The organism is Halobacillus sp. 12SKB, assembly GCF_052941655.1.
Genome location: NZ_JBRFWR010000001.1, coordinates 1,687,525 through 1,802,867 on the forward strand (window position 1 = coordinate 1,687,525; position 115,343 = coordinate 1,802,867).

Sequence of the window (115,343 nt, forward strand, 5' to 3'; positions counted from 1 at the left end):
CGGGCTTTAGTCATCGGGCAACGGTTCTCATTATATACGCCTTCAGTGCATTATTCGGATTTTTAGCGTTATTGTTCTCTTTAACGTCATTTGGAATCTCCTTGATTATCACTTTCGTTTTGCTCTTATTGCTCCACTTGTTTGCGGAAATGACTGGAGTCGTTTACCGAGGGAAACGGCCGATCATTGACCTCTTTACGAAAAAAGAAAAGAAGAAAGAAAAAGATCATTAAAAAAGTCTTGCTGGCTTCTGTCCAGCAAGACTTTTTTAGATTGATTAAAAGGAGTCCACATCTCCAGGGGTAATGAACCATTTTTCTGGATTTTCCAACCCGAGGGTATGGGCTGAAATTCCTTTACCAACGAGAGGCATAGGGCTGTCTTTATGGATAAACCCATGCTTCTTCAGTGCCTTAACCGGTGGAGAGTGTTCTAAACACCAGGTCTGGATGATGTCGGCATCGTGAAGATTGAGAAAAGCCTGTTGCAATAACAGTGGCCAGACATCGTCAGAAAGGGCAAGCCAGTCCACGATGAAGCCGTTGGTGAATTTCCCTTTTTCTTTCGACGTTACCACGTACCCTTTTAACTCGTCCCCTTCATATAATCCGCGCATCTCATAGGTGTTTTCCGGGTGGTCATGATACCTCCAGTTCAAGTAGGCTGAATCTCGTACCACCATAACGTGTGATTGGCTTCTAACTTGATCAGCAAGGTGGTCAAAGGAGTGGTCGCACTTGGTGATTTTCTTGATGCTGTAATCACTGTCTACTCTTTTAGGCCCTCTGAATTTCTTATAGATCTTATCTAAAGGTTTGAAAATGCCTATAGGACTTATTTTTGTTGATAAAAGCGAAAAAGGCTGCTGGATAAACATCCAGCGAGGCATGTCAGTCATATGATGGGCTCCTGTGTAGCGGAGGAACAACTCTTTCGCTTTTGGGGCAGGGAAACCATAGAGATAATCAATGCCTGCCTGTTCAGCCTCGACGAGCAGAGAATCGTTCAATTTCTTATAAATGCCTTTTCCTCTTGCCTCAGGGTCGACCATCGTATCTGCACGCAGCCCAATCTTTGATTTCTTTCCATCAATATAGGCTTCGGTTATCCATAAACTTATGTGGCCTAGAATGTTGCTATCTTCATCGTACAAGAGAATAAACGGCTCTGTTTGTTTCGGGTTATCTATAAACTTCCATCTCCAAGATTGTAGCGAGCGATCCTGGTGGAATGTTTTTTTGAAAAGTTCCTGAATTTGATGCTCATCTCCAGGCTGATAATGTCTGACAGTCATAGTTTTCTTTCCTTTCAAGGTGTATTGCCTTCACATTATAACAGATGAAAGAAAGTGAGGACTCCCAAATAGGAGTCCTCACAGTCGTTATGCTTTGCGTAAGCGGTTATTAAGGTCAAGCATATTCGTCAATAACAATACGATACTGATAGCAAGATAAATGCTTACCGCGGGGGCGTAAAGCACATGCCCAGCTAAAAAGGCAATTCCTGTACCAAAACCGATCGACAATAAGATCAAAATGTTTTGTGGATGTAACATTTCTCCTGGTGCATTAAAGAGCAGCTTCAAGAACAGTCCTGCGACAATTAAGAATGGTGTAAGGATTAAAAGAATTCCTAGAATACCGAAAGAGAAAAATAGGTCAAAGAAGTCCATCTCGATCAACTTCCGAATGTCCTCATAATTTCCTGCATACCCCATTCCGAAGGATTTCTGTACGATATCAGCTTCTTCATACATTCCATAGATATGAGCGAAATAAATGTTACGTGAGCTCAGGATGATTTTCAGGATAGGAGATTCGATCAGTGCCTGCTCACCGAGGGCGGCAGCAGCATCATCTCCACCTTTGGTTCCTTCTCCTTCTTCTCCTGAAGGATCCTCACCGGCTCCTTCTTCGATTCCATCCTGATCAGGGTCTTCACTGGCTTCTCTTTGTTCATTGATTTGACCGACGTCTCCAGAAACATTCGAGAAAGTCGGAGAGAATGGTGCGGCAGCCAAAAATAGAATCAAAAAGATCAGGGAGCTGATCAATCGTAAATGAAGATGGGATTCTTTAGTCGTTGTTTTCACTTTGGAAATCAACCAATAAATCAGGTAGCTGGCAAAAACAATAATCGAAGCACCCAGGACGGCGAAGAAGCCGACTTTCGTTCCAAGTAGGATGGAAACAAGTGCAATGAAGATCATCGGGATAAAGTAATACAGCTTTTTAAGGTTGTCTACTTTATTCAACGTGTAGATATAGACCAAAGGGAAAGAAATGGCGATGATCGAGCCGATTTCGTTTCCGGAGTTGAACCAGCCTTTAAAGCCGAATTTGTTCCATTCATACGTTTCTGAGGATGTACCAGTAAGGATGGCAAGGAACATGCTGACAGCGATGATGACCATGGCGATCGTGATCGCTCTCATGATTCGCATACGTACGATTAACGTTTTATCTAACGTGGTAAACAGTAACAGATACGCACCGAGCATGATCGGGAAATACACGGTTTTCGCAAGGAACTGTAGTTCAAGGAACGGGTTGAAGATCGGCTTTGCAAAAAAGTTATAGATCAATCCGATTGTAAGCACAGCGGCTAAGGCTATTAAGTAAGTAATGACGTATTTCTTCAAGCGGCTGGAATTACCAAAGAAAATAAACCAGAGGGAAGCGGCCATGAAAAGGACCCGGACGATTATTCCGATTGTGAGGCTCGCATTCAACGCTTGCATAGAAAAGTATGTTAAAATATCTAGTATTGGCTGTATGATGATAAAGATCAATAAGAGCTTTTCGAACAGTTCTCTGTTTAATAATTTCGACATGATTAACACCTCAGTAAGTTTCCTTGAATATGGGATTAGCCACATTGAAGTATAAACCATTACTTGACAGCTGTCTATAAATGATCGAACTTGTCTAATTGCGTTGAGAAGTCGAAATTTTTGTTGATGCTCCAAGGGAAAAGCAAGTATAATGAATAGTTGTGAATACATGATCATAATTAAAAAATTCCCACTGGATTTACAGGATAGAATACATCGTGGGAACAGATAATACGGGAAAAGGACTTCAGGAATTATTCGCAATAAACAGAATAGTATGAATGTCTGAATGGAACGTCACAAACCAGCTGAAGAAACGAATATTATAAACAAAGCGCTTTTAAGCGCGATCGACTCAAAGATATTCTAAGAATAAACTAATTTCTACATAGGAAATTATGTTTTTATATTATCATGGAACAAATCATTACAATTCATCCACATCAGGTCGCCTTTTTAGGATTACCGGCCAATCGTGAGTGCATCTGATTAAGATGATCAGCAGGAATGTTTGGAAGAGAAAGGGAGTATTGGAATGAAGAAGTCATTATGTGTTGTCGGGTTAGGTTATATCGGGCTGCCCACATCAGTAATGTTTGCTATCCACGGTCATAAAGTTCATGGGGTGGATATCAACCATAAAGCAGTAGAAATGATCAACAATAAACAACTTCATATAGAAGAGAATGGATTGCAGGAACGGTTGGAAGAAGCCGTTGATGCTGGAATGTTCAAAGCTTCGGTAGAACCTACGGAAGCAGATGTCTTCGTCATTGCCGTCCCATCTCCAATCCGTGAAGATAAGACCGCGAACCTTGATTACGTAAGGAAAGCGACAGAAGCGATTGTACCTTTTGTCAAAGAAGGGAACTTAGTGATCCTGGAATCGACCGTCCCACCGAGAACGGTTGAAGATGTCATGATCCCAGTCTTGGAACAAACAGGACTAGCGATCGGCGAAGAGCTTTTCGTATCTCATTCACCGGAGAGAGTCATTCCAGGAAAGGTCTTCCAGGAATTGGTGGATAATGATCGGATCGTTGGAGGAATCAACGAGAAGTCTTCTACAATGACCAAGGAGCTTTATGAGTCTTTTGTTAAAGGAAACATCCATTTAACGGATGCTACCACAGCAGAAATGGCTAAGGTCATCGAAAACACCTACCGGGATGTGAATATCGCTTTTGCCAATGAATTGGCTTTGATCAGTGATAAAATCGGTGTGAATTCCTGGGAAGCGATCAAGCTTGCCAATTACCACCCACGCGTAAACATTCATACTCCAGGCCCTGGTGTCGGAGGACACTGTATAGCAGTTGACCCATGGTTCCTGGCAGAAATAGAGCCGGAACTTTCTAAAATCATTCAGTTGTCACGGAATACGAATGATCACATGCCGACGTACACGGCCGAACAAATTCAGGAAATTTCGAAAGAACAATTCATCAATGATCCGAAAGTGGCTCTGTTTGGTCTCTCATTTAAAGCAAATATCGACGACCAAAGGGAAAGTCCATCTCTTAAAGTCATCATGGAACTCGTTGAAAAAGGGATCAGTTTTACGACGTTCGACCCTCATATTAAAGAAAATGTGGCTTCCAACCAAACGCAGGATATGGAAGAAGCACTGAAGGATGCTGATATTCTTGTCATCCTTACAGATCATGATGAGTTTAAACAACTTGACCCTGAGTATATAAAAGGTAAAATGAGAAATAGGCTTGTCTTTGATACGAAAAATGCGTTATCGTTAGATGAATGGAAAAATGCAGGATTCGTAACGAAGCGATTAGGAGATTCAAAAAACGGATAAGGGTCTAGGTGAAAACATGAAGGAAAAGTTTTTAGGGGTTGACGTTAGTAATTACACATACGATCAGCTCAAGAAAAATATAATGACGGATATTAATGAGCACCGCAAGTCCTTTATTGTGGCCATCAACCCTGAAAAAATATTGCAGGCGCAGAAGGATGCAGACTTGTTAAACTTGTTGAATACTGCAACCTATCAGATCCCTGATGGTGTAGGAATCCTGATAGCGTCTAAAATGACCGGCGGTACGATACGTGAACGGGTCACCGGTATTGATATGCTGCTCGCTATGTGCGAACAAGCTTCCCTTCATGGAAAATCCGTATTTTTATATGGAGCAAAGCCTGGGGTAGCAGAACAGGCTAGTCATCGCTTAAAAGAAATGTATCCTGACTTGAAAATAGCCGGCATCATTGATGGTTATGAAAAAGACCAGGATCTTATAAAAGAAACCATAAATCAGGCAAAACCTGATATTGTCTTTGTGGCCTTAGGCAGTCCCAGACAGGAATATTGGATTGTGGACCACATGGAAGAAATGGACGCGAAAATCTTCCAGGGAGTAGGAGGTTCTTTTGACGTCTTGTCCGGACGAGTGAAAAGGGCACCAGATGCCTTCCAAAAAGTCGGTCTTGAATGGTTGTACAGACTCATCAAAGAACCGTGGAGGATCAAACGTCAAATCAAGCTGCCTACATTCTTGTTAAAAGTTTGGAAAACGAAAAAATAGAGAGCATCCGCTATAGGATGCTCTCTATTTTTTATGTTTGAGGTGATGGAAAGCCGTTTGGGCTGTTTCTTTCGCTTTCCTGGAGAGGATAGCTACCCTCTCTTGCAGTCTTTCTGTTTGAACCAGCCTATTTTCATAAAGACGATCGACTTCTTGCGAAATGGCCGCAGCTTCCCAAGCGGGATCGTTAACATCGACGGTGACAGGGAAATCGAGCTGGTCTGCTAAAGCATCAATCTTAGGGTCGTAGGAAAGGGCGACAAACGGAACAGAGCACACCCCCGCAAAAATAAGGGAATGAAGGCGCATGCCGATCAATAGGTCTGCCTCTGATAACAAGTGCAGTTTTTCATCGATTGACATGTGACCGGGATGAACCTCCACTTCCTGGTCTAACCGTTGAGCTACCTTATTAGAAAAAGCTTCATCAGATGCCCCGTGCATAGGAATAAAGCGTAGGCGATACCCTTTTGCCAAACAGACGTTGAATGCTTCCGTCAACTTCTCCGCAAGTTCATCTGAGTCCCCCCATTCACGGATACTCACAGCAATCAAAGGTTTTTGTGAATAGCGGTCTGTTTCTATAACCTTATACTCGTAACCGAAAACGGGATCAGGGAAGAGATCGATGCTTTTTTTTACCCCGATTCTTTCAAGAAGTTCTTTTGATTTCTTATCACGAACAGAAATTCCAGTAACTCCATTCAAAGCGATACGAACCAACAGCTGGTGGATAGGTTTTCGTATGGGTCCCATTCCTTGGGCGTATATGAAAACAGGCTTCCTCAGCCATTTGGCCATATGCATGATACCTGTATAGTACAACACGGATCTCGGCCCGGTGGCATCTTGTAATAAACTGCCTCCACCACTAATCAAGCCATCCGATTCCTTTAACGCTCGAATGATTTCTTTGAAATTCCATCGATCCACGGCGGATACTCCATAATCGATTTCCGTCTTGGATGGATGCTGAGATAGAACAATGATTTGGATGTCTGGATCGAAGGTTCTCAGATGTTGGATCATCGATTTTACGATCGCTTCATCGCCTGTATTATCAAAACCGTAATAACCGGAAAGTACGACTTTCATTGTTCCACCTCTTCCACTCACAAAAAATATTTAATAACTTACATACGATTACACCTACATATCTCACTTGAACTAGAGCGATCACTTCAGCCATTTCGATAATAAAGGAACACGCTGAATCATTTCTTGATCGAAGGCTTTTACCTTCAGGAGAGATAAGCAGTAAATCACTACAAAGAGTAAACCGATCGTGGCCACATATAAAAAGGAGAAAACTCTGGACCATTCGAATGGGCTGGCAAGTAAGTAAGTAGCCGCCGTCACTCCTCCTAAGAGGACAGACAGCACCAGAATTTTCACCATGTGTGCCGGGAAGACAGGAACTTCGACAAGTCTCCTGATCATCTTATTATTGATCACAACGATGAAAAGGTATGTGATCAATGTGGCTACAGCAGCCCCTTCTATACTATAAAAAGGAACGAGAACGGTATTGGCTATCGCTTTGATCAGAGTACCGGATAGAATAATGGCCGCCGCTAATCGAGAAGCATTCATTCCTTGTAAAATGGCTGTTCCAACGAGAGTCATAGAAATGAATACAGAGGAAAATCCGGTAATGCTAAGCATAAGGCTTCCTTCGGAGTTAGTGAAAAGCGCAATATTGATCGGTACAGCCAGGATGAGAAGAAGGAATGCTGCAGGCCAGGACAATACGTGTGTAGCCCAGCGTGTCGTCTCAATCAGTTTTCTTGCATCTTTGAACTGGTTTGATTCTACATGTTTGGTCAGTGATGGAATCAACGGGAGCACGACAGATGTAGCGAAAACCGTAGCGATTTGCACGACCGCAAGCCCGCGGCCATAAATGCCATAAAGATAGGTGGTTTCACTCCCATTTTCCGTCCGTAATAAATGTGGGATCGTGATTGAATCGACCACGTTAAAAAGAGCCATAGTGACAGTACCTATGGCAATGGGTATGGAGACAGATAGGATTCTTTTTCCCCAGACTTTAAATGTATTCAAATGATAGTTGTACTTTTGGTCGATCTTCATATTGGATCGGTATAATCGCGTTTTCAAATAGACCATGGAGCTGAGGACGCCTAATAACGAACTTATCATCACTCCAGCAGCTATGTAAGGGGGGCTATACTCTAGCGTAACCATATAAAAAGCAACGCCGATGATAAAGATCACTCGAATGAACTGTTCAATGACCTGTGACACAGCCGTAGGTCTCATATCTTCATACCCCTGGAAGAATCCTCGGTCTACAGCCATATAAGGGGCGAAGAGTAAGGTTAAGGAAACGGCAATTAAAGCAGGCTCTGTTGAGACACCGCCAATCAGCTGGGAAATCGAACGGGAAAAGAGCAGGATGAAGCTCAGACTGATCGCACCAAGCAGCAAGCCAAGAATCCGGGCTGTCTTTTGAATATAAAAGATATCCTGTGTTGTACCAGATGCGCGTGCTTCAGCAATCAACTTCGAAATAGCAATCGGAATCCCCGCTACCGAAAGAATGAGAGCAACCATGTATACCGGATAAACGAGACTGAAGATCCCCAGTACTTCATCCCCGGCAATATTCTGTAAAGGCACACGGAATAAACTCCCCAACACTTTGGAAAGTAGAGTGGCTACGGTTAGAATCAGAGTGCTTTTTAGAAAAGTAGAAGGTTTCACGATTGAGAATCAGACCTTTGTCGATAAACTTGATAGGCGAACCTCGGAAGGGCAAGCATCCGTTTCCACCGGCTTGGCTGTTTGATCAATCGATAGAGCCATTCCAGGTTCATGTTCTGCCACCGGATCGGCGCACGTTTCACTTCACCGGACACGACATCAATGCTTCCTCCCACACAAATGAATACACCCTGGTCAAAGTCAGAGAAATTTTCTGCGATCCATCGTTCCTGTTTCGGTACACCAAGAGCAACAAAAACGATGTCCGGCTTCTTTTCTTTAATGTCTTCCGCTACGGAAGAATCATTCCAGGTAAAGTACCCATTTCTATGGCCGACTACTTCTATATTCGGGTAGTCGATATTTATATTTTTTATAGCCCCATGCAATGTTTCTTCTTTTGCACCGAGCAAATAGATCCGATACTTGTTTTCGTTCGCTTTTTCAAGGAATTCCATCATAATATCATAACCGGTCACCCGCTCAGGAAGAGGGGCTTTCAAGAGTTGTGAAGCTTTCACAATACCTATTCCATCAGCAGTTATATAGGAAGCTCGTTGAAGGCAGTCCATATAATAGGAATCATCATGAGCACGCATAACAATTTCAGGGTTTGCTGTTACGACGAAGGATTTTTCCTTGTTTTCTATATGTTTTTGTAATTGTTGGACTAAGGTGATATGGTCCATGTTGGTAAAAGGTATTCCTAAAATGTTTACCTGCTTCATTTTATGATGTTACTCCTTTAATTTACACATTCATGCTCTCCATAATATAACATAAAACGGGGAGTAACATATAGTTGTTACTCCCCGTTTTTCGTGTAGTCGGAATTATTCAGCTATTGGGAGCTTTTCTAAGCTCGTTCCATAAGCACCGTAACCGTGACTGTAAACGAAAGCTTGTTCATAATCATGGTCACCGTAGGCTTTTGGCGTGATTTCATACCATGTGCCGATTCCTTCGATCGTGTTTAAAATCTGCACATTTGATGCAGGTTTTTTCATTTGGTAAAGCAAGTTGTCCTTCCCGGTTTCAGGCGTGGAGCGGACATTGACGTTTGATGTTACGGTTTTTGCGAGTTCATACTGACCGTATTCCGGTTCTTTGTCGTATTTCTCGCTCAAATAAGCATCTGCCCGATACATGAATCCGGCGATTTTCTGTCCCCAGTAAGGGTCTGAGGCCCAGCGGACGTTCATACCGGAACTCTTGTTTCCTAAGTGGGCGCCGTTGGCCTTCCAATTATCCTGGTTGAAATACCCTGGCACAATGAAGTCTCTAGCCGCCTCTAAAATCCCTGTTTCATAATCATCATACGTCTTTGCACCTGCCATTGGGTCTGTATCAATGGCATTAATTCCAAATAGATTATTTTTAGTTACAGCGATTGGGCTCGTTCCCCATGTACTCTCATGAATGGCGTGTGCCATGAGGTAGAGGGCATTCGTGCCATGAAGTTCTTCTGCCTTTTTGAAAGATTCCCCCGTCCCGATCAGGAGGTTATCCGTTCGGCCATATTCTAGATACTCATTCAATTGTTCAGCTGTGTATTTCGTTTCTGTGTACAACGGCATGCGGTTGAAGTATTGATAAGCTTCCCCTGCATGATTTCCGTTTTCATCGTAAAAGCTATTTCCGTTGTCACTATAGTATTTAGTGCCTTCTTTCATGAAAGAAGGTGCAGGACCGTACATGTAAGTCTTAAGGTCATCAGTGATAGGGAAGTAAATGTAGTGGTGGAGATTCCCTTCCTTAACGGAATAGTAGCTTTTCCCTTTAACTAAATGTGTTGGAATCAAGTTGAATTCTTCTTTTTTAACGAAACCCTCTGTATCTGCGACTTTGACTTCTAAAGAGTTCTCATTTACATCCAATAACTCTACCTCGATGCCAGCCTGGATGTACGTGGCGTGAGCAGAAAAGGATTCGCTAGTGAAAATGGTAGCCTTAGCATTTGCGACAGCCGTGCCCTCAGAAATCCATACCACCTGATTCCCACTTAATACAACTTGGTTCCCTTCAGCGTTCTTCACAGCTTCCTCGTATGTTTCATATTGACCTTCAATCACTGGATCTTCCAACTCAGTTAGAGATGCGACTTTAAAATCAAATTCCACAGGCGGCGGGTTAAAAACCTTCAACAAACGGTTAATAACAGCAGCTGTTTCCCCACGTGAAGTTTCATCATAAGGGGCAAAGAACAATGACCCATCTTTGTGCTGCTTTCCGCTGATAATTCCTAAGCTCGTCAAGCGTTCTACTGATTCAACTGCATACTCACGAATTTTGTCATTATCTTCGAAGGCTAATTCTTTACGCTCAGAAATGATGTTTTTGGAATCTGCCGCATTCATGATCATGACCGCCATATCCTGACGTGAAATGATTTCTTTAGGGCGGAAAGTCCCATCTGGATATCCATTGATCAAACCGTGACTGAAAGCCGTCATAATAGAATCGTAATACCAATCCTCTACTTGGATATCACTGAATCGATCAGCAGAAACGTCCAGTTCCGTATCATCTAATTCCAAAGCTTTGTTAATAAAAATAGTAAATTCTGCACGTGTAACTGATTTCTCTGGTTGATATGTACCATCTTCGTACCCGGTCATAATCCCGGCTTCAATTAATGCTCTTAAGTCTTCTTCGAAAGGTGTTCCTGTGATGTCATCCTCGGCATGAACAGCAGAGCCGAAAGACGCGAAGAAGAGGAGAAAAAGCATAAGTAACGATATTTTCTTCACATTCCATCCTCCTTTATTTACCACTATTAATCTATCAAATAATGAACAGGATAGATAGTTTAATTCAAGAATTTTTGGAAAAGTGGGGTCGAAAGAATCAGGAAATACCCGTTTTTATGAGAATTAAATCTAAAAAACTACAAAAATTAATAAAATGAGACTTTCGTATGATGAAAATCCTTGGTATAGTGAACGATATATTAAGTGACAAAATATTGGTTTCATTTACATAAAATTACAAAATAGCACAGGAACCTACAAGGGAGGCCGGTAAGTCAGTTTTACAAATGTCAATGTGAACGCGAAGATTATGGACAATCTAAAATACGGTTTAGAAGGAGCATGAGAATTACTATGCTGAAGAAAATTGGAAGTCTGCTGTTTGCCCTTTCTGTTTTGTCCCTGGTCATTTTCCATCCGATTCAAGAGGTGTCTGCTGAGGAATTGAGTGATATACCGGATCGGTCTAAAGAGAACATTAATCTATTAATCGAAAAAGAGATTATCTTTGGTTATACAGATGGTACATTCAAACCGAAAAATCCTGTTTCCAGACAAGAAGCTACAGCAATGATCGGTCGTGCTTTAAATTTAGACAACACCAAACAAGCAACGACTTTCCCGGATGTCACCTCTAGTATGTATGCTTCAGGTTACATAGCTTCTGCGACAGAAAAAGGGATCATTACAGGTCATTCCGATGGAAGCTTCCGCCCGAATGAAACGGTAACGAGAGCTCAAATGGCCATTATCATCTCCCGTGCTTTTGATATTAAAGGCGAGACGAAGAAATCTTTTCCTGATGTAGCGAATGACAGCCTTTACTATGAAGCGATCAATTCCATCGCATCTGCGGGAATTTCTGTCGGCTATCCGGATGGAACATTCAAACCTTATAATAAGCTGACTAGAGAAGAGTTCTCCATTTTAGTGGCTAAGGCCATCAGTGAAAATGGGGAGTACGTTGTTCAGGAGCCATCCGAAGATAAGCCTGTGGAGCCTCAAGAACCGGAAGTGCCAAAAGATGAAACCCTTGAGGTCATCGATGAGAGAATTGTCACGGCCGATTCCTTGAATGTTCGTCAAGGTCCAAGTATTGATTACGATATCGTTGGAAAATTAACGACTGGAAATGCTGTGAAAGTTCATAAACTTGAAGGGGACTGGGCTTTTGTTTCTCACGGGGAACTAAAAGGTTATGTCCACACCTATTACCTTGTCGCTAAGCCGGGGGAGGCAGCACCTCGAACGGTAGCCATTGATCCAGGTCATGGAGGCAAAGATCCAGGTGCATCAGCAAATGGCTTAGTAGAAAAAGAAGTCGTTTTGGATGTTTCTTTGATGGTACGCGATTACCTGAAAGACTCTGGGATTAACGTAGTAATGACACGTCAAAGTGACTGGTATCCGTCTCTTGATGGACGAGTAGCCATTGCCCAGAAAGGGAAAGCGGACGCTTTTGTCAGTGTCCATGCCAATGCATTCATGAGCAGTGCGAATGGGGTCGAAACGTTCTACTATGCGGCCGGCATGACCGATCGTGAAAGAAAAAGCTACCATCTGGCGAAATTCATCAATGACCGTTTGTACAAAGCGATGGATATGAACAATCGTGGAGTTAAAAATGCAGGGTATCGAGTGATCAAAGCTACCACTCTACCATCGGTTCTGACAGAAATCGGCTTCCTTACGAATGATAATGATGCAAGAAAACTTAAAACTCAACATTATCGTGAAGAAGCAGCTCAAGCTATTGCTTTAGGGATCATTGATTATTACAATTGGAGAGATTGATAAATGAAGAGCGGGATTTTGTTCCGCTCTCTTTTTTTTAACTTCATAGATTATATTCATAGGAGGTCCTTAAATGAAAGAATGGGTAAAAGTTTGTTTGGTTGCTTTTCTGGTAGTAGTTGTAACGCCAACCCTTGTCGCTGCATCATCCGAGACAGAGGATCCAAAGAGAGTGATTCTTACATATGAAAAGGATGAAGGGATGACCTTCTTGGACGAAATCCCTCATACGATTCATCATCATTATGAACGGTTAGGAGCGGCTGCTGTGACCGTAAGTGAATCCGATCTGCCACTATTGGAAAACGCGGAGGCCGTTACTTCGATCGAAGAAGACCAGCGGGTAAAAGTAAGCGTCCAGCAAGAAGGATGGGGGTACACAAGTGTAGGTACACAAAAATCTGAAAACCTCGGTCTGACGGGTGAAGGAGTAAAAGTGGCTGTCATTGACACAGGGATTAACACAAATCATCCAGATTTAAAGGTTACGGGTGGAGCGAGTTTTGTGGAAGACGAGACATTTGTGGATGATAATGGGCACGGCACCCATGTGGCGGGCATTATCGGAGCGTTAGATAACGATGAAGGAACGATAGGTATAGCCCCTGAAGCACAACTATATGCGGTGAAAGTATTGGACCAGGATGGTAATGGCCTTGTCAGCTCAGTACTTGCCGGGATTGAATGGGCCATAGAAGAAGAAATGGATATTGTCAATTTAAGTTTGACGGCTTGCACTCCTTCTGACTTAACGAGACAAGCCTTGAAAGATGCGAAGGATGCAGGGATCATTGTAGTGGCTGCCTCCGGAAATAAAGATGTATGTACATACGATGAGGTGACGGATGTTCTTTATCCAGCCAGGTATCCAGGAATCGTAAGCGTCGGGGCGGTAGAAGAGGACCAATCAGATTCGGGCTATACCTATGGAGGGCCATCGCTTGATTTTACAGCCCCCGGGATGAATATAAAGAGCACCTATATCACGACGGAGGATAATCAGAGTGGTTATGAAATGCTGAGTGGATCTTCGATGGCCGCCCCACACGTCACAGGCGTTTTGACCTTATACAAAGAAATGTTCCCTGAGTTCAATAAAGACGAGTTGCTGAATCTTGCAATCAATAACAGTTTGGACCTTGGAGTGAAGGGCAAGGATAATATTTATGGGCACGGAATGATCCAGGCTCCTACCACACCTTTTTCTGATTTTGAAAGAACCCGTTGGTACAGTGAAGCTCTTGAATTGATGGCTCAAAACAATTGGATCAGTGGATATAGAGATGCTTCTTTTATGCCACAAAAAGAGATTACGAGGGAAGAAGTAGTTTCCATAATCGGTAGAATCCTCGATTTAGACAATGAACAGAGAGAAACACAGTTTTCAGATGTCCCGAAAGAAACTTTTGGATCAGGATATATAGACTCAGCGGTTGAATCTGGATTTGTTAACGGATATCCTGATGGCACCTTTAGGCCGAAAGATTCGGTCACGCGTGGAGATGTGGCTATTCTTATCCATTATGCTTTCAATATAGAGGGGGATAAGGAATCAGAATCTTTCCCGGACATTTCAAAAGACAATTATTATTACGACAGCGTAACCACTCTAAAAGACTCAGAAATTGTTAATGGATACCCTGACGGGACCTATAGACCTATGGAAAATATCTCACGATCCGAGGTCGTTTACATGCTTTATAAAGTAATAGAAATGAAATAATAGAGGGATAAAATTGAAATAGCGTCACCGATCATAAAATCGGTGGCGCTATTTTTTTGAAAAAATACCAGTAAAATGTTAAAGATCTCAGACAATCTGTCGATATTTTCTATGTAAACGCCAAATTTCTGTAAAATTATTGGCGCTTTTGGAAGGAATACCCTACTTCGTGTTGTATACCTATGTAATGATTTTGTAATTGGAAATGGAATCTACTAAAATTATTTTCTTCCAATTTATTAGGTAAAATGGTTGACCTTCCAGTATAAGTGAAATATACTAAGACTTGTGTCATCAGGAATTTGTTGTAGTTTTATTACTTATCTTGGAGATTTGTATACATAAAGACTCATGATGGCATCCACGATCTATGAGTCTCTGGGATCAGTATTATTTTATAGTATATTCAAGGAGGAATTATTTACATGTCTTACAAATCTAAGTCACAACGTAAATTGTTTGCTACATCATTGACGGCTGCTATGGTAGCTTCAGCTGTAGCACCAGTTGCAGTCTCTGCAAGCACGGATTCAAATTTCCCTGACCTTCCGGACGGTTACCAGTTCAACGAAGCGATCAATGCACTAGTAGCTGAAGGTGTCATCAATGGTTACCCAGATGGTGAATTCCACCCAACGGCAAGCATCAACCGTGGTCAAGCAGCAGTTATGCTTACAAAAGCGCTTAAACTTGATACGGACGTTGCAGCGGCTGACTTCCCTGACGTTGATCAAGAAGCTTGGTATGCAGAGTACGTAAACGCACTTGTAGCTTCCGGTGATATCAACGGTTATCCAGATGGAACATTCGGTCCACTTGATAACATCAACCGTGCTCAAATTGCTGTACTTCTAGTTAATGCTTATGACATTCCACAAAAATCTGCGGATACTACTTTCGAAGATGTGGATGGAGATGCTTGGTACACAGAAGCAATCGAAACTCTATACGCACACGGTCTAATCTCTGGTACGAACGAAGAAGGAACAGAGTTCAGCCCGATGGAAGACATGCGTCGTGACCACTTTGCATGGTTGCTTTACAACGTTGAGAAAGAATTCGGCAGCCTATTCGATGAGGAAGCTCCAGAAGTAACAGTTTCCAGCGCGACAGTTATCGATGAAGATACAATTTCTGTAACGTTCTCTGACGGTGAAACAATGGAGTACGATCTTGATGAAGTACTTGTTGACGGTGAAAACGAAGTAACTGTTGAATACAAAGGTGAAATGTACACAGTAACCGTTGACTTTGACGCACCAGATAACCCTGGTGACGATGGAGACGATCCTGATGTTGAAGCGGATACAGCTATTCAAGGTTTCGTGAATCCATTTGCAACAGTTAAGGTTGGTGACGAAGAGGTTGTCGCAGATAAAAATGGCTACTACTCTATCCCGGCAACTCCAGGGTTGGTAGAAATTGAAGTGAGTAAAGAAGGTTACTTCACAAAGACGGAAGAAGTAAATGTTACTCGTAACCATAAAACAGCAGAGAACATTTCACTCGAGCTTGTAGATCTAGATGAGTTGGCAATTGAAGGTAACATTGTTGATGACAAGACTGGTGAGTCTGTTAAAGGTGCTATGGTGACTCTTCAAGAGAAGAATGGTGACGAATGGTTGACACTTGATACTGTTACTACAAAAGCTGATGGTAAATACGGCTTCTATAACAGTGAAGCTTCTGCTAGCGACGAGCGTGCAGCGCTAGAGTTTGACAATGCTTTAAACAAGCGTATGAACGAAATCAGCACAGATAGTGAATACCGTGTTGTCGTTTCTAAAGATCTATCAAGCAGCAATCTTGATGATGTTTACCACGAAACTACAACGGAATTCACTTCAAGTGATGATGAAGCTCTTACAACTGTAGGAACAGAGTTCACACCTGTTGAAGAGATTGAATCTATGAAGCTAGCTGGAGAGTGGAACACTCAAAATGGTTCTGTTGAACTTCTTGATGTAGATGGTTCTACAATTCTTGCATCTCTAGATGATTTAAATCTAGACTCAGAAGAAGAAAATGGAAAATACAAAGCAGATGTCAATCTAGTAAAAGCATTTGGTCAAGATGTAGTGACTCTTCCAACAGGAACTTATTTCTTACGCATCAATGACGCTAATGCTGCTACAGAAATTGTAGCGGTTGAAGTTACTGAAGGAAACAATACTGCCTCTTCTGTTTCTTTAGAAGAAGCGCAAGAAGTACAAGCTACAAGCACATTCACTAGCTTCCCTTCTGATTCTATGGGTGAAACATTCGCTGGAAGCCTTAACGTTTACAAAGAGGTTAACGGAGTGGAAGTGTTAGTTGATACACTAAATGATGGTAAATTAGAATATAAAAAGGATAGCAATGCTCTAGTAGCTTCTTATAATTTTGATACAGCAGAAACTACTGATTACAAGTTTGAAGTGAGCGGCGATTACATCCTAGAGCCAGTTTCTGAAACTGTTAGCGTTGTTAAAGGCAAGACAACTTCTCCATCTCTAGAAGTTGACCCAGCAGGAACGGCTTCTGCAAATGTAGAATTGCTAGACAACGATGGAAATGCACTTGACCTTTCTGAAGGCACTGAAGTACCTGTCACAGCAGAACTTGTAAATGCAGACGGTGAAACGGTTGATTCAGTTACTTACTCTGAACTTGATAAATACGATAATAGTAATGAAGATACAATGGATCCAATGAATTCCCCGTTCTTCGATAGTGTTGAACCTGGTAAATACATGATCAAAGTATCTGCGCCAGGCTTTGAATCTAACACTTCAGAAGAATTTGAGGTTGTAGAATTCACAGGCCAATCTCCAGCTGATTTCGGAATCAAAGCGGATCCTGAAGTTACTGTAGAAGGGTATGTACGTTACGATGGGGATCTTGAAAACGAAGAAGTTGAAGGTGAAGTTTTCGTTTATCAAGGTAACAATTTAGTTACAGTAGATGAAGTTGAATTCAATGGCGAAACAAATAAAGGGACGTATGTCATTGGTGATGATGAGAACCTTGAAGAAGGCTCTTACACATTCGTCGTCCGTGGACCTGGATTCTTTGAAACTGTTACGGATACAATTACTGCCAACAAAGGTGAGCAAACGTTAAACTTTGCTGTAGAAGGTGGTTCTCAAGCGATTGCAAACCTTACTTTGGTTGATACTCTAGGTAACAAAGTAGATGGTGAAGATGTAACTGTATCAGTGACTGATAAGTGGGACGATCCTCTTAATAGCTCTGATGATTACACTGTGGAAAACCCTAAAGATGGAAGCTTCATTACACCAGCTGAACTATCAGCGGGTACTTATGAAGTAACTGTCCTTGGTGACGATGATGTGTATGAAGATACGAGCTTTGGTTTAGAAGTAGGGAAGAATGAAACAGTTTATGAGCGTATCACTATTCAAAACTCAACTAACGATCTTCTATTTAATGTAACTGGTTCAGTTGCAGGCGTTGATAGCACAACTGATGTTGTAGTAGCTGCTATCGATGAAAATGGGTACGTTGTAGATTATTCCATGACTGTTGAAGGATCTTATTCCCTAGACGTACCAAACGGTAACTACGAAGTAGCTGTCTTCGCTGACGGTACTTATGTAGGTGACCAAGAGGTATCCGTAGAAGATACAGATCTTGATAACATCAATTTCTCTCTAACTTCTACATCTCGCTAATTTAATCTAGCTAATCAACCCTGCAGAGGATATTCTCTGCAGGGTTTTTTAATGATTCTTTGAAAGTACAAAATTTTGTAAAGGAATCGTTTGAAAATCTTTAAAGTTATGAAAATTGTGTGGGAAATGATAGAAAATTCTTGTAAGATAGAAATGTATGGGGGTATTTGTCCCTTATTAAGTTACATAGAATGGGACCGAAGTCCGCCAGATTATATATTCAAGGAGGAGTCATTTTAATGAAGAAAGTTAATAAGAAAAGTGCTTTATTCCTATCCTCAGTGAGTGCCGCGCTAGTTGCATCAGCTGTAGCCCCAGGTACAAGTGTATCTGCAGAAGATGTATTTCCAGACGTCCCTTCCGATCATCCCTACCATGATGTGATTCATGCGTTAGCAGAAGCTGGAGTTGTAACCGGTTATGAAGACGGAACCTTTCAATTATATTCTTCTGTAACCCGTGCGGAAGCAGCGGTCATGATGGCCAGAATTCTTGACTTAGATATGGAAACAGGAGAAGGTTCTACTTTCTCAGATATATATGAAAAAGATTGGTATGCTCCAGCTATCAATGCCTTGCATGAGGCTGGGTACATCAGCGGTATGGAAGACGGAACTTTCCAACCGAAAAAAGAAATGACTCGCGGTGAATTTGCTCAATTGATTGTAGAAGCCTATGGTCTTGAGAGTGATGCAAGCGAGCATCCATTTGAAGATGTCCAGGAAGGTGCCTGGTATGAAGATGCCATTGCGACTCTTTACAATCTTGATCTCGTAAGCGGTCAAAGTGAAACGAAATTCGGGCCGAAGGATGATGTCCGCCGAGGGGACTTCGCCTGGTTGCTTGCGAATACAGATTATGAGTATGGAACAACACTTGGTGATGAGCATTTTGAACTCTCTTTAATGCACACCAATGATACCCATGGTCATTTGGATGAAGTCGCTAAACGTGTGACAGCCGTGAATGAAGTAAGAGCAGAAAATCCGGATACTCTACTTCTTGATGCTGGGGATGTCTTCTCTGGAACGTTATACTTCAATGAATTCAAAGGTCAGGCAGATTTAGAATTCATGAACATGATGGGTTACGATATGATGACTCTTGGAAACCACGAATTCGATCTTGGCTCAAGTGAGAATGGTCATAAAGCTCTGGCTGAGTTTGTCGAAAAGGCGGATTTTCCTTTTGTAAGTTCGAATGTGAACTTCTCTCAGGATGAGAACATGAAAGGACTTTATAACAGCTACATCAGCAAGAAGCCTGCCGATGGTGAAATCTATAATAGTGTCATTAAAGAAGTAGATGGGGAAGAAGTTGGTTTCTTCGGATTGACGACAGAAGAAACGGCCGATATCTCAAGCCCTGAAGCCATTACTTTTGATAACTATATTGATACAGCTGAAGAGCGAGTGAAAGCACTGGAAGCCCTGGGTGTTGATAAGATTGTAGCTCTGACACACATTGGGTACGATGATAACCCGAACTATGACAATGATCAGTTGTTAGCCGAAGTGGATGGAATTGATGTAATTGTCGGAGGACACAGTCATTCGAAGCTTTCAGAACCAGTGGAAGTGACAACTGATGAGAATGGAGATCCTAAAGATCCTACCGTCATCGTTCAAGCCGGACAATATGGAGACTACCTGGGTACATTGGATGTAGAATTCGATGATGAAGGTGTCGTCGTCGGATACGCGGGCGATTTGATTGATGTTAGTGAAAAAGAAGCAAACGCTGAAGCGGCTGCTGCTCTTGAAAAATACACGTCCAAGATCGAGGATATCCGTGACGAAGAGAGTGGAGCAGTTGCTACAGAAGCCTTCCCGAATCCACGTCTGGAAGATGGGGACGAAATCAGTGTTCGTAACAGTGAAACGGGACTGGGTAACCTCATCACCGATGGAATGCTTGATAAAGCAAAAGAGTACAACCCGGATACAGTTGCGGCCTTCCAAAACAGTGGCGGAATTCGTGAAGCGATCGACAAAGGACCAATCACGATTGGTGAGATCCTGACGGTTATGCCATTTGGTAATACACTTGCAACGATGGAGCTTTCCGGCGCTGAGATTATGGAAGCATTAGAGCACAGTGTGAGCAATGCCCCTAAAGAATCTGGTGGATTCCTGCAAGTTTCTGGATTGAACTATACGTACGATAGCTCCATGGCTGTTGGTGAACGTGTACAATCTGTTGAACTGAATGTTGATGGAGAATGGGTTGCGCTAGATGAGTCTGCGACTTATACGGTTGCAACAAACGCATTCACAGCTAAAGGTGGAGACGGTTATGATGTCTTTGCTAACGCCTATGAAGAAGGACGCGTAACAGACCTGGGTTCATCAGACTGGGAAAACTTCCGTGACTATGTTGCTGAACTAGGAGAGGTAACACCAGTCATTGAAGATCGTATTGTAGACGTAGCATCAGAAGACGAATAAAAAACAAGAAACGCAGGAGATCATCTCTCCTGCGTTTTTTTATGCGAACACATGGAATAAAATGCCACACCAGGTCATCCATATATTGGATGACCTGGTGTGGCAATATTTTACATTTCATCCTCACTTGGAGTTGGGGCGGTTTTTGAGGGCTTCTAGTTTTGCTTTGGCCTGTTGTCTGCGTTTTTCGGTTTCTTTATGAAGGATCCGGTAGTCATCGTTGTCAGATGTCTCTATCAGATCTCCTTCTTTAGCGGACTTAGGTAATACGCTTCGATCTACCAGTTTTTCTGTAGTTTCGTTTCCTTTTAACAGTAAGACCGCCTTGGTACCTTCAAACCGATCGATTGTATATGTTGGCATCCAATCACCCCAGTGTTATTTCTGGTCGCATTTCTTCCAATGTTACTTCTCCAATATAGCTGACATTTAACAGTTCACTGTACGTCTCAAATGGACCGTTAGCCTTCCGGTAATCGATAATATTTTGTGCAATTGTCGGACCGACGCCGGTTATTTCCTGAAGCAATTCATAACCGGCTGTATTTACATTGATCGGATAGGAGACCTCTCCATCATCGGACCCATTTCCACCACCAGATCCTGAATCACCATCATTGTCTTCCGTCGTGCATTCATCGCTTCCATCAAAAGGAGAACCTTCAACATCGTAAGTCGATCCATTTGTAGTGACTGTAATGTCACCTGTGTCACAGGTGGAATAAAGGTCTGTTCCGTAATCCCATAAGCGATTGGTTACTTCGGATTCAGGGTGGCCATAATGATTGTCCCCATAAGATAAAATTCCGACTTGCGGGTCTACATAATGGACAAATTCATTTGAAGTTGAAGTGTCAGCTCCATGGTGGCCGACCTTGAGAATTTCTGCTTCGACATCATAGAGACGGCTCATCGTCTGTTCGTTTTCCACCGTCGCATCCCCTGTGAATAAGAAATCAATCTCTTCATAAGAGGCCTTCAATACAATCGATGACTCATTGTTATCACTCGATGTATTTTCAGAATTAAGGATTTTAATGTCCAGTTGTGAGAAATCCAAACGGTTTCCCTCTTCCGCTATTTCAAGCGGGATATCTTTTCTTTCAATAATGTCCAGGTATTCAAAATAAGTATCCGTGGTATGCGTCTTTCCGCTATCCAGGACTTTATTTACTTCGATGTTTTCCATAACATCGATCAATCCACCGATATGGTCGGCATCCGGGTGTGTGGCGACAAGTAAATCAATCGTGTCGATTCCAGCGTTTGATAAGTAATCCACGACTTCTTCGCCGGCAGATTTCCTGCCACCATCGATCAAAATCGTTTTTCCAGAGGGTGTTTCGATGAGGGTGCTGTCACCTTGACCAACATCGATAAAATGAGCGGTCATTTCAGGGTCTGGTCGCAAATCCTCATTAATAGTAAAGGCAAGAATAACAGAAAACTCAGCACGAATGATGGATTTTTGCGGTTGGAAAGAACCATCCCGATAACCATTGATGATTTGGAGGGAAGCTAATTCTTCAATCGATTCTTTCGCCCAGTGATAGTCCAAATCATTAAATGTCGTTGTGTTTCCTTTTCCTTGAACGTCATAAGCTTGGTCAATCATATAAGAAGCTTCGGCGCGGGTAATTGGTGCCGAACCTCTGAATGTACCATCCGGGTAACCACTGACCAGCCCTTTTTCTGCAGCAATGGCAATGGCCTCATAATAAATGCTATCCTTATCCAGATCACTGAAACCCGGTTGGGATTGAGGGTTCTCATTCGGATACAAGTCATTCACGAGCATCATGGCTGCCTGCTGACGTGTAATCATATCCCTCGGGCCGAACAGGCCATTTCCGTAGCCGTTAATGATTCCTTCTTCATTCAAGTACAAGATTTCTTCTTTCGCCCAAGGGGTCTGGTCTAAATCATCAAAGATTTCTTCCGCGCTCACCATATTCCACTGTCCTGCTAACAAAAGGGTGAGCATGATGATCCATGTTGTTAAGTACTTCATCCAAGTCGCCTCCTCTTTCTATGTTTAAGATCTCTAATACTAGGAAATTAACATTATAGAGTGTTTATGTAAATAAAAAGTAAAAGATTGACAACTTTTGTAACATAAATCTTATAAATTTCCATTTATGTTACAATTAAATTACAATCGATAGAATAGTAGGAGGAACTCTCATGAGAAAAAGACCCCTGTTGTTAGTACTAATGACTTGTTTTGCGTTAACTTTGTCGGGTGTCTTCATTCATTCTAAGGTGTATGCATCTTCAGATTTTCAGAACATCCAGGAAACCTATGAAAAGGAACAATACCAAAAAAGTTCATTGAGAGTAGATCTTTCACAAATAGACCAACGTAGTATAGTAGTGAAAGGAAGTAAAACCTCCGTTCAACACGTTATACATACATATAACTTAAAGCCACTGGATGTATCAGAGGCGCTGAGCAAGCGAAACTATCATGTCCTTCAAGTGCCGGAATCACAAAATTATCAGGATGTCCTGCAAAAGCTGAAAAGGGAAGCAGATCTACAAAGGGTGGAGCCGAACTATATCCGGACATCGACCGCTGGACCTCAAGATCCTTATTTCGAGGAACAATGGCAGTTCAACCCTTTAAATATGAGTGAGGTTTGGGGGATGCGCGGTTCCCATGACACGGTGATCGCTGTCCTGGATACAGGAGTGAACGCTGATCACCCCGATTTGAAGGGGAAGATCCTCCCTGGTTATAACTTTTTAGATGATACACAAGATTCCTCTGATGATCATGGCCATGGCACCCATATTGCTGGACTGATTACAGCGAATGCAAACAATCAAGGAATCGTCGGTGTGAATCCTTCAGCCAAGGTCCTTCCGTTGAAAGTGGCCGGAAAGGAAGGGAATGTCAGTTTCTCCGCAAGTTTGGATGCGATTTATTATGCGATCGATCAAGGTGTGGATGTGATCAACATGAGCTACTCCAGTTATCAAAAGATGGACAGTGAGCGGGAGGCTCTCTATGAAGCCTATAGAAAGGGAATTGTATTGGTAGCTGCTGCCTCCAATGATGACTCTTCCAAACCTGCGTATCCAGCTTCTTATCGACCGGTCATCAGTGTTGCAGCAACAGATGAGATGGACCGCCCGACAAGCTTTTCCAATTATGGAGACTGGATCGATCTTACAGCTCCGGGTCAGAACTTAGTCAGTACCCATTACAAAGGAGGCTATGCCTATAATGATGGGACTTCTTTTTCATCTCCTCTTGTGGCGGGAGTGGCAAGTTTAGTGAAAGGTCATCATCCTTCCTGGAATCCTTCGGAAATTGAATGGGCCATGCAGAATACGGCGAAGACATTTACGGGAGTGACTTGGAACTTATATGAGGGATTCGGTATCCCAGATGCATCTCTATCAATCAATAGTCAGCCCTATGACTCAAGTGCAGATGCAGCGGACACGTATGGAGATGCCTATCAGATGACAAGCACAGGCGTAAGTAACCGAATTGGGAAACCAGGAGACGCAGACTGGTACACTTTCGAAGTTAAAGGAGACGGAGAAACGACGATCAACATGGATCAATTGGATGACCACATGGACCTGGTGGGAGTACTTGTGAACGAAGACGGAGACCATACGATTATTGATGATAATGGAAAAGGTGAACAGGAATCGTACACATTTTCAGCAGAAGCAGGAGAATATCGCTTGCAGATCTTTGAATATTACAATCATTGGTCATCAAAATCATACAAACTGAATGTAACGACCCCGGATCGTGAATATGGGCCGGCAGCTCAAACGTTCCCGGATGTGAAAGGGACATGGGCAGAATCCTTCATCAATTATCTAGTAGAAGAAAAATTGATGGTCGGCTACCCGAATGGGAACTTTGGTTTCAAAGATTCGATTACTCGAGCCTCTGCTTCGGTCATGATCGCCAAAGAGATGGATTTACCACTGAAAGAGTCGCACTTTCCTGACGTCAGCCCCGACCATTGGGCGGCGAAATATATTGGAGCGATGGAAGAAGCGGGAATCTTTCTAGGTTATGATGACGGGACATTCAAACCGAACAGAGCTTTATCGCGTGAAGAGATGGCGAGCTTGGTTGTCCGTGCTTATCAGCTAACAGGGGATAAGGAGAATGAGTTTACGGATGTCCAAGAGGGAACATGGTCTTATGAACCCATTTCTACCCTAGTATCCAACGACCTCGTCACAGGATTCCCGGATGGTACATTCCGACCGAAGAAAGAAATCAACCGAGCTGAATTCGCCACGCTTATGGCTCGTTTATTACAGAATAATAGGTAAAAGAAAAAGCCAGCTTCTATCCAGGAAGCTGGCTTTGTTAGGTCTTCTGTTTTTTAATAGACAGCATATCTCTCCAATAATCAGTCAATGGGCTGGGATGGAAAAGGATTGGACAAAGTTATTAGAAATAAACGTTAGAATCATATAACAATCCAGTGATTCAGAAACATCAAAAAGAAGCAGTTAAATCCATTTGTTCTTGTATTATACGACTATTATCTATGATGAAAGGCCTGGGTAATAGGGTGATGATAGAAAGAAAAAGTTTACAAATTTGGTGGAATGTTATTAATCCTTATGATAATCTATGAATAATAATCTTAACAACCATAGATGACAGCAAAAGAAAGACAGGGGGACTTCAACGAAGATGAAAAAGCAGGTAAGTGTAAGGGTCAGTGAGTCATTACATGATGAAATTGAGCAGAAAGCGAAAGAGCTGGGGCTTAGTAAGAGTTCCTTTATTTCCTTTTCCACGCAATTTTTTCTGAATCAATTGAACCATATGGAAAGCTCGCCAGCTTCTAAGAGTGTAAACATGTACGAATTGTTAAGAACAAATATGGAAAATACATATAAAGAATAATAAAAAAGCCACCCAACGGTGGCTTTTTTTTATTTCGGATAAACCTTCCATCTGGACAAGTCGACCTCATCACGGTTTACCTTGTTCTTAGGGAATACAAAAGTCCATGGCTTGCTTGTATGGGCTTTTACTTTTAAATCATTCAGTTTAAATCCACCCTTAGCAATGACCTTTCCTGTTGCATCTTCAACGACAAGGGGAATGGACTTCAAAGTGATATCTTCTTCATTTCCATTTCTCACAAGGAGAGTTACATGCAAATTGCCCTCATCGCTGAATGTCACCTGCAATCCTAGGAAGTTGACTTCCCCAGGCTTTGGCGGGGTTATATGGCTCACATACTCTTCCAGTTTATCGATTTCTTCCGTATCCAATGATTTTTCCCAGGCCTCTTCAAGGTCGAGGGAGTGTTTTCTTGTTTGAGTCTCGAAAGCTAACTTCCAACCATTGACCGGGATGTTGGTATCATCATTGATAAAGTCCTTTTGATGAAAGGAGAAGATCCATGGACGGCTGGATCGGCCGGGTAATAACCCTACATCCGTGAGATCGAATTGTTTGCGGGCCATTAATTGTCCTTGTTTATCTAATAGTAAAATCGCAGTAGGTTTGAAATGAATGCCTCTTTGCAAAGAATTCCGTAGAAAAGCTTTGACGAGAATGTTTTGATCCTTCTTTTGAATATCAAACCCAGTGACACTCACTTGATTCGGTTTGAGTGGAGGCAGATCACTGTTATAAAAGCGGTAAACATACGTTTCTTCTTCCGGAAGGTGCCAGTCCGGGTGGAGAGATAGTTCCGTGTATACTTCTTCCGTATCCTGAACCTCTTCTTCTTTTCCGGTGAATAAGGAAGCGTCGACTGCCCCCTCATCATACGCTTTCGTTTCTTTCTCTTTCTTTTTCCATTTAAACATTTGATTCCGCCTCCTTATCCTGTTGTTTTATGAGCTTCGGCTTCATCACTTGCGCAAGCATGAACACCATCTCTTTGTTGATTTCAGCATAATTATGCTGGAAGATGTCATACCCATCTTGCTGATAGAGGCGCAGCGGATCTTCTTGTTGATATTGTCTGATCCCGACCCCTTCTTTTAATCTTGTCATCATTTCCAAATGGCGGACCCAAAGCTTGTCCAGGATATCAATGGAGAAATGGCGCAGCTTCAGTTGGAGTGATTCATCTTCAGACCATGACTGGATTCGTGCGCAATACTCCTCGGCATAGGCAAGAACGTCTGCTTTTAATTGCTCGATATCCTCATAACTCTTTTCAGATAGCGCTGGAGCGGCACCAGGTGCACTTCGCTGGATTTCATTTTCGAGCCTTTCCAGCGGCCAATTTTCAGGAACGACCGTTTCCGGACAAAGTTTGTCTATTAGATGTAAGAAGTGCGTACGAACTTGTTTGGAAATGAGGCTGAGAAGATCTTCTTCAAGAAGAAGCTTCTCTCTGAATTCATAAATGACTTTCCGTTGGTCATTGACGACATCATCCATTTTCAGTGTGAACTCGCGCACGTTGTAGTTGCTGCCTTCACTAATCAGTTGAGCGGTATCGACGAATTTGTGAATGTCCTTGTTCGTGACCTGACCCTGATCATCCGTTTTGAGGGACTTCATTTTTCTTTCCTTCTCATCTCTTGCAAAACGAACAATCAAATCGTCTTCTAAGGAGATGATGAATTGAGAAGACCCCGGGTCCCCTTGACGACCGGATCTTCCTTTTAATTGATTATCGATTCTTCTTGCTTCATGACGCTCGGTTCCGATGACGTGAAGACCACCTAACTCCGCCACTTCTTCACCAAGAACGATGTCGGTACCACGACCGGCCATGTTCGTGGCGATGGTGATCTGCCCTTTTTGTCCGGCTAAGGAAATAAGGCGTACTTCCTGTTCTACACTTTTCGCGTTCAACAGTTCGTAGGAGAGACCGGCCTCATCTAAATAGGTGGCCACTTCATCTGATTGCAAAATGGAAGTCGTCCCGATCAGAATCGGCTGACCGGTACGGTGGACGTCTTGAACTTCACGCACTAATTCTTCGTATTTCTGCTCTTTTGTAAGGAACACTTTATCAGAACGGTCTTCTCTGGCTACGGGTTTGTTGGTAGGAATCTGGACAACATCCATACCATAAACCGTTTGGAATTCTTTCTCTTCCGTTTTGGCTGTCCCTGTCATTCCCGCTAGAGAAGGGTACATACGGAAATAGTTTTGAACGGTGATGGAGGCTTGGGCCTTGTTTTCTTCGGTAATTTCAAGACCTTCTTTTGCTTCGATAGCCTGATGAAGACCATCAGACATCGTACGTCCTTCCATCATTCTTCCTGTAAACATATCAATCAGTTTCACTTCCTGATCGTGGACGATATAATCCACATCTCTCTCAAAAAGAACGTTGGCTCTTAAGGCCTGGATCATATAATGATAGAGCGTTTGATGCTCCAGGTCATAGAGGTTATCAATTCCGAAGGCCCGCTCGATTTTGTTCATGCCATCATCCAGCAGATTGACCGCTTTCGTTTCAGGATCAAAGTGATAGTCGACTTCCGCTTTAAAAGCACGGGCAAGCATGGCCCCAACTTTATGTAAATTTGCACTAGGTTTCATTTTTCCAGCAATGATCAATGGCGTTTTTGCTTCATCGATCAAGACGCTGTCAATTTCATCTACGATGGCATAGTGGTACGGACGCTGGACTTTTTGATGGACGGCTGTCACCATGTGATCCCTTAAGAAGTCAAAGCCGAACTCTGTTCCGATTCCATAAGTGAGGTCAGCCATGTAGGCTTTCTTTTTATCCGCCGATGAAATTCCTGGAACATTCAAACCGACCGAAAGACCTAAGAACTCATATAAAGGCCCCATGATCTCCGCATCTCTCCGGGCAAGGTATTCGTTGACCGTAATGACGTGGACGCCTTTGCCTTCTAAGGCTCTCAGATAAGTGGGAAGAGTAGCGACCAGCGTCTTTCCCTCACCTGTCGCCATTTCGGAAATATCCCCATCGGTCAGCACAAGGCCTCCGATCAGCTGGACATCAAAGTGACGCATGCCCAGAATTCTTTTCGCAGCTTCACGTACGACCGCAAATGCATCATTACGAATATCATAAATCGATCGTCCATCCTTGAGTTCCCGTTTGAAATGATCTGTTTTAGCACGTAGTTCCTCATCACTAAGATTCTTATAAGTTTCCTCTAGTGCATTAATCTTATCTATGTATTTACTATACTTTTTCAGCTGCCGCTCACTTTTGTTCGGCAGTATACGCTTCACTGAATCTATCATTAGTCCTAGACGCTCCTTGATGTAGTAGTCATTATCTTTCATTTTACCATGTTCCTGCTAGTCATTTCTACACAACGAAGGGAGTGTTTGGAAAATTTGTAGAATGAAGCACAGAATTGTTTGATAAGTAAGAAAAATAAGAATATACTAGAAGAGGATTAAGAGAGGGGGGACAATGGAGCACGAATTTGGAAATTATTGAAGGAGGAGAAAAGTAGAATATGAAAAAAAGCTTAATTTTGTTCTTTGTATTCCTTCTAGCATTCTCTCATTCTGTTTTTGCTGCAAGTGGAGTTCCAAACAAAAATTTGGAAGGTTCAAACAAATCTGCAGATAAAAAGACAGAACGAGTATTTTCGCTGGAAGATGACCATGAGAATTATGGACCAAATGATGAAGTACGAATCATTGTTGAATTAGAGGATGAGCCTACCATTTATTCGGCTCAGAGTTTAGGAAAGAGTTATAGTGAACTATCTGAAGCGAATAAGAACAAGTTGCGGGAGGAAGCTTTAGATGCGCAGGCGAAAGTGAAAGCTGCCATTAAGAAGGAATCCGTCCCAATGGATTACAAACAAAGCTTTACCACAGTAGTGAACGGCTTCAGTGGTACAGTGAACTTCAAATCGGTAGAAGTCATTGAAACTCTACCAAATGTCGGCAAAGTACATATCACAAACGAATACCAGCGCCCGACAGAACAGCCGGAGATGCTTTATAGTAAAGAGCTTGTCAATGCACAGAAAACCTGGCAGGAGTATGGCTATAAAGGGGAAGGAATGACGGTAGGTGTCATCGATACAGGAATCGATCCAGAACATAAGGACATGATCCTAAGTGAGGAAACGGATCCTGAAATTAGTAAGAGTGATGTCGATACCTTACGTCAGTCTGGTGAACTGAAAGGGAAATATTTCACCGAAAAAGTCCCTTATGGTTACAACTATGCAGATGAGAACGGTACGGTACTAGACCTGGGTCCTGATGCGAGTATGCACGGTATGCACGTTTCCGGAACAGTAGGTGCCAATGGTGATGAAGACAATGGAGGAATTAAAGGGGTTGCTCCGGAAGCTCAAATCCTCGGATTGAAAGTTTTCGGTAATGATCCTGAAATGCCTTCGACTTATGGAGATATCTACATTAAAGCGATTGATGATGCGATCCTTCTAGGAGCGGATGTCATCAATATGAGTCTTGGTTCAACAGCAAGCTTCGTAGATTCCGAAGATCCTGAACAGAAAGCGATTGCAAGAGCTGTCGATAATGGCGTCATGATGGCTATTTCTGCAGGTAACTCTGCACGTTTGGGAGATGGCTTCGCTAATCCGTTAGCTTCGAATCCTGATATCGGAGTCGTTGGGGCACCGGGTCTTTCAACAGAGTCCCTGCAAGTCGCTTCTTTCGAAAACGAATATTTGATGCTGGACGGATTCAATACACGGGTAGATGGGGAAGAAGGAATTCCTGTACCATTCCTTTCTGCAAGTGATGTACACCCTGATACACTGGAAGAGGGTTACCATGAGCTTGTTTATGCAGGACTTGGCCGTACCCCAGGTGATTCAGAGGTAAATCCGGAAGCGAACGACTTTGAAGGTGTTGATGTTGAAGGGAAGATCGCTCTCATTCAGCGTGGGGAATCCACATTCGTAAGTAAGACGCTGAATGCCCAGGAACGTGGGGCAAAAGGGGTCATTATCTTCAATAATGTTTCTGGTTATATCAGTATGGCATCCAGTGGAGAAATCAACATTCCTCAACTGTCCATTCTGAAAGACCTAGGAGAGAGTTTGAGAGATCAATTGCAAGAAGGAAGCACAGTGGAAGTTTCCTTTGAAGGGGAAGAAGTAAAATCGATCAACCCTGAATTCGGTAATCTTTCTTCCTTCACTTCATGGGGAGTGACACCAAACCTTGACTTCAAACCTGAAATCACAGCACCAGGTGGGAACATCCTATCCACTTTGCAGGATGATGCGTATGGTTTGATGAGTGGTACATCCATGGCTGCTCCACACGTAGCTGGAGGTTCAGCATTAGTCATGCAGCGCCTTGAAGATGAATTCGATCTTGCTGGTGAAGATCGTGTGGAAATGGCGAAGAACCTTCTTATGAACACGTCTGTACCGCAAGCAGATACAGGTTTGTATAATGACTTCTACCAATCAGGACTTGCATTTTCTCCACGTCGACAAGGGGCAGGTCTGATGGACCTTCATGCGGCAATGCAGACTCCTGCCATTGTGACTGAGAAAGAAACAGGTTTAGGTAAAGTCGCCTTGAAAGAGATGGATGGTAAAGAATCCTTTACATTGACCGTTGACAACTTCAGTGATGAAAACACGGTGTATAATGTGTCAGGTACCGTTCAGACAGATCTTGTATCAGAGGGTGAAAACCTTGTAGAAACACAAGGAATCTACAAAGAAGGAACAATCAGTGAGGAGTCACCGTTCGCAGGTGAATTCCCAATCGAGATCACTTCAAATGCTGGAAGCGAAGTAGATGGAGAGTATCAAGTTCTTGTACCGGCCAACTCTTCCATAGAAATTGATGTAACTGTCGATTTAACAGACGGAATTGACTGGTTCGGAAACCAGCCATTGGATGAAATCTTTGAAAATGGCTACTTCGTAGAAGGTTTCGTGACACTGGAAGATCCTAATGATGTCAATGCGTCACTTAATGTTCCTTATGTAGGGTTTGATGGGGAATGGGACCAAGCACCAATCGTTGATGATACCATCTATGAAAAAGATGGGGATTCTTTCTATGGTCAATCAGGTCTTCTTGCTCCATACGGTGCTGAACTTCAGTACCTAGGTGTCGATCCATTGTTAAGTGAAGAAGAAGCACTTGTTGGTTCCCAAAATAACATCGGGTTCTCACCGAATAAGGATGGAATGGCGGATGTCGTCATGCCGATCCTCTCATTCCTGAGAAACGCGAAAGAAGTGGAATTCAACATTTTAGATGAAGATATGAACGAATTACGCACGATTAGTTCCCAGGACGAAGTTAGAAAGAATTACTTTGACGGAGGAGCTGCTCCATCCTATACAATCTTCGATCAAGGCGCATGGGATGGTAAAGTAGATGGAGAATTTGTCGAAGACGGTCTCTACTACTATGAAGTGAAATCAGTCGTTGACTATCCAGATGCCGACTGGCAGTCTAAAGTGATTCCAGTCCGTGTCGATACGAAGACTCCTGATTTAGATGTTTCCTATGATTCTGAAACGAAAGAAGTTACATGGGATGCGGAAGATCAAGGCGCTGGACTTTCCCACTTTGACGTTATTGTTAACGGTAAAGATGTCACAGAAACGCCTTTAGCTGCAGGTACAGATGCTTACACTGTAGAAGCTAAGGAAGTTACAAGCGTGAGAGTCGTCGCCTACGACTATGCGGGTAATTCAACAACGGACAGCGCTCTTGAAGGCGAAGATGACACGATTCCTTATGTGAATGCTCTTACTCCTGTAGCTCTTGAGCCTACGGACAGTAGAGAAGTACTCGTTACTGGTTATGTAACGGATGATTCCAAAGTGGAAAAACTTACAATGAACGGTAAAGAAGCGAAACTGACATGGGATGCTGAGAATGAACGTTATGCGTTCAACGAAACCATCAGCTTCAAATCTGACGGAGTCAAAGAAATCGAATTCCATGCCGTTGATGACAGCGGAAACGATATTTCATTCATCCGCCGTTTCATGATCGACTCCACAAGCCCTGAGTTGGCAGTCGAAGGTCCCCACTACACGGACCAGGATGAAGCAACGCTTGAAGTCTCCATGGCAGACAACTTTGATGAACTTCGTTTGACGGTCAATGGTGATGAGGCGTTTGCCAAAGCATTCAAAGAGCCATTTAAAATGAGAGCGATTGAAAAAACACTCGAGCATACGGTCGACCTAAAAGATGGCAAGAACAAGTTCACGATCGAACTCGTCGACCTTGCTGGAAACACAACGACGAAGCATATTACGATCTACAAATCTGACGACGCACCAGCTTCCTTCGATGATGTAGCGGACGGCTACTGGGCGAAGGATGCCATTGAGAAGCTGAACGTTGCAAGTATCATTTACGGTTACCCGAATGGCAACTTCGGTGTGAACGATGATATTACACGTGTACAAGCGGCTCAAATGATTACGCGTGCGCTTGGTTTAGAGACAGACAATGTCGAAGATCCAGGATTCAGCGATGTCGAAGCGGGCGATTACGGGTATGATGCCATTGCTGCTATTGCGGAAGCAGGCATTATGGTCGGTTCACCAGATGGTGAGTTCAATCCGAAAGCGACGCTGAAACGTTCTGAAATGGCGAAAATCGTTGTCGACGCCTATGACTTGAAAGGAAGTACGGATGATCGATTCAGCGACGTTCCTGTCGCGCATTGGGCTTCCAGCTATATCAACACACTAGCAGCCAATGAAATTACCGTCGGTTACCCGGATGGAACGTTCAAGCCGAACAAAGAAACGACACGTGCAGAATTCGCTCGTTTCCTTGCGAAAGCAGAAGACGATCGTTTCTAATCACAATCAATAAAGTAAAACCGGATGGGGTCCTACCCATCCGGTTTTTTGTTTTAAATGCAGGATTCTTCATTCATAGGTGAACGACAGAATTTGATAGGATTATGGATCATGTTTCGACAAATGTAAAAGGGAGTTTAGCCGCGGTATATTTTAGATATTTTTGACTTACTTGGAGGGCTTTCTTCTTAGTAGCAATTAAGTAAAAACACACTATGATAGTGAATAGTTTCCAAGTATAATAGCAGTAGAATCGAAAAAACTCGAGAAAGGGAGATTTTTGGAGAATGTTGCAAAATCGTATGAAAATGTTGGTGTTCCTTTTAGCTTTAGTTACTGCAGCTGTTTGGCCATCAAATGTGGCCAAAGCTGATTCTTTATCGGATATACCTGATCGGTCAGAGGAAGAAATCAATTATTTAATGAATCAAGGAGTATTGAGCGGTTACCCGGATGGAACCTTCAAGCCCCATAAGGAAGTAACCAGAGAAGAAGCGGCGACGCTAATTGCGCGGGCGCTTAAACTCGACGGTACTCAGAGAAACACGGTATTTTCGGATGTTTCACGTTATTCCTACGCTTCTGGATACATACAGTCTTCTTATGAACAAGGAGCCATTTCAGGATACCCTGATGGTACATACAAACCAAAAGAAACGATGACACGTGGACAAATGGCTGTTTCCGTCTCTAACGCTTTTTCATTAGGTTCCGGCAGTAATGGAAGCTATGGAGATGTCAGCCCATATGCGTACTATTATGACGCAGTCAAAAGTGTAACAAGTGCCGGGGTAGCGGCTGGATACCCGGATGGTACCTACCGGCCGGAATCAGCGATTACAAGAGAAGAATTTGCGTTATTTGTTGCTCGTGCTTTGAATGACCAATTCAGAGTTTCTACGGACATTGATTCCTACGGGGAACGCGTAGTCACGGCAGGTATTTTAAATATCCGCTCCGGCCCAAGTACGGGTTATTCCATCGTCGGCAAACTATCTGAGGGAACAACGGTTCAAGTTCACAAAGATTTAGGTGATTGGCTGAAAATCTCTTATGGTAGTTTGAACGGTTATGTGCATGAAGATTATACGACAAGTCATTCGTCCAATTCGCATATCATTGCGATCGATGCAGGTCACGGTGATGGAGACGGCGGCGCAACAGGTAACGGGTTGTTAGAGAAAGAGATCAACATTGATGTAGCGAAGCGTGTTCAGAAGTATTTGGTGGATGCAGGGATTAGAGTAGTCATGACACGAGATGATGATACTTTTGTTGAATTGGAAGACCGCGTGGATTATGCCGTCAATCGCAATGCGGACACGTTCGTAAGTATCCATGCCAATTCTTTCGATATAGAAAGTGCCAATGGAATCGAAACTTACTATTCTTCCGCCAGCTTGGATGACCGGGCTAGAAAGAGTAAGCAGCTGGCCACTTATATACAAAACCGCCTGGTCCCAGCCCTCGACTTAGCGGATCGCGGTGTGAAGGATGTTCCTTATCATGTGATTACAGAAACTCCATTACCGTCTGCCTTAGTAGAATTAGGGTTTATAACGAATGATACCGATGCCTCAAGACTCGGATCAGATTATTGGAGAGAACGTGCGGCAGAAGCGATCGCACAAGGTATTCAAGATTATTATAATTGGTTGGATTAACAGATGCCCCTCTGCAAAAGCAGAGGGGTTTTTGTATGTCATGATATTTGTAGATAAACTGGGCTCCTAGTAATGGAGAAGTCCTTCTAGTTATTGTCCTGTTCACCTGACGGGGCCGTCATTTGTATTACGAAGGAAAGTTAGCTGCTTTAGTTGGAAACAACAATCTTGATGCCTCTCATACCACCCCACTCCTGTGTATGTCTATATCCTTTTCTTCAGCCGGGGGGATCATGTAGTATAGTGGAGAGAATCCTCGCCACTGATTAGTAATTAGAGGTGAAAATATTAGGTGGGGGATGTTTGGGGCCTAAGACAAGCGGGAAATGTTTTGTGAGTAATAATTAAGAAGGTCATCATAACGTCTTTCTAAACAATGAAATAGACGGGAAAGACTATTAACCTGTGACCATAAAAAAGGCAGCAAAAAAAGCCCAGAGTCATAAACTCTGAGCTTTTGTATCAATCTCCTATTAATAGAGTGCTCTGTACAAGAATACAGCGAACTCACTACGAATCGTTTCTTTACCTGGCTTGAATGTGTTATCAGAATAACCTGTAGCAATAGAGCTTGCAGATAATGTCTGGATATCTTCATAAGCCCAGTGATCAGAACTCAGGTCAGCGAAGCTGCCGGATCCGCTTGCTTCAAGATTGAATGCGCGGGTGAATAGAGCGGCGATTTCTGCACGTTCGATCGGCTCGTCCGGTTTGAACGTACCGTCTTCATATCCGGAGAAATAACCTTTAGCCGTCACACCGTTGATGTAATCAGATGCCCAGTGGGAGCCTGATACATCGGAATACTCGCTGTGAGAAGAAGTCGGAAGATCCAGTGCGATACTTAACATCGTAGCGGCTTCCGCACGTGTAACTTTATTATCAGGTTTGAAGAGGCTTCCTTCATAACCGTTGATGATGCCTGTTTCTCCAAGGTGGCTGATGTGATCAAACGCCCAGTGATACTTGTTCACGTCATGGTATTCACCTGCTGGTAGTTCTTCATCCGCAGATTCTGTTACGGTTTCTCTTTCTTCAATGACACGTTTCGCACCGGAGTAGTTGCGTCCCCAGTAACCAGTGAGGGAAGCGACTTGAATGTCGTCTCCAGGATTTTCAGCTGAAATCATTTTGTTATTCCCTATGTATATTCCTACGTGCCAGATCGGGCTGCCGAAGAAGACTAAGTCTCCTTTTTGCAGATTGGAGCGGCTTACATATTCGCCTTGTGTGTATTGTTGGCGGGAAGTTCGATTAAGGTCGATGCCCGCTTTTGCAAAAACATACTGTGTAAATCCGGAGCAATCAAAACCATGTGGTGATGTTCCGCCATAAACATATGGTGAACCTGAGTAATCAAATGCGATATCTACTACTTGGTCCCGAACACTTTGTCCTGCGAAAGCATTAGGTGTAAATAGTAGAAAAACCGTGGCAAAAGCGACAATCGACGTTAAGAATTTTCTCATTCTAGTAAGACTCCCCTTGTGTTTTTTTGTCTGTCTTTGTAATCCTTTACAAGCGTAACATAACAAGATTCGTCATAGTTTTACAGTTGTGTAACAATTAAGTTTCATAGGTTTTACTAGTGGGGAATAGTCTCTAGATCCATAACAAAAACGACCAGGAAACCCTGGTCGTTTTTACCTTTTTTCTATTAACTTGCTTTCATTTTTGCTTTCGATGGTGCTGATGTCTTAGGTGTATTGAACTTGCCGACAATCAAAGCTCCGTATGGTACCTTGTTCAATAGATAGGTAACCAAGATCGGTCCACCGACGCCAATGATGAATAAGAGTAGGATGTGCACGCCGAAGTTTGTATAGAAGGGCATGCTTTTCAAAAAGTCGATCGTGGTGAACTGGAATAGCGGGTGAAGCAGATAGATTCCATAGGAACTGCTGCTGATCCACATGACGATCGCCGGTGTTTTCTTCAGCTGTCTCGCAATGAGATAGAGCAGACAGAAGATGAAGAACGTATAAAGCACTACGTCAAACCGCTTCGAGGATACGACCGAATAAATGTGGTTGTATCTCATGAGTAACGGGACCAATCCAGTCAGTGCAGCACCTGCGAGTAGATAGTATTTATACTTCTGAATGAAGCTTAAGAATACATCAATGTTTTTCCCTGCGTAGTAGGCGACCGTAAAGTAGAAGATCCAGCCAAGGAATGGCAGCTTATAATAAGGGCGTAGGGCAGCGACAAAAGAAAAGTCGTGGAACCAACTGAAATTATAAATCGCCAGGTAGAACATGTTGACGACGAGAGCGATTCCAATCATCAAAAATGGATTAAAACGATCGAAATACTTCTTCAATAAGAAATGCAGCGCATAGAACTGGAAGATGATTAAGACGAAGTAACCATGCCACAGTCCTAAGAATCCTTTCTCAAAGAACAATTCCATAAAGCGTCCCCACGTAAAGCCTGTCCCTACCAATAGAGGGTAGGCGGAATAGGTGACAGCCATCACGATATAAGGCACTAGAATATATAAAATTCGCTTCTTCCAAAAAGCTTTTGGAAGTTTATCTGGATAAGAGTAGGATAATAAAAATTCAGAAATCATAACAAAAACGGGTGTCGCAAACATAATCGTCAGTTTGAACATATACATCAGTTCATCCGTCAATCGGAACAGCTCATAATTATGCTGGGTCATCGTCATGGAATGGATGAGCACGACACATAAGCAAGCGATCGCCCGGATGAAGAAAATCTCGTTGATCATCGTACGTTTCATAGGATGCTCCTTTCTCATAACTCCTATATTTTATAGGGTATAGATGGAAAAGAAAAGGAGAAATTTCACCCATCTTTCGTCGGGCTTTGTTGTATTCCGTTCACCCATCCCCGCAGCTGTGGTAAAATCATGCTAATGGATTCTTACTGTCAATATATGAAGAGATATGAAAGAGGTATAGAAATTGAAATCGAAGTTAGGGATCGCAAGTCTATTATTTATCGGAGCGACACTGCTCCTGAAAGTCTCTGGTTTGATCAGGGATATGGTCATTGCCTATTATTTCGGAGACAGCTATGTAGCGGATGCGTATTTAGCTGCGTTCATCATTCCGAACATGCTCATTTTGTTCATGACGAATGGTATGAAAAACGCGCTGGTGCCGAGCTATATCGAATCGGTCGAACAAAATAATGGGAAAAGATACTTAGGGCAGGTGTTCAAAGGGACGCTCGTCCTTGCCTTCATTCTATCGGTCATCGGTATGCTGATTGCTCCCGTCCTCATGCCGCTGCTTTACCCGAACTTTAGTGAAGAAGCGACACAGATTGCGACATGGGTGACAATCATCTTTTTTGCCTGCATCTCCTTTGTCGGGATGAACAGTGTGTTAGAAGCGTTCTTTGATGCAGAAAGCAAGTTCTCCTTGTCGATCGTTTCCCAAATCATCGTCATCTTAAGCTCGATCGGGGCGGCCTTTTTGTTCGCCAATCAAATCGGCGCCTATTCGCTGGCGCTCGGGTATTTAGCCGGAACGATTTTATCCTTGATCTTCAAGCTGTTCCTCGTTGTCCCGAGAAAAGTGATGGATGTGAAGCAGAAGATCGACTGGCCGGAGGTTAAACAGTTCTACTGGATCTTCTTACCCGTCGGGCTCACCGTTGCCGTCGGTCAGGTGAACTTGATGGTCGGAACGATTTTCGCTGGCTACCAGGGCGAAGGTGCCGTCACGTACATCAACTACGCGAAAAACCTTGTCCATATGCCACAGGCGATTTTCGGTGTGACGATCGCAACGATCATCTTCCCGCTGTTATCAAAAGCGGTCACCGCCAACGACAACGATCAGTTCAAAAAAGGCATCGAAAAGGGACTGACGACGATGTACCTCGTCCTGCTTCCTGCGGTCATCGGGATGATGCTGTTGATGCCGAACTTGATCGAGCTTTTCTACGAACGCGGAGCGTTTTCCAATGAAGCGACGGCCGCTACGACACAGGTGGGATACTTTTATTTCGGTTCGGTCGTATTCTTCAGTTTGAATAACGTCATCAACAAAGGATTCTACACGATGAAAAAAGGCCATCTGATTTTGATGATCAGTATCGGGTCAATTGCACTGAATGTGGTGTTCAACTTCCTTTTCGCTGAATGGCTCGGGTACTTGGGCATTCCACTCGCTGCATCCGTCATGGCTTTGTTCTACACAGGTGCGTGTTTGATCGTTTTCGTCAAGCTCGTCGGTGGACTGGACTTCAAGTATTTAACGATCGACTATTTGAAAATTACGTTGGCCGTTGCTGCGATGAGTGGTGCGGTGATCGGTATTCAACAGCTGATCACTGACTGGCCGAATATCGTACAGATTGTCACCGTCGCCATCGTTGGCGCGATCGTATTTGCCGCTGTTGCTTTTGTATTAAAAACACATGCCTTCTTGTTCTTGCTAAGAAATGTCACGAAACGTAAGGGGTAGGGATTATGAGTAGAAAAGAAACCTTAATGAATATCGCAAGACCGGTCAACCGACCTGTCACGCGCAGAATATTGAAAAGACATTACAGTGCCGATTTAGAGGTAACATCTGTTGAAGGGGAGAAAAAGGTGCTTGTCCTCGCGCCTCATATGGATGATGAAACCATCGGCCCCGGCGCGACCCTCCGTAAACATGCCGAACATGGGGCAGAGATTCACTGCCTTTTCATGACGGATGGAGCCGGAAGTGTCAGTGATTTAAGTGAAGAAGAACTGAAGCAAAGCAGGAAAGATGAAATCGATCAAGTGATGGACATTTTGAAGCTATCCGATGTCTCTTATATGGACCTTCCTGATGGTGGCGTCTCAAGCAGCGAAGAGAATATCCAATTCTTAAAACAAAAGATCGAAGAAGTTTCACCTGATGTGATTTATACGACACCATATGTCGATGCCCACACCGATCACACAGCAACCGCCCAGCTTCTCGCGGACACGCTGAAACAAATGGATTATCGGGGAATTGTCCGTATGTACGAAATCAATTGCGCGTTTCCACCGGATTTCATCAACTGTCTTGTCGACACATCCGATCAGTATGGTAAGAAAGTACAGGCGACGGAAGTGTTCGCTTCCCAGGCGATTGCTTTCGACGGCTTCCTTGAACTGAACCAATTGAAAGGGAATCTTGCTAAGTTCCCTGTCCAATCGGCCGAAGGATTCATCGAACTGGACAAGGGTGCGTTCATTAGTCACTGTGACACGCTGAAGGAAAAAGAAATCAACTTCCCGAAAACGTTCAAACAAGTGAACCGGACGGACACGCTACTGTGGGCAATTTTCAAAAACTATGACCAGAAAAAAGATTTCTATCGTCACTCGATCAAGTAGTGGCCGGGGAGGATTCATCTATGAGTAAACGTGTACTAGTCATCAGTAATATGTATCCCAGCCGGAAGAACCCGACCTACGGCATCTTCGTAAGGAACCAGGTTGAAGCTTTGAAGAAAAAGGGACTGAACATCGACACGGCGGTCAACCGTGATAACCGTGGCGGAAAGGTCAACCTTTTGAAAAAGTACGGCCTTTGGTTTCTGAAAACGATCAGCAAACTGCCGGCCGGCCGTAATTATGATGTCGTCCATGCCCATTACATCTTTCCAAGCGGGCTGCCAGCACTCTTGTTCAAAAAGCTCTTCGGGACGAAGCTGGTTGTTACCTCCCACGGCGGAGACCTCGATCAGATGGCGAAAAAGAACAAGTGGATCCGGAAGATGACGGGATACATTTTGAAAGAAGCGGATCATGTCATTGTCGTCGGTGAAGCACTGAAAGAAGAAGTCATTCAGGGCTTTGGTATTGCTGAGTCGAATGTCTCTGTGATCAACATGGGAGTGAATCGAAACGTCTTTGCTCCGAGGTCTAAAGAGGAGACGAAGCAGGAACTCAATCTCTCAACAGACGATCGACACATCCTTTTTGTCGGGAACTTGATTGAAGCGAAAGGGTTACGTGAATTATTGGATGCCTTCCAGTCCTTGAATGAAAGAGAAGAGAACCTCCAGCTTCATATCATAGGAAGCAAGAAGAGTGAGAATTTCTTACAAGAATTGAAGTCTTCCATTCAACCAAATCAAAAAGACCGCATTCATTTCCATGGACCGAAAGATCAGGCGACTGTCGGGAAGGGGATGGCAGCGGCCGATCTTTTCGTTCTGCCCTCCCATATTGAAGGGTTCGGACTTGTTGCGCTTGAAGCGATGTCCGCCCATACCCCGGTCGTCGCTTCTGATGTTGGTGGATTGTCTTATCTACTGAAAGACGGAGCGGGCGAGCTTGTCCAACCGAAAGATGCCGGAGCGCTTGAAGAAGGAATGGAGAAAGTCCTGAACGATTCTTCTTTAAGAAATGCCAGGATTGAAAAAGGGGAACAGCTGGCTCAGGAGAATGATGAGGAAGTCATGCTGGAGCGGATTATTGATATTTATAAGAAATGAAAGTAGAAAAGCCATGAAATCTCAATGATCTCATGGCTTTTGGTTTAATCTTCTTCAGAAGAAGATTCCTTCACTTGTTCAAATACGGCCGTTACTTGTTTGTTACGATTCATTGTGATCGATGTACTCGCGGAACCGCCTGATCCATCACCTTTCCAGCGGACGAACGTCCAACCTTCAGCCGGGATGGCTTGAATGGAAATTCTCTCTCCTGCAGGTACCGTCTGTGTGGAAACTCGAATATACCCTTGTCCATCCGTGGAAGTCGATAGTGTATAGAGTTCCGGTTCGGGCTCTGGTTCAGGTTCAGGCTGAGGGTCCGGGTCAGGTTCCGGTTCCGGCTCCGGAGCAACTTCTTGGAACACGGCTTTCACAGAATAATGACTGTTCATTTTAATGGTCACTGTCCGAGACGAATGATTCACATCACCCCGCCAACCAACAAACGTATAACCATTCGATGGGGTAGCGGTTAAAGTTACAAGCGACCCACCTTCAAAGCTTGACCCGGATCGACTTTGCTTGATTGTTCCTTTTCCTGATTTCCCTACGTTCAGTCGGTATTTGGTCGTTTCTTTCTCTTCTTCTATTTCTTCCTCTTCCTGTTCTTGATCCTCATCTTCCTCGTCTTTTTCAACAAAGACCGCGCGCAGCTGCTTATCTTCATCAAAAGTTAGCCGAGTGTTCGTAGACGATGATGTCACATCACCTTCCCAGCCTTCGAACGTCCATCCAGATGCCGGGCGTGCGCGTAAGGAGATCGTCTCTCCATGCGAGTAAGTGTTAGTGAGAGAGTCACGGAAAACTTCGCCTTCTCCTTCAATCGTAAGGTTCAATGTATGAAGGTTGGTTTCAAAGATGGCGGTGACGTTTAGATTCCCATCGATCGTATGCTGTATCGTGCTTTGGTTGCCTTCAAGGTCGCCTGCCCAACGGACGAACGTCCAACCTGGTTCTCCAATCGCTTGAAGCTGAAGTTCGTCTCCAGATTCATAACTTTCTTTTTCAGGGGTGACCACGATGCGTCCCTGTCCCTCCAGGTTGGTTTGGATGTAGGATTCATTTTCTCCTTCAACCATCAAAGGGATTTCTTTCGTGAAGTCTTGATAGGAGAGGGTCAATACATCCAACCCCGATTCTTCAGCTGTAAGTGTCACGGTTTGGTCGCTTGCCTCAAGTTCAAATTTTCCTTCTGATAGTGTCCACTCGGGCTCAAAGGTCATCTCTTCACGAGCTGCGTCTTTTCCTATGACTTCTAGTGTAGAAGTTTGTCCGATAGAGAAAGGTTCCAATTCGTCAAAGGTGACTTCTTCTAAAACCTGATCCTCGACGACCATTTCCATCGTTTCAGTATAATCTTCCCAGGAAACAACGACTTCTGTTCGTCCAACTTTTGTTCCTTTGAACATGACAGAAGGTTCTTCTTCCACAGGGGCTATATCTACAATTTCAGCGTCCTCAACCGACCATTCAGCATCAAGGGGATAAAGGTTTCCGTCTCTGGATGACCAAACCAAACGGTATTCCCGTTCATAGCCTTCTTGGACGAACCTTCTGTCTGAGTCGATGGTTATACGGGATAGAAGTTGTTCCATCGCTTCCTGTACAGAAGCCTCTTTGCTGTACCGTTTCCCTTTTTCCAGTGTTCGATAGGCTTTATCTATGCTGCCTTCTTGAATGTACAAATCTGATAGAAGGGTGTATAAAGAACCAACTTCAGGTGATTCATAAATCCCTTCATTCAATGTTTCAACAGCTTTCTCGATTTGTTCTAATTGTATGTAGGATTGCGCAAGTTTCAAACGTGCTTCATGGCGGGAAGGGTCCATCTCCAATACTTTTAAATAGATTTCTACACTCTTTGCGAAATCTTCCTCTTTGAATGCTTCATTTGCCTGTTCATACTGCTCTTCAAGTGTATTAGCCTGAACAGCATTCACGGTGAAAATTGTACCGGCTGTCGCAATACTGAGTAGAGCGATAAAAACCAGCAGTCGTTTTATGTTCATCACATCACAGTCCTTTCTAGGAAACTAGTACTCATTTTTCTTATTGTACACCGGTTATAGAAAAATCGGAATACTAGGATAATTGTCGTGTTTTCACTATTTATATCGGTTTATCCTACAAATTGTCGAAGAGATATCCGATAATTAATTTTAGAAAGTCGTAACACTTTTGTAAAAAAACAGTGAAAGATTCAAGATTACAGGGTCGATAGAAAGATATCTTGTGCTATAATGCTGATATCTGTTTATTCGACAAACAACAGGAGGTTTATCATGGAAGAAACGATTTCCTTGAAAGAGATTTTCGAGGTGCTGAAAAAGCGAATTTGGCTGATCATCAGCTTAGCAGTTGTAGCGGCAGGATTAAGTGCAGCGTACACCTTTTTCCTAGTTACTCCCACGTATCAAGCTTCATCCCAATTCATTGTCAGCCAGTCCCAAGGTCAACAGGAGAATACCCCATATGATATCAATGACATCCGTACGAATGTGGAGTTAATCAATACATATAACGATATCATCAAGAGCCCCAGGGTTTTAGATATCGTTGTTGAAGAACTTGGAGTGGATTACTCGTCGGCGACATTGGCCCAAAAATTACAGGTTTCAAGTTCTGAACAATCCCAGGTCGTGAGCGTTACAGCAACAGACAGTAACGCAATGCTTGCTGCAGACTTGACGAATACAACGGTGCGTGTCTTTAAAGAAGAAGTGCCTCAGCTTATGAATGTCGATAATGTCAATGTCCTTTCCAGTGCAGAAGTTGGACCGGATCCTGCACCTGTCAGTCCGAACCCGGCTTTAAACATTGCCATCGCTCTTGTTGTTGGTCTTATGGCTGGTGTAGGAATCGCATTCTTACTTGAATATTTAGATAACACGATTAAGAGTGAAGACGATATCGAAGAGAATCTGGGACTTCCTGTCCTTGGAGTGGTCTCAACAATTACCGCTGAAGAGCTTCCAGCCCCGGGTCGTTCCAGAAAAAAGTCGAACGTGACAGAAATGAGAGGTGAGTCAGTTGGCACGTAAAAAGAAGCAAGCGGTCAATACAAGAGCACGAAACATTATTGCCAATGAGAATCCGAAGTCACCGATTGCAGAACAGTTTCGTACCATCCGCACCAATTTGCAATTCACTACTGTCGACGAAGATTTAGAGACGATGCTCGTGACATCGGCCAGCCCTTCAGAAGGAAAGTCGATCACGACGGCCAATACAGCGACTGTCTTTGCTCAGCAAGGGAAAAAGACGTTGTTGATCGATGCTGATTTAAGGAAACCGACCGTACATTACACATTCCGAGTATCTAATACAAGTGGTTTGAGTAATTACCTTGTTGGTAATGAACATGTCGTTCAACTGGCTCGTGAAACCGATGTGGAAAATCTTGATGTCATCACATGCGGACCGATCCCGCCAAACCCATCGGAATTGCTTGGATCCAGAAAAATGCAGCAGTTCATCGAAGAGGCTAAACAAACGTATGATATGGTTATTTTTGATACGCCGCCTGTTTTAGCTGTGACAGACTCTCAAGTTCTATCTAACTTTGTCGATGGTGTCCTGCTTGTCGTCCGCAGTAAACAGACAGAAAAGGAAGCGGCTGTAAAAGCAAAAGAAACGTTGGAACAAGCGAAAGCGAATATACTAGGCGTGGTGCTTAATGATCAAGATTTGAAATCCAGCAATTATTATTACTATTATGGTCAATAGTTGAGGAGAAGAGCTTATTACAGCTCTTCTTTTTTATTAAGAAGATCCCCCGGTATTTACAGTGATGTGACATTTTTAAAAAACATGTAAAATATTTTAAAAAAACGATAGATTCCCCTTTGAAAAGATGTCTGAAATTGGTATAATCTAAAACAGATTTTATAAATACAGAGGAAAATATTAATAATAGGTATAAAAAATAAAGAGGGGAGTGGGCCTTTTGATAGATATTCATAGTCATATCCTACCAGGTGTTGATGATGGGGCTCAGACAATTGAAGAAAGCATCCAGATGGCGGAAGCGGCAGTGAACGATGGTATTACCCATATTGTTGCGACCCCTCATCACAATAATGGAGCGTATGACAACTATAAAAACAACATCAAGATCCAGGTAGCAGAGTTGAACCGTACGTTTAAGGAAAAAGGAATCGACCTGCAAGTTCTACCAGGGCAGGAAACGAGAGTTTTTGGAGAGATGATTGAAGGATTGTCAGCCAATGAAATCCTTCCGATCAATGATGATACGAACTACGTGTTTGTCGAATTCCCGTCCAACTCCATACCGCGCTATGCTCCACAGCTGTTTTTTGATATGCAGGTAGCTGGTTATCAGCCGATCATCGTTCACCCGGAGAGGAATAAAGCGATCATCGAGAACCCAGAACTTCTTTATTCGTTCGTGAAAAAAGGAGCGTTCGTCCAGCTGACGGCGGCAAGTGTTTGTGGGAAGTTCGGTAAGAAAATCAAGAAGTTCTCAGAACAATTAATTGATGCTAACCTGGCTCACTTGATCGCCAGTGATGCACATAATACGACATCCCGAGGTTTCTGTATGTCAGAAGCTTACGCTGAAATCAGAAAGAACTATGGCCTTGATATGGTGTACATTCTTTCTGAGAATGCAGAGGATGTCATTTCAGGACGGGTGCTGCAGGCAGAACCACCTCAACACGTGAAGAAAAAGAAAAAAGTTTTTGGTTTGTTCTAGTAGATATGTAGAGAGTGATTTTGGCTTAAGGTGCTGGAATCACTTTTCTTTTATCAACAAATAATAAATGAAAGCGTTTTTTTACAAAATATATAAAAATTATGTAAATATCCACAAGAATCCCCTTTAAAGGATACAATGTTATTGATACAATACATATGTTACAAAATAGTTACAATGTATTGTTAATCATATCCAACAGGTGTGAAAAATTTGATTAACAGAAAACCACCATAGTCTTTTCTGGAAAATTCATTACATCAAGTATTCTTTGCCACATGAAGAGTTGTCGCTATTTAGAATAATAGCTGAACCTACGAAACAACGAAAAGCAACTAGCTTGGACAAAGGGAGAATGTGTTGACACAAGCATGATTTTTATTGATTCCAGCTTTGTTATTCTTCCCATGTTTCCAAGTATCACTTCTTATTATCCCTTTACGTAGCTTTTTTGTTTTATAGAAAACGGTACTATAGGTAAATAGTTTACGTTCTGTAATGTATATGAAAGTACCTTGCGTTTAAAAAATAATACATATTTCACTTATCGGTGCAGTGTGCATAGCCAGGATGTAGTATGAAAGTTAACATGTCGATGCTCAATCGTTTTTGCTGGCATTGAAAAGAATCTAAAGACTTAGTTGAAAAGCTGTAATTATAATATCGTCATGGTCCTGCTATCTATTAAGTGAAAAGTCACAAAAAGTGGTTATTTTGGTTGATGAATTTCTAGGGAATAACTAAATCCTTATGATAAGTAATGTGATTTAATTCGTGAAATGTAAATTATTTGGTCTCGTTTACGCTCACCCTCATTTAACACTCAAAAGGTAATAAGCACATGACGTTGATGGAAGTGAACCCGATAGAAAGGGTGATAACATAGTAAGTGAAAAACATACAAAATATTAAAGAGGTGTTAATTATGAAAAAAGTAAAAAAAGCTATCATCCCAGCTGCTGGGCTAGGAACGCGTTTCCTACCAGCCACGAAAGCAATGCCTAAAGAGATGTTGCCGATTGTGGATAAACCAACAATTCAGTACATTGTAGAAGAAGCAATTGCGTCAGGAATAGAAGACATCATTATCGTTACTGGTAAAGGAAAACGTGCGATTGAAGATCATTTTGATAATAACTTTGAGCTCGAAGATAACTTATTGAAAAAAGAGAAGTTTGAACTGCTAGATAAAGTTAAAGAAACGTCCAACGTAGATATCCATTACATAAGACAAAAAGAACCAAAAGGACTTGGACACGCCGTTTGGTCTGCAAGAAACTTTATCGGAAATGACCCATTTGCGGTTCTTCTAGGAGATGACATTGTAGAAGGAGAGATACCTTGCCTTAAACAATTGATTAACCAATATGAGGAGACTGGTTCTTCTGTAATTGGAGTTCAACAAGTAGGAGACGATCAGACACACCGTTATGGAATTGTAGATCCAAGTGCGAGTGAGGGTCGTCGATACCAGGTTAGCAACTTTGTAGAAAAGCCAAAGCAGGGAACTGCTCCTTCAAACTTAGCTATTATGGGCCGTTACGTCCTAAATCCAGAAATTTTCGGTTTTCTCGATCAACAGAAAACAGGAGCGGGTGGAGAGATCCAATTAACCGACGCCATTCAAGAGTTGAATGAATTACAAAAAGTGTTTGCTTATGATTTTGAAGGTAAGAGATATGATGTAGGCGAAAAATTCGGGTTCATAAAAACAACAATCGAATTTGCATTGAAAAATGAAGAGATAGGTGCAGATGTAGAAGAACTGCTTCAAACATTAACGAGGCAAAAAGTTAAGAACTGAGTAACCAGGAGGTAATCACTTGAAAATAGCTGTAGTTGGAACAGGCTACGTCGGATTAGTTACCGGCGTGAGTCTTTCTGAGATAGGTCATACCGTTACTTGTATAGATGTTGATCTTGAGAAAATAGAGAAGATGCAAAAAGGAATATCTCCAATTTATGAGCCTGGTCTTAGTGAAATGATGGTAAAAAATTTAGATGAAGAACGCCTATATTTCACGACTAGCCATACAGTAGGATTCAATAATGCTGATGTTATATACATAGCTGTTGGGACTCCTGAGAATGAAGATGGATCAGCTAACTTGAACTTTGTTTACCAGGTTGCTGTGGATATTGCTACAAATATTGAGAAGGACACAGTTGTAGTTACCAAAAGTACAGTTCCAGTAGGAACAAATAATAATATTGAAGAAATCATAAAGAAAAATATGAAAAAGGACTTAAAAGTCAGTGTGGTTTCCAACCCTGAATTTTTAAAAGAAGGATCTGCAATCTATGATTCTTTCAACGGAGATCGTATCGTCATTGGTACGGAAAGTGAAGAAGCAGGTGATATCCTTGAAGAGATTAATAAACCATTTGGTGTACCTGTATTCAGAACTGATGTAAAGAGTGCTGAGATGATTAAGTATGCATCTAATGCCTTTCTTGCAACTAAGATTAGCTTTATAAACGAAATCTCAAACATATGTGATCGCTTAGAGGCAAATGTGGAAGATGTTGCCAAAGGTATGGGGATGGATAAAAGGATTGGTTCCCAATTTTTAAATGCTGGTATTGGGTATGGAGGCTCCTGCTTTCCTAAGGATACAAAAGCACTTATCCAAATTGCTGGAAACGTTCACTATGATTTTGAACTGCTTAAAGGTGTAGTGAATGTTAACAAAAAGCAGCAAAGCTTGATTATTGATAAGTTGCTAGAAAGATTGCCATCCATAAAAGGGAAAAAAATAGCAGTCTTAGGGTTGGCTTTTAAACCAAATACGGATGATATGCGGGAAGCTGCTTCCATAGTAGTTACGAATCATTTAGTAGAAGAAGGCGCGAAAGTAATAGCATATGATCCTATAGCTACTGAGAATGCTAAAAATATTCTTAACGCAGAAGTTACTTACGCAGAAAATATCAAGGAAGCTGTCTATGAAAGTGATGCAACTTTGATATTAACTGAATGGGACGATATTAAGAAAATAGATTCGAGTCTATTTTCTGCTATGAATTACCCATTAGTAATAGACGGTAGGAATTGTTTTGATTTGGAAGAAATGCGAAAGTGTGGGGTGGAATATCATTCTATTGGGCGCCCTGTAATTTCAGCAGAGCTTAGTGAAGTTCTAAACTAAAGAATTGAGGGTAGGTGAACTTCGTGACTCAAATGAATACTAAAGAGACCTCTAGCCAAATAGGTACTAGGCAAGTAGATAATAGCGATAGTACTATATACTTGATTATAAAAAGACTGATGGATATATTTGGAGCGGCGATAGGTATTATAGTATTATGCCCCTTATTTATATTAGTTGGTGTACTTATTAAAATTGAAGATATAAAAGGACCTGTCTTATTTAATCAAGTTCGTATAGGTAAGGATGGTCGAGAATTTAGAATGTATAAATTTCGTTCTATGGTGTCAAATGCAGAAGAGCTAAAAGCTGAACTTATGAAAAAGAATGAGGCTAATGGGCCTGTTTTTAAAATGAAAGAGGATCCTAGGATAACTAAGATAGGGAAGTTTATTAGAAGAACAAGTGTCGATGAACTACCTCAACTATTTAATGTGTTAAAAGGTGATATGAGTCTAGTTGGGCCACGACCGCCCTTACCAAGTGAAGTTAAACAGTATAACAATTATGAAAAACAAAGATTGTCAGTTACACCAGGGTTAACTTGTTATTGGCAGGTTAGTGGAAGAAGTAGTATAGGGTTTGATGATTGGGTGAGATTGGACTTGAAATATATTAATGAAAGAAGTATCTATTTAGACGTGAAATTAATACTTAAGACAGTTCTTGTTTTATTTGGTTCTAAAGATGCTTATTAGAAAGGTGGAAGGCTGTTATGGATTTTAATTCAAGAATTTATGTAGCTGGCCATAGAGGTTTAGTAGGGTCAGCTATTTTAAGGAAATTGGAGCGTGAAGGATACACTAACTTAGTTTACAAAACTAGTAAAGAATTAGACCTCACTAATCGTGATGCTGTTAATAACTTTTTTGAAAATGAAAATATAGATTATGTGTTTCTTGCAGCAGCCAAAGTGGGAGGAATAGTAGCTAATAACGAATTCCCAGCAGATTTCATAAGAGATAATATACTTATTCAAACAAACGTAATAGATGCATCTTATCGATATGATGTTAAAAAGCTTCTATTCCTGGGGAGTACTTGTATCTATCCAAAGCATGCAGCTCAACCGATGAAAGAAGAATATTTATTAACTGGAGAGCTTGAGCCAACTAACGAACCATATGCCATTGCTAAAATCGCTGGAATAAAAATGTGTCAATCATACAATAGACAATATGGAACAGATTACATATCTGTCATGCCAACGAACCTGTATGGTGAAAATGATAATTTCGACTTGGAAACATCCCATGTACTTCCTGCATTAATTAGGAAATTTCATGAAGCTAAAGTTGAAGGTAAGCCAAGTGTTGAGATTTGGGGAACTGGTACGCCCAAAAGAGAATTTCTCTATTCCGAAGATTTAGCAGATGCAACTATATTCTTAATGCAAAACCACACGGGAAATGAAATTGTTAATATTGGTGTAGGTAAAGATATATCTATTAATGATTTAGCGGTTACTATAAAAGATATCGTTGGCTTCGAGGGGGAAATCACTTTCAACACATCAAAACCAGATGGTACCCCTAGAAAATTGGTGGATGTTACTAAACTAAACAGCTTAGGTTGGGAAGCTCAAACAACACTAGAGAATGGTATAAAAAAGTCATATGAATGGTATTTAAAAAATGAAAAAGCAAAAATAGAAAGCAAATAGCAGGAGGATACTATGAAAACAGCTTTAATCACAGGGGTTACAGGTCAAGATGGATCATTTCTAGCAGAATTATTATTAGAAAAGGGTTATGAAGTGCACGGTATTGTTCGAAGAAGTTCTTCATTTAATACAGAGAGAATAAAACATTTGTATGTCGAAGAGTTAAGGTCTAGTCCAAACTTCCACATCCACTATGGTGATTTAACTGATACGTCAAACGTAATCAGATTGATAAACGAAATTAAACCAGATGAAATATATAATTTGGCAGCAATGTCACACGTTAAAGTATCTTTTGATACACCTGAGTATGTAGCAGATGTAGATGGGGTAGGTACTCTCAGAATTCTAGAAGCAGTAAGGATACTAGGTTTAGAGAATAAAACTAGAATTTATCAAGCTTCAACATCTGAATTATATGGCAAGGTACAAGAAGTTCCTCAAAAAGAAACAACTCCCTTTTATCCAAGGTCTCCTTATGGAGTGGCGAAAATGTATGGTTTCTGGATCACTAAAAACTATAGGGAATCCTATAATATGTTTGCAGTAAATGGTATCTTGTTCAATCATGAGTCCGAACGCCGTGGTGAGACCTTTGTAACTCGAAAAATTACAATGGCGGCTGCAAGAATTGCTAAAGGAAAACAAGATAAATTGTATCTAGGAAATCTGGATGCCAAACGTGACTGGGGCTATGCAAAAGATTATGTTGAATGTATGTGGTTAATGTTGCAACATGATCAGCCAGAAGACTTTGTTATTGCAACAGGTCAGATGCATACCGTAAGAGAATTTGCCACCTTAGCATTTGAAAATGTTGGGATAGAACTAGAATGGCAAGGCGAAGGTGTGAATGAAAAGGGAATTAATAAAGAAACGGGTGAGACTCTAGTAGAGGTGAGCCCTGAGTTCTTCCGTCCAGCGGAAGTTGATCAATTATTAGGTGAGCCGAAGAAAGCCAAAGAACTACTGGGCTGGAACCCTGTAAAGACATCGTTTGAAGAATTAGTAAAAATTATGGCTGAAGAAGATATGCAGAACATTTAATTTATTACTTTTGCAGGGTAATTCAAATTCATTATGTTAAGGGCTGGGTATAGATGAATGTATTATATATTACACATTATTCTAACATGTATGGAGCAAATAGATCTCTTTTGAACATGATTAGTGAATTAGATAACTATGGGGTTAAACCGTTAGTAATTTGCCCAACTAATGGTCCACTTACTGATGAACTTGAAACTTTAAATATTCCATACAAAATATTACCTTTTAAGTTATGGGTTTCAGAAAACCGCAAATATTTAAGAGTAGTTGCTAGGCTACTCTTAAATATTTTTTATGGTTATAAAATTAAAAATTTTATTAAAGATAATAACATAGATATTGTTCACAGTAATTCTAGTGCAACACAAGTTGGAGCAATTGCAGCAAACCTTGCTAACACTAAACATGTATGGCATATAAGAGAGTTTTTAAAAGAGGATTATAATCTAAAGTTTGATTTAGGAATAAAAACTTCTATGCATTTCATGAATAAGAATTCTTCAAAAGTGATAGCCATTTCAAAAAAAATCAAATCAAAGTATAAAGACTATTTGCAAGAAGGTAAAATTGCTATGATTTACAATGGAGTACCTGGTAATATATCTGCTCCTGTTGAAAAAGATCAAACAGAAATAGATCTTAATAAAGAAACAAATATATTATTGATAGGCAATATCAATACCCAAAAGGGTCAAAGAGATGCTATATATGCAATTGAACATCTTAAGAATAAAGAAAAAATAAATTGCATATTAAATTTAGTTGGTGATGGGCCTGATAGTGACAATTTGAAGAAGTTAACTAAAAGGCTAGATATAGAAGAATTAGTGAATTTTTGGGGGTATAAGTCAGATATTAATGAATTTCTGAATAAGTGTGATATAGCTTTGATGTGTTCAAAAAACGAAGCATTTGGAAGAACTACTATAGAGTATATGTTGGCCGGACTTCCAGTAGTAGGTGCTGAAGCTGGCGCAACTACAGAGTTAATTCAACATGAGTTTAACGGGCTTTTATACACTTCATCTGATTATATAGATCTCGCTAAAAAAATAAAGTATTTAATCGAAGATAATGAAAAAATGGAAAAAATAAGAAGTGTAGCAATGGCCGTAGCAAGAGAGGAGTTCACCTCAGAAATAAACGCATCTAAAATTCACAATATATATAAACAATTATAAGATATTAAAAAAACTCTTAAATTAAAATCGCTTATTATATGTATTAGTATAAATATTTTGAAGAGGATTATCATGTATAAAAAGATTAAAGATAAAATATATCAAAAGAATGCTTTTATGAAAATAATAAAAAACACTAGTTGGCTAACTTTAGAACAGTTCATTAAAATGGGGACTAGTTTACTCATAGGAGTATGGATAACCAGATATTTAGGTCCGAGTGACTATGGTTTATATTCATTTGTCTTGTCATTAGTATTTCTGTTTACTCCTTTAGTAAAGTTTGGATTAGACAGAATTATTGTAAAAGAGTTAGTGAAAGAACCTGAAAACGAAAAGGAAATACTTGCAACTGGTTTCTTCATTCAAGCAATTGGTGGTTTATTATTAATAGTGCTTTCATTAATAAGTACTTATTTATTATCTCTTGACAGTTTTACTAAGGTATTAGTATTAATAGTGTCTTTAGGGTATTTTTTTAAGTGTTTTGATATTATCGATTATTACTTCCAATCAAAATTAAATTCGAAATATTCTGTTATTGCTAGGGGCGTAGCTTTTAGTGTAATTTCCATAACAAGAATCGCTCTTTTAATGTTTGATGCTCCATTAATATACTTTGTAATAGCTACAGCTTTGGAAGTATTCTTAAATGCAATAGGTTTTATAGTATTATTTATTAAAAAGAATGAGAATAAAACTAAATGGAGATTGTCTTACACAAGAGGAAAGAGTTTGTTCAAAGATAGCTTGCCACTGACTATATCAGGAGTAGCAGTAGCATTATATATGAAAATTGATCAAACAATGATAGCTCAACTATCTAGTGAACGTGAAGTGGGTTTTTATTCAGCAGCAACTAAACTAACTGAGGCTTGGAATTTCATCCCGGTTGCTATTATGGTTTCAATCACCCCGGTCTTACTGAAGTTAAGGGATAGTGATTGGAAAAAATATGTATCGAAATTCGAGCAAGTATTTACATTATTATTTGTGTTAGGTTTATGTTTAGCTATACCCGTAAGTATATTCGCTGAAAAAATCATCTACTTTTTATATGGAAGTTCATATTTAAGCTCTTCCAGTATTCTTTCTATACATATATGGACATCAATATTCATTTTTATTGGACTAGGAAGAAGACCATATATTTTAAGTGAAAGTTTATTTAATTACTCGATGTGGACGAACTTAATAGGAGTAACAATAAACATTTTATTAAATTTTATTTTCATTCCTAAATATGGTGCACTAGGGGCTTCCTATACAACACTTATCTCTCAGTTTTTTGTAACATATTTCTGTAATGTTTTTCATAATAAAACAAGATTTTTGTTTCTTCAGCAGTCTAAAGCATTGATTTTATTACCAATATTTAAAACCATCACAAAAAAATTAAGCTCAGATAATAATAAATAATTGTATTTCAGGGAGTGGAGAAAATGAAAGTTGGAATTTTTGGATCTTATTTTTATGGTAACTTCGGAGACGATCTTATGGCATTAATGTTTGCAGAAGTTGTAAAGGAATGTGGTGGAGAACCCCTTGTTTATAAACTGGATAATAACTTATCAGAGCAATATAATATAAAAACTGTTAATTCAATAGAGAAGTTAGTGAAGGAGTCAAATTTTTGTATTATAGGTGGTGGCGGCTTCCTAGTAAATCACAAGAATGTCAGTTCAGTCCAAAGTGATAGAAATAAAAGATTACATGAGCTTGTAAAGAACCTAGAAAAATACAATTGCTCTATCTATCCTTTATCAATAGGCGGAAGTGGTACCTCGAGAGATGTAGAGGTATTAGAAGGAATGAAAAAACTACTTTTAAGTGAGAGAACTAAACTTGTTACAGTAAGGAATCAAGAAGATTTAAAAGTAGTTAAGCGATATAATAATAATGTAAAGCTTTTTAATGATGTAGTATGGCAACTCCCTCTATTTTTTAATGTGAAAAAATCAAATCAAAAAGAAAAAATAAAGGTTGGTATAAATATAAATAAAGGAAAAAAAACAAAAGCAATTGATTATATGGTAAATCGATTATTGAACAGTAAAAAGAATTCATATGAAATATACTATATGGATACTCATTTACCTGAATATGATATGAAGCATGAATATATGCCTAACTTAAACGAAAAAAACATTAAGTTATTTCACTATACAAACCCTGATGAAATAACTCAATTTATATCTGAATTAGACATATTAGTTACTCAAAAGTTACATGTAGGAGTTGCAGCGCTCTCTTATGGAGTTCCATTTATATCTTTAAATGGTGCAGATAAAACCAAAACGTTCTTAACTAATATGAATTTAGAAGACTACTATGTAGGTAAATTAAACTTGTTAAAGCTATCTAAGTTAATTAAATCTAAGAATCTGTCAGTTGACGCTGATTTTGATAATTTCGAATCTGTTAAGTCAGATAGTTATAATCATATACGTGTTTTAAAAGAAATAATCAATGATCATAAGGCTTTATGAAATGTTAAAAAAGAGTTCTGACTTGAATGGATTATTTTTATAATTCAGAATCCTTGTGTCTTACTTAGTATTAAGTTTACAGAAATTTTTATTGGATTAACGAAAGCTAGTATAAAAATAGGGTGAGAAAATGAACAAAGCAAAAAGTATCCTACTTGTAGATAATACACTATCAGGTCATCATAAAATTTATTTAGATACTCTCTTACGTATAAAAGGTACTAGTGAAGGAACAATTATTACTAATTTCCCTACAAACAAACTTGATGTAAGATATTATTTTTCAAGGAATAGATATATTAAAAATGCTATTAAAAAAGCATATGATGTAAATGCCAAAATGCTTCACTTTCTCTATGTCGATAATTTATATGTCAATCCCTTCTACTTGAACATAGGAAGAAACATGGTAGTACTTGGAACTTTGCATCATTATCCTCAAAATAAATTAAAGATGAATTTGCTTAAACGATTTGCGAAAAAAATTGCTTTGCTTATAGTTCATTCAGAGTATATCAAGTTAAAGTTAAATGAAAATAATATTATGAATGTTGTTGTGGTTAATTATCCTAGTTTCTATGATTATACAAAATCGTCTAGTAAAAAAGAATTAACCGATCTTTATAATATACCAAAAAAACAAAAAATCTTTACTGTTCTAGGTGAAACTAGGTATGATAAAGGGCTAGATATTTTGCTGAATGCATTTTATTATATACCAAAAGAGTATAGGGGATCAATTTTACTAAATGTTGTTGGCAAAGAAGGAGATATTAATAAAAGTTATATATTAGATAAAACAAAAGAATATAACATTAATTGTAGATATGAGTTTGGGTTTGTGGACGATATAAATTTTATGAATAATGTCAAATTAAGTGACTATGTAGTTTTGCCTTACAGAAAAATTTTCACCGGAAATAGTGGCCCTATGACTGAAGCTATAGCAACTAACAAAAAAGTAATATGTCCTAAGGAGGGTAACTTAGGATACTTAGCTGAAAAATACAATTTAGGGTATGTTTTTACTTCTGAGAATGCAAAGTCATTAGCTGATGCATTAATAAAAGCAATAGAAGGTAATGAAAAAACATCATATAATTATGATGTTAGTGTCGATTCATTTCTGGATAGCTATAAGAATGTTTATTATAATATAAAATAATTTGAGTTTCTATTTTTCATAAAAGGATCATATGGTACACGAGAAAATATCATTATTTAATCCTTCTCTCTTTCTACAGCCAATTTAATACAGTAGAGGAAAACATCTTTTTATGTAATGCTTTTGTGGAACAAACAAGGGACTATATTTAGATTTTCCCTACAAGTATGTATAAATTGAGAGCTTGGTTTGTCAAAAATGTTAGGATTTTAAATAGAAAAAAAGTTTAAAAGATCTTAATTACCTTACGTAAAGGATCACCTCCAATTTAATACTAATATTTTTTCTTATATCCATTTAGAATACTTTTTCATATTATTCTTATTGGCAAATGATAAAGTGTTATATTTAACATTGAAAGATAAGTTAATAATACTATTAAATTAACACTATATTAATAAAAAACACAAGTTAAATCATTCGTATCCTAGAATAATATAATTAGCTACATCCTTCTCTCTTCTAAGGTTATGGTAAAACGACACAAGAAACACCAAAGAGAGAGGTATGTAGATCACAACGTTGTAGAAATTCCATAATTTATAGAGGAAACGTGATAACGTTACTATTCAAGGGTGCTAATGTATAATTTATCCTTATGTATATTATTTCTCTGGCTAAAGGCCCTATAACTAATTCTGCAATTAACAAGTTCCAAATACTGCTGTGAAATATGTAGTATGGGGATTGTAAACTATTTGGATTAGATTGATAGTGAAAACTAACAACCCTGAAACTATAACTAATGCTGTTATGTAAGTCATGTTTTAAAAAAGTTATGGAAATGCACTAGGAACATACTATAAAAGGGGAATGGTCGAAGGTTTGTAAAAATCCAAGACCTATAACAAAGGACAAATTGAGGGTGAGAAAATGAAGAATGTACTTATATTAACAGAGGGTATGACGCCATATCGTATTCCTGTATGGAATGAAATAAATAAACAAAATGATATAAACTTAGAAGTTTGGTATTTGCAAGAGAAGGAAAATAACCGTAGTTGGCATATAAATAAAAATTACATAGAGTATAAATATTCTATTTTAGACGGAAAGCATTACTTTATTCAAAGTATGGACCTTGGGTTTCATTTTAATCCGGGTCTATTTGCAAAGCTTAAAAGTGAAGCACCGGATTTAATTATTACTACGAGTTATCACGTATTAGGCTTTTGGACAGCACTTTTCTATGCAAAGCTTTTTAATAAGAAGCTAATGGTATGGTGGGGAAGCACGTTGAAGAGTAGCAGAGTAAAGAACCTATTAATGAACTTAATAAGGAAAGTGTTCTTTTTTAACACCGATTCGTTTATCACATATGGAACAGAAGCTACAAATGCATTACTTCATTATAATGTAGATGAAAAAAAAATCTTTACAGGATACAATACTGTGGACATCAATTACTTTTACAAAAATCAAAAAAAGCAAGTTCTAAACCTTGAGAAAAATAGAAATGTAGTAAATTTTTTATTTGTTGGTCAGTTAATAACAAGGAAAGGTCTAAATGAGACATTTAAAGCACTATGTAAATTAAGTATGGATGATTGGAAGTTAAGTATAATTGGAGATGGAGAGGAAAAAGATAGTTTGGTAACTTTGGCAAGGACTTTAGGGATAGAAAAAAATATCGAGTTTCTTGGCTATAAACAACAACATGAAGTTGTTTACTATTTAAGTATTGCAGACTGCTTGATTTTTCCTTCTTTAAGAGAAGTTTGGGGACTTGTAGTAAATGAAGCATTAGTTACAAGGACCTTTGTCTTGTCTAGCGAATATGCTGGAGTTACAAGAGATCTCATCCATGAAAAGAAAAACGGAATAGTAATAGACCCTTATAAAGAAGATGAATTTACAAACTCAATAAATTGGGTAATACAAAATATTGATTACGTAAGGAATGAAGCAAAGAGCCCTTTGAGTGTTTGGAAAAAAATGCATCATAGAAATTATGGAAAACAAGCTATTAATGCGATTAACTCAGTTTTTGAGTAATTATTATAATTGATCTTTGTGGATCAATTATAACTTTGGAGTAACAAGGGCTTTATATAAGTTGCTGGAGGGGTTTTTTTGAACCTAATATTATTTTTTTTAATATCAGTAATCAGTTATTTTTTTCCTGTATCTGGACTTATCTTGGCTAGTCAAAGTTATCTAATCCGTATATCAATCCAAGATGGAAGTAGTGTAATAATATCAGAGGAATCAGATTTATTATTAGGTTTGATATTACCACTTTTAATTTTTGCATTGATTATTATTAAGGAGAGGAGTAGATTAGTTGAGTATTCAGTAATTAAAATGGATTTACTACTGATTTTGTTAGGGGTTGTTTTAACGTTGGGGGTTTTATACGCCCCTGATCATATCAAGGCTTCAGAGACCGTATTAAGATATTTCGGCCTAGGCATTAGCTTCTACTTCTTTTTAAGGCTTCAACCACACTATAATAAAGAAGAATACAATAGAACATTTACTCAATTTATATATTCTTTTTGGTCAATAGGAATAATCTTAAGCATTATTGCTTTCACTAACCCAAACGAAACTACTTCTCGACTTTCACCTGGTTTAGCTCATCCTGTGCCTTTCAGCTTTTTAATTGGTGTTGCAGTTATTGTTAGCGTATATATATTACTAAGTAGTCGAAGTACTTTATTTCGTGTTTTGAGTTTTTTTAGTTTTTTCTTTCTTATCTTCGTTTTATTTAGTACTAATACAAGAGGTACAATAATAGCTAGCTTTTTAAGTGTTTTATTTATATTCTCTAATTATTTGCTTAAAAGAGAGTTAAGCATAAAGATCTCACTAAAGATTTTACTTTTACTAACATGTATATTTATAGGTGCAGTGTTAGCTTTACAAACAAAGCCTCAACTTTTCAATAATATAATTTCTAAATTCAGCTCATTATTTGAAGAAAATATTGACGCTTCTGCTCAAGCTAGAACAACAGCCTTCAACAAATCTTTAAGTTTATTTCAGGAAAACCCGGTTTGGGGATCAGGTACCGCATCATTTTCTTCTGTTTCTCAGATGGAATATCCTCATAATTTATTCTTGGAGATATTAGGGGAAAACGGGTTGGTTGGTTTTTGTGTTTTAATTCTTACTATAATCTATATGTTATATTGGATTTATGTTAGTAAAAAAATAGTAAACCAGAATCAAAGGGTAGTAATAATAGGTCTACTTATTTATTGTTTTATAGAGGCCCAGGTAAGCTTAACTTTGTGGATGAATAAGGTATTGTTTATGACAATTGCTCTTTTTATAAATTTATTGGTAGTTAAGGGAATAGAGGAAAAAAAACGAGGCATGGATGCAGAGAGAGGAAAGAAGGTAAATCATGTATACCACATGTAAAAAGTAGGTTAATATATGAAGGAGGATACAATGAAAACAGAAAGAAAAAAAATTGTATTTGTTATTAACTATTTCTATCCAGATTTAGCATCAACTGGACAATTAATGACAGATCTATGTAGAGATTTACAAAATGATTTCGATATCACGGTTGTTGCTGCACAACCTGGTTATGCTGGAGAAAGTACTACATCCAGTAAGTTAATTGAAACAGATTATTTAGAGAATATTAAAGTAATACGTGTGAAATTACCTACTGTCGATAAAACTTCTAAGGCTAGTCGTCTCAAATATATCTCTTCTTACTTTTTCTTGGCGTTATTTTCATTATTAAAAGAGAGGAATATAAGTGTCATATATACTATCTCACAACCTCCTATTCTTGGGGGGTTAATTGGCACGATTGGTAAGTTAGCTAAAAGAACGAAACATTTGTATAATATTCAAGACTTTAATCCTGAGCAAGCAGAGGCTGCTAAATATTCAGCTAGCCCTATAATATTTAAAATTGCACGTGCTATCGATTTAATTAATTGTAGATATGCAAATGAAGTAGTAGTTGTGGGAAAGGATATGGCTGAGACTTTAAAAAACAGATTTAAAAGTAAAAAAACACCTAAACATAGTGTTATTAACAACTGGATAAATGAAGAAGACGTTGTTCCTTTAGAATCTAATAATGCAGAAATCCAAAAATTCAAAAAAAAACATAACCTAGATGGTAAATTCATTGTAATGTATTCTGGTAACTTGGGTTTATATTATGATTTAGAAAACATAGTTACTATTGCTGAACACTTTAAAGATAATGATGATATATCTTTTGTATATATTGGCGAAGGGGCTATGAAGCAAACAATGGTGGATTATGTAAAAGATAAGGGGTTACAGAATGTAACTTTTTTACCTTATCAACCAAAATCTTTTATCAAGTATTCATTAAACAGTGCAGATGTACATCTTGTGGTAAATCAAAAGGGTATAAAAGGTGTTTCAGTCCCTAGTAAAATATACGGAGTTATGGCAGCTGGGAAGCCGATTTTAGGAGTACTGGAAAAACATAGTGAAGCCGAAAGGTTGATTTCGGCTAGTGAATCAGGGGTTGTAGTAGAGCCTCATGACTATTTAAATATTGTTAGCAAAATAAATTATTTTTACAATTTGGATAATGTTGAAATGGCTGAAATGGGGAAAAATGGAAGGGTATTTTTAGAGGAAAATTTGAAGAAAGATGCTTCAATAAATAAGTATAAAGACATTCTAAATAATATATAAAGGTGGAATCTTAATGAAGTTAATATTACTTTCCGGTGGTTCCGGTAAACGACTATGGCCTCTATCTAATGATACAAGGTCAAAACAATTTTTAAGAATACTGGACAATGGGGAAGGGAAAAAAGAATCTATGGTTCAACGGGTATGGAGGCAAATAAAAAATGCAGGATTAGCCTATTCTTCTACAATTGCTACATCAAAACTGCAAAAAGAAATGATACATAATCAGTTGGGTTTTCAAATTCCAATTGTTACAGAACCTGAGAGACGAGACACCTTTCCAGCTATTGCGCTTACTGCGTCCTACCTATATTCTGTCGATAATATAAGTGAAGACGAGGTAGTGACAGTTTTACCTGTAGATCCTTACGTGGAAGGCGAATTTTTTAATAGAGTTAAAGAGTTAGAGGCTCTTGTAGAAAAAACGGGGTCAGATTTAGCCTTAATTGGAGTTAAACCCACCTACCCGTCTTCAAAATATGGATATATAGTGCCTAAAGGAAAAGGAGAGCACTATATTGAAGTTAATAACTTCACGGAAAAACCTAATGAGGAAGAAGCTGAATCTCTCATTCAAAGTGAAGCCCTTTGGAATTGTGGAGTGTTTGCTTTTAGGTTAGGCTATTTACTTGATTTATTAAGGGCTAAGCATTTACCGATAGATTATAACACTTTAAGGAACCAATACAACGAGCTTCCTAAAATTAGTTTTGACTATGAAGTAGTAGAAAAAGCTAAAAAGATAGTAGCTCTTCCTTACAATGGTTATTGGAAAGACCTTGGAACTTGGAATACTCTAACAGAGGAAATGACATCTTCTCAGATTGGAAGAGGGGTTGTATCTGAAGATTCAACTGGTACTCATCTAATAAATGAACTTGATATTCCAGTTACTGTTCTTGGAGGCCAGAATCTAGTTGTAGCAGCAAGTCCAGATGGGATACTTATTAGTGATAAGGAGTCCAGTCCTAAAATTAAAGAGCTTATTAAGAATTATGATAATCCACCGATGTACGAGGAAAGAATATGGGGCTGGTCAAGAACGCTCGATTATACAAAATATGGAGACGGAGAGGAAATGGTCACCAAGCGTATCTGTATTAAAGAAGGAAAAAACTCTAGCTATCATTATCATAATTTAAGAGATGAAGTATGTACGATTGTTAAAGGACAAGGAGAACTTGCTTTAGACAATCAAATCACGCGCGTTAAGGCTGGAGATGTCGTGCATATTCCAGCTGGAAAAACACATGGTTTAAGAGCAATTAAGGACTTAGAATTTATTGAAGTACAAACCGGATCGGGTATTACGGATGAAGATTTTGTTAGGATTACCTTCGATTGGGAAGAAGTCATTGCTGAATTTCAAAAAGCCAAGTCAGTATTTATTTCATGAGTTAGGAATATTGTCAATTGAAAACTATTGCTTACTATATATCAGATTATGGATATGGACATGCTACGAGAAGTATAGCAGTCATAAGAGAATTAATTAAGGCTGGCAAGAAAGATTTGAAAATTATTGTGTGTCATTCTTTTGCTATAGATTTTTTGAAAGAATCTTTACACAGTAATCAAATAGAATATCGTGAAGTAGAAACTGATATTGGTTACATACTAAATTTAAACAGTATGTTTCCAGATTCTTCTGCTCAAGAAAGGGAATATCTAAAATTCATAAAGGAATGGGATGAACGATTGCAGTTTGAGGGTGATTTTATTAAGGAAAATAATGTAAATTTAGTCATTTCTGATATAAGTCCCATTCCTTTTATTCCCGCTCATAGATGTAACATTCCTAGTATTGGAATATCTAATTTCACTTGGTACACTGCCTATCATTCATTGGTCCAGGATGAACACCTACAGGTTTTTAAAACAGCCTATGAATATATGAGTTATTATTATTCATTAGCTGGAAGTGGAGAACCTACATGGGGAAAAGTTGAAGAAGAAAGTTTTAATTGGTTAGCGAGAACCACAGAAAGTTATGAAGTCCAAAGAATCAAGGACAAAGTAAACCAAAGTGGAGAAAAGGTTATTGTTTATTTTGGTTTAGGTATGAAAATTAATATAGAGGATATCCATTTATTTGAACTTTGGAATAATGATGATTGTATATTTCTAGTTTCAAGTAACCTTAACGTGGATCTTCCTAACGTGTACAAGATTCCTGATAATATAACAGAGTCTCAAAACTACATAGCTGCTGCTGACATTGTCATATCTAAAGCAGGTTGGAGTACGGTAAGTGAAGCTGTAATAAATAGAAAACCCTTAATAGTTTTAAATAGAATTAATATGCGGGAAGATAATAATACTATTAACTACCTTAAAGATAAAAAACACATCATGTTATTGACTTGGGAAGAAATAATTAATTTAAAAGTTGAAGCCAAATTACTAGAAGCTTTACGGAAACAAAAATCATCTGATAATCAAAATGATTTACACCTGATTGGGCGAAAAATTCTGGAAATTATAAGTTCTTAAAATATCTCATTAACAGTCTTCAATTGGTTTAAATTTTACATGAATTTTGTTGTAATTATGTTAAGTGAAAGAATCGCATTTAAAATGTACAATATAGTCTTTGGTAAATACACTTTATTTCGATAAGCTTCATAATTGCTTATGAATTTCAACGGCCACTAAGTTTTACCACCCTTACCATCTTACCCCCAGTTACGACGCGGAATTTACCGCTCAATGACAAAGCCATTACTAAAAGACAAGCCCCGGGATTTTTGGAAGCTTGTCTTTTAGTTTTTTTGCTTTAACTACTGCAATTTCAGACTAATACTTGCAATCTATCATTCACAGAGTCTCTTACAGCTTTTATTAGTTTTTCACTTTCTGATATAGAAGTAGACTTAACTCCATAATAAAACTTGATCTTCGGTTCTGTTCCGGATGGGCGCAAGCAGAACCAGCAATCATCTTCAAGAATAAACTTAATGACATTTGATGAGGGTAAGTCTATTTTCTCTACTTTTTCATCCTGCAGGTATTTCCGAGTAGATGTAGTATAATCTTCTACAGCTAAGACCTTTTTACCGCCTACTTCAATTATATCAGCATTTCGGAAATCATCCATGATAGCTTGTATCCTGGAGGCTCCCGATTTTCCTTCTAATTTCATCGATTGAAGATCTTCCAGGAAATAGCCATTCTTTTCGTACAATTCCTGCAGGGCATCTAATAAAGTTTTCCCTTTATTTTTCCAAAAGGCAGCAACTTCAGCTGCAAGTACGGCGGCTTGTACAGCATCTTTATCCCGCGCAAAGTCTTTCACAAGGTATCCGTAGCTTTCTTCGTAACCGAACATAAATTCAAACTCTCCTGTTTGTTCGAATTCACGAATTTTCTCACCGATAAACTTAAATCCAGTCAAAGTATCTAAAGACTGAACTCCATAAGAGTTTGCGATAACACGGCCAAACTCCGATGTCACAATGGTTTTAATTAGAAGTGCGTTATCATGTATTTCATTACTTTGTCCAAGAAGATAATCAAGCATAAGAGCACCTGTTTGATTTCCTGTAAGGACTTTGTAGTTACCTTCTTGATCAGGTACAGCAACCCCTAAGCGGTCAGCATCCGGATCAGTAGCCATTAATAAATCTGCCCCTAAAGATGATCCGTATTCAATCGCCTTTTCAAATGCTTGGTGTTCTTCTGGGTTTGGTGAGGATACGGTTGAAAATTCAGGATCAGGCATAGCTTGTTCTTTTACTGTATAAACTGATGTAAAACCACTTTGCTCCAGTCCTTTTTCTATTAGGTCTTTGGCTGTTCCATGAAGTGGAGAGAAGACGAGCTTAAGATCTTTCTTTATGTCTGAACGAACAGTTACGTTTTTTAATTCATTTAAATAGGCTTGATCAATTTCTTCGTCGATCCATCTAAGGAGTTTGTTATTTTCTAGCTCATTTTGTTCTGCAACATTTATATTTAATTCGTCTTCTACTTCATTTACGTAAGCAATAATATCTTTCGCTTCTTCTGGTGGGACTTGCCCTCCATCCTCATTATAAACTTTGAATCCATTGTACTCAGGAGGGTTGTGACTTGCTGTAATGACAATACCGGCTCCAGCGTTCAAGTAACGAACAGCAAAGGAAAGTTCAGGCGTCGGTCTCAATGATGTGAAGACATACGCAGGAATGCCATGGTACCCTAGTACTCTCGCTGTTTCTACAGAAAATTCTTTAGACATATACCGGGAATCATAGGCAATAGCTACGCCACGGTCACTAAGGTCCTGTTGTTTTATGTACCTTGCCAGTCCCTCGGCAGCTTTACGGATAGTATAAATATTCATTCTGTTTGTCCCGGCGCCTATTTTCCCTCGTAAGCCACCAGTACCAAACTCTAGGTTCTTATAGAAAGCATCTTCCAGTAATTCATCATTCTCAGAGAGTTGATTCAACTGGGTGGCTAAATCCTCGCTTAATTCGTTGAAATCTTTCCAACGGTTATACTCATTCTTCCACATGTATTGGGCTCCTTTATTCTTGATGTTGATTTGAATGAGAGACAATTAAAGTTGCGTCTCCCTGTAATTTGTATGATTTAATAGTAGACGGAATGATAAAATGGTCTCCCTTTTTGAACTCATATGTATCATCTTCTATAGTTATCAGGCCGTGTCCTTCTATAGTACTTAACAATAGGTATGTTGACGGCGATAGTTCTTGACTCTCTCCTTGCAATTTCCAATTAAAAACGGAAAAGTAATCTTCCTCAATAAGCTTCTCTTTTATTAAATCATTTGAGTAGGCAAGAGTTCTGTTTATATTTGGATCACGGTGAGGAATTGTAGTCACTTCAAGGGATTTATCTAAGTGAAGTTCTCTCTTTTTACCATCTTCTCCAGTTCTGTCATAATCATAGACACGATAGGTAATATCAGAACTTTGTTGGGTTTCGAGAATTTGTATGCCCGCCCCAATGGCATGGATGGTCCCACTTGGAACATAATAGAAGTCACCAGGTTGTACTTTAACTTTCCGAAGTAAGGTATCCCATTCACCTTTTTGTACCATTTGTGCTAATTCTTCAGCGTTTTTCCCATGATGACCGAAGACGATTTCAGCGCCTTCTTCACAATCCACTACATACCAGCACTCCGTTTTACCGTAATTTTTCCCTTCGATATCTCTAGCATATGTATCATCTGGGTGGACCTGTACAGATAAACTTTTTTTGGAATCTAATAACTTGACGAGAAGAGGAAATTCTTCTCCTTGTTGATGGGCAAAGAGTTCACGGTGGTTATTCCATGCGTATGCTAAGGATTTACCCCGTAATGGCCCATTTTTAATAACGCTCGATCCATTAGCATGGCCGGATATACACCAAGCCTCACCAGTTTGATCAGAAGGAATATCATAATTAAATAATTCCTTGAGTTTAGTTCCACCCCAAATTCGTTCTTTATAATCGGGATGGAAGAAAATTGGTTCATAATATACCATTCTTTCACCTCTGAAAAATTAATAACAAATATGATTGTATCATAATCTAATTAAGGTAAATATATTAAATTCAATAAGTAAAAAGAAATTTACAAAAACCTTTAATTGGAAAATCTGAGAGGGATAAGAATTAGTTTATTTTGAATTTCAATTAGGTATTTTAGCAACCATCAAATTTTTCGACATAATTAGAAGCATGGGTATTCGTTTTAATTACAATTTTCTCGGGAATATAGGTGTTATATTATGAGAAAGCGTTTACATTAAATGAAGAAAGAGGGTAATTACTAATGATGATTAGAGAAGGTGACTTTATTACCGGGTTAGTAAATGGAATGATGCTTTCTATTCCATTATGGGGTATCCTCTTCATTACGATTTACATTTAATTCAATAGATTTTTATGAAATATTTTGCCTCCTCTTATGGAGGCTTTTTTCTTTTTAATCAATATATGTTAACAATTACAATCTAATAGAGAAGCTTTGGAAATATAATAGCATTTGGAATGATCTGTACTCTAATGATATAGTAGGGAAATATATAATTACAATTCATGACGTTTATAGCATGCAAACTGAAATATGGAGTGTATCGAATATGAAAAGTCTAAAGGTTAAAGGAAAGTGGTGGAAGATTCCCGCACTTGTGTTATTTCTTATAGTTGTTGCAGGTGGAGGATATCTTTTTAGTGTTTACAGTAGTGCTAAAAACACGGTTAATGATAAGATGCACGAAGAAGTAAAAGCTATAGATCATAACTTAACAAAGAAGAAAATAGAAAAGAAGGAACCACTACATATATTACTGCTTGGGGTTGATGAGCGTGAGGGAGATCGGGGACGTTCAGATGCGCTTATGGTCTTGTCTGTCGATCCAAACAATAATAGAAGTCAGTTGATTAGTATTCCCAGGGATACAAGGACAAAGCTTGTCGGTGACGCAGAACAATCCGGGAAAATGGATAAAATCAATCATGCCTATGCGTTTGGTGGTACAGAGATGTCCATACAAACTCTTGAGAATCTGTTAGATTTTGAATTAGATTACTATGTTCGTATGAATATGGAAGGTCTCTCTGAAATGGTTGATGCCATAGGGGGCATCACAGTTAATAATGAATTAGCATGGACTGACACAGGCTACTATAAAAAAGGTTATGAGTATAACAAAGGTGAAATTAAACTCGATGGACCTAAAACGATGGGTTTTGTCCGAATGAGGTATCAGGATCCAAACGGGGATTTCGGTCGTAACGAACGTCAAAGGAAGGTTATTGAGGGAGTCATTAATAAAGGCGCAAGTGTAGGTTCAGTTAATAAAATTGACAGCATTATGGATGTCCTTGGAAACAATGTAAAAACGAACATCGATTTTGCAGTAATGAGAGATTTACTCGTTAATTATAGAAGTGCCAGTGATAATCTGACCACCTATCAAATGACAGGGACAGGACAAAAAATCGACGGGATTTATTACTTGCAAGTGAATGAGCAGGAAGTCAAAGAGATTCACGATATGATACAAGAATATAACTCTTAAAATAAGCGAATCGACTTAGGAATAGTCGGTTCGCTTATTTAAAAACACCATAAAAAATACTCGATGCACTGGAGAGTTTTTTCTCGCTGAAAGATGTTTGTGAAAGTGAGAACATCAACGGAGAGTATGTTTAATGAGAATAAAGAGGTTATTAATCTTTTTAAGGCGATAAGAAAGAAGGGGCTCGTAGTATGAGTGAGTATAAAACAATCGGTGTAGACTTAGGTGGGACTAATTTGCGTGCAGGCATTGTAAGTTCTTCAGGTCAAATTCTTTCCGAAAAAAGTATCCGCACAGAGGCAGAAAAAGGACCAGATTATATAATCGATAATATGATAAGGCTAATTGGTGAGGTTAAGGGGAAAACTCCTATCAACTCAGTTGGGGTTGGTGCACCAGGGCCGCTTAATCCTCATCAAGGTTTGATCTTAAGTCCGCCTAATTTGCCTGGATGGGACCGAATACCGTTAATAGAAAGGTTATGTAAGTCGATCGATGTACCGGTGCACTTGGATAACGACGCGAATGTAGCGGCGTTAGCGGAGACGAGATTTGGTGCAGGAAAGAATTATTCGTCTGTTTTCTACATTACAGTCAGTACAGGTATTGGCGGTGGCTATGTACTTAACAATAGAATTCTACAGGGAGAACAGGGATATGCCGGGGAAATTGGTAATATGATTTTACAGCCCAATGGCCCTCGGTGGTCTAACCTAAACGCAGGTTCTTTTGAAGCATTGGCTTCGGGTACTGCCATTGGTCGAAAAGGGAAAGAACGTCTCGCCATAGAAGGTGGAGCCCAAGAAGTGTTTTCCTTAGCTAAAGAAGGTAATCAAGAGGCCAAAGAAATTGTGGAAGATACAGTTACATACTTAGCCATGGGAATTGCAAATTTGTCTCATATTATTAATCCGTCAATCTTTGTCCTCGGTGGGGGAGTTATGAAGGCAGAAGATCAAATATTGATGCCGTTGAGGGAAAGAGTAAAAGATTTTCTATATCCAGGCCTGAGAGAAAAAATTAACCTCCAACCTGCTAAACTTGGAACAAAAGCTGGAGTGATAGGTGCAGCACTGTTGGGTAATTAATAAGTAAGCTTATAAAGGGGGGAACACTAGAGGTTAAAAGTTCTGGTGTTACCCCCTTAATGAGAGTGTTATGAGGTAAGATAGTCCCCCTATTTTCCTTAGCTTAGGGATTACATTGTTGTGAAAAGCTAGTATCTTCAGTTAACCGGGATTTCTCCAACACTAACTTCCCTTCTTTCGCTATAGCAATCAGTACACTCACAGTGCACTATTGATAAACAACGTATCTGCATTGAAGAACATGGCGATAACACATTCCCAATCAAGTTGTGAGATGTAAAGTCGACAAATAAGGATGCCACCGTAAGCGGTGAAAGCACCATAATGATTTGCCCGCCCCCCAGAAAAACTATCGTAATAGGTGTGATGATGCCTACCTGGAAACCTACACCATATTGCCAGGACATGTGCTATGAATTATATCTACTCTAATGATTCTCCATGGACTTGTTGACCACGTACTCTTCCTAAGCTTGGAAAGTGGCGCAAGGATTCCAGATTGTCCTCGGACTCCTGTCCCTCTACTTCTTATTACAATTAACAGAGTCGATTGCCCTTCTGATCCAATGCTTTCCATCAATCATACTAATCAATTTTTATGTATATCTATTTCGACCTCCGGTTTATCCACATTTTGTGTGATACCTACTCCTGTTTTTCATTTTAAAAAATGTTTCTCAACAATTTAATTGTAAGTAGATAGGTATGGAGTATATCAACCCATTTATAAATGCATGGGGGAAGCCTTGTATTGAATTTCTCTAACGAAGAGATTTGTCCACCAATTGAGGTGAATAAATGGAATTAGCTGATCTATGTGTAGATAGATTTCTGAAAAAATCGTGACAAGTATGTTACAAAGGTGTTACAATTTTCAACGTTGTGTTTTTTGGATAATTATTTTTAAATAGTTATTTAATGGAACTAAAATGTAAATCAAAAGTCAATGGAACTTTTACGCTCGGTCTAATCGTATTTTTTATTTACATAAATTATGCACTAAGAAAACGCAAGGTGTATGGAGTTCTTATGTAAGCCCTTATCTTGATATTCCCAAAATGGCCTGCTTCAGAAAATGGAATGAAAAACGCCCGCCAGTATCCATTTGCTAACTGTTTTGGAGCTTTCCAAAACAAAAGCAAAAGCGGTTTACTTTAGAGGATGAGAGCAGGTGGCGCAAATATATAAGAACCCCAATCCTTGAAGTCACAACCCCATACGGCTATGTTTACCGCTTCTCTGTAAACGAGGGAGAATATACTTTAAATGTCGTTACTACTAATGAATTAAAATGGAAAACTTTTGTTAATAAGCTTGAGAAAATGAAGGGAAAAATAACAACGAAACAATCTCATTAAATGTACTTGAAAATGTAATAGTTGTTAAATAGAGAATGATGAGGAGAGAATCAAATGAAGAAAATTACTATAGGAATTTTCATGACGATCATGGTTGCGGTATTAGCAGCCTGTGGAGGAGAAGAAGCAAAGGGGAAAGTTGATGAGGAAAATCAAAAAGAGGTAGAAGTTGCTGTTGAAGAAGAGAAGGAAGAGGGATCAACAGAAGAAAAGGAAATAAAAGAAATCCAAAAAGATTTTGTTTTTAATAATCGTGGAGAAAGTAAAGAAGTCTCGTTTGAAGAGGTTCAAGTGCATGATGGGTTAAAGGCACAAGTATTTCTTCCACAGGGTTTTGAATTAGCGATTGATAAGAATGGGAGTATCGTTGCTGACGGAACAGGGGAATTCACCGGTGTAGAAGTCGATGTTGTAGTTTCTGATCGATTCTTTGATGAGCCGCACAAAGAGTTTGAAAACTTTAGGATTGGATTAGAAGGGAGATTAACAGGTTCAGAGGATGAAATCACAGAAGAAGAAATTAATTTAAATGGGCATTCTTTAGATGGTCAATATGGGTATGTGATCACGCTAGAAGCGGACTTCGATGGAGAAATGGAGGAATATGAACAAAAGGTATATGGAGGTATCCAAAGCGTTGATGACAAAGTCTATATCGTCGAAGTTTGGATCTATGATAGGGAATTGTTTGAGAACGATGATTTTGTTTATGGGATTATGAAAAACATCATACCAAAACAATAAAAAAGAGGGGATGACCCTCTTTTTTTATTATTTATGCCGATAGAATGGACTGTATTATTTTGAGGTCAGTCCTTTTATAAAGATAATTCTAGGAAGATTTTCAAAAAGGATTTTGATTAAATCTGCAACTCTTAATTCGTAGAGCTATTCCTTTTCTGAATAATTGTCTATGTAGCTTGGACATGGTCGAAAAATATGAGAGTTCCCGATAGCACACATGTAGTCAGACCCATGGTGTTGAGATTATTGGAGTTCATGTTGTGAGTGCAACAAGAGTGCCATCTTTGGAACATGTGAGCCCTAGTGTCAGGCAACATAGATAGTATAATGAGAAATAAAGTAAACATTATGATTTTTTTTCATTCAATTACCGTCTTTTTTTCTAATAAATTCGTCTAATTATTAGAGGGGGCGGCTTTTTCATTTCATCTGGTAGGAATTTGGTGCATTGAAACTATGCAATACATAAGTTAAGGAAATAAGTACAAAATCATAGAATGTACTTACTATGAAAGTATTAGCGTTAACATATGAACGATTATACGACGAGGTTAATGGCCGTATTTGAAGTGAACAAAGAGGCGTTGATACACGGCTAATTTACAAATTCACAATGGAATTAAACGATAAAAAGGGGATGGAGAACTATATGTTGGATAAAATTCTAAAATGGTCATTGTATTCGTTGGGGGCAATATCTTTTATTGTGATTGGGGTGATTGTTTGGCTTGTTTTTTCGGGATTTCAAGCAGAAAGTGATTCCATGACGAAAGAACAAGAACAGGTTATGAAGGAAGTCAACGAACCAACGGAACAAAAAGAAATAAAAGCAGTTGAAGAAGACGGTATTCCTTCCGAACGGTCTTTTATGCAGGAACTACACGAAATGACGCACCAAAAGGTTCGAGCAAATGAAAAGCACGGAAGCCAGCAAATGACGTCGGAACAAATTGACCGTATGCTTGGAATATTGAAGTCAGTTGAAGAAACCGAGGACCATTACGAACATTTCGGTTTTTATAAGAAGTCGTTGGAAGCATGGGACAAAGGTGACTTCTCTAATGCCGTGACTGTTCACAATACCATTTGGGAATGGCAAAACGGCACGATCGGAAGGGCGACTGGCCTTATGAACGAAGAAGAAGAACGTGAATATATCCAGCGGAACTTCTAACAAACAACTCTTTAAAAAAATCTACTTTCCAGATAAAAAACCGCTCCAAAGTATTGTGGCTTTGGAGCGGTTTATTAAACTTTAATAAAGTAGCACACCATCTTCCTTTTGAGACTTCATGTCGTAAATCTTCCATTTTCCATCTTCCTTATAGAAGCGGTAGGTCCCAACCTCCGAGATGGAGGAAGTCCAAACTTTACTTCCATTTCGTTCATAAGGGAAAGTCACCGTTCTTTCCACTTCCCCCTGGGTGATTTTCACATCAGCGAATCGATTGGCAACATGAACGGCATCTCCTTGTTTCGGAGTAGTCACATCATATTCCACTGATGTACCATCTTCCATTCCTTTGATGTCGTATGAAATGCTGATCGATTGCATCGTTCCATAATACCCAGTGGTCCGGTCTTGTGTCGCTTTTAACTTTTCATAATCCTTCGTTTCAAGAGCAGACGTCCATTCATCGGATAATTGGTGAATGAGGCTTAGCAGATATTCTTCCGAAGGAGCATCACTTTGTTCTTTGTCTAAGGCACGCTTGATCATTACAATGGATTCTGCACGATTTGCGTTTCGGTTTGGCTTGAATTCTGTCGGGGATACCCCGTGAATAATACCGACTTTACTCGCCTGATTGATCGCATCTAATGCCCAGTGATGAGATACGTCTTCAAACGTTTTGACAGATCCTTTAGAAAAGTCAATGCTATCTTCCGTCGCTCGAATAATGATGGAAGCTATTTCTGCTCGTGTAATGGGCCGGTTTGGTTCGAACTTGTTTTCTCCGCTCCCATAAACGAGTCCATGGGAAGAAGCAATACGGACGTTCTCTTCATACCACTTTCCTTTAATATCTTTAAAATCCGTTCCACCATCTACTTCCTTCAGGTCTAAAGCCCGATTTAGGATGGCTACGAATTCTGCGCGCGTAATCGACTGGTATGGTCGAATTTCTCTTCTCCCATCCGACAATTCATACCCCTCAACAAGAGAAGCTTTCGCAAACTGATCCAGTTCTTCATACGCCCAATGCCCCTCAATATCGATCGGTTCAAATGGATAAGCATGAGCTTGAAGGTTAGGAATCAAAAAGAAAACCATAACTACAGACGTCATAAACACTAATTTTTTCAAAACATTCATCCTTTATATATTTTTTGAAAGGGAATTGACTCCTAAATAAATAGGAGGACTGCCATTCAAAGAGTGCTTTCATTGATATATTCATAGGTCCTATTATTTATTTAAGGTACAGCGACAACAATAGGTTGATATGTAAAGGTAAAGTACTAAAAAATGACAAGAAGAGCCACGGACCAGATTAGCACAATCATCGCCTTTTTACAATCCATCTTTCCTGAGGATAACACCTTCCGCATCATCATTATTTAGAGGTAATTTTACTTGTTTTTTAATAGAATTTATATGCTTAATTGTTCCTATCATTCTGCCCACATTGTTAAGTGCAATGGAGCTTTTGAAGCGTATGTTGTGGGTGACACCTTTGGGCATGGAGGCTAGCGTCAGACACTATGAAGTTTATAGATCATAGATTTCTAATTTGATACAAATGGTATATTATTCTCTCCTTAAAACTACTGAGAGCTAGTATAGCTTCAATGGTAATAAGGAGAAAAACAGAGGATTTGTTACACAGTTGTAAAATAATGTCGAAATATAGTGTGCTACGATAGTAAAAGAGAAAAAAATTCATTCATACATAATCGGGAGGTACAATCTTTTGGGGAAGAAATTTTTCAGTGTCGTGTTAACAAGTCTTATGGCCATGGTCTTATTTGTACCACATACACAGGCAGCATCCGTCTCAGGCGATGAAGTAATCAAACTTGCAAAAGAACATCTTGGAACGCCATATCAGTGGAGTGGAGAAACTCCCGCTGGGTTTGATTGTTCCGGATTTACATACTACATAATGGACAAAGTAGGAGTCGATCTTTCAAGGGGTTCCTATGATCAATATAAACAAGGGACCTATGTATCGAAATCAAATCTACAAAAAGGGGACTTGGTTTTCTTCTCGGGTACATATAAACAAGGAATTTCACATGTAGGGTTTTATATCGGAGACGGGAATATGATTTCGGCTACTAAAAGTAGAGGAGTTGCCATTGACCCCGTCTTTTCTGGTTATTGGGGAGATAAGTACACGGGTGCCAAAAGGTTTTTACATAACAGTTTTTTCAATGATGTATCCAGTGATTACTGGGCTTATGATGAAATTAAACAATTAAATAATGAAGGAATCATCAATGGTTATTCTAATGGGAATTTTGGACCTACAGATAATGTCACTAGAGCACAAGTAGCTATGATGGTGGGCAAGTCATTAAATCTTAATCCTTCTTCTTCTGCCCAATTCAAGGATGTTTCTTCTGCACACTGGGCATATGATTACATCAATGCGGCTGTGAATGCTGGTCTGATCACTGGTTATGAGAACGGTGCATTCAAACCAGATGAAGCGATTACCAGATCTGAAATAGCAGCGATCATCAATAGAGCTTTCGAATTCAGCACTAACAGCAATTCTTATCGTTTTAAGGATATGAGCTCTTCTCATTGGGCCTATGATGATGTGTACGCATTAGCTTCGAATTCCATCACTTCAGGATATAATGACAACACATTCCGCCCTAATCAGGAAGCAACTAGAGCTGAATTCAGTGCTTTCTTATATCGTGCTTTAAATTAAAGCATTTCACAAATATCTATAACTCAAATGGTTGATGATTAAACCTGTTTGGTTAGGCTGGGTATCGGACAAGGTATTGAGTTGAAGGGGTTTACTACGTAGGTTTATGGTCGCAGGCATTTTTACTTGCGGTTTGGTCATATATAAAAAATCCTAAAATCATTATAGAAATATTAAACATACAACGATAGCCCCCACTTCTTATCTTTTAAGAAGTGGGGGCTATTGCTGTTGAAACTAATTAACAAAGTGGGCTTCTGCTTATGGTGTGGTTTTACTTTAATGCTTCGCTTCTAATTATGAAAAATAGTACTTGTATGTGGATTGATTGTACCGGGGCTTTTTTAATAAAACATTTATCTCTCGAAATAATAAGAGAGAAGGGAGGGAGGGATAATCATGGCGAAAGGAAACAAAAAACTTTCGAATAAAAATGCACAAATTCATGATCGTAAAGAAGAGAAACAGCCGAGGGAAAAACGTTAATAAAAGTACTTCTTCTTAAGAGTGCCTTTTCTAACACTTGGGTGCTAACATTTGTAGGGAAATAAAGTGATTGATTTGGTGAGGTAGATCACCGTATGATGGCGTAACACCATAGGAAATGTTCTATGGTGTTACGTACTTATGTCCTAAAAGAATAATATGTGAGGGTATGTCTGTATCTGGTTAACTAGATTTCTCCAACACCAACTTTTCTTCTTTCGCTTTAACCGTCAGTACACTCACAATCCCCATAATGACAAATGCCGCAGCTGCACTAAAGAACATGGCGATAAAAATATTTCCGATTAAGTTAAGAGTTGTAAAGGTTACATACAAGGAAGCCCCCGTAACCACAGCTGCGATGGCGCCATAATGATTCGCCCGGTTCCAGAAATACCCGAGGGTAATCGGCGCGATAATCCCGGATATGATCGCGGAAAAGCTGAATTGAATCAAGAAGGCGAGCGACTCTGGTCTTTCTAATGAGAAGTAGAGGGACAGGAGTCCGACGACAATCAGTGACCCTTTTGCGACTTTCAACGATTTGTTGTCCAGTTCTTGAGAGGACATTTTCCTTGATATAAAGAATGGTGCGACAACACGGTACAAGTCGTTCCCGATACTTGTCGTGATTCCTAAGTACAAGCTGTCTGTGCTGGATAAAATCGCGGAAATGATTCCGACGATCATGATAGCTGCGATGACACTCGGGAAAGCCTCAATGACATAGGTAGGAATCGCTGCATCGGCACTTTGTAAGCTCGGGAAAAGCACGCGGGCGGCGAGTCCGCCGAGCACCATCAGTGTAGAAATGATGCAGAGCACCAACCCTGCAGATAATGTGAATGGAGCCAGGTCTTCTTCTTTTTCAATCGACAGCACTTTGTTCAACAGGTGTGGCATCAATACGAAACTGAAGAGGAGGAACTGCACGGCCATGATAGCGAGCGCACTGTTATAGGGACCGCCGTCCGCAATGGCTGCAGTCAGGTTCGGGTCGATGCTATTCAGGCGGTCGGTCAGCACACCAAACACGTTCCACCCTCCACCAATCGTCCAGAAAAAGGATAAGACGATGAATACTGATGTAATTGCCATTAGAATCCCCTGGATGCCGTCCGTGATGATTTGCGCGAAGGCACCTCCTAGACCAATGTAAAGAATCGTGATAGCTACACCGATGATGATGCCCCAGAAGTAGGGGATACCGATGACGGTTTCAAAGATGGTCGCAAGTCCGACATTTTGTCCGACGATATAATAGACATTGAATAAGATCAGTAAAGAGACGATTGCTTGCAGGGCTTTCGAGTTATAACGTTTTCCAAGCCATTCGGGAAGTGTCGACACATGACCGAATTTCTTCCCGTAACGCCAGAATGTTTTGGCAAAGAGAAGCAGTCCGACCCAGGAAACGCCAAAGCAGCCAAGGGTGTACCAGAGCACGGCGGTCCCGTGTTCGTAGGCGAGGCCTGGGACTCCGATGAATAGGTTGGCACTGGCGTAAGAGGTGGCAAAACTTGCGCCGACAAGCCAGGGGCTCACTTTTCCGCGGGCGGTAGCAAATCCGGACATCGACTGGCTGTGCGCTCGCCCTTTTTTACCCACCCACGTCACAGCGGCAAAGTAAACAACTAATAAAAAGACCACGGTCCATAACAATACACTGGAACTTGTAAGCATCGTTTATCGTTCTCCTTTCTTCGTCGTGTAAAAATTCTTCCATATAAATAGTCCGAGTAACCAGAATAAAGCAACAGCGATGAAGTAAGTAAGAATCATATCGTTTCCTCCTGTTTTTTGAAAAATGGCAAGGGGTGTGGTCCGATTTCACTGATTTCCATTTCGACTTTTAGGTTATGTTTTAAGTTATCTTCTTCTACTAATACATGCGTCAATAGGGAAGGTCCTTCTTCAAGAGCGACGACGCCGACCACATAGGGCGTATGTTCCTGCCACGCTGGATGTCCGGCCCGATGGATGACGCTCCATGTTTTCAGCTTCCCTCGTCCAGAAGCTTTTTTCCAAGTTAACGAATCATGAAAACAATGGGGACAGTGCTCGCGAGGGTAGAAAATCCATTGCTCGCACTTGTCACATTGCTGAAGACTGAGGGTTCCGGCATGGATGCTTTCCCAGAAAGGCTGACTAACAGGTGTAATCGTAGGACGTGGCAGAGAAATGTTCTGTAGTTGGCTCATCGTTCTCCTCCTAACACAAGGGCTGTCGTTTCGCTTAATGTGGCTCCGTTTCCCGTCACAAGGGCTTGTCTGGCATCAGGGATTTGACGGTTTCCAGCTTCGCCTCTCAATTGATGGACGGCTTCCACGACGTGTGACATGCCGCCTGCTAAGTCTGCCTGACCGAAGCCCAGCTGGCCGCCATGCGTGTTTAATGGATAATCTCCGTCATGACCAAAGCTATGGTTTTTGACAAAATCACCGAACTGCCCTGGCTTACATAGACCGGCACTCTCAAGGGTTGTGGCAACGACACTTGTATAACAGTCGTATAGTGAGAAAAGGTCTATGTCTTCCACATTCGTACGCGCTTGTTCAAGCGCCCTGGGGATTGAATAGTTGAATGGCAGAGCGTCTATACTTGGCGCCTGGCTGACCGCCCGGTGGGTGATCTTTTCACCAGCTCCTTTCAAATAGACTGGTTTATGCATCCCTTCGGCAGCTTTTTCCGCTGATGTTACGACGACGGCTGCTCCACCGGCGACAGGCATGACGATTTCCAACAGGTGAAGCGGATCGGCAATCATCGGAGAGGCAAGAATATCTTCGACTTCGACGGGCTTATCATAAAAAATCGCATCCGGGTTTAACTGGGCATTCTTCCTGTGCCAGTAAGCGATTCTTGCGAAATCTTCCTGGGTGGATCCGTATTCTTCCATGTGCTGTCTTTTTAAGAGGGCATAGGAAGTATTGGCTCCCGATGCCCCGAAAGGCACATCAAATTCACGGATCGGATTGCGGTTTGGAGATCGTAATGTTTCTCCTTTTTCATTTTTGTTAGCTAGAACACAGACGACGGTTTCGCACATGCCGGCCTGGATCGCTGCGGCTGCTCTCCAAATCATCCCTGGCCCGGTCGCTCCTCCGAGATCGACCGTATTGGACATATTGGGCTCGATTCCTAAGTATTCGGAAACCGTCGCCGGCACATGTTGGGGTGTCTCCCCGACTTGTGGTCCGACGAGGAGGCCGTCGATGTCATCCTTTGAGATGCCGGCATCCTGGATGGCGAGACGGACGGATTCTACAATCGAACTTAAGGTCGTTTTTCCTTCTGAATAACGGACGGGCTTCAGCTCACCGATTCCGATGATCGCCCCTTGGGTTTGAGTGGCCATTACACGAACTTCCTTTCTGAGAGCTGACGAAATGCTTGTAAACTGGATGGATTACGTAAAGATGCTTCGTTTTTCACTTCTTTTCCTAAAGCGGCTGTTTTCGCTGCTCCTTCAACTCTTTTTCCATTGATGGTATGGGGGATATCTTCCACTTGATATATTCGTTTCGGTACGTGCCTTGGAGAAGCTTTCGTCCGGATTTGCCGGCGTATTTCTTTTGCTAATTCATCTGTCAGATGTTCCGTGACGACACAAAGGATGATTTCTTCGTCATGTTCTATCGGTAATCCGAAGACGACGCTATCCATGATTTCTTTGATATGATCGACGACTCCGTATATTTCTGCGGTACCGATCCGAACGCCGCCTGGATTCAAGGTCGTATCGGCACGTCCATAAATGATGAACGATTGGTCGATGGTCTGTTCGGCTAAGTCTCCATGTGTCCAGATTCCAGGTCTTTTGGAAAAATAGCTCTTGCGGTAGCGTTCCTCTCCACCTTCTCCGAAGAAGGTAAGCGGCATGCTCGGGAATGGTTTCGTGCACACAAGGTCGCCTTTTTCTTCGTAGACCGATGCTCCTCGCTCATCCAATACATCCACCGCCATCCCTAACGCTTTGCATGCGATTTCGCCTTGCTTCAGAGGATGAACGGGAGAGCCCATCACAAAACAGCCGATAATTTCTGTTCCTCCTGAAATGGATGCAAGGAACAGATCCTGTTTGATGGCTTGGTAAATCCAGTTGTATTGCTCAGGTGCTAAGGGAGCCCCGCAGGATAGCAGACTTTTCAAGGAATCAAGCGAATGACTATTTTTCAGATCTACGCCTGCTTTCATTAATGTATCGAGGTATTTAGGACTTGTACCGAAATGGGTGATGCCGACTTCATCCGCAATGTCCCACAAATGGGTGAGGGAATCCTTTCTTACGGGAGAGCCGTCATACAACAGGATGGCCGCTTCACTGGCCAACCCAGAAACGAGCCATGGATACATCATCCAGGCGGTATTGGTGTACCAGAACAACACATCATTTTGCTGGAGATCGCAATGGAACTGATGCTCTTTCACATGTTGAAGCAGGGTGCCGCCGACCGAATGGACGATTGCTTTCGGCAGCCCCGTCGTTCCCGATGTATATAAAATATATAAAGGGTGATTGAAAGGAACGGATTGGAACGTTGGCTCTACTGCATCATTGGTGCAAAGCTTGTTCCAAGAAAGAGATTTAATTCCTTCGATATTTGTCTCTCCTCCGAAAGTGACAAGTGCAGACAGTCCTTCGAGGTGCTCCGTCGTCTGCTTGATTTTTTCTTCGATCTGGAATGGCTTTTGCTTATATTGATAGGAGAGAGTAGCGATCAATACTTTTGGTTTCACCTGACCGATGCGATCGACGATTCCTTTCGTCCCAAAGTCGGGGGAACAGGAGGTCCATGTCGCCCCGAGTGAAGTGGTCGCAAGCAAGGCGACCAACCCTTGGATATCGTTCGTCGTGACCCCGGCCACACAATCGCCTTCCTGTACACCTAATCGCTTTAACCCTTCCTGAGCTTTGGCAACGGATTGCCTTAGCTCATGTAAAGTGACGCTTCGTTGAACGCCTTCCTCATTTGCTTCATAGGCAACGATTCGATTAAGAGAACCGCGCAGCAGGTTTTCAGCGAAGTTCAACCGTGCTTCCGGAAACCAGATACTATCCGGCATGGAAGGACCTGGGACAAACACACGGTCTCCCTTTTCTCCGATAATTCCCGCATAATCCCACACCGCTGACCAAAATTCAGTAAGGTGGGAAACGGACCAGCGGTGGAACCGTTCGTAAGGGAAAAGCGGCTGGCCGGTATATTCAGCAAAAGCTTTGATATGCGATTGTTCTATTCGTTCGCTCGATGGTTCCCATAGGTAAGGGGAAGGCTGAGCTGTGATGGTTGTACTCATTGGGTTTGTCTCCTTTCGAGTTATGAATGAGGAACTTCAATTAAGATGGCCATTCCCTGGCCGCCACCGCCGCAAAGGGAAGCGATGCCTTTTCCTCCGCCGCGCCGTTTCAGTTCATGAGCAAGGGTCAAAACGAGCCGGAAGCCTGTGCCGCCTAATGGATGACCAAGAGCGATCGCGCCACCATTGACATTGACCCGGTCATAATCGATGCCAAGATCCCGGCAGCTCGCAATCACGACACTGGCAAAAGCTTCATTGATTTCAAATAGATCGATATCTTCGGTCGTCAATTGGTGTCTGTCTAATAGTTCCTGGATCGCTTGCGATGGTTTGGTTTGTAAACTCGGATCTGGTCCGGCAATCTCTGACCAGTCGATCATTTCGGCAAGAGGATTCTGTCCGAGTGATTCTGCTTTCTCTTTGGTGGTAACGATCCCAATACTCGCCCCGTCCGTCATTTGAGAAGCGTTGCCTGCCGTAATCGTGCCTTCATTGGAAAAGGCGGGGGAGAGGCTGGATAACTTTTCGACTGTCGTTTCTTTGCGGATGCCTTCATCTTCCCCGAGTAATCCTGTAAAAGGAGCGATTTCAGGTTGGAACCATCCTTTTTCCTGAGCAAGAGATGCTCGTTGCTGGGATAGAGCGGCATACTCATCCTGTTCCTCACGACTGATTTCGAAGGAGCGGTTTTTCTCATCGGTGAGAGCTCCCATCGAGACATCGGTTAAGGCGCACCATAAACCGTCGTTCAGTAACGTGTCTTTGAGGATGCTATGACCGAGTCCTGAAGAAGCACGTACAGGAGCGGTATGAGGAGCGTTCGTCATCGAGTCGAATCCACCGACGATGTATAATTCTCCCTCGTTCAATTGCAGCCTGCGGGAGGCATCCGCGATTGTAGCGATTCCTCCTAAGCAGACATTGTTCAATGTGATAGCGGGTGAACCGATGTCTACTCCTGACTTATAAGCGACTTGCCGGGCAGGGTTTTGGCCACCCCCAGCCTGGATTACTTGGGCAAGAAGCACACCATCCGCCTGTTTGACTATCGGATTTCTCTCAAGTAGAGCGTTTAGCGCGTGCGATCCAAGTTCTGCTGCGGATTTTTTCTTCAAAGCCCCTTTCCACTTTCCGAAAGGGGTACGGATGCCATCTAAAAGTACAGTACTCATCTATGTAGCCACTCCTTTTTCTAAAATAGAAAGAGCCCTCTTCACAAGAAATAAGAAGAGGGCTCTTGGCTCTTCTTATCTTCCAGGAACATCTCCTGCAGGAATTAGCACCTTATCAAGCTAATGCTTGATGGTTGCCGGGCGTCAACGGGCCAGTCCCTCTGCCTCTCTGGATAAGAAATAAGTATTTAATTGGAAAATATAAAACCTCTCTATCAAGGATAGAGAGGCTCGAGATTATGTAAATCTCTTATCTTCCTGAGCGTTCACTCAGTAGGATTTGGCACCATGCTATGAATATAGCGGTTGCCGGGTTTCACAGGGCCAGTCCCTCCACCTCTCTGGATAAGATGTTCTTTCGTTATTTGGTTAAGTGCCATGTTAGCAAGGGAAAGGATCAGTGTCAATGCATTTTATAGAAAAGTGTGAAAATTAATTTTATTTGGTGCCTAATCTCAAGCGTATTAGAAAACGAAAAGACAGCATAACAGCAGGGGGTTTCACTGGTGTTTCATATCTTTTTCGACTTTATATGTGATTATGTTTTTTGAAGCTTATGTGTTTGATCATTACCTAGGTTTGTTCTTAATTGTAAAAGTCGTTTTCTAGGATAAGCAGGAATTTGGATGAATCGTGTAGTAAATATGTAGTACAAGAATCTATTTTAATTCTTGTCATCCTCGCTATTCCTAACATTCAAAAGAACCTGACGAATGAATGCAGAAGCGAGGAAAGATTTCAAATAAGGGGGCATACACATGGCAGAAGTATCTTCGATGAAGCAGGCCGTTGATGTTTTACTTAAAAAGGGATTATCCAAGCGGGAGATCCTAACCAATGTAGATAACAGCCATTTCCCGTTTGAGGATGAAGAAGTTGTGATGACTTTTATTGATCTACAAATCGAGTGTTCCTCTGATGATGAATTTAACAAGTTGGTCGAGTATTTATATGGATTTAATTTGAAACAATAATAGATTCCCCCTCCACCTTTTTACAACTTAACTCAAAGTGTAAGGAAACTGTAGGAAAGCGAAGTACTATGGTTTAATAGGTGTTGTTGGCTTCTCTAATCGTATTAGCGAACTGAAGGATGGCGTAGTATCGAACTCCTTGTGGGTGATACTACGCTATTTATTTTAGGTTTATTCATATGTATTGGTCTTCTAGATGACTTAAGGTCAGGAGGGATATTCACAGGAGGTAACTATATGATTAAAAAGATATTCTTTTACGTATTCATCATTTTCGCTCTTAGTGCTTGCAGCCAACACAGCGTAGCAGATGAAGCCCTTATCATACTAGAAGAGGTGCAAATCGCTATCACAGATCAAGGATTGGTTCTAGAGGATGCAGATTTACCAAGCTTCAATGCTTTCACTAGAGAGTTAAACGGTGTTTCGCCCGAAGCATTTTTTATAGATGGTGATACACTTTCTATTTATGTATTTCCATCTACAGATGAACGAAAAGAAGGAATGGATGATTTTGAAGAAAAATCAGCTGCAGCTGGAGTCGTTGAACACGAAAAGTACACGCATAAAAACATCTTGGTATTTTATGAACTTGGAAATGAGGAAGTGGATAGTAAACTAAAGTCAGCAATAAATGGATTAGAGTAATCTTAAAAATGATGAAATGGAAACAGCGTAGCATCCTATTTAGGGTGCTACGCTGTTTCTGTTGAGAAAGGGAATGTTTAAGGATTGTAATAATAATCAGGATCATTCATGAAACGGTCAAAGACATTCCATCCTTGTTGGTCTTTGACTTCATAGGTTGCTGTATTCGTGGCTGCTCCATTTTCAAAATTAATTTCCCAATCATTAATAAAGAATGACCAGGTTGAATTGTTATAAATAATGGTTTGGAAATGGTTTTCTTTTACATGCTTGATTCCGTCTTGTGCGAAGCAGAACATAGAGTTATCTGTATCCATAACTCCAATTCTATTCATCTCTCCATTTTTAGCATAGAATAATTGTCCACACGTCACATTGGAGCTCTGAACTTCTGTTGCAACTAATACATCAGGGTTACTATCAAGGACATACAAATTTTCTTGTGATTCGTTGTAAGTAAAGTCCCCAATGGCAACTTTTTGATCCATCGGCGAGGAGTCGCCTAGTTGTAATGTCATTTCATAATAGCCTGAATAGAGAATGTCCCCTTCGTTGGCTCCAGCCCAAGGCAAGTCATTGATTGTCGTTTTCTCATGATCTGCAAAGACCCGAAGTTTATAAGAACGGTGAAGGCCGTCAAACGAAGTTTCCAATCGTGCAGGTGAACCTGGTACACGAAACTCTGGATTGATAGTCGCACCTAACACTTTGGCAAATGCAGCACGCGTAATATCATTTCCTGGTTTGAAAGTTCCATCCGTGTATCCGCTAATAATCCCTTTAGAATTTAAGTCCAAAATACTTTCCTGTGCCCATGGGAATGTATGGTCATCACTAAATCCCTTAGGGTTTCCTTCACGATTAATGGAATACGCACGGTCTACAATGAGAGCCACTTCAGCTCGAGTTATGTATGCATTCGGTTTAAAAGTTTGGTCTGGATATCCAGAAATGATTCCTTTTTCATACGCGACACGAACCGCATCCGTATAATACTTGCCCTTTGGAACGTCCACAAATGGATTGCTTTGTTGCGGAGCAGTTTCTGAATATAAGTCTTTGATCACCATTAAGGCTACTTGGCCCCGAGTCACTTCTTCCTTCGGTTTAAATGATCCATCGGGATAGCCGCTGATGATGCCATGATCGCTTAAATACAAGATCTCACTCTTGGCCCATGGTACCTGATCTAAATCCGGGTATGATTCCGAAGCGCTCACTGTGAGTGCTGGAATAGTCATGAGTACAAAGATTGCGAAAAATAATAAAAAGATTTTTTTCAAAGTAGTCCCTCCTTCTTTAGTAGGTCTTATTATAGTAGATAAGTAGATGAAATGGTAATTTTGGACTGTTCTTCTTTATAAATTATAATCAGGAGTGTATATACACCTTTCTGTATTCCGTTATCTTCCATTTTATTAATCATTTAGTGCAAAATGCACACTTCCCCTTAGTTACATATGCTCCTTCTGTATGGTGTGTTCTGATATTCGATGTTTCTTTTTACAGGGGGAAGGGTCTAATTGGCAGAATGGAGGAGTAAATATTATTGGCAAGATATTATGTTTAATCTTACCAGTTCCTTTACAGGTGCCTTAATTTCGAATGATTATGACGAACAGATGTAGAGAGAATACATTTTAAGAAATAATGGGGGATGCACATGGGTATTGAGACCTCAATCATCAACTTAGTTTCTAATGGGGATTTTAGTGGGGGTACAGGAGGTTGGCGAAGTATTGCAGCTGCGATCACCTCATCTTCAAGTAATGAATTATCGTTTGTTGCCTCCAATAATCGTGGAAGGGTTTTTCAGACCATTGATTTTCCAGACGGTCATTTAATCTACAGGAGTGCTCAAGTGAAGTCTACGTCTAATTTAGTTGCTTTAGGAAGGACATTTGACCCCCTCAAGTACCATACGGGTAGTGGTTCATATGAGAGGTTATCTCATGTGGATTCACAATCTAATTTGAAGTACGTGTCGGTATTTGATAACAGGAATGGCGGATGGGATACGGTTTTTGTGAAAAATGTTATCGCTATTGATTTGACGGCTTCATTTGGTTCTGGTAATGAACCAAGTGCAGAAGCAATGGACTCACTTCTTTTAACGCTTTTTGAGAATGGTTGGTTTGATGGCGAAAAAAATCTTTCGTCAACGAATAAAGATGATATAGAAGACTTGGATACTAGAATAACAGCTAATACGAATTCTAAGTGGGAAGTAGTGAATATAAAGGAACAATTTGGTGCAGTTTCTGATGGCCCTGATAATTCCCAGCCGTTTCAAGATGCCATAGATTATGCAAGAACGAATAATCTTCCATTATATTTACCCCAGGGAGATTACAATCTAGCTGAAAGTATTAATATTGATGGAATTACGCGTATTGTTTTCGAGGGAACAGTAAATATGGATTCAGGAAAAGTATTAGAAATCAGCTACAACTCAAACTTCGCTCCTGTAGACTGGAGATTCACAAATATCAGGGGTGGGAAGTTGAGGTTAGTGGGTTTGAATTCTTCCAAGATAGAAGTATTAAAGGCCGACGAATTAGAACTTTATGCTTATGGCGACATACCTGGTAAAGATTTTATTGCTTATAACACCTTTATACTTGGAAAGATAGATACGTTTACAATGGATTCACAAGGAAATGCGGACGGGTGGATCAATGAGAATAAATTTTATGGTGGTCGATTTCAGCTTCTTTCCATTAATGGTAATTACAATCATAATAATAATATTTTTTATGGAACGATGCTTGAGAATTTTACTCTGAATTTGGTAAATGGAAGCTCTAATTATTTTTATGACGTTAGGATGGAAGGGACGAATAGTATAACGTTTGGATCAGGATCGTCTAATAATGTTTTATATAAGAGTTATTTTGACTCCCCATTTGAATACCTGAGAGATACAACGAGTATTGAGTACACAGATTTTGGAATTAATAATCATGTCATTTCTAATATTGACACGTTCTTCAGGAAAGAATTGATTTATCATCTTAATCATTATTCTGCCAATTACCAACTGGAAACATTGACTAGGAATGAATCGGATTTAACGATTAAAGCATCGAATGTTCCATTATTTGAAACAGACTTCATTGAATTAAGGAGACCTATTTCATTCATTACAAAATCAAACCAGGATTTATTCGAAATATATTTATACGCTTATGATGAAGATAAAAATATAATCTTAGAAGAACAAACAAACTTTACATCATTAGCAGGCGGGCTATTCAATACAAGTACTGGAGCGTATAGCTTTGGTGCGAATGTTGGTACTAAATTTACTGGGGTACCTGCTGTTCCAAACGGGGTAGTTAAGTATATCAAGTACCAAGTAAATACGGGAAATGGCACCACTGGAGATTCTTTTGAATTTTTGAAGGTTGAGAAATGTGAATCCATCAGGGATCATACAATTATTGATACCGTCAATAAACATAAAAGGTGGTCCAGTTTAACTATGCCTTCTGAAGGCTACTGGAGAGATGGTGACATTGTTTGGAATACTGGAGGAGATCAAACCGTAGCATTTTGGAGGCGAGCTTCCAATGGATCATCACACGTTTTGAATATCGACTGGATTGCTCATTAACGCGCTAATGGAATGGACTAAAAGTAAGATTTGACTCTGCGGAGTCTTTTTTTTATGGTCTCATCCTTAATTCACTAAGCAATAGGATATCATCTATACAGGAAAAATCAGTATTTTCTTTCTTTAAAAGAAAATGTAAGAAAACTGAAGATAATGAACAATTTTTCTTTTAAAGCAGTCATATTTTGCATTATATCGAACGATTTAGTAGTTTGCATTTTCTAATCAAGCAAGTATACTACCGTTAAGTTCTTTATAGTGAACGAAAGGCGATATGATAGATGTGCTTATTCTTTGTTGAGAACAACTGCCGTGTCTACTTCGATATGGAGGGGAAAGTTATGAGCGAATATAACATCTTATTGTTAAGTGCTGGAAGAAGAGTGGAATTGGTTCAAAGATTCCAAAGTGCCGCTCGAGATCTAAATATTAAAAGTAAAATTGTGACAGGGGATTGTTCTGATACCGCTCCTGCTATGTATTTCGCTGATCAAATGGTCAAGCTCCCTTCCATTCATTCAGAAGAGTATATAACTGCTATTATCAATGTTTGTATTCAAGAAGATATTTCCTTAGTTGTACCAACGATCGATTCAGACTTACTGGTCTTATCTTTAAGCAAAGATTTTATTGAGGAAAGTACCAAAGCAAAAGTCATGGTATCAGATCATGAAGTTGTAAAGATATGCAGAGATAAAATGGAGACTCAAAGATTCTTGGCTGAGAATCATTTTGGAGTTCCTAAATATTATTCAGAAGAAGAAATTATCAAAGGGGATATAAGCTTCCCTGCGTTCATTAAACCCAGATATGGGAGTTCTAGTGTCAATGCGTTTAAAGTATGCACGACGAATGAATTGAAACTTTATAAAGACATACTAGATGATCCTATTTTACAAGATTATATAGAAGGGGAAGAGTTTACTGTAGATGTATTTACAGATTTTGATGGGGCGATCATAACGATCGTGCCCAGGTTAAGGATGGCTATACGTGGTGGGGAAATATCAAAGGGAAAAATAATAAAAGACCCTGAAATTATAGAGAACATAAAGACTCTCGTTCATGTTCTAAAACCCATTGGCCACATTACCGTTCAATTAATGAAAACAACAGACGGTATAAAGTATATAGAAATCAATCCAAGGTTTGGTGGAGGAGCACCCATGAGTATTTTAAGTGGTGCAGATTCATGTACAAATTTATTTAAATTGTTAATGGGACAAAAGATAGAATATCACGAGAACTATAGAGAGAACCTTGTGTATTTAAGATTTGATAGCTGCATCTGTTTAGACGAAAACATGGAGCAGATCTTATGAACAAAGGGATGATTTTTTTATATATGGAGGTTAAATAAAATGAGAGACGTTCTAATTATTGCTCATTTTACTCAGGTGCCTGGGGAACACGCGAATGGCAGGTTCGATTATATTGCCGATATGATGGCAAGTGATGGGAACCAAGTTGAAATCATTACCACCAAGTTTTCTCACAGAGATAAAAGTCAACGTAAAGTAAGTCAAGAACAGTTAGATCAGTTGAATTACAACTTAACGATGCTGAAAGAAAGAGGCTACAAAAAGAATGTGTCATTAATGAGGTTTTATAGTCATCAAACGTTTAGTAAAAGTTTGAGCAGATACTTGAAAACCAGAAAAAAACCAGATGTCATCTACTGTGCGATCCCTTCACTGGATGCAGCGTATGTAGCAGCCAAATATGCGAGAAAGAATAAGGTTAGGTTTATCATTGATGTTCAAGATCTTTGGCCGGAAGCTTTTAAAATGGTTTTTGATATTCCAAAGATAAGTAATCTGACCTTCAAACCAATGAATAACAAGGCAGACTATATCTATAATGCTGCCGACGATATAGTAGCTGTTTCTGATACTTATTTAAAGAGAGCTCTTTCAGCGAATGAAAAACTGGAAAAAGGATTAAGCGTGTATTTAGGTACGGATTTATCCTATTTCGATGAGTGTGCGAGGAAGAACCCTATTGAGAAACCAGAAGATGAAATTTGGTTGGCTTATATTGGAACATTGGGTCATAGTTACGACTTAAGTTATGTTATTGATGCTCTAGCTATATTAAATGAAGAAAGGTTCCATAACATTAAATTTATTGTTATGGGGGATGGCCCAAAGCAGTCAGATTTTGAAAAGTATGCCGCACAAAAAAATGTGCATGTTCAGTTCACTGGAAGACTCAGCTATGAAAGTATGGTTGGTGTGTTGAATTGTTGTGACATTGCTATAAACCCGATTAAATCTAAATCAGCCGGCAGCATCATTAATAAAGTGGGTGATTATGCCGCAGCTGGGTTACCGACAATAAACACCCAAGAATCTCCGGAGTACAGAGCGCTTTTAACTACCTACAATGCAGGAGTCAATTGTGGAAATAAAAGTCCACATGATCTCGCGCATGCGATTAAAGGTTTATGTGAGAACAAAGATTTAAGAGAACAACTAGGTAAAAACAACAGGAAGTTAGCTGTAGAGAAGTTCGACAGAAAGTCTACGTATCCTCAAATCATATCTAAACTCATAGTGAATTAAAACGATTTTCAACAGAAAAGAACGGCTGGGGAGGGGGGATTTTGTGACCGCAATTCCTGCAGGTACTAACAAAATGGGATCTGTATTATATAGTTGCATCTTTATTTCTTTGCTGCCTGTTTTGTTTGTTTCTTCTTTTTACAGTGATTTAGCGGAGGGCATGGCCTTTAATCTAATCGTTGGAGCTGGATTCTTACTTCAAATCTTTTTAGTCGTGTACTTTTTTTCAACGGAAGGAAGCATTGAAACGAACAACTTCCTGTTAATCGTCGCTGTATTTTTTTCAATCTCACAAGGATTTACCTTGTATCTAGCGACAGTCTTAGGACAACCAGTGAACATATTTGATTATATTAATGTATTTGTGAGGTTCATAGCTTTACTAATCTTTGTGTGTATCCCTACCCAGTTCAATTTATCTAAAAAAAGCTTAAAACACTTTATGTTAATGATTGTAGTGTTTGGTTTAATTGCCTGCTTTTATAATGTCATTAGTAATTTCACCAGCTTATTAGCGATAACTACAATTACCAATTCCTATCAAGTAAATTTCCAATCTTTTTTTGTAAATAGAAACAGTTTCGCTCAATTTTTATTTTTTAGTATTATAGCGAATGCTCTTCTGTATTTTACTACCAAGAAAAAAATGTATCTATTATTTTTTTTTATTATTGGGTTCAATATACTTTTAACATTGTCAAGAACGGTGACGATGTCCGTTTTGATCTTTTTTACAGTGTTTTTGGTAATTCATTATCATCGTTATATCCTGACGCAGATCATTTTGCTTTTTAGTTTCATTTCAATCGCTACATTGTTTATTCTAAATAGTACTATGAGGAAAATGTTCCTGGATTTATTTGTTCGAGCCGATGCAGGGACCAGTGGACGAAGTGAAATCTGGAACACTGGGTTTGAAATGTTAAGTGGAATGAATTGGTTTTTCGGGATAGGGTACCTAACCAGTTCAAGTTTACTGGAAAAGATGGGTTATCCAAGCCAATTTCATAGTTTTTATATAGAAACCCTGGTAGGTGGGGGCATTATAGATTTACTGCTTCACTTCGTATTGTTTATATTTGTAATCCAAAGAGTCTTCACCATTTACAAAGGGGATCAAACTATAGGGTTAATCTATATGGCTGGTTACTTAGGGTTGATCTTTTACTGCTTTTTTGAAAGTGCATCTTTTTTTTCAATGGGATATGTAGATTCAATCTTTAGGATCTTCTTTATCACCATTCCCATCATGTATTCTAACAATTTTGACAAAAATATTGATTCTTGATTGATCATGGGTATTTTCTTTTCATGCGAGAAGATAAGAAACAAGAGGGGAGTGAAGATCATGATGCAGGGGATATTGAATAAATACAAAACCATAATATTCGAATTTGGATATAATATCTTCTCTTTTTCACTTCTTATCTTTGCTCAGCAACTATTTGCCCTCCCGATCATAGCCAGATTTTACGATTCTGATCAATTTGGAAAGATTGTATTAGCTTTTGGTATAAGTAATATTCTAACTTCTATGTTTGGTTTTAGTATAGGTAGTGCAAGGTTACTGGATGAAAAATATTATAACTATAATTATTTAAAAATATTTTATGTAAGCTGTCTTTTTATTAGTTTCATTAGTTTTGCGATTTACTATTTTATCATTGGTGGTTATTTAGACAGTTTGATTTACGTATTCATTTGCTTACTCGGAAGTATCAGATATTTCTATCTTGCTGAGTACCGTTTATTAGACTCTCATAGTTGGGTTCTTAAACAAAATGTATTCTATTTTATAGGAATCGTTTTAGGATTAGTATTTTTCCTCTTTTTTCAAAATTGGTTGTTCGTCTTCTTTATAGCAGAATTACTATCTGTTGTTATTACCAGCTATTCTCTTTATAAGGCTGATTTTTTTAAACTATTTAAAGATAGAAGTGATATTTCTTTAAGTAATGTTAATCAGTTGGTTATTAATAATGGCGCTTCATATTCTTTGATGTACTATGACAGGTTTATCATCTTCCCGATTCTAGGTGGTGCCAATGTTAGTATTTATTACTCCGCCGCCATATCGTCCAAAATAGGTGGGTTGATTTTTAACCCTCTTTCCAATTTCATACTTGGCAAACTTTCTCCCAAAAATAGTGGGAACAAAGTGAAAATTCATAGGTATTTGTATGGTTCGATTGTGGTGATTATGTTTTATTTTACTGTAAGTATAATCACAACTCCTATACTTGTGAGGATCTTATATCCTGATTTCCTTTCAAAGATAGAGAGTGTTTTTATCCCGATTTGTTTAGGGGCCGCAATAATGGGCGGGGTAAATATCCTTAAGCCACTATTAATGAGACAACTAAGTGTGAAATTGTATAATGAATTATTTTATATTTATGGTATAACTTTAGTGTTTCTTTCCATTGTATTGTGCTTTAAATATAAACTATTAGGTGTAGCCATTGCGAATACTTTTTCAAGCACACTATTCTTCATCTTGGTTTTTTGGAAGTTGTACAGAAGTGAAAAAAAGTAATTGTAAGAAAATGAAAGAAATAAGACGGTATTTGATGAGAATTGTCTATATCCTAAATAATAGAGTATATCTGGGGATTTGTTCTCAATGAAGAACTTCAATATACTAAAACTAGTATAATGTCAAGGCGTTGTTTCTTTAACAGAATGATCTGAAGGTGAAAGATTATTTTGTAAAGGATCAGATGGAGCACATGGGTATAGTGAATGTTGGAAGGGTTATAGTCTTTTTGAATATTTTTTTATAGTTGGATTCTTTATATAGAACGATTTGATTGAGATCAAATACTAAGAAAAGGTGGTTACTAAAGTTGGAACAATCACTAAGAGATGTACTGTACTTACTTAAAAAGAACCTAGGGTTAATCATTTTTACAACGGTAATTTTCATCTTAGCTACCGGTGTCATTAGTTACTACATCGTCCAACCAACTTATACAGCAACCTCACAATTTATTGTTAATTCAAAACCAGACCAGAACTCCATGCAATATAGCGTGAACGATATTCAAACGAACGTAGAGTTAATTAACACATATAACGTCGTTATCAAAAGTCCAGCCATTCTCGACAATGTAAGATCTGAATTGAATCTTTCCCAGACCCCGGAAGAATTAAGTAATCGACTAGATGTTTCAAATGCAGAAAATTCACAAGTTGTTGCAGTGACTGTTACAGGCCACAGCCAAGAAGAAGCTGCAAAAATCGCAAACAAAACGGTAGACGTATTCAAAAGTGAAATAACAAAATTAATGAATGTGGACAATGTGCATGTATTATCACCTGCCCGAATAGAGAATGACCCTACCCCCACAAATCTTAACCCAGTGCTGCAAATGGTCATTGGTTCATTTTTAGGTCTTGGGTTTGGGATTGGTCTCACACTAATAAAAGAATACATGAATCGCACCATTAGGACACGTAAAGATTTGGAAATCAACATAGATATTCCTGTCGTCGGTGTAATTTCAACTATTAAAAATAAAAAAATGAAGGAAGATATAAGTAATGTTGGAGCTGACAGGAGAGGAGATAAAATAAATGTTAAAGAGAAGAAAAGGATTGGTTGATAAAAATTATGCGTTAATCACAAACTTTGATTCCCACTCTCCCATGGTTGAACAATACAGAGCCGTACGTACGGATTTGCAAATTGCATCGAATTACAAGGAAATCAATAAAATTATGGTAACATCTGCTAATGCATCGGAAGGAAAATCTCTAACAGTTTCTAACTTGAGCATTTCATTCGCCCAACAAGGAAAAAAAGTTTTGTTAATAGATTGTGATCTGCGCATTCCATCTCTACACTATACCTTTCGTTTGGACAATAGAATGGGCTTGAGCAATGCATTATTAAATAATTCAACCTGGCCACAAGATTTACACATTCAACCGAGTAAGGTCACAGGATTGGATATTCTTCCGTCTGGCCCGATCCCAAGTAATCCAGCAGAATTAATTGGTTCAGATCGAATGAAAAAACTACTTGATGAATGCTTGAAGCATTATGATTTGATCATGCTTGATACCCCACCTTTATTAGCAGTGACGGATGCCCAAATTTTAGGGCAGATGTGTAACGGGGCTCTATTAGTTGCAAGAAGTAAAAAAGTAAAAGTGGATTCTATTCAAAAAGCAGTTGAACTCTTGAAACCATGTAATTTAACATACTTTGGGTCTGTCTTGAATGATGTGAAAAATAGTCAAGCTGATTATTATTCTTATGGAATGTAAAAACAAAGGCGCCGCTTTAATAAAACTTTACTACCCTTACGTTCTTTATTGAGAACTAATGAGCCACTAGAGTCAAAAGGAGATGGAAGAATGAAGCGTACCATTGATTTAATGATAAGTACATTTCTTTTAGTTTTACTTTCCATAATAATCATCTTCACTGCACTACTAATAAAATGGAAACTTGGTTCTCCAGTCATCTACACTCAGCAAAGGATTGGTCATAATGAGAAACCTTTCACTATCTATAAGTTTCGGACCATGACTAATGAAACCGATGATAAAGGAAAGTTGTTATCCAATGAAGCAAGGATGACTAAATTGGGTGGGTGGATTAGAAAACTGAGCCTTGATGAAATTCCTCAATTAATTAATGTCTTAAAAGGAGATATGAGTCTCGTAGGTCCACGTCCACTATTACCAATTTACTTACCTTATTATACAACTGAGGAATCAAGACGACATGAAGTGAGGCCTGGTATAACGGGGCTGGCTCAAGTTGAAGGTAGGAATTATGTGAACTGGGAAAATCGGTTTGCTTTGGATGTTTACTATGTAGCACACCGATCTTTTTGGATGGACATTCAAATATTAGTGAAAACGGTTGTGAAAGTGTTAAAAAGGGCTGATATCGAAGACTTCCCTGGGCAAAGTCTTCAGAGGTTGGATGTAGAGCGCAGGGAGAGGCCCCTCGAAGAAGAGAATGTATGTCGGGAATCACACATTTGATCCGGGAGTAGGGAGGGCAAAATGAAGTTTCATGTATATCACACAAAAGATAAAGAAATATGGCATAACTACTTAAACAAACTACAGTGTAAAGATATTTATTTTACACCGGAATATTTAGAAGTCTGTGAAAGAAACGGAGAAGGTAAAGCGACTCTTGTTATATATGAAGAAAATGGAGATGTAGTCTATTATCCTTTTTTGATAAGAAAGTTAAGTAATGTACCACATTTAAAAGAAAAAATAAACGATTTGGGAGAGCTGTACGATATCACTACTCCATATGGCTATGGAGGGCCAATATCCAATGTAGATGGTATCGTAACCAATCAACCAATATTTAAGAATTTTTCAAAACGCTTACGTGATTTTTGTCGGTCTAACAATATTGTTACGGAGTTTGTTAGATTTCATCCATTGATAAAAAACCACTTCATTTATCCAGACGCACAACCAACAGAGATACGTAACACCATTCATATAGATTTAACTAAAGATTTGGATACGATCTGGAGTAATTACTCAAAAAATAATCGTAATACAATACGAAAGGCCAATAAAATAGGACTGCAAGTCATTCACAAACCATTGGGTGATCGTAATAATTTCTTGAAACATTACTACGCTACCATGGATAAAAACAATGCCGGGAATTATTATTACTTCTCAGAAGATTACTTTGAGGATCATGCACGTTTACTGGGGGAAAATGCTGAGATCCTCGAAGTTTCATTTGAAGAGAAAATCATATTTTCAGGAATATTTATGAGTTATGGAGATTTCACACATTATCACCTTGCAGGGTCAGATCAGGACTATCTCAAATTTTATCCAAACAATTTTGTGCTCGATTACGCGATTAGGTGGGCTAAAAATAACGGAAGAAAACACCTTCATTTAGGAGGCGGCCACAAAGATAATGACAATTTATATCGCTTTAAAAAGCGATTCAATAAGCAGGGCGATTCTCCTTTTCTTGTAGGAAAAAGGGTTCATAGTGAGGAGATATACTTCAAGTTAAATCAGAATGTATCCAATATGGATAATTTCTTTCCATTGTATCGATCTCCATCATTCAGTTAGATAGTTATTTATTCTAGAGGATTAAGAGGAGGAGTAATTATGGAAAAGCAGCTCAAAAGAATTCACTTATCTGCCCCTCATATGACAGGTATGGAAGAAGCCTATATTCACAAAGCATTTGAGTCCAATTGGATTGCTCCCTTAGGTCCAAATGTTGATGCGTTTGAAGAAGAGGTGGCCTCCTATTTAGGTGTTAAAAGCGCCCTTGCCGTTAGTTCCGGAACCGCAGCCATTCATTTAGCGTTACGTTTACTAGATATTAAACCGAATGATACTGTTTTCTGCTCCACATTTACATTTGTAGCTTCAGCTAATCCTATCCTTTATGAAAAAGGTGTTCCAGTATTTATAGATTCTGATACCGAAACCTGGAACATGTCTCCTATCGCTTTAAAGAAGGCATTTAAAACTGCGGTGAGGGAGCGGCGGTTGCCTAAAGCAGTCATTGTGGTTAACCTGTATGGTCAGAGTGCGCAGATGGACGAAATTGTATCGATTTGTGATCATTACGGGGTTCCGATCATTGAGGATGCTGCAGAATCACTTGGAGCCCTTTATAAAGGTAGAAAAAGCGGTACGATCGGTAAATTTGGTGTATTTTCTTTTAATGGAAATAAAATTATCTCGACCTCTGGTGGAGGGATGCTTGTATCTAATGATGAGAAAGCTATTCACAAAGCGAAATTCCTTGCTACTCAAGCTAAGGAAACCGCACCGTTTTATCAACATCAGGAGGCCGGATATAACTATCGAATGAGTAACATCCTTGCTGGAATTGGTCTAGCGCAGATAAAGGTTCTTGAGAAGAGGGTACAACAAAAAAGAGAAATATATAACCGTTATTTTAATGCATTGAATGGGTTGGAAGGACTGACATTTATGCCTGAATATCATGAAGGAAGGCATACTCGGTGGTTAACCACATTATTACTAAATAAAAATAGCCAGATAAGCCCATTGTCTATAGTAAATGCCTTAAATGATGAAGGTATTGAAGCGCGACTGCTCTGGAAGCCTATGCACTTGCAACCGCTATTTAGAAACAATTCATTCTTCACCCATGACAGAAAAGGAAGTGTAGCAGAAGGTCTATTTGAGAGAGGAATTTGTTTACCTTCAGGTACAGGGATGGCAACAGAAGACCAGTTCCGGGTGATCGAATCTCTTAAGCTGCACATAGGTCTGGAGCCCCTGGCTAAAGTGGCAAGGGTTTGAAAATCCACTGTTAAGTTCGTTATAAAGAACCAGAGGAGTAGGATAGGAGGATTAAAATGAGTAGACAAAAACGTTTGCTGTACTTCGGGGTCTTGGATTCGTTGATTATCTTTACATCAATCTATATTAGTGTATGGATTATGTTCCCGTCTTCCTCTCTTTTTACAGGTCGACTGTTTATCCTTTCTGCTAGCTTGGTGATAGGGCATGTGTTTTTTGCTCATTATTATAAAATTTACAAACGAGCATGGGAATATGCAAGTGTAGAAGAAGTGATCCTACTTGTGAAGTCCATTACTTTTTCTATATTGGCAGCGGGAACGTTTCAATTTATCCTTTCTAATGAATTGTATTATAGAGTATTAACTTCTACATGGATGATTCAAATAATACTGATTATCGGTTCAAGATATTCTCTTCGGCTGATCCGTGAAAGAACGAAGTTTAATCAATCGGTAGTCAAAGGTAAAAGAACCCTGATTATAGGCGCAGGAAAAGCAGGCTCTTTAGTTGTAAGTCAAATTAAAAGAAAAGAGGGCTGTGAATTAAACCCTGTTGCTTTTTTAGATGATGATATACGAAAGCATGATCTCCATATTCTCTCGGTACCAGTAGTCGGTGGTTTAGATCATCTACAAGAAAAAGTCCTGGATCTCGAAATAGAAAGAATCATCATAGCGATCCCTTCCCTCAGCAAGAAAAAGCTGGATAGTATATATAGGGAGTGTAAGAAGACTAGAGTTGAAGTGCAGATGGTCCCGATGTTCGAAGATTTAGTTACTGGAAAGCTTGAAATAAATGATATGAAAAAAGTAAACATCAATCATTTGTTGGGGAGAGAACCAGTAGACTTAGATACATTATCCATGAAACGATTTATTAAAGGTAATACAATTCTGGTAACTGGAGCGGGCGGGTCTATCGGTTCAGAAATTTGTAGACAAATCTCTCAATTTAATCCCGCTAAGATTGTACTGTTAGGGCATGGGGAAAACAGTATTTATTCTATCCATAGAGAATTGCAAGAAAGTTTCGGTGATCATGTGCACTATGTAACTGAAATAGCAGATATAAAAGATAGACATCGAATGATGGCAGTAATGGGAGAACACCAGCCACAAATTGTCATCCATGCAGCAGCTCATAAGCACGTTCCTTTAATGGAGAACTACCCGTTTGAAGCCGTTGCAAATAATGTCTTTGGAACTCGTAATGTAGCTGAAGCTGCTGACACTATGGGAGTAGATACATTTATCATGATTTCCTCGGATAAAGCGGTCAATCCTACTAGTGTTATGGGATCGACCAAGAGAATTGCCGAAATGATAGTACAAGATTTAAATAAGAAGAGTCCCACTCGTTTCGTTGCTGTACGATTTGGCAATGTACTCGGAAGCAGGGGCAGTGTTCTTCCTTTATTTATGGATCAGATAAAACGTGGTGGACCGCTTACTGTCACTGATGAAAATATGACTCGCTATTTCATGACTATTCCGGAAGCCTCAAGACTAGTTCTGCAGGCAGGAGCATTAGCGGAAGGAGGAGAAATCTTCGTTCTGGATATGGGTGAACCAGTAAAAATCATTGATCTTGCTAAGAATTTAATTCATTTATCTGGTTTTACGGAAAAAGAAATAGGGATCAAAGTCACAGGTATAAGACCAGGGGAAAAGCTCTATGAGGAATTGTTATGTGATAAAGAAATTCAAGAAAGGAAAGTTCATCCACGTATTTATATTGGTAAAACGATGGAATTTGAAATAGAGAAGGTTTTATTAGAGGTTGAAGATCTATCGATGAGAGATAAAGAGTATGTAAGGGAAGTGCTTCTAAGTATCGCAAACCCAACACGGTCTGCATTCGCAGCTGCGCGTTAATTAATTTTTATATTTCCCCTCTTTTCATTCTTCACGAACATATTAATCAAAAGTATGAGAATGTAACATTCTAAGTCGTCGCTGGATATCTATACACTTACTGATTATCACCATTGCCGTATAAACTTCAGGTATTTGCTCATATTATTATCCCAAAACTTCGGATTATCTGTAAGAGCAAAATAGGGTAAAAAAAGAAGGCCGTAAAACTACGGCCTTCTTTTTTAACTTACAACCCTATTGATATATTACTTGTCTCCAAATATTCCTCATTTCCATGGTGACAGCCTTCACGACCTAAGCCTCTCTGTTTAAACCCAACAAAATAAACTTTGGAAAATGATAAATATATCAAACTACTTCGTAGAAGAGTACTGCTTTTTATCTTCATAAAAATAGTTCAGTGCACCAGTTACTTTTTCTCCAACAAAAGGAGTCAACGTTTCCGCATAAGTTCTCGTCAAGTGGTGCCCATCCTGATAAACCAATACATTTCCGATGATCGGTTTACAGACATCCTCTTCACAGAATTTATCCGTCAAATCCGCATAGTACACATTATCCAACTCAAGGTTTTCAATGTCGTCTGATAAATCCTCAAGATCATTCTCCGTCGTACATTCCTTGGAATTAGCGCCATGCTCATCGATACAAGTAGGAATATCAAATTCAGCTCTTGGATTGTCTTTTAAAGCAAACACGTTGATATCATGTTTCCCAAGCTCTTCCCATTGATCCACATAACCTTCAGGAATTCCTTCCCACTCTGTAGCATCGGCGGTTGTGTAAACCAGGTCAGGTTTTTTCTCAATCAATTCGTCCATGACACTATCATTCCACTCTGCGCATGTTTTTTGATCGAGTTCTGTCGTCAATAAATAAGATTCGCTTGAAAACCTGCAGGCACTACGTGTATAGTTCAGAATTTTGATGTTCTCTTCATTTGCATAAGCTTCTAATGGAGCCAACCAGTGGGCACTATGGGAGCCTCCGACTAAGGCGATTGTATAATCCGGGTTGTCGACTTTTCCATATTCACACAGAATGACTTCTGCCTCTTCCATCCCTTGGTGACACCCATCATCATAACTTTTCGGTGTTTCTTCTTTTGCCTGTAAAACACTAGGTGCGAAAGGTTCATCTGAATGGAATTCATCGTCAGATGCCATCACTAAGGCACCGGGATAATCATTGCTATTCGATATTTCCACACTGGCCGAGGCGAATTGTGCATCTTTCACGTACCAGGACCAGGATCCATTCAGAATCACAACTGGAACAGCAATAGCCACTAGGATAAATGCTAGCTTTGGTTTTGACTGGATTTTTTTATTTCTGATTGGCTTTTCAAATAGGTTCGTAGTCGCGTAGGACAACACGACGGCCAACCCGATAATTAATAAACCGTGGGTGATGGGAACCGTGTCATTTCCGATGATGTTGAAATATAAGATGAGTAACGGCCAATGCCATAGGTAGAAACCGTATGAAATTCCACCGAACCGAACCAACGGTTTCGCACTTAACAGCTGGTGTACTCCAAGTTTCCCACCACTATTCCCAGCAATCAAGATCAACACCGCTGACAGAACCGGCCAGAGAGCCGCATATCCAGGGAACACAGTCGACACTTGTAGGAGCAAACCACAGCTTACGAGTCCGATCAAACCCAACCAGCCAATGACTAGATTCGTAGATTTATTCAAGGAGATATTGGCAATGACCAGAGAGAGGATGCCCCCCACTGCAAATTCCCAAGCCCTAGCGAATGTATCAAAATAAGCCCACGGCTGATTTACTGAAGTTTTATAGACGGAATAGCTGATGGACACGGCAAAGATCACAATGAACGTATAGAACAAAGAGTTTCTAGTTTTCATGTTGAACTTCTTTGCGATCGCTATGGATGTGAGCAATACTAAGGTCCAAATAATATAAAACTGAAACTGGGTACTCATGGCCCAGAAATGCTGGACTGGGCTGGCGACGTTATTTTGCGCTAAATAATCCACCGAGTTGCTGGCCAGCTGCCAATTCTCGAAATAGACCAAAGAAGCGGCGACTTCCTGAATAATTGATGACCATTGAGACTGAGGTAAGAAATAAAAACTAGTAATAATGACAAAGATTAGTACGGAGAAGGCTATTGGAAACAACCTTTTTCCCAGTTTTAGCAGAAATCCAAATACATCTACTTTCCCTGTTCTTTCAAACATATTTAAAAGAGAGATCGTTATTAAAAATCCGGATACAACGAAGAATACATCGACGCCACCTGATACGTTACCTAACCAGATATGGTAAACAGCGACTAAAATGGCAGCAACCGCCCGTAATCCTTCTATTTCCGGCCTGAATTTTCTTTTCTTTTCTTTATATAGATTCATATAAAGCCTCCGTTTTATGTTCAATACCGTTACACATTTTACCATAGAACGTGGGTCGGATGTTATCCCTCATTGAGGTTTTTATCTTCGTCAGTTTCTATAAAAAAGAAGAAGAGGGAGGCATGATCGCTTCCCTCTTCTTCTTTAATTCATTATGTAGCTTTTGATGGTTCAGGGTACAACCCGAGCGTATTAAGCTCCTTTGGCAACAGGTGAGACAATTTCCTGTTGTTCTAATGTTGCTTGATCGCTTTCAGTCGCAGGACGGTATCCCTTCTCCAGCAACCCTTTAATGTAGATCTTGTTATAAACAAAAGAAAATATAATTCCAGGGATCCAAGCACCAATTCCAAGGGTGAAAATGCCGGCAAGTATGGCAGTAACAAACATGATCACGGCCCACTTTAAATCTCCTCTAATAAGAGCAGGAATAAAACCGAAAAAGAAAGTAGTCCAACTGAATCCTACTTTGACCTCTTTGACGACTCCAGCATCATTCTTTAATTTGACATTCATAATTACACCTCCATTCAATTAGTCATACGACTATTATACTAGATAATCTGGGGAAGTATAGTGTTTTTTTGTTAGTTTATATTACTTCTCCTTAATATTACTTTAAGCTTCTTAAATATATAATCTATGCCCCAGTTGAGACAAATAAGGTATTTTTCAGAATTAATTGTTTTCATTATATGGGAAAAATTAACGCTATAATTGGATTGATAAAAATAGGATTGGAGACTTACAGATATGAAAAAATGGATGACTACCGCAATTGTACTAATTATTCTATTGGCTGGATCGCTTTACGCTTATAAGTACTATGAAGGTTATAAACAAACTCAAGAATTCCTAATCTTTAGAGAGACTGTGTTAGATGAAGTGTATTACCCGATTCTTAGAGAATCAGAAGGTTATTTTAAAGAAATCGAAAGTGGAAAGATGAGCTATTATGACCCTTGGTATACGTTAGAAGGATTTGAAAAAAATAAGAAATTAAGCACCGATTTATTAAATGCTCGGAAGACTATAGTTGATGTAAACCTTAAGTACAGAGATGCAACCGAATTGAGAGAAGTTGTTTTACACAATATCCAAATTCATCAAGGGATACTCCAGGAAATCGATAGTTACGGGGAAAAGGTTGAGCCATATGATTCAAATGAATTTTACGATCGTTTTAATAGTGGTTTGAATGAGTTATCAGATGGAATAGGAAAGTTATCAGATCACTATCAAAAGTATTACTGATTATTTCGTCCTTGCCCTCAGTTTATATAAATAATTCAACGTCGTTAGAATTAAATAACCATGTCCATTAGCCGATAAACATAATGAATTAAAGGTTACATACAAAGGAGGTACATACTATGAAAAAAGTAATACTTATATCGCTTGTCGTAATGTTTCTTATTGTTTTAACTTCTTGTGGAAATGACAGGCGAAATGAAGCGGAGGCAGTGTCAGGAGAATCCAAGCAAGCTGAGCAGGAGAAGGTAAGTGGAGAAGACAAACATGCAGAGAGTAAGGGAAAGCTTGAGCAGAAAAAAATTTCTGAGGCAGAGGTCGGAGAGGTATTTGAAACTGATTTTTTGGAAAAGGTTACACTCTACTTCGATAATGATCTTCAACAGCACATTGAATTAGGATCCCTGCAACTTAATATTGAGCGGACTACAATTATACAAGGGGAAGGGTTTAAATCTGATGATGATATCAACTTGTTTTACAACGAATATGGCTATGAAGAAAATGATCCTATAAATATTTTGTGGATAGATCATAGCGTTGAAAATACATCTGAAACACCCTTGAAAACAAATGATATCATCACAAAAGTTATCTTAAATACGGGTGAACAGATTGATGTATTTGAGAATAATTTCATGGAATGGGGAGATAACGAATTCTATGGAAATTCTTTTGTAAATGAATTATCCGTTGGACTCCCTTTTGATTCCAACCCAGAAGAAGTGACTTCTTTCCGGATTATTACCGGTGAGGTTTATGATATGGATTATAATGATATCACTGCACCTGTAGAGGCTACACTCGAATTAAAATAAGTTACTTTTTATTCCTCAATATAGCTTGAATCCTAATAATCGCTTAGAATCAATGAATGATAATTGGTTCTAAGCTTTTTTAATCTCATCTATACCTTAGATAAATATAAGGGGTTACGGTTTAAATAGACAGAATTTTGCGATTATAAAAGAACTATAGTATAATTTCCTAATATTTCAAATGGGAGAATTTTAGGAGGTATGTCGTTAAATGAGTTTGCCTGAAAAAGCACCAGAAGTTTCTAGTAATCAAAAGAAGAAGTGGGAAATGCCGGATACGTACGTCATTCTATTTGTCGTTTTACTAGCCGCTGTTATCGCTACATACATTGTTCCCTCAGGATCATTTGAAAGAGAGACGATTGATGGGGTGGAGCGGGTCGTCCCGAATACATATGAAAGCGTTGAGGGAGAGCCTGCTGGGTTTATGGATATTTTCTTAGCATTGCAGGAAGGGATGGTCCAATCTGGTGGATTGATTTTCCTCGTTCTTTTCGCTGGTGGTGCTTTTGAGGTCATTGAGCGATCAGGTGCCATTAAGGGAGGAATCTTGCGTGCTGTAGATAAAACGAAAGGGAAAGAGTTTTGGCTGATTGCCATTGTCTCTGTTTTATTCGCTCTGGGCGGCGCGGTTGGTGCGGTAGCCAATTCTGTCATCCCATTTGTTGCGATTGGTGTGATTATTGCTAGAGCGTTGAAACTTGATGCGATCGTAGCCGTTTCGATTACGTTTGGAGCCACGTTTGCCGGCTTTAACGTAGGCTTTTTAAATCCTTATACTGTAGGAATCGCACAGTCGATCGCAGACCTTCCTTTGTTTTCGGGGATGGCTTTAAGAATCATTGCTTTTGTAGTGATCGTAGGGGTAACGATTCTTTACACATGGAGGTACGCCAAAAGGGTACTCCATGATCCATCAAAAAGCTTAATCGGCGTATTGGATGAAAAGGAGGCTTCTAATGATGAACTGCATGCCCCTTTTACTGCCAGACACAAATGGATTCTTTCTTTTGTAGCTGTGGCTCTTGCCTTCTTTATTTTTGCTACTATCCAGTATAAATGGACGATCAACCACATGGCCGCCTTTTTCATCATTATCGGGATTGTTTCAGGAATCATTGCAGGCATGAATTACAATAAGGTTGCTCTGACCTTCCTGGATGGGTGTCAAAAACTTGTATATGGTGCACTGATCATTGGAGTTGCGCGTGCTATTTTGATTGTCATGGAGAATGCCAGCATCCTCGATACGGCTGTTCATGCATTATCTGTTCCTTTAGAGGAGCTTTCTCCCGTGATGGCGGCACTTGGAATGTTTGTAGCCAATGGTGTCATGAACTTTCTCATCCCATCTGGAAGCGGGCAGGCCATGATTGCTATGCCGATCCTGTCCCCGCTGGCAGACATGATTGGAGTCACCCGTCAGGTGGCCGTGCAGGCTTATCAGTTTGGGGATGGATTCACGAACAGCATCTTTCCAACGTCAGGTCCGCTCATGGCGAGTCTTGCTGTTGCTGGAGTGCCCTGGATTAAATGGGCGAAATGGATGCTGCCATTGTTATTGATTTGGGTCGTGATCGCTGTGATTATGCTGACGGTTGGGGTGTTGATTAGCTGGGGACCGGTGTAGGAGAATATTTGTGATTAATCGATTAATCTTAGAAGTGGTTTAATCAAACGACCTGTACCAAAAGGTAGAAGATGAAAATCCCATCATTCAGAGAAACAGATTTATAATCATGAAAGGAGAAACCACCTATGAAGACACTCTTACTCACAGGCTTTGAACCATTTCTCGACTTCCCAATTAACCCGACACATCAAATCGTAGAGGAACTGAAAGGGAAAGAGATGAATGGATATCGTATCGAAGGACGGATTCTATCCGTTGATTATAACAAGTCTGGCCGTGAAATTTTAGAGCATATCAACGACGTTGAACCGGATGCCGTCATTTCACTAGGGCTTGCTGCCGGCCGTTACAAAATCACACCTGAGCGAATTGCCATCAACTGTAACGAAAGCAATGAAAAGGATAACGAAGGGAACACACCTGATGGCGATCCTATCCAAGAAGAGGGACCGGATGGGTTGTTTTCTACGCTGCCAATAAAGAGCTTTGTTGAAAACTTACAGGCGAGAGGGTATCCGGCTGAGGTATCCAATACCGCAGGGACTTACCTATGTAACCATGTGATGTATCAAGCGCTTTATCATTTTCACGTGAACAATCAGCAGGTTCCTTCTGGCTTTGTTCATATTCCTGCTTCTCACGAGCTGGCGGTTCAGCACGGGGAACTGCCAAGCTGGTCACAGAAAGATTTGACTGAATCCGTCAAACATATCATTCAATTGATGCCCTAAGTGTGAGAAAGAGTCTGGTTGAAGACCAGACTCTTTTTTCACAGCATGAAGCCCCGTGAATCTAGTTTGTAGTGAATACGTGTGAGGTCAATGAGGCCATACTAGCATATGAATCCAGAATGTTGGATGCATATGCTTTTTTTGCGTCTTTCATTATTATACTGAACGGGGTGTGGGCAAGGGATGGAAAGTGTTTTCTGCTATTACAGGAAGTCTATTAATTTTGGAGACTCATGGACTCCGGTCCAGCGCATTGTCCATCAGGATAAAGTGTTGTTTGATTATTGTTTATCTAATCACTTGAATGTTCTTAAAAGGTTCAGTGACCTAGGGTATTTAGGCTCACCATTTCAACGCCCTGAATTGCTGAAAATCAGAAAGATCATAGAAAAACCGAAGAACAAAGCTGATTTACTCCTCTTCTATAGCATCGCTGGCTTGAGAACGGAGATGAAATCGAATGCTAAGTTGCTATTAGAAGTGGTGAAAATTATAGGGCAGGTCCATTTTTATAGAGAAGGGCTGACATTGGATCATAAGAAGTTAGAGCTATACTTAAAGGGTGCTGAAAGCGTGGACATATATATACAGGACCAAGCCTTGAATACTTTGCTTAATAAGAAAGGAGGAGCATGACTTTTCCTCCATTTTACTAAAAAAATATTTTTAATGTTAAAATATATGGATTTTTATATTAATTCACAACTTATATGGTACAATCATACCGAGTAAATAGAACTGTGTAGAGCTGGAGGGGAGATTATATAAGATTGTAAACGCAGGATTTATCATAGGAATCAGTACATACATAAACTAGTAGAATCATTGAAGTTTTAAATTAAAACGGATCCATAGTAGGGGAATTTTTTAGTCATGACGCAAAATCAAGTGTTATTGACAGAACACACTTCAACATGGAGTTTCACTGCAAGACTAATAGAACATCATAAAATGATGGCATTCATTTATTATCTATTTTTATTTTAGGAGTTGGTTTCTTTGTTTCAAAAATTCTTGAGCTTTGACAATATGATTACACCGACCATTTTAAAAGTTGTTTTTTGGATTGGTGTGGGCTTGTCGGTTTTAGCAGGTATCATTACCATGATTTCAGGATTCAATGCATATTATGGGGGAGGATACCAGGTCTTTTCCGGTTTATTGATGATTATCTTAGGACCACTAGTTGTTAGGATTTATTGTGAGTTATTAATTTTGGCTTTTAAAATGTATGAAGTAATGCAAGAGATAAGGGATCATGTAAAGGTGAGTAAAAAAGACCCAGTAGAATAAAGAGGACTGGACACCATTACGAACCGGTGGCAGAGCTATCCTGTAAACAAAGTTGGTTTTGTTCTAAGTATTTCAAATCAATGACCTTTGTTCTTATGATAGGTATGATACATCAGATAGAGATTTATGTGTTTTCAGGTAAGGGACTCAACGGAGAGTATGGAGTGAATATAAGGACCTCCATGGATCATAAAAATACCCCACCCATAAAGTTTTCGGGTGGGGTATTTTTATGATAGGCGTGCCCATAATAACCCTGAATTAGCTCGCCTTCGAACGCGTATAAGAATGCTGATGAATATAATCACTAAAGTAATGGTTCGTCTCTTTCACAATCACTTTATAAAGAAGTAGTAAAGCGATTAAGTTGGGAATCATCATCAAGGCATTCGCCATATTGGCAAACGCCCAAACGAGGTCAAGCTGCATGACGGCACCCATAAAGGTTGCAGTAATGTAGATGAAACGATATGGAACGATATAGCGCAGACCTAAGAGGTATTCGAAGCACTTCTCTCCGTACATGTACCACCCGACAATCGTTGAAAAGCCGAAGAAGATGACGGAAAAGGCTACGATGTATTCTCCTATCGTTCCTAGTGCATGTCCGAATGCTGCACTTGTAAGAGCCCCACCGTCCAGGCCAGTCGCGTGTTGGACACCTGAGATCGCTCCACCGGATGGATCCCAGAATCCTGTCATGATCAGGACAAGCCCGGTCATGGTACAAACGACGATGGTCACGATGAACGTACCTGTCATGGCCACAAGCGCTTGTTTTACTGGATGATCGGTTTTAGCATTTCCAGCAATCAACGCGGCCGTACCTAAACCAGCTTCGTTTGAAAAAATACCTCGTGATACACCGCTTCTGACGGCTTCCATAACGACAACACCTGCGAAACCACCAGCGGCGGAAACCGGACTGAATGCGTATTGGAAGATCATTTCAAAAGCAGGGACGATCGCCTCGTAATTGGCGATGATGATGAATAAAGCTCCTCCAATATACAGAAAAGCCATGATCGGAACGAAAAATCCTGCCACTGTACTGATTCGCTGGATGCCTCCGAAAATGATCAGTCCTGTCAGTATAGCCAGCACGGTTCCTGTAAACCAGCCATTGATATGGAAGCTTTCCGTCATCACATCAGAAATGGTATTGGACTGAACACTGTTTCCGATTCCTAGAGCTGCAAAGGCACCGAATAACGCAAAAGCGACCGCAAGCCATTTCCACTTCTTGCCGATCCCGTGTTCTACATAATACATCGGTCCACCGGAATACTCTCCGTTTTCATTTTTCACTCGATACTTCATCGCAAGGAGCGCTTCGGAGTATTTGGTCGCCATTCCTAATAAACCGACGATCCACATCCAGAAAATCGCTCCGGGGCCACCAAGCGTCAAAGCTGTAGCGACCCCCGCGATATTTCCGTTTCCGATTGTTGCTGATAGCGCTGTCATTAAAGTTTTAAAATTACTGATATCCCCTTGGGAATCCTCGGATGTTTCTGTTTTATCCTCTTTCGTGAAGGCAAGTTTAAAGGCGTAGAACAGTTTGCTGAACTGCAGCCCTTTTAACATAATCGTTAAAAACAACCCTGTCCCGAATAACAGGACCAAACTGGGTGTTCCCCATAGTACATCATTGATTTGGTTCAATACGTCTAGCATCATTACCCTCCTAATCCTGTTGTAACCGTCTATGTAGGGCGGTCTTGTATAATGTCCATGTTCTACCCTATCACGTTTTCATCCATAAACATTCGTTGAAACAACAAAATATAAGCGCTTACATTTGTGTGTAGTGAACAAATGTAAGCGAAAATCCTGGCCGATTCGTTCTCTTTCAATCAAATGAACGAATTTTTCGTTATAAAAAAAGTGAGGAGAGGGCATGAATTTTAAGAGGAGGTGAAAGGATGTCGAACCAAAGGTCAGATAAGCAGAAATACATCGATCTTCATGTAGGGAAACATGATGTCTTTTTTAAAAAAACGTACGACATTCTTTATACCGTCAATGACGTCCTGCTGGGTATTTGGTTTTTGATCGGTAGTATCTTTTTTTATTTCGATATGAAAACCTGGGGCGTGACGCTGTTTGTCCTCGGAAGTACGCAAATGCTCATACGGCCGACGATCCGGCTTGTTCATTACTTTCATATGAGGAAGGAATATGGAAAGCAATATGATAAGACAAGTGGTTCATGATCATACTCATCTTAATTATCTAAACCGGGAACGTGAAAAAGCGAAGCATCCAATGAAATCGTGGATGCTTCGCTTTTTTCAAACGGCAAGAAGTTTACTCCATACGCCATGGTCATGCATAAACTCATATTTCTATTTGGAAATGTACTTTTTCACAACTTCATAAACATAATCCTGGTTTGCTTCAGCCGTATCTGGATTATATTCTCCGCCATTCGTTTTGTTATTGGATAGTGTGCGAATGCCGAGGTAAGGTACATCATAGGCTTTGGCGATTTGCGCACCGGCCGCTCCTTCCATTTCCTCAACGGAAGTCCCGAAGTTTTCATGGAACCACTGGATGCGGTCGACTTCATTGTTCCAGACGTCTGCAGAGCCGATTGTACCCTCGACGACTTTTCCTTCTTCATGAGTGTCTTTGACCGCTTTAGCAGCTTTCAGCAGTTCTTTGTCTCCTTCAAAATAACGGATGTTTTCAGCATCAGGGTCTTCTCCGGCACTTCCTTCTGAAGCCATAAGATCCATAGGAATCCATTCTTTCGGAGCGATGCCTTCTCCATCTTCCAGATGTCCTGTTTTCATGGAACCGATGTTGACCGTTCTTTCTCCTAGGACGATATCAAACACATGCAAGTCAGGATCGTGACCGCCGGATGTTCCTTGGTTGATGATGGCAGCCGGGTCGAATTTTTCGATAGCGATTGCCGTAGCGGCGGCTGTATTTTCCATACCTTTTCCTGTTTTCATGACAATCACAGGATAGTCATCGACTTTCCCTTTATAAAAAACGAAGTTCCCTGAGGTTTCTTCTTCTACATCCTCAAGCTTTGCTGCGAAATTTTCTGCTTCGATAGGCATAGGTCCCTGGATCAGGATCGGCTGCTGTTCGTTTTCTTCAGCGGATGCTTCCCCTTCTGTGGAACTCTGACATCCTGCCACGAAAGATAAGATGAGAGTGATGAATAGTAAGATTGCGAGGTTGCGAATGTTTTTCATGAGTAGCTCTCCCTTGATGTAGTACTCAATCACATTGCTGTACATCGTTAATCGCAAATAAAAAAGCCTAAAAAGGAAATGATCTACCTTTCAGACTACAAAAAGTTAAAGCAAGGGCAAGAGGCATCGCTGAAAATTCTGATTCTTAGGTGCCACTTGATTGCTCCAACTCGTAGTCTGGTTCTTTCATTGGGAACCAGGTAGAGACGCTCAGACCTTATTACTGAGAATATACGAGTACGGTATGTAATTGGTTGTGGTGTAACTATAACAAAGACGTTATAAACAAACAAGAAAAAAGGCGAACATTTATATAATTTTATAATTTAATGTTCGTTTTAAGTGATTTTTTGGTGATTTTTTATATACTTTACAATGATTTACATGATAAATGCGTACATGAGGAGATTGTGGAAAGTGGGGTGGGAGAAAGTGTGCTAAGAGTGGTGGACCAAACAGGTGAGGTTGCTCCACTAGCATTTTTGACCTGACCCCCCCATAACGAAAGGAGGTCAGGTCCATTGACTGAGGTAAACACGTCACAGCCGTATTCTATATTCCAAACAAAGATAATACGAATGTAGCTAGGCAAACGAAGACCAATAACCACAGGCTATATTTCAACGTCATCTTAAATAGGGCGGACTCTTGTCCGGTTTGTTTAACAGCCGCCGTCGCGATGGCGATGGACTGTGGAGAAATGAGTTTGGCCATGACCCCGCCAGCGGTGTTCGCGGCAAGCAAGAGTGCCGGGTTTGCCATGATCTGGTTCGCTGTGACCACTTGCAAATGTCCGAACAAAGCATTGTTACTGACGACGGATCCTGTAATGAACACGCCCAGCCAGCCGAGGACCGGACTGACAAGAGGGAACAAATCACCGGTCTTTGCTAATGCGAGTCCGATAGAAGAGCTCAAACCGGCAAAGTTGGATAGATTGGCAAATCCCATGACGAAGCAAATGGTCAGTATCGGAATCCATAGTTCCTGGATCGTCGTTTTTAGAGAGTCCATTCCTTCCGGCAGGGTGATTGCTGAACTGAACCACCCGGTAAGCAGAACAGCAACCAATATCGCTGTTCCTGTTGCAGATAGTAAGTTTAATTGGAAGATGGCATCTAAGGGAACGATTTCAGGTGAAATCGGCGGTGCTTTTTGAATCTCACCATGTAAAAAAGGAACAGGAATCATGAGTGTTGTTTTGGCCAGTAACCCGCCTTCACTGAATAAGGCTTTAAAGGCAGGGAGGCTCCAAACTGTAATGACAGCCGTTAAAATATAAAACGGAGACCAGGCTTTAATGATTTCTTTGATACTGTAAGTTTCCGTCTGCTGGACAGCTGGGGCATTCTCTTCTCTATGAATGTTTTTCGGCTGCCATTTCCGTAAGAACAAAGCAAGTCCAGCCATACTTGCAAGGGCTGCAAGGATATTGGCAAGTTCTGGGCCGAGGAACAGGATGGTAAAGAGCTGCACTCCTGTGTAAATTCCGCTCACCACGAAAAGGGCAGGTAAGGTTTCTTTGACCCCTTTTCTTCCATTAAGAAGGAACACGAGTAAAAAAGGGATGATGAAAGAAATCAAAGGTAATAGATAAGCAAGGGTGCGAGATAATTCCATCGTTTCGAGGTTTCCCATCTGTGCACCAACAATGACAGGAATACCGATGGCTCCAAATGCTCCTGATGCTGCATTTGCAATTAAGCATAAAGCGGCTGCTTTCAGAGGTCGAAAACCTAACTCGACAAGAAGAGCGGCACTGATGGCAATAGGGACACCAAACCCGGCTGCACCTTCCAGAAAGGCGTTAAAGCTGAATCCGATGAGCAAAAGCTGCAGGCGCTGGTCCTGAGAGATGTTGGCTATACTTGACCGGATGACCGTGAATTTTCCAGTGCGCACGGCGATTTTGTATAACCAAACAGCCATGATGACGATGTAACCGATCGGCCATAGTCCATTGGCGATTCCATGAAAAGAAGCAGCTATCGCGTTCCCAACCGGCATGTCAAAGAATAGTACGGAAGACAGGACGCTTAGGATAAGGGTGAGAAGGGCAGCGAGAATGCCCTTCATCCGGAAACGCGTCAATGCTAAAAAGAAGAAAATAATCGGCAGCGCAGCGACCAAAGCGCTCAGCCATACGTTTGAAAATGGATCATATTGTTGTAACCACATCCGTTATCACTCTTTCTGTACAGTCTAGTGGGTAGGTTTCACTTCGAAATGATCAGCCAGGATATTTTTCAGTACATCTGCGCTGTATTCCAGCTGCGTTTGTTCTTTTTCACTTAAGTTCAGCTCTACGATATTACGGATGCCCTGGCAATTGATAATGGCTGGTACACCGATATAAACGTCCTGCATGTTGTACTCACCATTCAAGTAAGCACTGACGGTCATTACACTGTTTTCATTACGAAGGATGGCTTTCGTAATCCGTGTCAGACCCATGGCTATGCCATAATAAGTGGCGCCCTTTTTCTCAATGATCTGATAGGCGGCATCGCGTACATTGGTGAAGATGTCCTCAAGGTCCACCATGGTGTAAGGTTCATGTCGGCGGACCAGTTCAAGTACCGGTACACCACCGATTGTCGCGTGACTCCATACAGGGAGTTCTGTGTCCCCATGTTCTCCTATGATATTGGCGTGGACGTTTGTCGGATTGACATCAAAATACTCCCCTAACAAATACCGGAACCGCCCGGAATCGAGAATCGTTCCGCTTCCAATCACACGTTCTTTCGGAAGTCCACTGAATTTCCATGTTGCATAAGTAAGAATATCCACAGGGTTCGTTGCGACAAGGAAAATGCCGTTGAATCCACTAGCCATCACTTGATCCACGATCGTTTTGAAAATAGATAAGTTCTTTTTCACAAGATCCAAACGAGTTTCCCCAGGCTTTTGGTTGGCTCCTGCACATATGCAAACAATATCTGCATCTTTACAGTCCTCATAATTTCCGTACCAGGTTTTAGTCGGATTCGGAGCGAATACTTTCCCGTGATTCAGGTCCATGGCATCTCCCATGGCTTTCTTTTCATCCAAATCGATAATGACGAATTCCTGCGTCACAGATTGGTTCAACATCGCAAAAGCATAGCTGCTTCCCACAGCTCCAGCCCCGATCAAGGCAACACGGTTTACATGGTTTGTAGTCATTTGAATTCCTCCCGAACCTTCGAATTATGTTTGTGAAGTATTTCACATATTTATTGTGCAATATATTTAGAGTGGATACAATAGTTTTTGTGTAAAATTTCACAAAGAAATCATTTACATACGAAGTAAGCGATTTCTTGTTCAAATGTTGTACACATTTTTGAATGGCTTAAGATCAAATGTCTTGGAGACCGCTTATTAAGGCGGTCTGGATAAGTGATTTCTGAGAAAGGTCTTGTAGGGGATGTGAACTATACAAATGATAGCTATCTATATAGGTGACTTTCACATAGAGGGATAGAGTTCATGTTACTTCTGGGGATTTATGTGAAAATAAAAGGGTATGCTCACCATATAAAGAGATGAGATACACATAGATTTAAACTAAAAAAAGGAGATGTGTTATGTCAGGAGAATATGAGTACGAGGGAGCTGCCGATCTTTTCAAAGGTGTAGAAGCTGTGGGTGGGAAATTATATTTAACCAGGAATGCATTAATTCATAGGCCTCATAAAGTCAATATACAAAGTGAAGAGACTATGATTGAACTCAAGGACATTGCAGAAGTCACAATTAGAAACACATGGCATATCATCCCCAATGGGATAATTGTTAAAACAACCGATAGCAAAAAGTATAGATTTGTGTTGTATAAACGGAAAATCTGGATGGAGAAAATTAACTCGTTAAGAAAACAAGATTAAGATGAAAGTCACCTGAGGAGAAACTATATACTCCCTCAGGTGTTGACCGTTTATTTGTCAATTCTATTATGGTTGTTGGCATATTTTTTGAGCTCTTCCACTAACCTTTTACTCTCCGATTCATCCAGGTCCATATAAATTCCATAATTGAACCCAGCGACTTTTTTCTTCCAAACAATGCTTCCGGGTAGGAGGAAAGGGTGGTCATTGAGGTTGAAGCTGATGGACAATTTGATCTCGTGCCCATCCTGGTGAGGGAGATCTAAGTTGGTATTTAACTTCATCCCTTGAGGACTGATGTTTATGATTCGGGCTTCCCCTTTGGAAGTATTGACTTCTTTTATGCCAACTCTATGAATACGGAAATAAGCTTGGAGTGGCTCTTTGAAATCATAACGGAAGTAATCTTTTCTTTTATATCTCATGCTCCAACCTCCCAGTCTGATCATTTTCATGTTTATATGTTCATCATACGTTCCTGCATTCAGTATGACAAGATATGGATGTAGCGTTAATGTGATGAAACCCGGGTATAGATAAAGGGGATGGATGTGATTTAGAAGCGAAACCGTTTATGAGATAATGAAGGAGAACGATCTATCTGATAGGATCTTTTAATAAAACCGAAATAAAGGAGTTTTTGTAATGGGAAAGTTTGTTGGCTATGTTGGAACCTATACAAAACAGGATAGTAAAGGTGTATATCAGT

At 40.0% G+C, this 115,343-nt stretch carries 87 protein-coding genes and 3 riboswitches (2 of these 90 only partly in view); of the genes, 58 read left to right on the plus strand and 29 right to left on the minus strand.

Going from position 1 to position 115,343, the window contains the following annotated elements; translation table 11 throughout:
- Window positions 1–233: the final stretch of a glycosyltransferase family 4 protein gene (locus ACQ4XT_RS08255; RefSeq protein ID WP_446853258.1), read on the plus strand. It extends 850 nt beyond the left edge of the window; only the last 233 of its 1,083 coding nucleotides appear in the window; its start codon lies beyond the left edge, outside the window; the stop codon is at window positions 231–233.
- Between the two features lie 44 nt (window positions 234–277).
- Here the strand turns inward: ACQ4XT_RS08255 and ACQ4XT_RS08260 are convergent, their stop codons facing one another.
- Window positions 278–1,294, minus strand: coding sequence for a GNAT family N-acetyltransferase (locus ACQ4XT_RS08260; RefSeq protein WP_446853259.1), 1,017 nt, complete (start codon window positions 1,292–1,294; stop codon window positions 278–280).
- Window positions 1,295–1,381: 87 nt separating this feature from the next.
- Window positions 1,382–2,833, minus strand: coding sequence for an O-antigen ligase family protein (locus ACQ4XT_RS08265; protein ID WP_446853260.1), 1,452 nt, complete (start codon window positions 2,831–2,833; stop codon window positions 1,382–1,384).
- 535 nt (window positions 2,834–3,368) lie between these two features.
- Here ACQ4XT_RS08265 and ACQ4XT_RS08270 point away from each other — a divergent pair.
- Together ACQ4XT_RS08270 and ACQ4XT_RS08275 are read left to right on the plus strand one after the other, a co-directional pair.
- On the plus strand, window positions 3,369–4,646 hold the full coding sequence (locus tag ACQ4XT_RS08270; protein ID WP_446853261.1) for a nucleotide sugar dehydrogenase: 1,278 nt from the start codon (window positions 3,369–3,371) through the stop codon (window positions 4,644–4,646).
- 16 nt (window positions 4,647–4,662) lie between these two features.
- Window positions 4,663–5,376 carry a WecB/TagA/CpsF family glycosyltransferase gene (locus ACQ4XT_RS08275; protein WP_446853262.1) on the plus strand — a complete coding sequence of 238 codons (714 nt, stop codon included), beginning with the start codon at window positions 4,663–4,665 and terminating at the stop codon, window positions 5,374–5,376.
- Between the two features lie 24 nt (window positions 5,377–5,400).
- Here the strand turns inward: ACQ4XT_RS08275 and csaB are convergent, their stop codons facing one another.
- The 4 genes from csaB to ACQ4XT_RS08295 form a co-directional block, all read right to left on the minus strand.
- Window positions 5,401–6,471 (minus strand): polysaccharide pyruvyl transferase CsaB, encoded by a 1,071-nt coding sequence (csaB, locus tag ACQ4XT_RS08280; protein ID WP_446853263.1) that lies wholly within the window; start codon window positions 6,469–6,471, stop codon window positions 5,401–5,403.
- A gap of 81 nt (window positions 6,472–6,552) precedes the next feature.
- The gene (locus tag ACQ4XT_RS08285) at window positions 6,553–8,103 is read right to left on the minus strand and encodes a putative polysaccharide biosynthesis protein (protein ID WP_446853264.1); all 1,551 of its coding nucleotides are present in this window, start codon (window positions 8,101–8,103) and stop codon (window positions 6,553–6,555) included.
- Window positions 8,100–8,831 (minus strand): WecB/TagA/CpsF family glycosyltransferase, encoded by a 732-nt coding sequence (locus ACQ4XT_RS08290; RefSeq protein WP_446853265.1) that lies wholly within the window; start codon window positions 8,829–8,831, stop codon window positions 8,100–8,102. Before ACQ4XT_RS08290 ends, ACQ4XT_RS08285 begins: the two co-directional genes overlap by 4 nt.
- 105 nt (window positions 8,832–8,936) lie before the next feature.
- The gene (locus tag ACQ4XT_RS08295; protein WP_446853266.1) at window positions 8,937–10,853 is read right to left on the minus strand and encodes an S-layer homology domain-containing protein; all 1,917 of its coding nucleotides are present in this window, start codon (window positions 10,851–10,853) and stop codon (window positions 8,937–8,939) included.
- A gap of 342 nt (window positions 10,854–11,195) precedes the next feature.
- On the opposite strand from ACQ4XT_RS08295, the gene ACQ4XT_RS08300 reads away from it, so the two are divergent.
- The 4 genes from ACQ4XT_RS08300 (at window position 11,196) to ACQ4XT_RS08315 (ending at window position 20,491) form a co-directional block, all read left to right on the plus strand.
- Complete coding sequence (locus tag ACQ4XT_RS08300) at window positions 11,196–12,647, plus strand: N-acetylmuramoyl-L-alanine amidase (protein WP_446853267.1); 1,452 nt, start codon at window positions 11,196–11,198, stop codon at window positions 12,645–12,647.
- A 73-nt stretch (window positions 12,648–12,720) separates the two neighbouring features.
- Complete coding sequence (locus ACQ4XT_RS08305) at window positions 12,721–14,370, plus strand: S8 family peptidase (protein WP_446853268.1); 1,650 nt, start codon at window positions 12,721–12,723, stop codon at window positions 14,368–14,370.
- Window positions 14,371–14,795: 425 nt separating this feature from the next.
- On the plus strand, window positions 14,796–18,044 hold the full coding sequence (locus tag ACQ4XT_RS08310; RefSeq protein WP_446853269.1) for an S-layer homology domain-containing protein: 3,249 nt from the start codon (window positions 14,796–14,798) through the stop codon (window positions 18,042–18,044).
- A 239-nt stretch (window positions 18,045–18,283) separates the two neighbouring features.
- Window positions 18,284–20,491: a 5'-nucleotidase C-terminal domain-containing protein gene (locus ACQ4XT_RS08315; protein ID WP_446853270.1), complete on the plus strand. Its 2,208-nt coding sequence runs from the start codon at window positions 18,284–18,286 to the stop codon at window positions 20,489–20,491.
- A 123-nt stretch (window positions 20,492–20,614) separates the two neighbouring features.
- Here the strand turns inward: ACQ4XT_RS08315 and ACQ4XT_RS08320 are convergent, their stop codons facing one another.
- Complete coding sequence (locus ACQ4XT_RS08320) at window positions 20,615–20,854, minus strand: DUF3006 domain-containing protein (protein ID WP_446853271.1); 240 nt, start codon at window positions 20,852–20,854, stop codon at window positions 20,615–20,617.
- A 4-nt stretch (window positions 20,855–20,858) separates the two neighbouring features.
- On the minus strand, window positions 20,859–22,502 hold the full coding sequence (locus ACQ4XT_RS08325) for an S-layer homology domain-containing protein (RefSeq protein WP_446853272.1): 1,644 nt from the start codon (window positions 22,500–22,502) through the stop codon (window positions 20,859–20,861).
- A 173-nt stretch (window positions 22,503–22,675) separates the two neighbouring features.
- On the opposite strand from ACQ4XT_RS08325, the gene ACQ4XT_RS08330 reads away from it, so the two are divergent.
- Together ACQ4XT_RS08330 and ACQ4XT_RS08335 are read left to right on the plus strand one after the other, a co-directional pair.
- Window positions 22,676–24,802 (plus strand): S8 family peptidase, encoded by a 2,127-nt coding sequence (locus tag ACQ4XT_RS08330; protein WP_446853273.1) that lies wholly within the window; start codon window positions 22,676–22,678, stop codon window positions 24,800–24,802.
- Between the two features lie 370 nt (window positions 24,803–25,172).
- A complete protein-coding gene (locus ACQ4XT_RS08335; RefSeq protein WP_446853274.1) occupies window positions 25,173–25,388 on the plus strand; it encodes a hypothetical protein in 216 nt (71 codons plus the stop codon).
- A 29-nt stretch (window positions 25,389–25,417) separates the two neighbouring features.
- On the opposite strand, the gene ACQ4XT_RS08340 is transcribed toward ACQ4XT_RS08335, so the two are convergent.
- Window positions 25,418–26,305, minus strand: coding sequence for an accessory Sec system S-layer assembly protein (locus ACQ4XT_RS08340; protein ID WP_446853275.1), 888 nt, complete (start codon window positions 26,303–26,305; stop codon window positions 25,418–25,420).
- Window positions 26,298–28,685 carry an accessory Sec system translocase SecA2 gene (gene secA2 / locus ACQ4XT_RS08345; RefSeq protein WP_446855623.1) on the minus strand — a complete coding sequence of 796 codons (2,388 nt, stop codon included), beginning with the start codon at window positions 28,683–28,685 and terminating at the stop codon, window positions 26,298–26,300. Before secA2 ends, ACQ4XT_RS08340 begins: the two co-directional genes overlap by 8 nt.
- A 221-nt stretch (window positions 28,686–28,906) precedes the next feature.
- Between secA2 and ACQ4XT_RS08350 the strand changes: the two genes are divergently transcribed.
- Window positions 28,907–33,235, plus strand: a complete 4,329-nt coding sequence (locus tag ACQ4XT_RS08350) for a S8 family serine peptidase (RefSeq protein ID WP_446853276.1) — start codon at window positions 28,907–28,909, stop codon at window positions 33,233–33,235.
- Window positions 33,236–33,522: 287 nt separating this feature from the next.
- Window positions 33,523–34,899 (plus strand): N-acetylmuramoyl-L-alanine amidase, encoded by a 1,377-nt coding sequence (locus ACQ4XT_RS08355; protein ID WP_446853277.1) that lies wholly within the window; start codon window positions 33,523–33,525, stop codon window positions 34,897–34,899.
- Between the two features lie 473 nt (window positions 34,900–35,372).
- Here the strand turns inward: ACQ4XT_RS08355 and ACQ4XT_RS08360 are convergent, their stop codons facing one another.
- Complete coding sequence (locus ACQ4XT_RS08360) at window positions 35,373–36,368, minus strand: C40 family peptidase (RefSeq protein ID WP_446853278.1); 996 nt, start codon at window positions 36,366–36,368, stop codon at window positions 35,373–35,375.
- 188 nt (window positions 36,369–36,556) lie between these two features.
- Window positions 36,557–37,648, minus strand: a complete 1,092-nt coding sequence (locus ACQ4XT_RS08365) for an acyltransferase family protein (protein WP_446853279.1) — start codon at window positions 37,646–37,648, stop codon at window positions 36,557–36,559.
- A 184-nt stretch (window positions 37,649–37,832) separates the two neighbouring features.
- Here ACQ4XT_RS08365 and murJ point away from each other — a divergent pair, with 184 nt between their 5' ends.
- Genes murJ through ACQ4XT_RS08380 form a run of 3 tightly spaced genes read left to right on the plus strand, consistent with a single transcriptional unit; the run spans window position 37,833 to window position 41,340 of the window.
- Window positions 37,833–39,344 carry a murein biosynthesis integral membrane protein MurJ gene (murJ, locus tag ACQ4XT_RS08370; RefSeq protein ID WP_446853280.1) on the plus strand — a complete coding sequence of 504 codons (1,512 nt, stop codon included), beginning with the start codon at window positions 37,833–37,835 and terminating at the stop codon, window positions 39,342–39,344.
- Window positions 39,345–39,349: 5 nt separating this feature from the next.
- On the plus strand, window positions 39,350–40,234 hold the full coding sequence (locus ACQ4XT_RS08375; RefSeq protein WP_446853281.1) for a PIG-L deacetylase family protein: 885 nt from the start codon (window positions 39,350–39,352) through the stop codon (window positions 40,232–40,234).
- A gap of 20 nt (window positions 40,235–40,254) precedes the next feature.
- Window positions 40,255–41,340 (plus strand): glycosyltransferase, encoded by a 1,086-nt coding sequence (locus ACQ4XT_RS08380; RefSeq protein WP_446853282.1) that lies wholly within the window; start codon window positions 40,255–40,257, stop codon window positions 41,338–41,340.
- A gap of 44 nt (window positions 41,341–41,384) precedes the next feature.
- Here ACQ4XT_RS08380 and ACQ4XT_RS08385 read toward each other — a convergent pair whose 3' ends face one another.
- Entirely contained in the window at window positions 41,385–43,349 is a 1,965-nt protein-coding gene (locus tag ACQ4XT_RS08385; RefSeq protein ID WP_446853283.1) for an InlB B-repeat-containing protein, read from the minus strand.
- 273 nt (window positions 43,350–43,622) lie between these two features.
- Here ACQ4XT_RS08385 and ACQ4XT_RS08390 point away from each other — a divergent pair, with 273 nt between their 5' ends.
- The 17 genes from ACQ4XT_RS08390 to ACQ4XT_RS08470 all read left to right on the plus strand — a co-directional run bounded on the left by ACQ4XT_RS08390 (window position 43,623) and on the right by ACQ4XT_RS08470 (window position 63,891).
- Window positions 43,623–44,381: a YveK family protein gene (locus tag ACQ4XT_RS08390; RefSeq protein WP_446853284.1), complete on the plus strand. Its 759-nt coding sequence runs from the start codon at window positions 43,623–43,625 to the stop codon at window positions 44,379–44,381.
- Complete coding sequence (locus tag ACQ4XT_RS08395) at window positions 44,371–45,066, plus strand: CpsD/CapB family tyrosine-protein kinase (RefSeq protein WP_446853285.1); 696 nt, start codon at window positions 44,371–44,373, stop codon at window positions 45,064–45,066. Before ACQ4XT_RS08390 ends, ACQ4XT_RS08395 begins: the two co-directional genes overlap by 11 nt.
- 220 nt (window positions 45,067–45,286) lie before the next feature.
- Entirely contained in the window at window positions 45,287–46,057 is a 771-nt protein-coding gene (locus tag ACQ4XT_RS08400) for a tyrosine-protein phosphatase (protein WP_446853286.1), read from the plus strand.
- Window positions 46,058–46,982: 925 nt separating this feature from the next.
- Complete coding sequence (galU, locus tag ACQ4XT_RS08405; RefSeq protein ID WP_446853287.1) at window positions 46,983–47,861, plus strand: UTP--glucose-1-phosphate uridylyltransferase GalU; 879 nt, start codon at window positions 46,983–46,985, stop codon at window positions 47,859–47,861.
- A gap of 19 nt (window positions 47,862–47,880) precedes the next feature.
- A complete protein-coding gene (locus ACQ4XT_RS08410; protein ID WP_446853288.1) occupies window positions 47,881–49,206 on the plus strand; it encodes a UDP-glucose dehydrogenase family protein in 1,326 nt (441 codons plus the stop codon).
- A gap of 32 nt (window positions 49,207–49,238) precedes the next feature.
- A complete protein-coding gene (locus tag ACQ4XT_RS08415; protein ID WP_446853289.1) occupies window positions 49,239–49,904 on the plus strand; it encodes a sugar transferase in 666 nt (221 codons plus the stop codon).
- 17 nt (window positions 49,905–49,921) lie between these two features.
- Complete coding sequence (gene fcl, locus ACQ4XT_RS08420) at window positions 49,922–50,869, plus strand: GDP-L-fucose synthase (RefSeq protein WP_446853290.1); 948 nt, start codon at window positions 49,922–49,924, stop codon at window positions 50,867–50,869.
- Window positions 50,870–50,881: 12 nt separating this feature from the next.
- Window positions 50,882–51,916: a GDP-mannose 4,6-dehydratase gene (gene gmd, locus ACQ4XT_RS08425; protein ID WP_446853291.1), complete on the plus strand. Its 1,035-nt coding sequence runs from the start codon at window positions 50,882–50,884 to the stop codon at window positions 51,914–51,916.
- Window positions 51,917–52,002: 86 nt separating this feature from the next.
- Window positions 52,003–53,100 carry a glycosyltransferase family 4 protein gene (locus ACQ4XT_RS08430; RefSeq protein WP_446855625.1) on the plus strand — a complete coding sequence of 366 codons (1,098 nt, stop codon included), beginning with the start codon at window positions 52,003–52,005 and terminating at the stop codon, window positions 53,098–53,100.
- 72 nt (window positions 53,101–53,172) lie between these two features.
- Window positions 53,173–54,519, plus strand: a complete 1,347-nt coding sequence (locus tag ACQ4XT_RS08435) for a flippase (RefSeq protein ID WP_446853292.1) — start codon at window positions 53,173–53,175, stop codon at window positions 54,517–54,519.
- Window positions 54,520–54,542: 23 nt separating this feature from the next.
- Window positions 54,543–55,589 (plus strand): polysaccharide pyruvyl transferase family protein, encoded by a 1,047-nt coding sequence (locus tag ACQ4XT_RS08440; RefSeq protein WP_446853293.1) that lies wholly within the window; start codon window positions 54,543–54,545, stop codon window positions 55,587–55,589.
- A gap of 130 nt (window positions 55,590–55,719) precedes the next feature.
- Window positions 55,720–56,754 carry a glycosyltransferase gene (locus ACQ4XT_RS08445; protein ID WP_446853294.1) on the plus strand — a complete coding sequence of 345 codons (1,035 nt, stop codon included), beginning with the start codon at window positions 55,720–55,722 and terminating at the stop codon, window positions 56,752–56,754.
- Window positions 56,755–57,627: 873 nt separating this feature from the next.
- A complete protein-coding gene (locus ACQ4XT_RS08450; RefSeq protein ID WP_446853295.1) occupies window positions 57,628–58,749 on the plus strand; it encodes a glycosyltransferase family 4 protein in 1,122 nt (373 codons plus the stop codon).
- Window positions 58,750–58,827: 78 nt separating this feature from the next.
- Window positions 58,828–60,123: an O-antigen ligase family protein gene (locus ACQ4XT_RS08455; RefSeq protein ID WP_446853296.1), complete on the plus strand. Its 1,296-nt coding sequence runs from the start codon at window positions 58,828–58,830 to the stop codon at window positions 60,121–60,123.
- A 30-nt stretch (window positions 60,124–60,153) separates the two neighbouring features.
- A complete protein-coding gene (locus ACQ4XT_RS08460; protein ID WP_446853297.1) occupies window positions 60,154–61,398 on the plus strand; it encodes a glycosyltransferase family 4 protein in 1,245 nt (414 codons plus the stop codon).
- A 13-nt stretch (window positions 61,399–61,411) separates the two neighbouring features.
- Window positions 61,412–62,794 carry a sugar phosphate nucleotidyltransferase gene (locus ACQ4XT_RS08465; protein ID WP_446853298.1) on the plus strand — a complete coding sequence of 461 codons (1,383 nt, stop codon included), beginning with the start codon at window positions 61,412–61,414 and terminating at the stop codon, window positions 62,792–62,794.
- Window positions 62,795–62,811: 17 nt separating this feature from the next.
- Window positions 62,812–63,891 (plus strand): glycosyltransferase family protein, encoded by a 1,080-nt coding sequence (locus ACQ4XT_RS08470; RefSeq protein ID WP_446853299.1) that lies wholly within the window; start codon window positions 62,812–62,814, stop codon window positions 63,889–63,891.
- 298 nt (window positions 63,892–64,189) lie between these two features.
- Here the strand turns inward: ACQ4XT_RS08470 and ACQ4XT_RS08475 are convergent, their stop codons facing one another.
- Window positions 64,190–65,896, minus strand: a complete 1,707-nt coding sequence (locus tag ACQ4XT_RS08475; RefSeq protein WP_446853300.1) for a phospho-sugar mutase — start codon at window positions 65,894–65,896, stop codon at window positions 64,190–64,192.
- 13 nt (window positions 65,897–65,909) lie between these two features.
- Window positions 65,910–66,878 (minus strand): mannose-6-phosphate isomerase, class I, encoded by a 969-nt coding sequence (gene manA / locus ACQ4XT_RS08480; protein WP_446853301.1) that lies wholly within the window; start codon window positions 66,876–66,878, stop codon window positions 65,910–65,912.
- Window positions 66,879–67,478: 600 nt separating this feature from the next.
- Here manA and ACQ4XT_RS08485 point away from each other — a divergent pair.
- The 4 genes from ACQ4XT_RS08485 to ACQ4XT_RS08500 all read left to right on the plus strand — a co-directional run bounded on the left by ACQ4XT_RS08485 (window position 67,479) and on the right by ACQ4XT_RS08500 (window position 72,784).
- Window positions 67,479–68,420, plus strand: a complete 942-nt coding sequence (locus ACQ4XT_RS08485; protein WP_446853302.1) for an LCP family glycopolymer transferase — start codon at window positions 67,479–67,481, stop codon at window positions 68,418–68,420.
- 191 nt (window positions 68,421–68,611) lie between these two features.
- Window positions 68,612–69,508: an ROK family protein gene (locus ACQ4XT_RS08490; RefSeq protein WP_446853303.1), complete on the plus strand. Its 897-nt coding sequence runs from the start codon at window positions 68,612–68,614 to the stop codon at window positions 69,506–69,508.
- A gap of 1,412 nt (window positions 69,509–70,920) precedes the next feature.
- Complete coding sequence (locus ACQ4XT_RS08495; protein ID WP_446853304.1) at window positions 70,921–71,610, plus strand: hypothetical protein; 690 nt, start codon at window positions 70,921–70,923, stop codon at window positions 71,608–71,610.
- 613 nt (window positions 71,611–72,223) lie between these two features.
- The gene (locus ACQ4XT_RS08500; protein ID WP_446853305.1) at window positions 72,224–72,784 is read left to right on the plus strand and encodes a DUF6241 domain-containing protein; all 561 of its coding nucleotides are present in this window, start codon (window positions 72,224–72,226) and stop codon (window positions 72,782–72,784) included.
- Between the two features lie 81 nt (window positions 72,785–72,865).
- Here the strand turns inward: ACQ4XT_RS08500 and ACQ4XT_RS08505 are convergent, their stop codons facing one another.
- Window positions 72,866–73,900: an S-layer homology domain-containing protein gene (locus ACQ4XT_RS08505; RefSeq protein ID WP_446853306.1), complete on the minus strand. Its 1,035-nt coding sequence runs from the start codon at window positions 73,898–73,900 to the stop codon at window positions 72,866–72,868.
- A gap of 625 nt (window positions 73,901–74,525) precedes the next feature.
- Between ACQ4XT_RS08505 and ACQ4XT_RS08510 the strand changes: the two genes are divergently transcribed.
- The gene (locus ACQ4XT_RS08510) at window positions 74,526–75,497 is read left to right on the plus strand and encodes a C40 family peptidase (RefSeq protein WP_446853307.1); all 972 of its coding nucleotides are present in this window, start codon (window positions 74,526–74,528) and stop codon (window positions 75,495–75,497) included.
- A gap of 669 nt (window positions 75,498–76,166) precedes the next feature.
- On the opposite strand, the gene ACQ4XT_RS08515 is transcribed toward ACQ4XT_RS08510, so the two are convergent.
- From ACQ4XT_RS08515 to ACQ4XT_RS08535, 5 genes are all read right to left on the minus strand, one after another.
- Complete coding sequence (locus ACQ4XT_RS08515) at window positions 76,167–77,666, minus strand: sodium:solute symporter family transporter (protein ID WP_446853308.1); 1,500 nt, start codon at window positions 77,664–77,666, stop codon at window positions 76,167–76,169.
- A 95-nt stretch (window positions 77,667–77,761) separates the two neighbouring features.
- Entirely contained in the window at window positions 77,762–78,184 is a 423-nt protein-coding gene (locus tag ACQ4XT_RS08520; protein WP_446853309.1) for a Zn-ribbon domain-containing OB-fold protein, read from the minus strand.
- Window positions 78,181–79,341: a thiolase family protein gene (locus ACQ4XT_RS08525; protein WP_446853310.1), complete on the minus strand. Its 1,161-nt coding sequence runs from the start codon at window positions 79,339–79,341 to the stop codon at window positions 78,181–78,183. The genes ACQ4XT_RS08520 and ACQ4XT_RS08525 overlap by 4 nt, the downstream gene beginning before the upstream one ends.
- The gene (locus ACQ4XT_RS08530) at window positions 79,341–81,284 is read right to left on the minus strand and encodes an acetoacetate--CoA ligase (RefSeq protein WP_446853311.1); all 1,944 of its coding nucleotides are present in this window, start codon (window positions 81,282–81,284) and stop codon (window positions 79,341–79,343) included. Before ACQ4XT_RS08530 ends, ACQ4XT_RS08525 begins: the two co-directional genes overlap by 1 nt.
- Window positions 81,285–81,304: 20 nt before the next feature.
- Window positions 81,305–82,459: an acetyl-CoA C-acyltransferase gene (locus ACQ4XT_RS08535; protein WP_446853312.1), complete on the minus strand. Its 1,155-nt coding sequence runs from the start codon at window positions 82,457–82,459 to the stop codon at window positions 81,305–81,307.
- Window positions 82,460–82,531: 72 nt separating this feature from the next.
- Window positions 82,532–82,639: riboswitch (SAM riboswitch) on the minus strand.
- A 67-nt stretch (window positions 82,640–82,706) separates the two neighbouring features.
- Window positions 82,707–82,811: riboswitch (SAM riboswitch) on the minus strand.
- A gap of 406 nt (window positions 82,812–83,217) precedes the next feature.
- On the opposite strand from ACQ4XT_RS08535, the gene ACQ4XT_RS08540 reads away from it, so the two are divergent.
- Both ACQ4XT_RS08540 and ACQ4XT_RS08545 read left to right on the plus strand, forming a co-directional pair.
- Window positions 83,218–83,433: a hypothetical protein gene (locus tag ACQ4XT_RS08540; protein WP_446853313.1), complete on the plus strand. Its 216-nt coding sequence runs from the start codon at window positions 83,218–83,220 to the stop codon at window positions 83,431–83,433.
- Window positions 83,434–83,670: 237 nt separating this feature from the next.
- Window positions 83,671–84,081 carry a hypothetical protein gene (locus tag ACQ4XT_RS08545; RefSeq protein ID WP_446853314.1) on the plus strand — a complete coding sequence of 137 codons (411 nt, stop codon included), beginning with the start codon at window positions 83,671–83,673 and terminating at the stop codon, window positions 84,079–84,081.
- A 77-nt stretch (window positions 84,082–84,158) separates the two neighbouring features.
- On the opposite strand, the gene ACQ4XT_RS08550 is transcribed toward ACQ4XT_RS08545, so the two are convergent.
- Window positions 84,159–85,364, minus strand: coding sequence for an S-layer homology domain-containing protein (locus ACQ4XT_RS08550; RefSeq protein ID WP_446853315.1), 1,206 nt, complete (start codon window positions 85,362–85,364; stop codon window positions 84,159–84,161).
- Window positions 85,365–85,744: 380 nt separating this feature from the next.
- Here ACQ4XT_RS08550 and ACQ4XT_RS08555 point away from each other — a divergent pair, with 380 nt between their 5' ends.
- The 11 genes from ACQ4XT_RS08555 to ACQ4XT_RS08605 all read left to right on the plus strand — a co-directional run bounded on the left by ACQ4XT_RS08555 (window position 85,745) and on the right by ACQ4XT_RS08605 (window position 99,437).
- A complete protein-coding gene (locus tag ACQ4XT_RS08555) occupies window positions 85,745–87,697 on the plus strand; it encodes a hypothetical protein (protein ID WP_446853316.1) in 1,953 nt (650 codons plus the stop codon).
- Between the two features lie 341 nt (window positions 87,698–88,038).
- Window positions 88,039–89,019: an ATP-grasp domain-containing protein gene (locus tag ACQ4XT_RS08560; RefSeq protein ID WP_446853317.1), complete on the plus strand. Its 981-nt coding sequence runs from the start codon at window positions 88,039–88,041 to the stop codon at window positions 89,017–89,019.
- A 39-nt stretch (window positions 89,020–89,058) separates the two neighbouring features.
- Complete coding sequence (locus ACQ4XT_RS08565) at window positions 89,059–90,261, plus strand: glycosyltransferase family 4 protein (RefSeq protein ID WP_446853318.1); 1,203 nt, start codon at window positions 89,059–89,061, stop codon at window positions 90,259–90,261.
- A 43-nt stretch (window positions 90,262–90,304) separates the two neighbouring features.
- On the plus strand, window positions 90,305–91,549 hold the full coding sequence (locus ACQ4XT_RS08570) for an O-antigen ligase family protein (RefSeq protein WP_446853319.1): 1,245 nt from the start codon (window positions 90,305–90,307) through the stop codon (window positions 91,547–91,549).
- A gap of 51 nt (window positions 91,550–91,600) precedes the next feature.
- Window positions 91,601–92,797 carry an MATE family efflux transporter gene (locus ACQ4XT_RS08575; RefSeq protein WP_446853320.1) on the plus strand — a complete coding sequence of 399 codons (1,197 nt, stop codon included), beginning with the start codon at window positions 91,601–91,603 and terminating at the stop codon, window positions 92,795–92,797.
- A 310-nt stretch (window positions 92,798–93,107) separates the two neighbouring features.
- Window positions 93,108–93,866 (plus strand): YveK family protein, encoded by a 759-nt coding sequence (locus tag ACQ4XT_RS08580; RefSeq protein ID WP_446853321.1) that lies wholly within the window; start codon window positions 93,108–93,110, stop codon window positions 93,864–93,866.
- Entirely contained in the window at window positions 93,838–94,533 is a 696-nt protein-coding gene (locus ACQ4XT_RS08585) for a CpsD/CapB family tyrosine-protein kinase (protein ID WP_446853322.1), read from the plus strand. Before ACQ4XT_RS08580 ends, ACQ4XT_RS08585 begins: the two co-directional genes overlap by 29 nt.
- Before the next feature lie 90 nt (window positions 94,534–94,623).
- A complete protein-coding gene (locus ACQ4XT_RS08590; RefSeq protein ID WP_446853323.1) occupies window positions 94,624–95,262 on the plus strand; it encodes a sugar transferase in 639 nt (212 codons plus the stop codon).
- 21 nt (window positions 95,263–95,283) lie between these two features.
- The gene (locus ACQ4XT_RS08595) at window positions 95,284–96,345 is read left to right on the plus strand and encodes a lipid II:glycine glycyltransferase FemX (RefSeq protein ID WP_446853324.1); all 1,062 of its coding nucleotides are present in this window, start codon (window positions 95,284–95,286) and stop codon (window positions 96,343–96,345) included.
- 39 nt (window positions 96,346–96,384) lie between these two features.
- Window positions 96,385–97,560 carry a DegT/DnrJ/EryC1/StrS family aminotransferase gene (locus ACQ4XT_RS08600; RefSeq protein WP_446853325.1) on the plus strand — a complete coding sequence of 392 codons (1,176 nt, stop codon included), beginning with the start codon at window positions 96,385–96,387 and terminating at the stop codon, window positions 97,558–97,560.
- Window positions 97,561–97,616: 56 nt separating this feature from the next.
- Window positions 97,617–99,437, plus strand: a complete 1,821-nt coding sequence (locus tag ACQ4XT_RS08605) for a polysaccharide biosynthesis protein (protein WP_446853326.1) — start codon at window positions 97,617–97,619, stop codon at window positions 99,435–99,437.
- Window positions 99,438–99,793: 356 nt separating this feature from the next.
- Here the strand turns inward: ACQ4XT_RS08605 and ACQ4XT_RS08610 are convergent, their stop codons facing one another.
- Together ACQ4XT_RS08610 and ACQ4XT_RS08615 are read right to left on the minus strand one after the other, a co-directional pair.
- A complete protein-coding gene (locus ACQ4XT_RS08610) occupies window positions 99,794–101,824 on the minus strand; it encodes an acyltransferase family protein (RefSeq protein WP_446853327.1) in 2,031 nt (676 codons plus the stop codon).
- A gap of 192 nt (window positions 101,825–102,016) precedes the next feature.
- Window positions 102,017–102,340 carry a DUF2628 domain-containing protein gene (locus ACQ4XT_RS08615; protein ID WP_446853328.1) on the minus strand — a complete coding sequence of 108 codons (324 nt, stop codon included), beginning with the start codon at window positions 102,338–102,340 and terminating at the stop codon, window positions 102,017–102,019.
- A gap of 237 nt (window positions 102,341–102,577) precedes the next feature.
- Here ACQ4XT_RS08615 and ACQ4XT_RS08620 point away from each other — a divergent pair, with 237 nt between their 5' ends.
- The 6 genes from ACQ4XT_RS08620 (at window position 102,578) to ACQ4XT_RS08645 (ending at window position 107,550) form a co-directional block, all read left to right on the plus strand.
- Window positions 102,578–103,078 (plus strand): hypothetical protein, encoded by a 501-nt coding sequence (locus ACQ4XT_RS08620; protein ID WP_446853329.1) that lies wholly within the window; start codon window positions 102,578–102,580, stop codon window positions 103,076–103,078.
- 119 nt (window positions 103,079–103,197) lie between these two features.
- Window positions 103,198–103,893 (plus strand): hypothetical protein, encoded by a 696-nt coding sequence (locus ACQ4XT_RS08625; protein ID WP_446853330.1) that lies wholly within the window; start codon window positions 103,198–103,200, stop codon window positions 103,891–103,893.
- A 211-nt stretch (window positions 103,894–104,104) separates the two neighbouring features.
- Complete coding sequence (locus ACQ4XT_RS08630; RefSeq protein ID WP_446853331.1) at window positions 104,105–105,523, plus strand: YfcC family protein; 1,419 nt, start codon at window positions 104,105–104,107, stop codon at window positions 105,521–105,523.
- A 128-nt stretch (window positions 105,524–105,651) separates the two neighbouring features.
- The gene (locus ACQ4XT_RS08635) at window positions 105,652–106,257 is read left to right on the plus strand and encodes a pyroglutamyl-peptidase I (protein ID WP_446853332.1); all 606 of its coding nucleotides are present in this window, start codon (window positions 105,652–105,654) and stop codon (window positions 106,255–106,257) included.
- A 183-nt stretch (window positions 106,258–106,440) separates the two neighbouring features.
- Window positions 106,441–106,893 (plus strand): hypothetical protein, encoded by a 453-nt coding sequence (locus ACQ4XT_RS08640; RefSeq protein ID WP_446853333.1) that lies wholly within the window; start codon window positions 106,441–106,443, stop codon window positions 106,891–106,893.
- A 363-nt stretch (window positions 106,894–107,256) separates the two neighbouring features.
- On the plus strand, window positions 107,257–107,550 hold the full coding sequence (locus tag ACQ4XT_RS08645; protein ID WP_446853334.1) for a DUF4282 domain-containing protein: 294 nt from the start codon (window positions 107,257–107,259) through the stop codon (window positions 107,548–107,550).
- 261 nt (window positions 107,551–107,811) lie between these two features.
- On the opposite strand, the gene ACQ4XT_RS08650 is transcribed toward ACQ4XT_RS08645, so the two are convergent.
- Complete coding sequence (locus tag ACQ4XT_RS08650; RefSeq protein ID WP_446853335.1) at window positions 107,812–109,227, minus strand: alanine/glycine:cation symporter family protein; 1,416 nt, start codon at window positions 109,225–109,227, stop codon at window positions 107,812–107,814.
- A gap of 248 nt (window positions 109,228–109,475) precedes the next feature.
- On the opposite strand from ACQ4XT_RS08650, the gene ACQ4XT_RS08655 reads away from it, so the two are divergent.
- Window positions 109,476–109,766, plus strand: coding sequence for a YrhK family protein (locus ACQ4XT_RS08655; RefSeq protein ID WP_446853336.1), 291 nt, complete (start codon window positions 109,476–109,478; stop codon window positions 109,764–109,766).
- Between the two features lie 132 nt (window positions 109,767–109,898).
- Here the strand turns inward: ACQ4XT_RS08655 and ACQ4XT_RS08660 are convergent, their stop codons facing one another.
- The 3 genes from ACQ4XT_RS08660 to ACQ4XT_RS08670 form a co-directional block, all read right to left on the minus strand.
- Window positions 109,899–110,762 carry a 5'-methylthioadenosine/S-adenosylhomocysteine nucleosidase gene (locus ACQ4XT_RS08660; RefSeq protein WP_446853337.1) on the minus strand — a complete coding sequence of 288 codons (864 nt, stop codon included), beginning with the start codon at window positions 110,760–110,762 and terminating at the stop codon, window positions 109,899–109,901.
- A gap of 153 nt (window positions 110,763–110,915) precedes the next feature.
- Window positions 110,916–111,019, minus strand: a riboswitch (purine riboswitch).
- Between the two features lie 295 nt (window positions 111,020–111,314).
- Window positions 111,315–112,940 (minus strand): L-lactate permease, encoded by a 1,626-nt coding sequence (locus ACQ4XT_RS08665; protein ID WP_446853338.1) that lies wholly within the window; start codon window positions 112,938–112,940, stop codon window positions 111,315–111,317.
- A 24-nt stretch (window positions 112,941–112,964) separates the two neighbouring features.
- A complete protein-coding gene (locus ACQ4XT_RS08670; RefSeq protein ID WP_446853339.1) occupies window positions 112,965–113,930 on the minus strand; it encodes an L-lactate dehydrogenase in 966 nt (321 codons plus the stop codon).
- Window positions 113,931–114,334: 404 nt separating this feature from the next.
- Here ACQ4XT_RS08670 and ACQ4XT_RS08675 point away from each other — a divergent pair, with 404 nt between their 5' ends.
- Entirely contained in the window at window positions 114,335–114,634 is a 300-nt protein-coding gene (locus ACQ4XT_RS08675) for a GRAM domain-containing protein (protein ID WP_446853340.1), read from the plus strand.
- A 50-nt stretch (window positions 114,635–114,684) separates the two neighbouring features.
- Here ACQ4XT_RS08675 and ACQ4XT_RS08680 read toward each other — a convergent pair whose 3' ends face one another.
- A complete protein-coding gene (locus ACQ4XT_RS08680; protein WP_446853341.1) occupies window positions 114,685–115,059 on the minus strand; it encodes a PilZ domain-containing protein in 375 nt (124 codons plus the stop codon).
- 220 nt (window positions 115,060–115,279) lie between these two features.
- Here ACQ4XT_RS08680 and ACQ4XT_RS08685 point away from each other — a divergent pair, with 220 nt between their 5' ends.
- Window positions 115,280–115,343: the 5' end (the start) of a lactonase family protein gene (locus ACQ4XT_RS08685; protein WP_446853342.1), read on the plus strand. Its footprint extends 989 nt past the window's final position; the window shows 64 of its 1,053 coding nt (coding positions 1–64); its start codon is at window positions 115,280–115,282; its stop codon lies off the right edge, out of view.

What these genes read in the sequence shown, in the direction of transcription:
- ACQ4XT_RS08260 (WP_446853259.1), bottom strand. Translation starts at nt 1,294, where the DNA reads ATGACTGTCAGACATTATCAGCCTGGAGATGAGCATCAAATTCAGGAA.
- ACQ4XT_RS08265 (WP_446853260.1), bottom strand. Translation starts at nt 2,833, where the DNA reads ATGTCGAAATTATTAAACAGAGAACTGTTCGAAAAGCTCTTATTGATC.
- ACQ4XT_RS08270 (WP_446853261.1), top strand. Translation starts at nt 3,369, where the DNA reads ATGAAGAAGTCATTATGTGTTGTCGGGTTAGGTTATATCGGGCTGCCC.
- ACQ4XT_RS08275 (WP_446853262.1), top strand. Translation starts at nt 4,663, where the DNA reads ATGAAGGAAAAGTTTTTAGGGGTTGACGTTAGTAATTACACATACGAT.
- csaB (WP_446853263.1), bottom strand. Translation starts at nt 6,471, where the DNA reads ATGAAAGTCGTACTTTCCGGTTATTACGGTTTTGATAATACAGGCGAT.
- ACQ4XT_RS08290 (WP_446853265.1), bottom strand. Translation starts at nt 8,831, where the DNA reads ATGAAGCAGGTAAACATTTTAGGAATACCTTTTACCAACATGGACCAT.
- ACQ4XT_RS08300 (WP_446853267.1), top strand. Translation starts at nt 11,196, where the DNA reads ATGAGAATTACTATGCTGAAGAAAATTGGAAGTCTGCTGTTTGCCCTT.
- ACQ4XT_RS08305 (WP_446853268.1), top strand. Translation starts at nt 12,721, where the DNA reads ATGAAAGAATGGGTAAAAGTTTGTTTGGTTGCTTTTCTGGTAGTAGTT.
- ACQ4XT_RS08310 (WP_446853269.1), top strand. Translation starts at nt 14,796, where the DNA reads ATGTCTTACAAATCTAAGTCACAACGTAAATTGTTTGCTACATCATTG.
- ACQ4XT_RS08315 (WP_446853270.1), top strand. Translation starts at nt 18,284, where the DNA reads ATGAAGAAAGTTAATAAGAAAAGTGCTTTATTCCTATCCTCAGTGAGT.
- ACQ4XT_RS08320 (WP_446853271.1), bottom strand. Translation starts at nt 20,854, where the DNA reads ATGCCAACATATACAATCGATCGGTTTGAAGGTACCAAGGCGGTCTTA.
- ACQ4XT_RS08325 (WP_446853272.1), bottom strand. Translation starts at nt 22,502, where the DNA reads ATGAAGTACTTAACAACATGGATCATCATGCTCACCCTTTTGTTAGCA.
- ACQ4XT_RS08330 (WP_446853273.1), top strand. Translation starts at nt 22,676, where the DNA reads ATGAGAAAAAGACCCCTGTTGTTAGTACTAATGACTTGTTTTGCGTTA.
- ACQ4XT_RS08335 (WP_446853274.1), top strand. Translation starts at nt 25,173, where the DNA reads ATGAAAAAGCAGGTAAGTGTAAGGGTCAGTGAGTCATTACATGATGAA.
- ACQ4XT_RS08340 (WP_446853275.1), bottom strand. Translation starts at nt 26,305, where the DNA reads ATGTTTAAATGGAAAAAGAAAGAGAAAGAAACGAAAGCGTATGATGAG.
- secA2 (WP_446855623.1), bottom strand. Translation starts at nt 28,685, where the DNA reads ATGATAGATTCAGTGAAGCGTATACTGCCGAACAAAAGTGAGCGGCAG.
- ACQ4XT_RS08350 (WP_446853276.1), top strand. Translation starts at nt 28,907, where the DNA reads ATGAAAAAAAGCTTAATTTTGTTCTTTGTATTCCTTCTAGCATTCTCT.
- ACQ4XT_RS08355 (WP_446853277.1), top strand. Translation starts at nt 33,523, where the DNA reads ATGTTGCAAAATCGTATGAAAATGTTGGTGTTCCTTTTAGCTTTAGTT.
- ACQ4XT_RS08360 (WP_446853278.1), bottom strand. Translation starts at nt 36,368, where the DNA reads ATGAGAAAATTCTTAACGTCGATTGTCGCTTTTGCCACGGTTTTTCTA.
- ACQ4XT_RS08365 (WP_446853279.1), bottom strand. Translation starts at nt 37,648, where the DNA reads ATGAAACGTACGATGATCAACGAGATTTTCTTCATCCGGGCGATCGCT.
- ACQ4XT_RS08375 (WP_446853281.1), top strand. Translation starts at nt 39,350, where the DNA reads ATGAGTAGAAAAGAAACCTTAATGAATATCGCAAGACCGGTCAACCGA.
- ACQ4XT_RS08380 (WP_446853282.1), top strand. Translation starts at nt 40,255, where the DNA reads ATGAGTAAACGTGTACTAGTCATCAGTAATATGTATCCCAGCCGGAAG.
- ACQ4XT_RS08385 (WP_446853283.1), bottom strand. Translation starts at nt 43,349, where the DNA reads ATGAACATAAAACGACTGCTGGTTTTTATCGCTCTACTCAGTATTGCG.
- ACQ4XT_RS08390 (WP_446853284.1), top strand. Translation starts at nt 43,623, where the DNA reads ATGGAAGAAACGATTTCCTTGAAAGAGATTTTCGAGGTGCTGAAAAAG.
- galU (WP_446853287.1), top strand. Translation starts at nt 46,983, where the DNA reads ATGAAAAAAGTAAAAAAAGCTATCATCCCAGCTGCTGGGCTAGGAACG.
- ACQ4XT_RS08415 (WP_446853289.1), top strand. Translation starts at nt 49,239, where the DNA reads ATGAATACTAAAGAGACCTCTAGCCAAATAGGTACTAGGCAAGTAGAT.
- fcl (WP_446853290.1), top strand. Translation starts at nt 49,922, where the DNA reads ATGGATTTTAATTCAAGAATTTATGTAGCTGGCCATAGAGGTTTAGTA.
- gmd (WP_446853291.1), top strand. Translation starts at nt 50,882, where the DNA reads ATGAAAACAGCTTTAATCACAGGGGTTACAGGTCAAGATGGATCATTT.
- ACQ4XT_RS08430 (WP_446855625.1), top strand. Translation starts at nt 52,003, where the DNA reads ATGTATGGAGCAAATAGATCTCTTTTGAACATGATTAGTGAATTAGAT.
- ACQ4XT_RS08435 (WP_446853292.1), top strand. Translation starts at nt 53,173, where the DNA reads ATGTATAAAAAGATTAAAGATAAAATATATCAAAAGAATGCTTTTATG.
- ACQ4XT_RS08440 (WP_446853293.1), top strand. Translation starts at nt 54,543, where the DNA reads ATGAAAGTTGGAATTTTTGGATCTTATTTTTATGGTAACTTCGGAGAC.
- ACQ4XT_RS08445 (WP_446853294.1), top strand. Translation starts at nt 55,720, where the DNA reads ATGAACAAAGCAAAAAGTATCCTACTTGTAGATAATACACTATCAGGT.
- ACQ4XT_RS08450 (WP_446853295.1), top strand. Translation starts at nt 57,628, where the DNA reads ATGAAGAATGTACTTATATTAACAGAGGGTATGACGCCATATCGTATT.
- ACQ4XT_RS08460 (WP_446853297.1), top strand. Translation starts at nt 60,154, where the DNA reads ATGAAAACAGAAAGAAAAAAAATTGTATTTGTTATTAACTATTTCTAT.
- ACQ4XT_RS08465 (WP_446853298.1), top strand. Translation starts at nt 61,412, where the DNA reads ATGAAGTTAATATTACTTTCCGGTGGTTCCGGTAAACGACTATGGCCT.
- ACQ4XT_RS08475 (WP_446853300.1), bottom strand. Translation starts at nt 65,896, where the DNA reads ATGTGGAAGAATGAGTATAACCGTTGGAAAGATTTCAACGAATTAAGC.
- manA (WP_446853301.1), bottom strand. Translation starts at nt 66,878, where the DNA reads ATGGTATATTATGAACCAATTTTCTTCCATCCCGATTATAAAGAACGA.
- ACQ4XT_RS08485 (WP_446853302.1), top strand. Translation starts at nt 67,479, where the DNA reads ATGAAAAGTCTAAAGGTTAAAGGAAAGTGGTGGAAGATTCCCGCACTT.
- ACQ4XT_RS08490 (WP_446853303.1), top strand. Translation starts at nt 68,612, where the DNA reads ATGAGTGAGTATAAAACAATCGGTGTAGACTTAGGTGGGACTAATTTG.
- ACQ4XT_RS08495 (WP_446853304.1), top strand. Translation starts at nt 70,921, where the DNA reads ATGAAGAAAATTACTATAGGAATTTTCATGACGATCATGGTTGCGGTA.
- ACQ4XT_RS08500 (WP_446853305.1), top strand. Translation starts at nt 72,224, where the DNA reads ATGGAATTAAACGATAAAAAGGGGATGGAGAACTATATGTTGGATAAA.
- ACQ4XT_RS08505 (WP_446853306.1), bottom strand. Translation starts at nt 73,900, where the DNA reads ATGACGTCTGTAGTTATGGTTTTCTTTTTGATTCCTAACCTTCAAGCT.
- ACQ4XT_RS08515 (WP_446853308.1), bottom strand. Translation starts at nt 77,666, where the DNA reads ATGCTTACAAGTTCCAGTGTATTGTTATGGACCGTGGTCTTTTTATTA.
- ACQ4XT_RS08520 (WP_446853309.1), bottom strand. Translation starts at nt 78,184, where the DNA reads ATGAGCCAACTACAGAACATTTCTCTGCCACGTCCTACGATTACACCT.
- ACQ4XT_RS08525 (WP_446853310.1), bottom strand. Translation starts at nt 79,341, where the DNA reads ATGGCCACTCAAACCCAAGGGGCGATCATCGGAATCGGTGAGCTGAAG.
- ACQ4XT_RS08530 (WP_446853311.1), bottom strand. Translation starts at nt 81,284, where the DNA reads ATGAGTACAACCATCACAGCTCAGCCTTCCCCTTACCTATGGGAACCA.
- ACQ4XT_RS08535 (WP_446853312.1), bottom strand. Translation starts at nt 82,459, where the DNA reads ATGAGTACTGTACTTTTAGATGGCATCCGTACCCCTTTCGGAAAGTGG.
- ACQ4XT_RS08540 (WP_446853313.1), top strand. Translation starts at nt 83,218, where the DNA reads ATGGCAGAAGTATCTTCGATGAAGCAGGCCGTTGATGTTTTACTTAAA.
- ACQ4XT_RS08545 (WP_446853314.1), top strand. Translation starts at nt 83,671, where the DNA reads ATGATTAAAAAGATATTCTTTTACGTATTCATCATTTTCGCTCTTAGT.
- ACQ4XT_RS08555 (WP_446853316.1), top strand. Translation starts at nt 85,745, where the DNA reads ATGGGTATTGAGACCTCAATCATCAACTTAGTTTCTAATGGGGATTTT.
- ACQ4XT_RS08560 (WP_446853317.1), top strand. Translation starts at nt 88,039, where the DNA reads ATGAGCGAATATAACATCTTATTGTTAAGTGCTGGAAGAAGAGTGGAA.
- ACQ4XT_RS08565 (WP_446853318.1), top strand. Translation starts at nt 89,059, where the DNA reads ATGAGAGACGTTCTAATTATTGCTCATTTTACTCAGGTGCCTGGGGAA.
- ACQ4XT_RS08585 (WP_446853322.1), top strand. Translation starts at nt 93,838, where the DNA reads ATGTTAAAGAGAAGAAAAGGATTGGTTGATAAAAATTATGCGTTAATC.
- ACQ4XT_RS08590 (WP_446853323.1), top strand. Translation starts at nt 94,624, where the DNA reads ATGAAGCGTACCATTGATTTAATGATAAGTACATTTCTTTTAGTTTTA.
- ACQ4XT_RS08595 (WP_446853324.1), top strand. Translation starts at nt 95,284, where the DNA reads ATGAAGTTTCATGTATATCACACAAAAGATAAAGAAATATGGCATAAC.
- ACQ4XT_RS08600 (WP_446853325.1), top strand. Translation starts at nt 96,385, where the DNA reads ATGGAAAAGCAGCTCAAAAGAATTCACTTATCTGCCCCTCATATGACA.
- ACQ4XT_RS08605 (WP_446853326.1), top strand. Translation starts at nt 97,617, where the DNA reads ATGAGTAGACAAAAACGTTTGCTGTACTTCGGGGTCTTGGATTCGTTG.
- ACQ4XT_RS08610 (WP_446853327.1), bottom strand. Translation starts at nt 101,824, where the DNA reads ATGAATCTATATAAAGAAAAGAAAAGAAAATTCAGGCCGGAAATAGAA.
- ACQ4XT_RS08615 (WP_446853328.1), bottom strand. Translation starts at nt 102,340, where the DNA reads ATGAATGTCAAATTAAAGAATGATGCTGGAGTCGTCAAAGAGGTCAAA.
- ACQ4XT_RS08620 (WP_446853329.1), top strand. Translation starts at nt 102,578, where the DNA reads ATGAAAAAATGGATGACTACCGCAATTGTACTAATTATTCTATTGGCT.
- ACQ4XT_RS08625 (WP_446853330.1), top strand. Translation starts at nt 103,198, where the DNA reads ATGAAAAAAGTAATACTTATATCGCTTGTCGTAATGTTTCTTATTGTT.
- ACQ4XT_RS08630 (WP_446853331.1), top strand. Translation starts at nt 104,105, where the DNA reads ATGAGTTTGCCTGAAAAAGCACCAGAAGTTTCTAGTAATCAAAAGAAG.
- ACQ4XT_RS08635 (WP_446853332.1), top strand. Translation starts at nt 105,652, where the DNA reads ATGAAGACACTCTTACTCACAGGCTTTGAACCATTTCTCGACTTCCCA.
- ACQ4XT_RS08640 (WP_446853333.1), top strand. Translation starts at nt 106,441, where the DNA reads ATGGAAAGTGTTTTCTGCTATTACAGGAAGTCTATTAATTTTGGAGAC.
- ACQ4XT_RS08650 (WP_446853335.1), bottom strand. Translation starts at nt 109,227, where the DNA reads ATGCTAGACGTATTGAACCAAATCAATGATGTACTATGGGGAACACCC.
- ACQ4XT_RS08655 (WP_446853336.1), top strand. Translation starts at nt 109,476, where the DNA reads ATGTCGAACCAAAGGTCAGATAAGCAGAAATACATCGATCTTCATGTA.
- ACQ4XT_RS08660 (WP_446853337.1), bottom strand. Translation starts at nt 110,762, where the DNA reads ATGAAAAACATTCGCAACCTCGCAATCTTACTATTCATCACTCTCATC.
- ACQ4XT_RS08665 (WP_446853338.1), bottom strand. Translation starts at nt 112,940, where the DNA reads ATGTGGTTACAACAATATGATCCATTTTCAAACGTATGGCTGAGCGCT.
- ACQ4XT_RS08670 (WP_446853339.1), bottom strand. Translation starts at nt 113,930, where the DNA reads ATGACTACAAACCATGTAAACCGTGTTGCCTTGATCGGGGCTGGAGCT.
- ACQ4XT_RS08675 (WP_446853340.1), top strand. Translation starts at nt 114,335, where the DNA reads ATGTCAGGAGAATATGAGTACGAGGGAGCTGCCGATCTTTTCAAAGGT.
- ACQ4XT_RS08680 (WP_446853341.1), bottom strand. Translation starts at nt 115,059, where the DNA reads ATGAGATATAAAAGAAAAGATTACTTCCGTTATGATTTCAAAGAGCCA.